Origin of the sequence: Brevibacterium aurantiacum (genome assembly GCF_007558825.1) — a bacterium.
Taxonomy (GTDB): Bacteria; Actinomycetota; Actinomycetes; order Actinomycetales; family Brevibacteriaceae; genus Brevibacterium; species Brevibacterium aurantiacum_A.
Genome location: NZ_VLTK01000001.1, coordinates 458280 through 547791 on the forward strand (window position 1 = coordinate 458280; position 89512 = coordinate 547791).

Here is an 89512-nt window from a genome sequence, read left to right on the forward strand (position 1 = left end):
CGCCGTCAACAGCTCCTGGCACCCGGCCTTTCCCGACCCTGTCTCCATGACCACTGAGATCATCTTGAGCGACCACGCCGACGGCACCGACTATCAGGCGATCGTCCGCCATGGCAGCCCCGAGCAGCGCGCCCGTCACGAGGAGCTCGGCTTCTTCGACGGCTGGGGCACCGTCACCGAGCAGCTGGCGAAATCGGTGGAGTGAGGTGAGCGGCGGGTCGGTCCCGATCACTCCTCAGCCGAGACTGACAATCGCTTTGCCACGATCCTCCGCCGGCATCTCCGTCGCTGCAGCCCCCTTAGACCCCGTTGCCTTCATGGTGGCTGCCAGCACCAGTGAAGTCAGGAGCGCCGAAACAGAGACGAGCGTCCAGATCAGTGGAGCGATTCCCACGAGGAGTGCGATCGCGATGCCGCCCATTGCCAGAGCGACCGCGGTGAGGGCCCGAGGCACAGGACGCGACAGACGCTGACCCACTCGAGCCTCGGAAGTCGAGAAGATCTCCCGCACACCCCTCGCCGCTGCGCGCCCGAACGTGGCCAACCTCGCCTCCCTGGGGAACGGGATCTTCGACATGGCCATTGCCAATAGCGCAGCCAGTCCCATCACCGTGATCAGCCATGGCAGCCTGGTCAGCCACCACCAGTTCGATTCGATCTCAGGGAGCATTATCCCAGCCGCTGACAGCCCATCTCCTGCCGGCACCCCAGACAGCAGCTGAGCTGCGTAGCCCAGAGCTCCGATGAGGGTGATGACGATCGGCATGTGCCACAGATAGACCTGGATGCCGTAGGTGTTGCCCCAGGAGATGACACGCTCCCAGATGCGGGCTCGGTACTCGTGTCCGACCGCAGTCCGATCCGAACCACCGGACACGATGTCGTTCAGACGCGCATGGCTCAGTCGCAGGATGCACATCTGCGCAATGCCCAGCAGCACCAAGGCACCGGTGGGCGGGTTGAGGTTGATGAGCATATTCGGGCTGTAGACCCCGAGTCCGACGAGCACTCCGAGGCTCACCAGGGACAGCACCATCACGGTCCAAGCCGACCAGGCTCGCACGGGACGATGAATGGCGTCGGCGTAGAAGAAGCCGAACTGCTGAATCAGGGGCCATACGAACAGGAAGTTGAGATACCCCAGTCCGTTCACTCCCGTGAGTGCGACCAAGCCATCCACCGTGACCACGGCACCGGCGAGCGCAGCGATCGTCCGCCTCGGCGCCCTTTCATGAAAGTGCACCGCCAGGGGAACCAAGGAGGTCAGCCCGACGTAGACGGCGAGGAACCACAGGGGCTGCCCGATGCGAGTGCTCGCCTCGGCGAGCAGGTCTGCGGGAACGCCCAGTTCCGAGGCGATCGACAGTCCTGCGCCGGCGAGGCCGATGAGGGTGGCGACCGGAATGACGAGGCGGCGCAGACGGGCGCGAATGTAGTCGGCCCAGGTGCCTCCGGTGGCTTGGGTGCGTCGCCAGCCGCTGATGGCGGCATACCCTCCGATGAAGAAGAACAGCGGCATGATCTGGAAGAACCACGAGGCGGCTGTGAAGCCAGCGGTATGCAGCAGCGCCACCGTGGGCACAACCTCACCGTCTGCTCCGAGCACGGCTGCGCTCATCATCGAATGCAGGATCACCACGACGACGAGACAGCCGAAGCGGATCAGGTCGATCGCCCGGTCCCGGTGCGGTCGGTGAGTGGTGCGCCGGGGCGGGACGGGCAGGTGGTTCGCCCCGGCCTCGGGCGGCCTGCTGAGAGTGAGTGACATGTCGGCTCCTTGTCGGATTGAGCTCCGCTGATTGCACGAAGTGCGGAGCTCGTCGTTCGATATATCCGAAGCTATGGGCGCGATCGCCGCCCACGCATCACCTCTGAGTTCCGATCTGAGTCCGTCCAAGCACTACTTTCGGGTGAGTCGGCACGCCCTGACTCCGTACCCTCATCGACCCCGTTCACCCTCCGAGAGCCCCAGCCCAATGTGAGTGCAAGAATGGCAACGAGAGCATCACCCGATCCGGGACTCGACTCGTCCCGAACGTCCTATTGAGGAGCACGCAACGATGACGACGATCGCCTTCGAGACCACCGACCTGCCCATCATCGGAGCCCCGATGGCGGGCGGAACGACGACGCCCGAGCTCGCAGCAGCGGTCGCCCGTGCCGGCGGATTCCCCTTCGTGGCCGGCGGCTATCTCAGCGCCGAAGCATTGGCCCCTCTGGTCGAGCGCATGCGGGAGACGACCGAGAACTTCGGCGTCAATCTCTTCGCCCCGAACACTGTGCCCATCGATCGCGGTGCCTTCGACGCCTTCGTCTCGGCACTCGAGCCTGTCGCGGCCGATCGCGGCGTCGCCATCGATCCCGAGCCCGTTGATGACGACGATCATTACAGCGACAAGGTCGATTACCTCGTCGACAACCCCGTGCCCCTGGTGTCGATGACGTTCAACATCCCCAGCGCCGAGGTGGTCGATCGTCTCCATTCCGTCGGCACTCAAGTGGTGGCCACCGTGACGACCGCCGCTGAGGCGCGTACGGCTGCCGATCGCGGCATCGACGCTCTCATCGTCCAGGGTCCTCGCGCCGGCGGTCACTCGGGCACCGCCGATCCGACGCGATCCATCGAGGATCGGGCCACCGTCGATCTCGTGAACGATGTCCTCGCCGAGGTGGATCTGCCGTTGGCCGCCGGAGGCGGAGTCGACGGCCCGGAGTCCGTCGACGAACTGCTGCAGGCGGGGGCGAGCGCCGTGGTCGTGGGCACGCTTCTGCTGCTGAGCGATGAGGCAGGCACTGCGCCGACTCATCGCGCCGCCCTGCAGTCCGCGGACTTCGACGAGACGCAGCTGACCAGGGCATTCACCGGCAGACCGGCTCGTGCGCTGGTCAATGACTTCGTGCGGAAGTTCGATCCGATCGCAGTCGATGCCTACCCGGCTCTTCATCACCTGACGAAGTCATTCCGCGCCCAGGCGAAGAAGGATGATGACCCGCAGGGCCTGCACCTGTGGGCCGGCACTGGCTATCGCGGCGCCCAGACAGGCTCAGCGGAGACGATCGTCAAAGAGCTCGGCGCCCCCTTCACCCGGAACTAGGCGCCCGCTTCCCTCGCAGCGGCCCTGCTGTCCGAGGTCCGACGCTGCTGCGCTCAACTGCCGGCGACGACCAGCCCGGATTCGTAGGCGGCGACGACGATCTGGGTGCGATCGCGCAGTCCCAGCTTCGACAGGATTCTGGACACGTGGGTCTTCACCGTCTGCTCGGCCAGGAACAGGTGCGCAGCCACCTCGGCGTTGGCATGGCCCTTGGCCACCAGCGTCATGACGTCGATCTCACGGTCGGTCAGCTGCCCGAGGACGGCAGTGTCCTTGGTGACTCTGGGCCCACTCACGTACTCGGAGATGAGGCGGCGGGTCACGGACGGCGCCAAGAGCGACTGACCGTCGGCGACCACGCGCACAGCGGTGATCATGTCTTCGGCTGTGGCGTCCTTGAGCAGGAACCCGCTCGCTCCCGCGCGCAGTGCCGAGAACACGTACTCATCGGCATCGAAGGTGGTGAGCATGATGATCTTCGGGTGGTCCCCCGGCATCGAGAACACCGCACGGGTGGCATCCAAGCCGTTGAGCTTCGGCATCCTGATGTCCATGAGAATGACGTCGGGCGAGGTTCTGCGCACGAGGTCGACGACCTGCGAACCGTCTTCAGCACTGCCGACGACAGTCATGTCCGGCTGTGCATCGAGAAGGGCTCCGAACCCCTGGCGAACCATGGCCTGGTCATCAACGATGGCGACCCGCGTCGTCTCAGACGAGGGCGGCGGCACCCCGTCGCGCGCAATCGATCCCGGCGCGGGACTCGGCGTTGGGCGCGGTGTCGGACTCGGACCTGACGCTCCTGCTTCTGGCATGCTCTTACGCTACCCGACCCGCACTGTCAGAGCCCCTCGAATACCCGTGAAATCAGGCGGACGACTCCCTGCCTGCGCCGATTTCATCCTCAAGTAGCACTTCCGCGTCGGCACAATCACTCCTTCGTATGATGCGCCCCATGACACCGGGTCCTTAGCGTGCACACCATGATCATCACCGCGATAATCCTCGCCACGCTCGCAGCCTTCTGCTTGGCACTCGGCACGCATTTCCAGCAGTACGCCGTCGCCACCATGGCGCCCGGGCCCAAACGTCGGGCAACCTGGGCCGCCGGCCTGGGGCTGATGGGCATGGTGACCGTCCTCAACGTCGTCGCCCTGGGACTCGGCCCCGTCGCCATCGTCCAACCCATCGGCGCGATCTCCCTCGTCTTCGCCGCGCTCATCAGCCGCCGGTACTTCGGCCTGCAGCTCGGCGCCCCACTGCTCATCAGCATCGGGGTGACGATGTTCTCGATCTTCGCCTTCGTGACCACCTCGGCGCAGTTCTCCCACGAACTCGTCGCCACCGAGGAAGCGGTGACCTGGCTGCTGGCACTCCTCGTCGCCCTCAGCGTCTTCGGCGCGCTCTTCGCACTCAGCCGGGCCGGGCACATCCCACGAGTCATCATGACCGGCATCATCTTCGGCACCGTCGCCGCCGCGACCCACGTCCTCGCCAGGACCGTCGTGACCGAGGGCCTGCCCGATTTCGAAACATCGGGCTCGCGGTGGTGGATGATGCTGGCAGCCGTGGCCCTCGCCTCGGCGGTGGGATTCTGGCTGGTTCAGACCGCCTACGCCTCTGGCCCTCCAGAGACGGTGCTCGCGGGGCTGACCGTCATCGACCCGATCGTGGCGGTGGTCATCGGCGCCGCCTTCTTCGGCGAGTATGCGGGCCTCACCCCCATGGCCATCGGCCTGCTGCTGCTCGCTGCCGGCGGTGGGATCGCCGGGGTCTGGATGCTCTCGCAGTTCCATCCCCGCGTCCTCGAATCGAAGTCGGTCCCCACAGGGCGCATCCCAACAGACGTTCCTGCACCCCTCTCACCAGAGCCGCGAACACCGGCTCACAACAGCCAAGGAATCCGATCATGAACCAGACCCTCGAATCCTCATACACTGATGCGCCTTCGGGGCCGAGCACGTATTCTGAGAACGTGCCCCGTCCCCCAGATACGCCGCCGCAGACCCGGTCATGGTGGTCGCGGATGTGGCACAACCTGGGCCGGGATGCCATCCTCGTCCTCCCGGGATTCTTCATCTCCCTCATAGGGTTCATCGTTCTCATCACGATGTTCTCGGTCTCAATCTCCACCATCGTCATCTGGATCGGCGCCCTGCTCCTGCCCGTGACTCTCTACGTCGCGACCGGGTTCGCGAACCTCTCCCGGGCCCGCGCCCGGCAGTGGGGAGCCCCCATCGCCGAGGTGGTCCGTCGTCCCCGTGGACGCGGAATCAGCGGGTGGTTCGGTGTCATGGCCGAAGGACGACGCTGGCTCGACCTGCTGTTCGAAGCAGTCTTCGCCCTGCCCATCCGGCTCTTCACCTTCTCCGTGGTGATCCCCTGGTTCTTCGGTGCCCTGGGCGGGATGACCTACTTCTTCTGGGGACGCTTCCTCCCCGACGACAACACCGATCTCATCAGCTTCATCGCCGCATGGTGGAACGACACCCCCGTGGTGGCTCTGGGATTCGGCGCCGAGGCGACCTTCCAGTTCATCGCGGGAGTCATCCTCCTCGTCACCTTCCCCTTCGTCCTGCATGCCATGGCCCGGTTGGAGATCGCAGCGATCACGGCAGGGCTGGCGCCCGGCCACGATGAGGTGACCGCGGCGGGAAAAGCACGAGCCGGTGACTTCACGGGCTACGCTCCCGACGGGACCGCCTCGGCGACTTCCTCGGGATCGAGAGCCCCGGGGTTGCCGGCAGCCAACTCGTTTCTGACGCGGGCCGCAGGAGAGGGCTGGTTCTGGCTGATCAGCATCTTCGTCGGCGTGGTGCTCGTGGCCGTCGGATGGCCAGTGACTGCAGCGCTCTATGAATCCTCGACCGTCATTGCGATGCTCGTCGCCCTCGGCCAGAGCGGCGCCCTGGTCCTCGCCGTGCGCAGACCTGTCACCGCAATCATCGTCGGGCTGGTCTCGGCTGCGGCCGGAATCATCCTCACCGCAGACTCCTTCGGTCTGGTGTGGCCGTGGACGGCGACGTCGATCCTCTCACTGCTCTTCCTCCACCTCATCATCGGGCTGCGGCACAGCTGGCTCCACCTCGTCATCCTGTGGTCACTGTCCACGGTCCTCGGCGCGCTGAGCCTGACCATGCCCCATGCGGGAGGGCTGTCGGGGGCGCTGGCGAATGTCATCACGACGGTCTCGCTCACTGCAGGGATCTCGATCGTCGCGGTGATCGGCAATCTGTGGATTCGCGGTCGCACTCAGCTGGCCACGGAGCGACAGCTCAGTGCCGAGGAGCTGGCCAAGCGTCAAGAGCTCGAGGAACGCAACAGGATCGCCCAGGAGCTCCATGACGTCGTCGCTCACAGCATGTCCGTCATCAGCGTCCAGGCCACCACGGCCCGCTACCGACTGCCCGAACTCGATACTCGAAGCGTTGAGGAGTTCGACTCGATCGCCGGCTCCGCTCGACAGGCGCTCAACGAGATGCGCGGTCTGCTGGCGATTCTGCGCGGTGGCCGCGATGCCGATCTGGCTCCGCAGCCGATGATCGATGACATTCCCGACCTCGTCGAGGCCACTCGCGGTTCGGGCGCCGAGGTTGAACTCGAATTCCCTGCGGGACCGATCTCGCTCAACCCGACGACCGGACTGACCGCGTTCCGCCTCGTCCAGGAAGCACTGTCGAATTCCCTGCGCCACGCTCCCGGAGCCCCGATTCGGGTATCCGTTCGCACCGATGAGCGGCAGCTGTGGGTCGGTGTCGTCAACGGGGTTCCGGGTTCGAACCAGCCTGACGAGAGCTTGGGCCTGTCCGACGGGGGCTCGGGCCAGTCCGACGGAGGACACCTCGGCGGAGGATTCGGTCTCAAGGGTATGCGCGAACGGGTCGAGGCACTCGACGGAACGCTGCACGTGGGGCCGACTGCCGAGGGCGGGTTCGAAGTACTCGCTACCTTGCCCGCAGGCTGAAGCCTCGGGGCGGACGGGTGTCGGCGAGGGCCGTCGGCCATCGGAGCGGTTGATCTCATCCTTTCGGGCGACAGCGTCAAGCGAGCGTGAGCGGTAGCCTCAAAGGGTGAGACTTCGACCCGACCGGCGCGCCCTGACCCATGCCCTCCTCTGGACGGGCATCTCGGCGGCCATCGGCGTGTTCGCGCTCATCGTCATCGTCGGAACCGAATGGCCGGATTTCGAGGAGGCGGGTGCCCGCACCGGAGCGCTCGGTGCAGAACTGTTCATCCACATATTCTTCGGCATCATCTCTTTGGCCTGCCTGCCCGTCGTCCTTGCCTTCGACGGACGGACGATCCCCCGCAGATCCCTGCGCCCCAAGGTGATTGCGGCAGAGAAGCTGCGTGATTTCCTCACGAGCACTGGTCGCGGCGGCGTAGAATTCCTCGCCTCGGACGACTCCGTCGAGTCCCTGCAGCGTCGGCCCGGCGGCTGGGTTCCGGTGGCGGTCGGATTCCTCGGCATCGTCACCGGTACGATCGGCGTCCTCGGCGCGTTCGCCGGACTGCTCATCCTCATCACCCTCACGTCCCGACGCAGCTGGTCACTCGACTTCACCTGCCTCGCTGCCGCGATCATCTCCCAGGGTCTGACGTACACGCTCACCCCGACGGCGGTCGGAGCGTTCGAACTTCCGCTGTTCCTCGTCAACGGAACCGTCTACGCAATGATCGTCGTCATCGGCGTCATCCGCGGATCCCGCGAACAGGGGCTCATCGACACCGCCGCGCAGACACTTCTGCGCGAACGCTCGCGCCAGGACCGTGCCGTCGCTGAGGTGCGCCGCGGCATCGCCCGCGACATGCACGACTCGCTCTCGCACCACCTCAGCGTCATCGCCATGTACTCCGGTGCACTGTCTGTCAGGCGAGACCTCGACCCCGAGTCCGTCCACGAGAGCGCCCGACTCATCGCCAGCAGCGCCCGCCGCTCGGGAATCGAGCTGCGAGAGGTCCTGACGATGCTGCGCGGAGACGACCAAGGCACAGTGATCGACCCCGATCTCGACCGCCTCGTCGCCGATCGCCCTGAGTCGGTGACTCTGATCTACTCCGAGCCGCTCACCTCCGAATCACTGCATACCCTGGGCAGCCTCGAACGGATGACGATCTACCGCTTCGTCCAAGAGACCATGACCAATGCTCTCAAACACGCGCTCGGTGAGATGCTCACCATCACCATCGGCGGCGAGGGCGGCGACGCCGTTCGATATATCACGATGACCGCGCACAATCACTACCCGGACAGCCTCCTCGGCGCCCCGGCACACGGCGAACCCCACCGCAAGCAGTACATCGCCGGCTCCGGCCTGGGAATTCTGGGCATCAAGGAGAGGGTGGAGGCGATGGGCGGTGACCTCGAGGTCAGCCACTATCCTGACTTCGAACTGCGAGCTCGCATCCCCGTCCAGAACACGGAAGAGATCAGCGCATGAGCATCAGAGTCATCATCGCCGACGACGAGTCCCTCATGCGCTCGGGTCTGCGCCTGCTCCTCGGCGCGGCCGATGACATCGACATCATCGCCGAGGCTGCCAACGGTGCCGAGGCCATCGAACTTGCCCGAGAGCTGAGTCCAGACCTCATTCTCATGGACATCCGCATGCCCGTCATGGACGGACTCGAGGCCACCCGTGCCCTCATGGCTCAGACTCTTCATCCGGAGGTCCTCATCCTCACGGCCTTCGGCACCGATGAATTCGTGCTTCAGGCACTGCGCTCGGGAGCGGCCGGCTACATCCTCAAGGACACTCCGCCAGAAGATCTCATCCACGCGGTTCGGGCAGCCGCGAACGGCACACGAACCTTGTCACCCAGCGCGGTCGAGTCTCTGCTGGGACGAGACACCACCTCGGCGACAGGGATGGCCGGTGCTTCGAATTGGAACAGTGCCCCGATCGGACCCGATCCCTTGGAGCCCCTGACCACACGGGAACGGGAGATCGCCGAGGCGGTCGCTCAGGGGATGACGAACGCACAGGTGGCGCGGGCGCTGTTCGTCTCCACGGCCACGGTGAAGACCCACCTGGCGCGCATCTTCTACAAACTCGACGTCAGCACCCGCGTGCAATTGGCTCTGCTCGTCAACGAACGGCGCTGAGCGGCGAGGGCCGGACTCCGAAGCACAGAACAGAAACGGGGCCCGGCGTTCACTCGCCGGGCCCCGCTGTGCTGCTGTCGCTCTTCGACGACGCAGCGATTGGGCTCAGATCATTTCGGGGCCATGCGGATGGCGCCGTCGAGGCGAATGGTCTCACCGTTGAGCATCGGGTTGGCGACGATCGATTCGACGAGCTGCGCGTACTCGGCGGGCTTGCCCAGCCGAGACGGATGGGGAATCGACTTCGCCAGAGACTCCTGGGCCTCTTCGGGCAGACCGGCCATCATCGGGGTCTCGAAGATACCCGGCGCGATCGTCACGACACGGATCTGTGATGATGCGAGTTCGCGCGCCATCGGCAGGGTCACCGAAGCGATCGCGCCCTTGGACGCGGAGTAGGCGATCTGTCCGATCTGACCGTCGAAGGCCGCGACCGAGGCGGTGTTGACGATGACGCCGCGTTCCTCACCCACATTCTCCTGCGCCTGCATCGCGGCGGCGGCGAGGCTGCACACGTTGACCGTGCCCACGACGTTGATGCTGAGCACCTTCGAAAGAGCGTCCAAAGCCAGTGGGCCCTTGCGCGAGACGAGCTTGCCTGGAGTCGCGACTCCCGCGCAGTTCACGACCACGCGCAGCTGCCCGAGACCGGTCGCCATGTCGACGGCGGCCTGAACCTGCTCTTCGTTCGTGACGTCGGCGGATACGAAATGGGCGCTGGAGCCCAGTTCCGATGCCACCTGCTGACCCACCTCGGCGTTGAGGTCGACCATGACGACCTGAGCGCCGGCGGCCAGGAGCCGCTCCGTGGTGGCCCGGCCGAGCCCGGAGGCCCCGCCGGTGACGAGTGCGACTGTGTTGTTGAGATCCATGAGTATCCTTCGCATGACTGGCGTGAACGTTTGAGTTGGTTCGACTTTAACGCAAGCCCGTCGGGCCCGGACACGACGAAGCCCGCCGACCATTCGGTGCGGCGGGCTTCGGACGTATCAGCTGCTGGGGAGGGACTGCCTCATCCGCAGAGTGCGCTGATGACGGTCAGGCTGCCTGCTCTTCGGAGGCGGAATCCTCGCGCACGGACTTCAGTGCCTCGCCCCAGGCCACGAGGTCATCGGCCATCGAAGCAAACGGAGTCGCGGAGACCTCGGTCGGGGTGAAGACGCCATCGGCGAAGTCGGTGAAGAGGCTGAAGGAGGCCTGGTCACGGACAACAGCGAGCTTGTAGTTGGCGAGGATGTGGCGCAGGTGCTCGGCGGCACGCACACCCTTGTCGGCGCCGTAGTTCACGATACCGGCGACCTTGTGGTTGAACTCGCTGGCCACGAAATCCAGGGCGTTCTTCAGCGATCCGGAGATCGAGTGGTTGTACTCAGGGGTGACGAAGATGAAGGCATCGAATTCGGCGAGCTTGGCGCCCCACGCCTTGGTGTGGTCATTCTGGTACATGTTCGCGCCGGCCGGGATGACCTCGTCGAGCAGCGGCAGATTGAATTCGCCGAAGTCGACGATCTCGGCGCGCACGTCCTCGCGACCGGCCAGCTGGTCCTTGGCCCAGGCCACGACCTGCGGATTGAGTGCCTGCGGGCGCGAAGTTCCGGGAATGATGGCGATGTTGAGCATGTCCGTCCTCAGTTCATTCATAGGGTGCAATGTCAGGTGATGCTGGTTTCAGGTGATCGGCACCGGCAGTCTTCGTCCGTGCCATCCACACCTGCCCAACATGATTGAACCGTCAATCATTCCCGTTCCACTCTGTGATTGGCGTCACTTCTCACTGTCTGTATGGGGTGACCCCCGCACGTTCCGACCACGGCCAGCGCACACCTCGGCGGCGCGAGATCCGCGAATTCTGGCCGGAAACGGCCAATGTCAGCCCAACGTCATGTATCCTCGGTTGGCAAGTGAAAGATTGTTCGATATCCGACCGTCAAGGAGCATAGGCACCGTGAGATCAACCAACGGCCGCAACAACATCCTCCGCTCGGCTCGGGACACCTTCGCCGCAAAGGGATTCGACGGTGCCTCCATCCGCGATATCGCACAGGCCGCAGGACTGAGCCTGTCCGCACTCTACTATTACTTCCCGTCCAAGCAGGAAGCTCTCTACGAGCTCGTGCACACGGCGTACACCTGGTACAGCGAGCACAGCCGAGCCGCCATCGCCGAGGTGGGCGATGATCCGACCGAGCAGCTGACCGTGGCCGTGCGCTACCTGGCTCGGTACCGGATGGAGAATGTCTCGGTGTCCACAGTGCTGCTGCGCGACACCGAACGGCTGACCGGTGACAATGCCGCTCGCGTGAAAGAACTCCAGCGTGAGGCACGAGTCATCATGGGCGACATCGTCCAAGCCGGCATCGACGCCGGGACGTTCCAGGTCGACAGTGCGCAGCTTGTCACGCGTGCGATCCACTCGATCTGCAATTCGCTCTCACTCTGGTACCAACCCACCGGCGACCTGACTCCCGATGTCATCGAGCGCGATTTCACTCAGTATTCCCTGCGCATCCTCGGCATCGACCCCAGCGCAGAAGAGCTTGACCGGCTCATGGCGCTGCCGATCAGCCAGGCAGGCATGCTCGACTTCATCTCCGACGACCAGGCCTGACCCCGCGACGGCCAGGCCCACGTCGCTATATTCGCCCGAAGGGACTAAACACGCGCGGCGCCGGGCGTGTTTAGTCCCTTCGGGTATTTTTGTCGCTAGTTCGGACCGTCGCTCAGCCGGCCGTGGTGCGCAGGCCGCGGGCGAGTCCCCGGCGTTTGGCCTGCTCGTCCGGGTCGGGCACCGGCAGCGAGGCGATGAGTCGCTTCGTGTAGTCGTTGCTCGGTGACCCGAGCACCTGCTCACCCGTGCCTTCCTCCAGCAGCTCACCGTGGAACAGCACTCCGATGCGGTCGGAGAGCATGTCGACGACAGCCAGATCGTGGCTGATGAACAAGGCGGCGAAATCGAACCTGTTCTGCAGCTCGACGAACAGCTCGAGCACCTTGGCCTGCACCGACACATCCAGGGCAGAGGTCGGCTCATCGGCGACGAGCAACTCCGGATCGAGTGCGAGACCGCGGGCAAGGGAAGCCCTCTGGCGCTGGCCGCCCGAGAGTTCGTGCGGGTACCTGGCACCGTAGGCCTTCGGCAGCCGCACCGAGTCGAGCAGTTCGAGCACGCGCTTCTCACGGTCCCTCGGCGACATGTCCCGCTGGTGGATGGCGAACGGCTCTGCCACGCACTCACCGATCGTCAGGTGCGGGTTGAATGAGGCCGCCGGGTCCTGGAACACGAATCCGATGCGGCGCCTGATCGGAGAGAAGGCGCGTTCCTTGAATCCGACCATCTCGTGCCCGAGCACCTTGAGGCTGCCTCCACTGGCCCTGGTCAGGCCTGCGATGGCACGCCCGATCGTGGTCTTGCCCGATCCTGATTCGCCGACCAGACCGTAGACCTCGCCGGCCTTGATGTCGAAGCTGACCGAGGACACCGCCTGGAAGTCCGACCGTCCGAATCCTCCCGGATAGACGATGTCGAGGTTACGGGCAACGACGATGGATTCGCGTTCATCCCGAGGTTTGCCGGGGTCCGCATCAGCGCCGGCGGAGTCGCCTGCGGAGTCGCCGGCAGATTCGCGGGCGGATTCACCGGCGCGATCCTGCTTCGCCGAGGCGGCAGCGGCCTTGCGGCTGCCGACGACCGTTGACCCCAAGCGAGGAACGGCGCCGAGGAGGTCGCGCGTGTACTGCTCCTTCGGGTCGCTGAAGAGCTGCTTGACCGACGAGACCTCGACGAGGTCTCCGCGATACATCACAGCCACGCGGTCGGCGAGATCGGCGACAACGCCCATGTTGTGGGTGATGAGCACGATCGCGGTTCCCGTCTCATCGCGCAGGTCACGCAGCAGGTCGAGGATCTCGGCCTGAACGGTGACGTCGAGAGCGGTCGTCGGCTCGTCGGCGACGATGAGCTCGGCGCCGAGGGCGAGCGCCATGGCGATGACGATGCGCTGCTTCTGTCCACCGGAGAACTGGTGCGGGTAGTAGTCGAAGCGGTTCTGCGCATCGGGGATCCCGACCTGTTCCATGGCGGTGATGACCTTGGCCTTGAGTTCGGCCTTGCTCGCCCGCCGGTGGTGGGCGCGCAGGCCTTCGGCGATCTGCCATCCCACCGTGTAGACGGGGTTGAGTGCCGTCGAAGGCTCTTGGAACACCATCGACACATCTGTTCCGCGCATCTTGCGCAGCTGTTCCCCGGAGACGCTGAGCACGTCCTCGCCGGAGACGATGACTGCACCCGATCGCTGGGCGGTCTCGGGCAGGAGTCCGAGGATGGATCGTGCGGTCACGGTCTTGCCCGAGCCGGATTCGCCCACGATCGCGAGCACTTCACCCGGAGTCACCGACAGCGACACGTCCTTGACGGCGTGCACATCACCACCGTCGGTGGAGAAGGTGACATTGAGGCTCTCGACGTCGAGGATGGATTTGGCTGTGTTCGTTTCGTTCACGTTCTCACTCATCACTTGGCATCCTTCGTCTTCGCTTTGCGGCGCACCCGCAGACGCGGATCGTTGAGGTCGTTCATCGACTCACCGACGAGGGTGATGCCCAGGACCGTGAGCACGATGGTCAGACCCGGGTAGACCGAAGTCCACCACACACCGCTGGTGACATCGGGCAGTGCCTTGTTGAGGTCATAGCCCCATTCCGACGCCGAGGTGGGTTCGATTCCGAAGCCCAGGAACCCCAGTCCCGCCAAGGTCAGAATCGCCTCGGAGGAGTTGAGGGTGAAGATCAGCGGCAGGGTGCGTGTGGCATTGCGGAAGATGTGCTTCGAGATGATCCTGGTCTTCGAAGCGCCGAGGACGATCGCGGACTCCACGAAGGGTTCTGCTTTGAGTCGCAGAGTCTCGGCGCGGACGACGCGGAAGTACTGCGGGATGAAGACCACGGTGATCGAAAACGCGGCCGCGGCGATGCCGCCCCACGCGCTCGACTGGCCCCCGGAGATCGCAATCGACATGACCAGGGCCAGCAGCAGGGTCGGGAAGGCGTAGACCGCATCGGCGATGACGACGAGGATTCGGTCGAGCCAGCCACCGAGGTAGCCCGAGACAAGCCCCAGGATGACACCGGCGAAGAGCGACATGATCACAGCGACGATGATCACGGCCACCGCGGTCTGGGCTCCCCAGACGACGCGGGAGAACACGTCGTAGCCACCTACTGTGGTGCCCCAGATGTGGGTTCCGCCGGGCGGCAGCTTCGATCCGAAGTTGCCTTCGGCGGTGCCAAGCTGATTGAACCCGTATGGGGCGATGAGCGGGGCGAATACTGCGCAGATGAGGACGATGCCGCACAGGATGAGTCCCGTGATGAGCATTCCTCGCTGCAGACCGACCGATTGGCGCAGATGGGAGACGATCGGCAGGCGGTTGAACCAGGATTTCTTGGCCTTGTCGTCATACGCGATAGCAGGGACACCGGAACCGGGGGCCACCTCGGCGAGGCTCTCATTACTGCCAGGAGCCTGGGATGTGTTGTCTGGAGTGGACATCAGTACCTCACTCGGGGGTCGATGAAGGCGGCGATGACGTCGACGAGGAAGTTGGTCAGCGCCACGATGATGGCGAGGAAGACCACGATTCCCTGAACGGCCACGAAGTCACGGGCGGTGAGGTATTCGGCGAGCTTGAAGCCCAGTCCCTTCCATTCGAACGTCGTCTCCGTGAGCACGGCACCGGCGAGCATCAGTGCGATCTGCATGCCCATGACGGTGATGATCGGGATCAGCGCCGGACGGTAGGCGTGCTTGGTGACCAGCCGGAATTCGGAGATGCCTCGGGAGCGGCCCGAGTCGATGTACTGCTGACCCAGCGTGCCGATGAGGTTCGTGCGCACCAGCCGGAGGAAGACTCCTGCCGTGAGCACACCGAGGGCGATGGCAGGCAGAACCGCGTGGGCGAGCACATCGCCGAGGACTTCGACGTTTCCGATGCGGATCGCATCGATGATGTAGAACCGGGTGGGACCGACCACGCCCGACATGATGTACTCGGTCTCGGTGGTGCCGCGACCGGCGACGGGCAGGATCGGCAGAAAGACGCCGAAGACCAGCTTGAGGATCATGCCGGCGAAGAACACCGGGGTGGCGTAGCCGAGGATCGCAAGGATGCGAAGCGCGGCATCGGGTGCCTTGTCGCGGTGGTAGGCGGCGAGCATCCCGAGCGGGATGCCGATGATGAACGCGACGATGAGGGCATAGAAGACGAGCTCGACGGTCGCGGTTCCGTAGTTGAGGAGGATCGACGAGACCGGCTGTCCATCGGAGATCGCGGTGCCGAAGTCGCCCTTGAGCAGATTGCCCATGTACTCGAGGTACTGGACGAGGATCGGTCGGTCATAGCCGGCGGCGTGGATGCGCTCGGCCAGCTGGTCCGTGGTCAGGCGCCCGCCCATTGATGCGGAGATCGGGTCGCCGGTGATCCTCATCAGGAAGAAGACGAGTGTGGTGAGGATGAAGATGGTGGGAATGATGAGGAGAAATCGGATGAGGACGTAGCGTCCCAGTCCGCCTCCCGAGGGCTTCTTCACCGCGACCGAGGTCTCGGCGGCTTCTGCCCCTGGTTCGCTGATGGCTGCAGTCATGTGTTCCTTCGTTGCTGGCGTCGACGCTCGAAGATCTCGCGTGCCGACGTGGTTCTCGTTCGGTGCCACAGGGTGCGGACACGGCCTGATGCCGGTGCGAACGCACCACGAGGTGCAGGTGGGCCAGACGGCTCACCTGCACCTCGTATCGACGATCAGTTCGTTGATCGTCGGAGCATCGCCGCGCGCGCTCTCACGCCGATGGCGACGCGTGTGGTTCGCGCTCTCACTTGCTCAGCAGTGCCAAACGGAACTGGAACGCAGGGTCGAGGGTGTCATCGACGCCCTTGACGTCCTTGCCGGACACCGCGATCTGGTTGCCCTGAAGGAGCGGCAGGGTCGGCAGCTCTTCAGCGAGCTGACCCTGGATCTTCTTCAGCGCTTCCGCACGCTTGCCCTTGTCGTCGATGGAGGACTGAGCGTTCAGCGCCTTGTTCATCGACTTGTTCCTGTAGTTGTTGTCCAGGAAGCTCGGGGTCTCCTCTGTGTCATAGAAGAACGGCACGAGATAGTTGTCCGCGTCCGAGTAGTCCGGGAACCAACCCAGCTGGTACATCGGGTAGGAGTCGGCGGTGCGGTCCTTGTTGTACTGCACCCATTCGGTCGACTGGAGGTTGACCTTGAACAGCCCCGTCTTGTCCAGCTGGTCCTTGACCAAGGCGTATTCGTCGCCCGATGAGGGACCGTAGTGGTCGGGGTTGTACTGGAGGTTGAGCTTGACCGGGGTCTTGACACCGGCGTCTTTGAGGGCTTTCTTGGCTTTGTCGACGTCGGCGCCTCCCTTCCCGTCTCCGTATTCCGACTTCAGAGGCTCGTCGGCTCCCGGCAGTCCGTCGGGGACGTGGGAGTACAACGGGGTGAAGGTGTCCTTGTAGACCTGCGAGGCGATGGCCTGACGGTCGACGGAATCGGCCATGGCCTGGCGCACTGCCAGCGACTTCTTCTCATCGGCCTCATCGGTCTTCGGGCCGAAGGGCATCGTCTCCATGTTGAACACGATGTAGCGGATCTCGCCACCGGGCCCCTTGTGGACCTTGAGGTCTTCCTTGGTGCCGAGGTCTTCGATGTCGGTGGCCGACAGCGAGCGCCAGGCCACGTCGATCTTGCCCTCTTGGACCTCGAGCTTCATGTTGTTCGCGTCCGAGAAGTACTTCATCTGCACGGTCTCGGTCTTCGCGGGCTCGATGAAGCCTTCATAGTCGGGGTTGGCCTTATAGGTCAGCAGCTCATTGAACTTGAAGCCGTCGATCGTGTACGGACCAGCGAAGGCCTTGCCATCGACGATGGCCTGGTTTTCGGTGATCTTGTCCGGCTCGAACACGTCCTCATCGACAATGGGTCCTGCGGCGCTGGCCAGCACACCCGGCCAGGTCTGGTCGTTCTTGCGCTTGAGGTTGAAGACGACGGTCTGCTCGTCCGGGGTTTCGACCGACTTCAGACCGCCGAGAAGGGACGAAGGCCCGTTCGGATCCTGAATCTTCAGCTGTCGTTCGAAGGAGAACTTCACGTCCGAGGAGGTGAGTTCGTTTCCGTTGGCGTACTTCAGCCCCTCTTTGAGTTTGACCTCGTATTTCGTCGGTTCACTGAAATCAGCTGATTCAGCGATGGAGGGGTTGAGGTCTGCCGTGCCCGGCTTGTAGGCCAAGATGAACGGGTAGACCTGCTGTTCGACGAGCGAGCTTCCGTTGTCATAGGCACCGGCCGGGTCGAGAGCGACAACCTTGTCCGTGGTGCCCACTGTGAGGGAACCACCGCCCTCTTCGCCGTCTCCACCAGTTGTCGAGGTCGAGCATGCCGAGAGTAGCAAAGCGCCGGCAGCGGCGATGGCCACTGCCTTTGCACCAGTTCGACGTTTCATTGTGTTCCTTGTCATCCAAAGTGCTCTCCGTGTCGTCTTTGCTCGGAGAGATCCGCACCACATCTTACGGTTCGCGTCCCAAATAGTGAACTTCACAGTATGATTCCGCCCACTCTGTCACCACATTGAAATGTGCCGATGGCCTCATGGAAATCGGCGTCCGGGCTGATTTTCCGGGCCGTGACCACCGGATTTGCGTCACGAGTCACAATCCGTTTGACTTATGAAGTCGATCACAGAGAAAACTCATGCCCCTTTCCGTGATCGCCCATATAAATGCCTGATCCAGCTCACTGCCGGATCCCGCCCAATGGTCAATCCCGTCTTTTGCCTCCTGATTGGAGAAGCATGTCTGCAGTCCTCGAATGGCTCAACAACATCATCTGGTCGTCTGCCCTCGTCTACCTGTGCCTCGGCGCCGGTGTCTACTTTACGATCCGTTCCCGCGCCGTCCAGATCCGACAGATCAAAGCCATCTTCACCCAGATGTTCCGTGGCAAGAGCTCCGATGAAGGCGTCTCCTCGTTCCAGGCGCTGGCGATATCGCTGGCCGGTCGAGTAGGCGTCGGCAACATCGCCGGCGTCGCCACAGCCATCGGCTTCGGCGGGCCCGGTGCCATCGTGTGGATGTGGATCTCCGCGCTGCTGGGCGCGTCGACCTCCTATGTCGAATCAACGCTTGGCCAGGTGTTCAAGGAGCAGGACCCCAAGACCGGCGAATACCGCGGTGGCCCGGCCTACTACATCGAGAAGGCCTACCGCCATACCAAGGCCAAAGGACTGTTCAAGGTCTACGGCATGGTCTTCGCAGCAGTGACGGTCATGGCCATGAGCTTCATGCTCCCCGGCATCCAGTCCAACGCGATCTCCGGTGCCGTCGAGAACGCCTGGGGCACTCCGACCTGGGTGACTGCGATCATCCTCGCCGTGATCATGGGCTTCATCGTCATCGGCGGAGTCAAGCGCATCGCGCACTTCGCCTCTTTGGCAGTGCCCTTTATGGCCGTCATCTACATCATCGCCGCGATCGCAGTGACCCTGATCAACGCCGACCAGATCATTCCGGTCTTCGAGCTCGTGTTCAAGTCCGCCTTCGGCATCGACGCCGGACCAGAAGCCGCCTTCGGCGGAATCATCGGCATGGCCGTCCAGTGGGGCGTCCAGCGCGGAATCTACTCGAACGAAGCCGGCCAGGGCACCGGACCTCACGCTGCTGCCGCCGCCGAGGTCTCACACCCGTCGAAGCAGGGCCTCGTCCAGGCAGGATCGGTCTACATCGACACCCTGTTCGTGTGCTCCGCAACCGCGTTCATGATCCTCTCCACCGGCATGTACAAGGTCTTCGGTGACGATGGTGAGACCATCATCGGAACGGGCCGCGGTCAGATGGTCGAGTCAATCGCTGCGACTCCGGGCGAGAAGTGGCCGCAGGCCGGTCTCGATACGATGATCTCCGGCCTCGGTGCCGGCTTCATCGCGATCTCGATCTTCCTCTTCGCCCTGACGACGATCGTCGCCTACTACTACATGGCCGAGACCAACCTGGTCTACCTGCTGGGCCGACTCAAGAACCCCCTGGCACTGACCATCGGCAAGCGCGCCCTGCAGGTGCTCATCCTCATCGCCGTCGCCGTCGGCGCGATGTCGGCCTCCGGCAGCGCTTGGGCCCTGGGCGATATCGGCGTTGGCCTCATGGCCTGGCTCAACATCATCGCGATCCTCATCCTGCAGGGTCCGGCCTTCAAGCTCCTCCGGGACTTCGAACGTCAGAGGAAGCAGGGCCTGGATCCGGTCTTCGATCCCAAGGCGCTCGACATCCGGAATGCCGATTTCTGGGACAAGCGCATGGCCAAGGTGAAGTCGGGAGAAGCAGTCTCGGAGGGCTGATCACACGCCGTCGGTGCCGATCGCAGGTCGGCACCGACACCACAATTGAATACACAGCGATGAATGCTCGCGAGGTCCGGGACAATGGAGTCCCGGACCTCGCGTCTTACTGCTATTGCTGTGTCTCTACAAGCTGCTGTGCTGCTCCGCAGCTTCGACGTGTACTGCTTACTTCAGGCTGGTGCCGGCGGAGCCGAGGTTCTGGCAGGCTTCGACGATGCGATCGGCCATGCCGGCCTCTGCTGCCTTACCGTAGGCGCGCGGGTCGTAGATCTTCTTGTTTCCGACCTCACCGTCGATCTTGAGCACTCCGTCGTAGTTGCGGAACATGTGCTCGACGACTGGGCGGGTGAAAGCGTACTGAGTGTCCGTGTCGATGTTCATCTTCACGACACCGTGACGTACTGCCTCTGCGATCTCCTCTGCGCTCGAACCCGAGCCGCCGTGGAAGACGAGATCGAAGGGCTTGTCCTTGCCGACCTGCGCGCCGACGTCGGTCTGGATCTCACCGAGCAGCTCGGGACGCAGCTTCACATTGCCCGGCTTGTAGACTCCGTGAACGTTTCCGAAGGTCAGCGCCGTGAGGTAGCGGCCCTTCTCGCCGGATCCCAGGGCCTTGACCGTGGCCAGACCATCGGCGACCGAGGTGTAGAGCTTCTCGTTGATCTCGTTCTCAACGCCGTCCTCCTCGCCGCCGACGACGCCGACCTCGATCTCAAGGATCGAGTGAGCTGCCGCCGAGAGCTCGAGCAGCTCCTCGGCGAGGACCAGGTTCTCATCGAGGGGAACGGCCGAGCCGTCCCACATGTGCGACTGGAAGTAGGGCTCGCCGCCGTTCTTCACGCGTTCGGTCGACAGAGCCAGCAGCGGCTTGACCCATTCTTCGACCTCCTTCTTCGGTGCGTGGTCGGTGTGCAGTGCGATGTTGACGTCGTAGCTTTTGGCCACCTCGGCGGCGAAGACGGAGAACGCGATGGCACCGCGGACGCGGTCCTTGATCGTCGGGCCGGAGATGTACTCGGCACCGCCGGTCGAGATCTGGACGATGCCGTCGGAGCCGGCCTCAGCGAACCCGCGGATGGCCGCGTTGATCGTCTGGGAGGAGGTGCAGTTGATCGCGGGATAGGCGAAGCCCTCCGACTTCGCCCGGTTGATCATCTCGGAATACACTTCGGGGCTTGCAATGGGCATAGGGGCTCCTTAATCGGTGGATTCGATGCGCTTTCGGTTGCCCCCAGACTACTCGGTCTCCGGCGGGCGACAGAAGCACTCCCCGCCGTGCACACCAAATTCTCGTCGATGGCCTGTGCACCGACGGAGGCGACCCGGGTTTCACCCCAAGTCGCCTCCGTCGTTTCGGCAGTGCCGTCTGTGGCCGGCTGCCTAGTGAACGCCTTTGGACCTCCGGCCCTCCTTGGGCGTCCTGCCCAGGACACCCTTGGTCCGCGACAAGCGGTAGTCGATGCGGGCATCGACCTTATCGCCGAGGTACTCGTCGAAGTCATCGGCGATGTGTTCACCGACCTCGTGGTAACGCTGTCCGGTCTCGATCTCTCGGGTTCGAGCGGCTTCGAGCTGGAATGCCCGCACCGTGGAAACCGCGATCAGTATCAGAATGATGCTGAACGGCAGTGCCGTCGCCAGTGAGGCCGCCTGCAGTGCGCCCAGCCCGCCTGCCAGGAGCAGACCGATCGCCAGCGCTCCTTCAAGTCCGGCCCACAGAACACGCGACCACACTGGGGGATTCGGATGTCCGCCCGAGGCGAGCATGTCGACGACCAGCGAACCGGAATCCGATGAGGTGATGAAGAAGATCGCCACCAGAATGATGGCCACTGCAGAGAGCACACCGCCCATGGGAAGAGAGCCGAGCACGTCGAAGAGCACCTTCTCAGCTACGACGCCGTCTTCCGGATCGACGAGTCCGCCGTCACCGAAGAGCTCCTGGTAGATTCCCGTACCGCCGAGTGCGGCGAACCAGATGAACCCGACGACAGTGGGCACGAGGAGAACACCGGCGATGAACTCGCGCACGGTCCGTCCACGCGAAATGCGTGCGATGAACACGCCGACGAAAGGCGCCCAGGAGATCCACCAGCCCCAGTAGAAGATGGTCCAGCTCGAGGCCCATGTCGCTCCCTCTTCGCCGGTGTAGGCACCGACGTCGAAGGTCATGTTGAAGAAGTTCGCGAGATAGACGCCGAGGGATTCGATGAGGTTCTGGAACAGGAACAGGGTGGGTCCGAGCAGCAGCACGGCGATGAGAAGCAGCCCCGCCATCGACAGGTTGATGTTCGAGAGCCATTTGATTCCTGCACCGACGCCCGAGATGACGGACAGTGTCGCCAGGAAGGTGATGATGACGATGAGGATGACGAGGAACATATTGTCGAAGTCATCAACAAGGCCGATCTCCTGGAGACCGGACGAGATCTGCTGAACTCCCAAGCCGAGAGAGGTCGCAATGCCGAACACGGTGCCGAAGATGGCGAGGATGTCGATGACATCGCCCATCCATCCCTTGACGCGGTGTCCCAGCAGTGGCTCCAGCGCCCACCGGATCGAGACCGGGCGACCACGACGGTGGATCGCATAGGCCAGCGCCAGACCGATCACGGCATAGATCGCCCAGGGGTGCAGACCCCAGTGCACGAAGGTCTGCGCCATCGCCAGCTTGGAGATATCAGCTTCGCTGCCCGACCAGCCCGGCTTGGGGTCAGAGGTGGCGTAGGACAGCGGCTCGCCGACACCGTAGAAGACCAGGCCGATGCCCATGCCGGCGGCGAAGAGCATCGCGAACCAGGAGAAGACACCGAATTCGGGCTTCTCTCCGTCTCGACCGAGCGTGATCTTTCCGAACTTCGAGAATCCGAGTGCGATGGAGAAGATGACGAAGGCACCGATGACGAGCATGTAGTACCAACCGAGGTCAGCAACGATCCAGTCGTTGATGCTCGTGAGGACCTTGTTGGTGCCATCGGGCAGGACGATCGCCAGCAGTGCGACCGCCAGAATGGTGATCAGGGAGGGCCAGAAGACGGCTGGGGCGATCATCCCCTTGCCGATGCGCACACCTTGAGCACGCAGTTTGGCGGTGATCGCGTCATCGTCATCGCTCTCGGAGATCGATACATTCCGGGGCAAATGCAGTCTGATCGGATCTGGCCCCTCGACCAACATATGCGGGTGGTCACGATCGCTTGTCGGCGCCGGGGCGGACGTTTCTTCCGCCCCAACGTTCTCCTTCTCGTCGGATGTATCCATGAGGCCTTTCGGATTGAGTGGACGTGAACGTCAATCCACTCTGCCGCACCACACCATTGCTATCAAGCTATTCCCAGAAAACTGTCCGAAAAGTCCGCATATTCACAGCTCAACGGTTGGCCCCGGTCACCGACAGCTGCGCCGACAATGATTGCGTACAGTTCAACCATGGAGACACAAGCGAGCACCCGTGGGAGTCCCCGGTTCAGAATTCTCAGCTGGGCACTCTGGGATTGGGGATCGGCCTCCTTCAACGCCGTCATCATCACCTTCGTCTTCGCCCCCTATCTGACGAAGAGTGTGGCAGCGACCGAAGAGGCCGGGTCTTCGGCCCTGGGCTGGTCGACGGCAGCGGCCGGGCTGATCATCGCTCTCGTGGCTCCGGCCGCGGGCACCCGAGCCGATGCCGGCGGGCGGCACAAGCTGTGGCTGGGAGTCCACACCGGAATAGTCATCCTCACGATGTTCGGGCTCTTCTTCGTCCGCGACTCCCCCGACTACCTGTGGCTGGGCCTCCTCCTCATCGCCATGGGCAGCGTGTTCTTTGAATTCGCCGAGGTCTCCTACAACGGCATCATGGTCCGCATCACCCAGCCTGACAATGTCGGGAAGGTCTCCGGCTTCGGCTGGGGCATGGGCTACGCCGGCGGCCTCGTGCTCCTCGTCATCCTTCTCGTCCTCGTGATCCAGCCCGAAGTGGGGCTCTTCGGTGCCGGTGATGAGGACGGCTTGAGATTCCGAGTCGTCGCAGCCCTCTCTGCGGTCTGGTTCGCGATCTTCGCCCTGCCTGTGATGTTCACCGCGCCGAGCGCCAAGGTCGCGAGCCCATCGTCGAGACACCCGATCAAGGCGTTCATCGCCGACTACGGCGCGCTGGTCCGACGCCTCGTTCGGATGTGGAAGGAAGAGCACCAGACGCTGCGGTTCTTCATCGCCTCGGCTGTGTTCCGCGACGGGCTGGCCGCGATCTTCGCGTTCGCCGGTGTCCTCGCAGCGGGCAGCTACGGCTTCTCCCCCTCGGAGATCATCATTCTGGGCGTGGCCGCCAACGTCGCGGCCGGCACGGGTGCCATGATCGCCGGCTACTTCGATGACCGCCTCGGACCGAAGCCCGTCATCATCACCGGGCTCATCATCATCCTCGTCGGCGGCTTGCCGATCCTCTTCAGCGATACCGCAGCCGTGTTCTGGGTCTGCGCGCTCGTCCTCAGCTTCTGCGTCGGACCTGTGCAGGCCTCGAGCAGGTCCTTCCTGGCCAGGATTACCCCACCCGAACGGGCCGGAGAGAACTTCGGGCTCTACGCCACGACCGGTCGCGCCGTGAGCTTCCTAGGCCCGGCCATGTTCGCGGTCTCGATCTCCATCTTCGGATTCCAGCGGGCCGGGACTCTGGGCATCCTCCTCGTGCTCTTCATCGGACTGCTCCTCATCATCCCGGTCAGGCCCGATGCCCCGCGCCGCTCGATGCAGGCACAGGTCGGGGTGTGAAGCCTCGGGGTGTGAAGCGTCGGGGTGTGAAGCGTCGAGGTGTGAAGCCTCGGAGCACTCCTTCATAGGGACAACGGTTGGTATGTTCTCTTCGATCTGAGCACGATGATCGAAGAGAACATACCAACCGTTTACGCATCCCGCACCTGCCTGCTTCAGCCTTTGGCCAGCAGCTCGTCGATCTGGTTGATCGCTCCGGTCGAGCCTTCGACGACGCCCATGTCGAGTACGGTCTTCAGACCCTCAAGGGAGTCGAAGGCTGATTCGTAGGTGACGCGAGTTCCGCCCTCGATCGCTTCGAAGGTGTAGGTGTTGGTGCTGCCCGGCATCGATTCGACTGCGTTGAAGTCTTCGTCCGCGAAGTAGTCGCGAAAGACGAAGCGTGCGGGCTCCTCCACCGAGGATACTTCCCAGAGACCACAGAACTTCTCACCCTCTGGGCTGGTCATGTAGTAGGTGACCCTGCCGCCAGGGGTCAGCGAGTGGTCGACGACCGTGGCCGGATAGGTGGGTGGCCCCCAGACTCGCTCCAACTGGCGCGGGTCGGCGTAAACCTCCCAGACTCGCTCCGGCGTCGCCGCGAATTCAGCGACCATCGACAGGGTCAGCGTCTCCTCATCATGGGTGGTTTCTAGAAGTGGCATAGCTTCTCCTCGAATGTCTCATCTCCCGCCAGTTGACGGGATCGGATCACTTCAGCGACCGGCAGCCTCGTCGTCGGCAAGCAGGTCATCGATGCGCGCGACTCTCGCACGCCACATGTCCTCGAGCTCGTTCAGCAGCGACGCCACGGTGCGGATCCCGCTCATCTCGACTCGAGCGATCTGCGCCCTGCCGACTCGCCGCTTCGACACGAGTCCCGCGCGCTCGAGCACAGCCACGTGCTTCTGCACCCCCGCGAAGCTCATCTCATAGGAATCAGCGAGATCGGACACTGAAAGCTCTTCATCCATGACTCGCCGCATGATGTCCCGACGCGTCCGATCGGCCAATGCCTGGAACATCGCATCCACCTGATCGTCCAGAAGTGCCTCCATGCATCAATAATACAACCATATGGTTGTACGTCAAGAATTACTTCCCAGCTATTGACTCGTCGATTGAACACGCGTTTAATATTAAACATGCGTTCAACCCACGATGATTCGAGCTCGAAGCCCAATCGCTCCCCTCATATCTCTCCGGAGACGGCAGAGCGGATCCTCGGCGCCGCCGTCAAAGAGTTCGCCGAGCACGGATTCACGAAGACGACGATCCGCGGCATCGCCTCGTCGGCGGGAGTCTCCCCGGGACTCGTCATCCATCATTTCGGTTCGAAGGAAGGTCTGCGCACGGCCTGCGATGACCACGTCTTCTCCGCGATAGCCGAGGCGAAAGCGAAGAATGCCGAATACGCCGTCCACGCCATGCAGATGATCTTCGACGACCCGGACATGAGCACGAAGATCGACTACCTCATGAAGTCCCTGCTCGATCCCAGCGAGCACGGCCAGCGCTACTTCGAGCACTATGTCGACCTGGTCGAGGACTACATCTCCCACGGCTTCGCAGGGTACGCCTTCCGCCAGAGCGACGACCCGCGTGGCCAGGCGGCGACGATCGCGACCCTCGCGCTCTCCCCGTCAATACTCGCTCAGCGGCTGCAGACTTCCCTGGGCACGAACAGTACGGCTGAGACGATGACTCGCCTCGCGCCGCATCTCCTCGACCTCTATCTCAACGGCATCCTCTCAGCGACGCCCGAGGGTCAGCCCGATCCGTCGCAACCCGATCGTGCAGACACCGGACCTGTTTCCGACGTTGCCCGGCCTGATCGTGCAGACACAGATTCCGACCCCACCGACCCATTGGGAGGCGATCAATCATGACCACCACGACGAGTACCCCGAAACCCACCTCGGCGACCGCCGGCCACGACACCGCAGCCATCTCCATGCAGGATGTCGTCAAGAGCTACGGACACGTACGCGCGCTCGACGGGCTGACGCTGGACGTCGCCCGCGGAGAGGTCCATGGCTTCCTGGGCCCGAACGGCGCCGGAAAGTCCACGACCATCCGGATTCTGCTCGGAATCCTCAAACATGATTCGGGGCGCATCAGGCTCCTCGGGGAGGATCCGTGGGCGAAGGCGGTGTCGCTGCACCGCAGACTCGCCTATGTCCCCGGTGACGTCGAACTCTGGCCGAGCCTGACCGGCGGTGAGGCGATCGACCTGTTCGCCCGCCTGCGCGGCGGGGTCGACATCCGCAGACGCAACGAACTCATCGAGCGCTTCGACCTCGACCCACGCAAGAAGGGCCGGACGTATTCGAAGGGAAACAGGCAGAAGGTCGCACTGATCTCCGCGCTGGCCTCACATGTCGACGTTCTGCTCCTCGATGAACCGACGGCTGGCCTCGACCCACTCATGGAGGCCGTATTCCAACAGTGCATCAGAGAAGCCAAGGAGGAGGGCCGTACGGTACTGCTCTCGAGCCACATCCTGGCTCAGGTGGAGGCGCTGGCCGATCGGGTATCGATCATCAGGTCAGGACGGATCGTCGAATCCGGTGCCCTGGCCGACCTGCGCCACCTGTCGCGGACAACTGTCACCGTGCAGGTGGAGACGGACATTCCGCAGCTGGTCACCATGCTCGGAGTCCACGATCTGGTCCGGGAGGGTGCGCAGCTGCACTTCAGCGCCGACACCGCCGAACTCCCTGCCATCATGCGCGCCCTCGGCGAGCACGACATAAGGTCGCTGACAGCCACTCCCCCGACCCTCGAACAGCTGCTCCTGCGCCACTACGGCGATTCCACCGAGAGCAGCGAACCCGCTGACGGAATCCTCGCAAGGGAGGAACCATGACTCTGCTGACGAGCGCCGACGGCGCCACCGGCCACACAGGCGAGCCGCCCCATCGCACCCATCACGGACGACACAGCGAGGATCGTGTCGGTTCACAGGTGACAGGACTGCGGACTCTGCTGCGACTCATGATCAGACGGGACCGATGGCGAGCGCCCATCTGGATCCTCAGCCTCGCCGCCCTCACCGCCTATTTCGCGAACGCGATCGCCGTGGTCATGGATGGCGACACTCTCGCATCGATGGTGGTATTCGCGAAGAATCCCGTCATGGGCCTCATCACCGACCCGGGCTATGGGATGGATGACATCACGATCCCGCGCTTCATCGTGGGCATGTACGGGGTCTTCCTCATGCTCGGTGCCGCGCTGATGTCGATCACGACCATGACCCGCCACACTCGTGCCGAGGAGCAGACCGGTCGGGCGGAGCTGATCCGTGCGAATGTCACCGGCCGCCACACGCAGCTCCTGGCAGCACTCGCTCTCACCCTGATCATGAACCTCCTGGCAGGGGCCCTCATGTCCCTGACGTTCTTCTTCTCCGAGGCGAAGCCCGAGCCGTTCTCCTCCGCGCTCCTCTTCGGTGTCAGCATCGCCGCAGCAGGGTGCGTGTTCGCTGCGATCTCTGCAGTCACCGTGCAGCTGACCTCATTCGCCCGCGCAGCCTCGGGGATCGCCGGGGCGGTGCTGGCCGCGAGCTTCGTCGTCCGCGGACTCGGAGATATGTCGGCAGTCGCCGGCGGCGATCTCAAGTGGCTGTCCTGGCTCTCACCCTTGGGGTGGTCGCAACAGACGGCTCCGTACACCCTCGACCGGTGGGCTCCGCTTCTGCTGTCGCTGGCAGCCGTGACCGTCCTCGTTCCCGTGAGCCTGTTCCTGCAGTCCCGCCGTGATCTGTCGGCCGGTATCTTCGCCGATCGCCTCGGTCGTGCTCACGCTTCGTCTGGACTGTCGACGAGCATCGGGCTGGCGCTGCGCCTGCAGCGGTCGAGTCTGCTCTGGTGGTCAATCGGAGTCTTCACCATGGCTGTCGTCTTCGGCTCCTTCACCGGAGCCATGAAAGAGGGGGCAGCGGGAATGCCGCAGGAGATCCTCGATCTCATGGGCGGTTCGCGCGGGATCGTCGACGGCTACATCGGCTACATGGCCCTCTACTTCGCCATGATCGTCTCCGCCTATGCGATCATCGCCGCTTCGGGTCTGCGGGCCGAGGAATCGGGTTTCCGCACGGAACCGGTTCTCGCCACTGCTGTGGGGCGTGGCCGGTGGGTCCTGTCATGGACGCTCGTGACGCTGCTCGGCTCGCTCTGGCTCATGGTTCTGGCGGGTGCGGGCGAAGGACTGGGCGCGGCCACATCGACCGGTGACTGGTCGCTGCTGGGACCGGCAGTCCTCGGTCACCTCGCACAGACTCCCTCGATATGGGTCCTGCTCGGGCTGGCCCTCGCGCTCTACGGTTTCGCTCCGAGGCTGCAGGGATTGGTCTGGCTCGTCTTCGTCTACGGCGCAGGTATGGCCCTGTTCGGGCAGATGATGCGTCTCGACGAGGCCGTCCTCAACACCTCCGTCTTCGTCCATATCGGCCAGTACCCGGCCCAGGATCTGGCCGCCGAGGCGGTCGTGGCCCTGACCGCGGCAACCGTGGTTCTCGTCGGGTTGGGGGTGCTCGGGTTCCGGAGGCGGGACCTCATGACGGCGTGACGACCGGGCCGAAGGGCAGAGACGAGCCCAAGCGAGATGAATTCGTCACCTTCAGATGACCCCGGGACGATCTATCCTGAGAACACCGTGTGCCGCTTCGACGAAAGCAATCCCAATGACGAGAAACCCCTCCACACATGGCCCGGACATTGCCGTCCTCGGCTCAGGAGCATCCGGCACTCACGGGCTGCTCCGGATCCTCACCCGCCTGACCGACCGGGAGTCATCGGTCGATGACGTGATCCGCATCGCCGTGATCGATCGTGATCACCAGTTCCACTCCGGCATCCCCTACGGTCACCGTTCCGGGCGGTCCTCTCTGCTGATCTCGGCATTGGAGAGTTTCCTTCCAGACCGTGAACGCCGCGAATTCATCAGCTGGCTGGAGGACAGACGAGAGGAGATGCTCGACTGGGCCAGCGACGGTCAAACCCCCGACTCGCCTCTGGCGGCAGCCATGGAACGCGACTGGATCCTTCGCCATGAGGATGAGGTGCGCGACGGGCGATGGGATGAGCTCTATCTTCCACGAAGACTCTACGGTCAGTATCTGTCGGAGCTTGTTGAGCACGCCGTCGAAGCAGCCCGGGGACTCGTCGAGGTCGACTTCGTCCATGCCGATGTCAATGAGGTCATAGGCGACGGCGGTGGCGGGGTCCACCTGCGCGAACGCGGCAGCGATGGTCGGGTGCAGTTCGAGCTCCACGCGCATTCCGTGCTGTTGGCCATCGGTTCACCCCCGGTACGAGATCTCGACGTTTCCAGTGCCCCGATTCTCGCCGGACCGAACACAGGTGCTGCCGGGCAGTCGAGCATCGACGACCTTCTCGGGATGGGGCTGGTCACCGACATCCACACTCCCGAGATCGAGCACGTGATCGAGAAGATCACGGTGCGTCTCGAGTCCCTGCCAGTCGAGAAGCGGACGATTCTGCTGATCGGCGGGAACGCCGATGCTCTTGAGTTCCTGCTCGCATCACACAGGCTCAGGCAGGACACCGGCACCCGACTCTTCGTCCTCTCCTCGCGGGGTCGTCCTCACTATTGGCACCATGACCGTCAAGGCGAGCGGGCCTCGACGCCGATCCTCGACCGACTGTTCGAGACCGCCGAGGCTGGAGCTCCTCTGCGCGCTCGAGACCTGCATGAAGCAGTGCGCGCTGAACTCACAGCGGCGCTGACCCACGGAAACGTCAACTCGACAATCGCGGCACTCATCGCTGCAGTCGGTTCATCCCTGCGATATATGAACGATTTCGAGCTGTACTCGATGGCCACCGACCACGGAGTCGCCATCTCCGATCTGCTGCGCCGCGCAGGCGGCGACTCTCTCGATTTCCTCACCGACGGCATCGCGGACGGCACCATCACCTGCATACCCGGACGGTTCCGCGAAGCACATGTTCGCGAGGACATGCTGTTCGCCACCGTGGATCAGCTTCCGGGTGTGACGCCGGCCTCAGGCACAGTCACCTCACACGACGAGGCTTCGGGCGGCCCGGGCCGTGGATACGCTGTGATCGTCAATGGGACCGGTTTCGAGCGGGTGACAGACACCCGCTCCCCGCTGCTGCGGCAGATGCTCGGCTCGGGCACCGTCCGTGCTTCAGCATCGAGGACCGGACTTGCCCTGAATGAGAAGTTCCAAGCGGCGCCGGGCATCTTCGTCCTCGGACCGCTGATCGCCGGGCACCATGGCGGTGGCTCCGCCTATTGGCATATCGAGAGCGTGGCCCGGATCATCCAGCTCGCGGACGCAGTCGCCGAGCGCCTCGTCACTGAAGCCATCAGCAAACGCTCGATCAGACAGGGACTGCTCACTCCCTGACGCCGTGCCCTCTCCAGTGCTCAGACGTCTATGTCGCCGAGGTAGCCCAGCACCCGAGCGCGTGTGACTGCTGCTTCCCGTCCGCTGACTCCAAGCTTCCGGTAGAGCGAGGAGAGATTGTTCTTCACCGTCCCCTGAACCAGCAGCAGGTCGTGGGCCATCTCGGCGACGCTGGCCCCCTGGTCGAGCTTTTCGAGCAGAGTCATCTCTCTGCGTCCGAGCATCGGGAAGTCGACCAGCCCGACTACGGCCTCACCGAGACTGCTGAGCTTCTCCATACAGACGGCGAGGGAATCGCTGTTGAAGGTGCGGCGGCTCACTGAATGGGCCAACGGGGCGAGAACCTCTGTGATCTTCTGCCAGATCGGTTCCTCGGCACTCATCCGCATAAGCTCCTGGCGCTCGCGCAAAGGCAGCTGCACGATCGGCAGCACAGTGCCCACCAGGGCGGAGAGCTCCAACAGCTCCACAAACGCCAGGTGTGCCGCCTCCCGATCACCGATGCGCAGCAGCGCCGCAGCTTTGATCCCCGTCAGTTCGGCTCGGTTACGGGTGTCGACGTGGTTCTCGTAGTACTGTGCCTCCGCAATGCGGACCGCGGCTTCATTACGCCCGGCCACCAGCTCACTGCGTGCGAACAGCACCTGGCTGACCCCCAAGATGCCGGGCAGCTTCTCCAACAGGATTTCGGCCCGATGCAGCTGACCGAGGCTGATGAGCATACCGATGCGCGAGGCCTTGAGCATCTCGGCTGCTCCGCCTGTCGCGCAGACTCCATGAGCGTGCATGTCGATGGACTCCTCTGACCGCAGCAGAGTCGACCGTGAGCGCGCCACCAGCTGCGAGAGCATCCTTTCGATGATCGGCATGTGAAACCACAGGTCGCCCATCTCCGCGTAGTCGCGCATCCGGCGCACCGTTTCCTCTGCCGCACCCAGATCCAGCTTATCGAGGCTGCGATAGGCCTCAACGATGAGAGCAGCGGGCCGGAAGGTCTGTTCCTGCACGTACGGTGGAGCGTCGAGACGAGCGAATTCGACGATCTCTGTGTCGGCACGTTCATGGTCACCGGCAAGGTAGGAGGCCAGAGCCGTCCAGGCCGTGACGGCGGGAGAGAGGAAGTCACCGACCACACTGTCCTCCTTCACCTCGTCCTCGATCGACCTCAGCAGAGCCAGAGCACGCCCCGGCGCACAGGCGAGCACGCTGTGGATCGATGCATGCAGGCGAACGATTCGGCGCGGACGTCGTGCCGCTCCGCCGGCGACCCAAGTTGCGCCCGCCTCGGCCGCGGCATGATGCGCACCGGCAGCTCCAAGGCGGGCCATCTCACCCATAACTGCGTGGAAATGGGATGGTGCCCCTGCATCTCCGAGCAGCACTCGCGCCGCGAACTGACCGACCGAATTGCCTTCTGCCTCCAGGTCACTGAGCAGCGCTCCAGGTGCTGTCAGACGAGCGACGTGCTCGCGAACAAGCTGGCTCGAGGGAACCTCTGATCCGGCATCGAGCAGCGCTTCCTGCACCATGGTGGCCACCGTGGTGACCGCTCTCAACTCCGGGACGGCACGCAGCGCCGTCGCTGGCAGTTGGGCGAATGCCGCCAAGCTGGATCGATGGTGGCGATAGAAGAGCGGATATCCGCAGGCGAGGAAGATGCGGTCGAGCAGTTCCCAGGCGCGTACTCTCCGCGCCAGCACGACGGCGTTGTCCACCAGCAGAGAGTCGGGAGAGTTGGCCAATTCGAGCTGCGCGGTGAACGCTTCCGCCAATGACCTCTCGACTGTCGCAGAGACACCTTCCACCGCCTCCTCGATCAGACTCTTCCGGGCCCACGCCGCGATCAGCAGGGGCACGAACCAGTGAGTCTCCCCTGATCCGGCCGTCACTGCGCCGGACATCTGCAGGCGCAGCAGCACGGTCGGAACATCAGCCCAGGCAGGATCCGTCCAGGCCTCGGCCGACACTTCGAATGCGACCCGGGCGACGCCTTCGTCGAATCCGTCGAGAAGAGAGAGCACCTCGAGCGCATGCTGGTCAGACGTCGAGAGCGGAAGCGAGAAGTCATCTGTCTGCGAGACGACGAAATCCGCCAGCCCGGCCGATCCCAGCAGCTCGTCCAGATTCCGCCCAGTGGTCTGAGCTGCCGACACGGCGACAACGGCAAATGACTCCCAACCTCCGCTGGCGGTGTGGATGATCTGCGCCGCGTCTTCATCGAGATTGAATTTTGCCTGCAGCTGGGCAGCTGTGAGCTTCTTCGCAGCCTGGTCGATCATCTGCGGCTGTCTTCCGCTTCGAAGCCGTAATCGGAGACGGTGTCATCGGCGATCGCCTGCTTCAGCTTCTCGAGACCGCCGTGATCGGCGGTCAGTCGCGCTCCATCGTCGTCAGGGACGATCGGGACCTCTGTCGGAGCGGTGACGAAGTCGAAATCGTCCTCGCTGATCCCCTCGAGCTGGGATACCAGTTTGACCAGCGTGCTGGCATTGAGTCCGGAGTCCACGGTGAGTGACGGGCTGAGTACTCGGACCAGTTCAGACATCTTCAGCGGGTTGAACTCATAGTCCGCAGACAACAGCTGAGTACCGACTGCACGGATGAATTCCTGTTGATTGTGGATTCGCTGCAGGTCTCCGTTCGGGAATGCTGTGCGTTCGGATACGAAGGCGAGCGCAGCTGCGCCGTCAAGCGTGTTGGAACCGACCTTGAACTCATGGTCTCCGGATTCGAAGGCCGTCGACGACTCGACCTCCACCCCTCCGACGAGGTCGGTCAGATCGCTGAGACCAGCGAGATCGATGACCGCAACATGGTCGATGGTGATGGCAAGGAACTCGGATACCGTCTGCACGGCCAGCGGCAGACCCCCGATTTCAGCAGAGGATTCGACCGTGCCCTGCCCGTGTCCTGGTACCGGCACCCAGGTGTCATTCGGGATGGAGATGAGCTGGACCCCACTGCGGTCGGCGGGAATATGGGCGACCATGATCATGTCCGTTGGGAATCCAGTGGAGGCCGAGGAGTCAGTGGAGGCTGTGGAGTCCGGGGCAGATTCCGGAGCGTTGGTGCCGAGGAGGAGAATGTCGGTCGCCGCCGGCCCAGCGCTCTTATCCTGCTGCTTCGATGACTGCAGCTGCTTCGCCAGAGCAGGGTCGTCCGACTTCGCCGTCCCCGCGTCCCATGACAGCCCCAAGTATCCTGTGTACACGCCGGCACCCGCGCCGAGGAGGAGGAGGGCGACGACCGTGAGGCCCGCCACGATGATGATCCTCTGCTGCTTCATACTCCGACCGCCTCATCGATGAGGGCTGCGATCTCCGCAACCACTTGGCTCCGGTCCTCCGGAGGAAGATCCGTACTGGACGGCAATGCAAGCCCAGTCCGGAACAGCTCCTCTGCGCGCCCTGTGATGTAACGCCGGTCGCAGCCTTTGTGGACGGGCTGCAGGTGCATCGGCTTGAACACGGGTCGAGTCTCGACTCCGCGGCGCAGCAGGGAATCGCTCAGCGACCAGGCATCGGTGCCGGATTCGGTCCCGACGATGAGCACGCTCATCCAACAGTTGCCGTCGGCGGCGTCAAGGACTCGCATCCCTCTGACTCCAGTCAGGGCCTCGTCATAAGCCCGGTAGTGGGAGCGTTTGATCGCCAGGATCTCCTCGAGCCTCTCGAGCTGGGCCAGACCGAGTGCTGCGAGAAGGTTGGACAATCGGTAGTTGTACCCCACCTCGGTGTGTTCATAGTGCACCACCGGCTGCCGCGCTTGGGTCGAGAGGTAGCGGACCCGTTCCGCAGTTTCAGGATCAGAGCAGAGGACTGCACCGCCCGAGGAGGTGGTGATGATCTTATTGCCGTTGAACGACAGTGCGGCAACCTCACCGAACGATCCGGCCGGAGCCCCACCGAGACTGGCACCCAACGACTCCGCGGCGTCGGATATGACGACGGCACCATTGGCTGCCGCGATCTGCCCGATTCGCGGGTAGTCCGCAGGACGACCATAGAGATCGACGGGCATCACCGCGCGGATCGGACGCCTTGTGGCGAGGGAGTCGACACAGGCGGCCTCGAGTGCTTCGACCTCCATCAGACCTGCTTCGTCGCAGTCGATGAACACCGGTTCGGCGCCGATGTAGTGGAGGGCATTGACGGTCGCGGCAAAGGTGAGCGTCGACACCGCCACGCGGTCTCCGCGACCGATCCCCTGCGCCAGCAGAGCCAGATGCAGCGCCGCGGTTCCAGAACTCACTGCCACTGCATGGGTGCGGCCCGTGACGGTGGCCAAACGCGATTCGAACTCATCGAGCTGAGGCCCGGCTGGAGCCACCCAGCCGGATCGCAGCGCGGCGACTACCGCTCTTTCTTCCTTCGCCCCCACTGATGGAAGGCACAGGGGAATACGCATCGCCATCATGACCAGCTCGTCCCGGCGAGGTCGAGCTTGCCCGCTGTCTGGCTGACCCCGGTTGCTTCGACGGCAGGCAACTCCGCTAGACCCTCGGCTGCTGCCAGTGCGGCATCCGCGCCGTCCACGACCTCCAGATAGCAGTCCCGGATGTTCTCGAGAGTAGCCCCCGGGGTGGGAACCTCCGCTGGATCCAAAGGTGAGACTTCTACCGTCCACGACACCCCATTGTCCGAAGTGCGATCGATTTCGTCGGGAGAGAACAGCTCTTCGTGCAGCTTCTCCCCCGCACGCAGGCCGGTGTAGACGATGGGACAGGACCGCCCTGTCAGTGCCATCACTCGTTTCGCCAGATCGACGATGCGGACGGGTTTGCCCATATCGAGTACCTGAGTCTGGCCGCTGCCGCCCAGCGCTGCGGCCCGCAGCACCAGGAGGCAGGCTTCGGGAATGGCCATGAAGAACCGTGTGACGTCCGGATGTGTCACGGTCAGTGGTCCGCCGCGACGGATCTGATCGGCGAAGGAGATGAGCACCGAACCACGTGAGCCGAGGACATTTCCGAAGCGCACCGACACATAGGGAAGGCCCGTTGCAGCCGCATAGTGGGCAGTGAGGCGTTCTGCGACGAACTTCGACCGTCCCAACTCGCTGCTGGGGTTCGCTGCCTTATCCGTGGAGATGTTGACGAATCGACCGACACCGTGTTTCCGGGCCGCGCGCAGAACGTTCAACGAGCCGTGCACATTGGTCTTCCACCCTTCAGCGGGATAGCTTTCGAGCATCGGAAGATGCTTGAGCGCAGCCGCATGAATGACGATGTCGGGCTTGTGCTTGGCGAAGGCGTGATCCAGGGCCTGCGGGTCACGGATATCGGCGAGGACGAGATCTGGAGAATCCATCAGCGCTCGGCCTTCGAGGCTCATGCACAGCGCGTGCAGCTCAGACTCATCGCGATCGAGCATGATCAGTCGACTCGGGTCATGTCGCGAGATGATCCTGCACAGCTCAGAACCGATAGAGCCGCCGGCACCGGTGACAAGGACAGTACGGCCCTCGACGAGACGAGAGATCTGATCGCTCTCGGGTTCGATGGCAGGTCTGCCGATGAGGTCCGTGACGTCGAGGTCGCGGATATCGGAGAGCCCGATGTCCGATGAGAGCATGTCCAAGGGCGAGGGAACCGCCCGCACCCAAGTCGTCTCCGGTTCCAGGCGCTGGACCAGTGAAGCGAACACCTGCGCAGGTGCATCGGCGATGCCGACGATGACTCCGGCGGCATGCGAAGCGGCAACCACCTCGGCGACGGAGGAAGTGGTGCCGCGGACGGGAACACCGTGGATGAGCTGCCGAGCCTTTGTCGGGTCATCGTCGATGATGGCCACGGGACGGTAAGGGCTGAGCGGATCTGCCATCATCTGGGAGACCAGGGAAGCACCGAGGTCACCAGCACCGACGATGATGACCGGCTCGCCGGCCACGGGCACGAGTCGCAGCTGCTGGAGGACTCGGACGAGCTGCCTGACGAAGACCATGAGACCTTGGGCGAAGAGCAGAGCCAGAAGCAGCCAGGGGATGTCCTCCCGGTATTCCGGCACTGCTCCCATCACGGCGGTGCCCGTGAAGAGGATGGCCGCGACCACGCCCTGATTGCGCAGTTCGCGGTCGGAACCGAGCTGATACCGGTTCCGATACAGCGAGAGCAGGTAGCCCAAACCGAGCTGCCCGATGACGAGTGTCGGCAGCAGGAGAAGAAATTCGCCGCCCCAGACCCGCCCGAACAGGGAGACGACGAGGAACCACGAAACGATCAGTGCTGACCCGTCCAAACAAGCCAGGCCGAGAGCACTGGAGTAGGGCCGGCGACGAGGACTGTCACCGGCGGATGGCAAGGGGGCTGGGAGATCATTCATTGTTTTCACGAGGCTCAGGATTGCCCAGTCATCGCACAGCCAATAGGGGGTTACCTCCGGACAGCCGCGTGTCACTACTCTGTCATGATCAGGTCATCACTGGCTCCCGATACTCAGTCACCCACTATGACCTGGAACTCGTGGACCAAACCCGCTCTTATCGCCCCTCCGACACTCGGCCGCCCCGAGATTCCGCCCTCGACGGTTGACCGCACGGAGTCTGCGGATGACCGTAGACCGCGGTGGTCTCGACGGTCTCACGTCCCGCGTGCTCCTATTCTGAGAACGTCAGTGAGACCACAGATCAGGGACGGTGAAGCAGCGTGAGGATAGGCTTATTGGCCAGCACCGGTGGAATGTTGGACTCCTTCTTCATCGAGATCGCACAATCATGGCGATCGCATGGACACACCGTCAGCTTCGCCGCCGGATCATCGATGGTCTCGGACCAGGCGTCTCTGATCCCCGGGCTCTCCCGTCGTCCCGGCCCGGGGACGTTTCGAGCCCTGGCCGGCCTGCGGCAGTGGTCGGAGGGCGAGGATCTCGATGTCATCGTCACGAACTCGGCAACCGCCTCGGCGCTGGTGAGACTTGCAGGGACAAGAGCACCTGTCGTCTATTTCTGTCACGGGCTGCACTGGAACGAGCTCCGTTCGATCGGAGACCGGGTGTGGCCGGTCATCGAGCGCATGCTCCTGTCGCGCACTGCAGGCGTCATCTCTCTCAATTCGGACGACCAGACATGGTTCGCCGGCCGCCTTGAGAGCCGTCGTCGGCTGCACCTGTCGGCCGGGGTCGGTCTCGATCTGGCTCGATACCCTGTCAGAGACCTGCCAGGCGGGCCGCTCAGACTGTGCTGGATCGGGGAGTTCTCCCCTCGCAAACGTCCGCATCTGGCTCTGGACACAGCGGCCGAACTGCAACGGCGGGGAGTCGATTTCCATCTCGAGATGCTCGGCGAAGGAGTCTTTCGCGCGCAGATCCGGGCCGAGATCTCTGACCGGGGCCTGTCGGGATGCGTCACCGCTGATGGCTCGGGTGACGCGGCCGCTGTGTTAGCGGACAGCCATGCTCTGGTGCACACCGCGCAGTGGGAGGGTCTGCCGCGAGTCATGTTGGAGAGCTTGGCGATCGGTCGAGGCAGCTATGCCTTCGACGTCAAGGGTGTGCGTGACATTCCTCTGGCTCAGCTGAGCGTCGACGGCGACTCAACACAGCTGGCGGCCCGGATCGCCGCTGACTGGGAATCGGGACGACTGCGCCGCCCCCTGGACTTCGACCGCGACCTCCTCGACTACTCACATGCCGCCGACGGGATCCGGCAGTTCCTTCCCAGCTTCATCCACACCGTGTCGTCGACGTCGACCAGGCGGAGAGAACCTCATGTCGAATGATGCTCTGATCTCCGTCATCATCCCCGTCCACAACGGCGAGAGGTACCTGCAGGACTGCCTGCGGTCGGTACTCACACAGTGCCACGAACATCTTGAGCTCATCGTCGTCGATGACGGTTCAACCGACGGCACTCCGGAGATCCTTGAGGACTTCAGTTCCCGGGACCCGCGGATCATTCGCCTTCAGACCGATCATGCCGGGGCTGCGGCGGCTCGCAATGCAGCGCTGGCGAAGGCGCGGGGCGAATGGATCATGTTCATCGACGCCGACGACCAGCTCCTCACGCCTTGTCTGCTCGAAGCGATAGCCGACTGCTCGGACTCCGCCCTCGACATGGTCACCTTCGAGACCAGCAGCAACTCCGCCGACATCGCCATTGCCCACGACGCCGCGCTCCTCGCGCGGCACAGATGCATCGCCGGCGAAACCGGCCTGACGCGGCCGAGACGGGTTCTCGACCCGTCCTATCTGGTCCCGAAGATCATCGACGAATCGTTCAATACAGTGTGGAACAAGGCTTATCGTCGTGCAGCTGTGGCCCGGTCAGGGGCGCGATACCCCGTCGGGATCCGCCTCGGCGAAGATCTGCTGTTCAATCTCTCATTCGCCCGTGCCGCTGCAATCGGCAGCCACCTGCCCCTGCTGGGCTACTACTACCGGCGAGACAATTTCGCCTCGGTGACCAAGAGGTTCGTCCCCGGAAAACACGAGGAGCTGATGCTCGTCAACGACGCTCTGCAGCAGTTCGCCTCGGACCTGAGCTCGCCAGAGCTGATCGCCGCGGCTGGATACATCCGGGCCAAGAATGCGGTGTCCTCGACCAGGGACCTCCACCACCGGCAATGCCCTCTCCCCCTGCGGGAGAAGTTGGCAGCGGCTAAGACTTATCGGTGCGCGGCAACACGGGTGGCCAGCCGCGGCCTGAGACCCGTTCAGCTGATCTTCGGCGCCGTCTACAATCTGCTCGATCATCGGGTGCTGTTCCTCCTCACCGGGTTCCTCGCCGCGGCGAACCGGCGGGCCATTCGCTGAATCGACACGCGCCGGCGATGCCCCGCACCGACGCAGGTCTTCAGGGGCTGAGCAGCCTGCCCGCCATCAGGTGTTGAGCAGCTTGCCCGCCATCAGGTGCTGAGCAGCTTGTCCATCGCACCGATGTACTGACTCCAGCCGAGGAAAGCCACCATGAGCCCGACACCTCCCAGTCCCTGTCTCCACCCTTTCAGACAGAGCACCGGGACCGTCACGATCAGCGGCACGATCGACCAGGAATAGGCCGCGACCCTGTCGCTGTAGTAGACGAACCCCAATGCCAGGTAGTACGTATTGAGGATGACGAAGGCGTGGAACAGCTGTCGGTACCAGGCTGGCAGACCATCGATCGTCCTCAGCACGATATAACCCATCACCAGGACGCAGAGGCCGAGAATCCAGAAGTCCGGTCTGTTCGTCCCGCCGGTGTACAGATCGGCGTTCTCAGGATCGGTGTAGGTTTCGAGTGCCTCCGATCCGGAAGCGAACGGCGCCAACAAGGTCGCGTTGAGCCCCGTGAGGAACAGCAGAGAGAACGCCACCCACACCCCCACGAGGAAGTTGGTGGAGGCCTTCGGAAGAAAGCGGATGCCGAGCAGCAGCAGCGCCGCAGGAATCGCCGACCAGTGGAAGAGAGACGCAACGGCAAGCCACACGAGCGTCTGCCACAGCCGGGCCTGCCGGCAGATCGAGACCAGAGCGAGCAGTATGAACAGCAGAGACAGTCCCTGACGCAGCAGATAGCTCGAATACCCGGTGAAGAAGCCGAAGCAGAAGGTGATGTAGTAGACGACGGTCATCTGCCATACCGACCGCAGCAGCCAGAGCAGGGCGAGGGCCAGCACGATCGAGCCGAGCAGGGCGACGACGAAGAAGTAGACCTGCGGGTCATGAGTGAAGAGACCGATGAACCAGCCCAGCAGGAGGAAGGCAGGTTCGCGACCCTCACTGTCGTAGGTGTAGAAGACCTCGCCGGTGGGCGCGAAGCTGAGGATCTGGAATTCCGTCGAATAGATCGCCTTGTCGGAGATGTCGTAGTTCCCCAAGGCTGCGACTATGGTGTTGATCAGGATCAGCGAAATCAGCGGAAGCAGAGCATTGCTCCAATGGCGCAGCTGTGGGACTCGCCAGCTCAGAACGAGCATGAGAACCCAGACAGTCGTCACCCCGAACCAGATGGCGATCATGATCGCTTCGTGCCGCCGTCGTTGACGATCAGCGGCAGAGAAGCACTCAGGGGCTCGGACTGAATTCCGTAGGTTCGGTTTCGGTCGGCCTCCGCCGCGGACAGTTCGGACCTGTTGAGCACGAGACCGATCGGAGTGCCCAGTTCATCCAGAGCCCTGACGGATTCTGCGACGGCGCGGGACTTCACCCGTCCGGCGCCCGCGACAAGGAGGGTCCTGCTGGCCAGTCGGGAGAGGACGAGTCCGTCTGCCACAGGCAGCAATGGTGGGCCGTCGAGGATGACGAGGTCGAACCTGCCTGCCAGTTCGGACACCAGTTCTGCCATTGCACGGGTCTCGAGCAGCTCCGCAGGATTGGGCGGAATCTCTCCGGCCGTGAGCACACTGAGGTCGTGATCGCCCCAGGTCTGCAGCAGCTCATTCAAGTCGAGGCCTCCGACCAGGGCGGTCGTGAGGCCGGCCGCATTCTCCAACCCCAGACGTGAGGCGACACTCGGTCGTCGCAGGTCGGCGTCGACGAGGACGACACGCTGCCCTGCGCGGGCGCTCGCGATGGCCAGATCGAGGCTGAGCGTGGTCTTGCCCTCCCCCGCCTGGGCCGAGGTCACGAGTAGGACGGTGCTCTCTTCGTCGACGTGGGCGAAGCGGAGATTGGTTCGCAGACGAAGAATCGACTCGCCGCGAACTCCTGAGATCGCGGGTCCGCCCTTGGCTGACTCGTGAACGATGGCGCGGTCTTCCGGGACCGATGCCATCAACGGCGCCGAGGTGATGGCAGCCAGGTCGTCCTTCGTCCGGACTACGTTGTCGAAGGTTCCACGCACAATCGCAATGGCGATGCCCGCCGCCAGACCGAGCAGTGCACCGATGGGCGCGAAGGCCCAGTTCGGCAAGCCGTCTGAAATTTCCGGCACCACCGCCGCATTCGCCTCGATGAGGTCAATGGATGCTGTATCGGTCTTTCCCGGGTTCTCGAGCATTTCGATCCTCTCCGTCAGACTGCGAGCCACTGCAGTCGAGAGCCGAGCCGCGCCGTCCGCGTCCTCGGCCCGAGCCTGCACGGTGATGAGCACCGTCTCGGGGTCACTGAATGCTTCGAGGCGGCCAGACAGCGCTTCCGCAGTGGTGTCGAGTCCCAAATCTGAGACCACTGGTTCGAGGACGGATTCGCTGCTGACCATGCCCACATAGGTCTGGATGCGCTCCTTGATGAAATCCGAAGCCATGCGCATCTCATAGGGATCGCCTGAGGTGGGCACCGACACGAACAGCTCGGTACGCGCTGTATACGTCGGCGGGAGCAGGGTCGAAACCCCGAATCCTCCCACCCCGCCGACTAGGACGGTGAGGATGAGCAGCACGATATGACGGCGGAGGATGTGGAGAAATTGCTGGAGTTTCATCAGAGATCAGCTTCAGTCGGGCCGGAGAACCGGCATGAGACGACATCGCAGTTCAACTCGATGTCCGGGACTCGTACTCGCTCTCCCAGCCTAGTGAGACTTGCTTCGGGAAGGACCCCTTCCCGCCCCTGACTACGGTTCACCGCGATGGATGCACGGACTACCGCACATGTCAGTGGCGCATCCGCAATCCGGCAGCGAAGCCGGCCACGGACCCGCCGGTGGGGACGATACTGGAGTCTGGCCCTCATCATCCTGAGGTCGCGCCCACAGTCGAGGAGGAAACCTCCGGTGCACAGCTCCCGATCCTCTTTTGCGTTGGTCACTTCGGGCAATGTCGCGATTGCCGGCGCCCAGTGGTATCTGGTGTGGCTGTTCGCTCAGCAGAGCGGACCGATCGCCGTCGGCCACTACTCCACGCTGATCGCAATGATGACACCGGTATTCATCGCCACGCAGCTTGGTCTGCGCAACCTCTTCGTCACTCTGCAGCAGACTGTGCGCTGGCGCATCTATCTCGGGTGCCGCCTGTCCACCGTCGGCCTCTCCGTACTCATCATCACCGGGCTGGTCATCTACGGGCCTGCTCAGTTCAACTCTGCTCTCGCCTTTCCGCTGCTGATGATCAAGGTCAGCGATTCGATCGGTGATCTGTTCTATGCCCGACTGCAGAAGACCGAGCGACTCTTCACCTTCGGGCTCATCCTCCTCGGCGTGGCCACAGTCAGCGCCATCACAGTCACTGCAGTGATCCTCACGACCGGTTCAGTCGTCACCGCACTCTGGTCGGCAGCCGTGGTGTCTGCCGCGGGCACGGTGGTCACCATCTGGGTGGCCTCGGCAAAACCACCCGAAACGCCTGAAACGATAGATTCACGGACCTCGGTACGCGAGGAGATCCGTGCACTCATTTCGGCAGGGGTTCCGATGTCCCTGATGCAGGGGGTCTATTCGCTGCTGTCGTATGTGCCGCTTGCCGTGGTCGCCTGGTTCGGATCACCCAGCGATGTCGGACGCTACGCTTCGGCCGCCTACCTCGTCGTCTTCGCCAATCTGGTGGGCGCGTCGATCGAGACGGTCGTCCTACCTGCCTTTCGCACCATCCACGACGCCGACGGATCTATTGTGCTGCGACGCAGAGTGAAGCGCCTGTGCACGATCGCTCTGACCAGCCTTGTCCCCTTTGTCGTGCTCGCACTGTTCATCGGACCGTGGCTGCTGTCGACCATCTACGGCGCCGACTTCGTCCTCTCCCGCGAAGCCGTGCTCTTCCTCGCCCTGGCGGCGCTCTGCACATTGCCGACCTATCTGGCATCGGCGAATCTGCTTGTCCTCAACCGCTATTGGGCGACCTTCTTCGTCGGCGCAGCTGCGATCGGCACTGTCCTCGCAAGCGGTGGGATCGCCGGCATGGCCGGAATGTCGGCCGTGGAAGCAGGTTGCCTCGCGGTGTTCGTCGGCTCGCTGACACGGCTGCTGGGCGAGTTCTACTGTTCCCGGCCCCGACATGAGTCATCGTCGGTTACTCTGTGATTGAGTCCAGATAACATGGTTGAGTCTCAGACGGTGTGATCGAGGCCAAGACCGTCGGTGCCGAAGACTCGGAGAACGGGCACCGCTTCAGGCTTCGCCGAGGCTGCTGTTCCGGTACTCCCAGTCGACCATCTCGTACACGCCCGGGAGCATCTGGTCGGTCATCACCGGGCTGAGCAGGTCCCAATCATCGTGCGGATCGACCACATCGTCGAAGTCCGGTCCACCGGGAGCCGGCATGCGGGAACGCTGTGCCAGAGCGACCAGGTTCTCCCAGCGCTGCCGAGTCGTCAGATCTTCGCTCGGCGAGAGGGAACGAATGATGCGGGCGAACTCCCGCAGGGTGAAGGTTCGTCTCAGCGCGCGTGGCTCGAGAGTCACCACTTGGCTCCGGTGCCACCGTTCCATGCCGATCACCAGATCCGCGTCCGTGACATGAGCAGGCTGCAGCCGTTTGGCGCGAAACTCGCTGAGGTCGAATCCCCAATCTGCCGCCAGGGACTGCACATCGTCGGTCACTCCGACCCCGGCCACTCCCTCGGTGCCCGCGCTGTCGAGGGCGAACCGACCGGGGGCGACTTCGTCGAGCCCCTGTTGGAGCAGTCCAGCGGCCAGCGGCGAACGAAAGAGATTTCCGGTGCAGACGACGAGGATTCTGAAACGGTCGCAATGGCCAGCCTCGGCGGACCGGACGGTCGGGACTGTCAGTGGGTCGGTCGCTGGCTCACTCCTGATCGTCACTGCTCCGCAGTCCGCTCTCCGGCCCCGGTTGTCTTGGTGGCATCGGCTGTTCCTGCAGCCGCCTGATCCAATTCGCCAGTCGGTCGATCGGAGCGAGCGGTGAGGCGTCCTAAGCCCCCTGTGCGCAGTGCTCTTCGCCGAGTCCGGCTTCCGGGCCAGACTCGAGGTGTGCGCGTGGACTGGTCGGCGCTGAGCTCTCCCGGCAGCCATCCGATCGGCTCCATGCCTTTGGCGAAGGCTGGCTCTGCTCCACTGCTCGTTCTGCCGTGACCGGAAGTGGGTGGCAGGCCGGCAGACGACTGGCGCGCCGAATAGGTCTTCGTATATCCGGTCAGATCGGCATGTCCCAGCGGGACCTTGTTGACGACGAGGCTGAGCGGAGTTTTGACCACGGACAGATCGTTCAGCGCTTCCTCCAGCTCGTTGCGCGATGTCTCATTCACCGCGATGACGTGGATGATTCGACCGGCGATCTTGGCCAAAAGAAGCCCGTCTGCAACAGGAAGCACAGGCGGGCAGTCGAGGATGACAGTGTCGAAATCATTGCGCAGGACCGTCATCAGTTTGGACATCGACCTCGAGTCAATGAGTTCCACCGGATTGGACACCCTGTCCCCGGCAGTCAGCACGTACAGCTCGTCCTGTCCCCACGGCTGCAGCAGATCGTGAACATCTGCGGTTCCCAGCAGTGCGGTAGTCAGCCCTGCCGAGTTCTCAAGACCGAGCCTGTCGGCAACGGCGGGCTGGCGCAGGTCGACATCGACAAGAACCACTCTCTGCCCGGACTGTGCCAGCGAGATCGCCAGATTCACGCTGATTGATGTCTTCCCTTCGGAGGGCACCGATGAAGTGACCTCGATGACGTTGTTCGAGTCTTCGACTCGAGCGAATCGCAAGTTGGCTCGCAGGCGACGAATCGCCTCGGCATAGGGGGAGTCCTGATGGATCGCTGTCGGCTCCGGATGCGCTGAGGACTCGTTGCGCACTGGCACCGAGGCAAGGATCGGCGCGGCGGTCACCTCGCGAACGCCTGTAATATCGCGGATCTTGGAGTCCACTGCGGAGCGGAACAGCACAATTGCGATGCCGAGTGCTGCCCCCAGGAAGATTCCGATTGCTGCGCAGAGCCACTGGGCCGGTCCGCTCCCCGTCGAGGGGACGCTCGCATCGTTGGCCACAGCCAACCGGATACCCGATTGTGCTTTGCCATGACGGGACTCGAGATCGGTGATCGTCGTGGTGAGGCTGTCTGCCACCGCCTCCGACACTCGAGCGGCTCCTCCCGGTGTCGTGGCTGTCGCGCTGACTGTGAGCAGCACGGTTCCGTGGTCGGATGAGGCCGACACGTACTCAGCCAACTTCTCGGGACTGATCTTCAGATCCAGATCACGGATCACAGGCTCAAGCACAAGCCGGGAGTCGGCGAGATCAACATAGGTTCGCAGCCGTTCCTGGACGAATGCAGACGCGATCTGCTTCTGGTCTGGGTTCGAGGCTTCGACCGTGGTCACAAACAGTTCGGCCTGCGACGTGTACTCATCGGGGAGTAGGAGGTAGACACCGACACCGCCAAGACCGCCTGCTGCGATCATCACGATCAGCAGGACGATGTTCTTCCGCACAATCCGCAGAAAATCGATGATGCTCATCTCGGGTCCAATCCGGTCTGAAGGGAAACAGCTGCGGTGATGTTAGGCCTCAAACTGTACTGTCGGCGACGGCGGAAAGGTCGGTCTCGTCGCCGAACTTGCGGCGTCCCGCAACGACCCTGCGGAGGCGGTCGTCTCCCACAGACTCGTCCCTGGGGATTGCGGCCAGAGCCGCGTTCTCATTGCCTGTTGTCGGGGCCACATCCCCGCACTTCCCATTCGCGAATCACATCGATCGCGGAGACGATCTGGGTGTTCATCCGCTCGTATGCCCGTGCCGGGCGATTGTGCGGATCGATGACATCATCATCGTCTGCGTCCCCTGGTAGAGGAGTTCGATATCGGGGCGCAAGAGCGACGAGGGACTGCCACCTCCCTGTCGGCGTTGCCAGCTGCTCGGGACGCACAGTGGGAAGGATGCGTGCGAACTCGCGTAGGGTGAACGTGGTCCGCAGTGCCCGCGGACTCACCTTCACGACCTGGCGTCTGAGCGCTCTGTCCATCACCAGAATGAGATCGGCTTCAGAGATCATCGCCTCGTCAAGCTGGCTGACGACGAATCCATGCAGACGAATTCCCCGGCGCGATGCCAATCTCAAGACCTCGACCACAGCTGGACGCCCAGACGTGACCTGGGTTCCCGCGCTGCGCACAGTGAACTCACCGGGCGCCTCGACGTCGAGCTCGTACTGCAGCATCCGTTCTGCCAAAGGGGAACGGCAGATATTGCTCAGACCCACGACGAGTATCCGAAATCTTGTGGGCATCACTGCCCAGTCTCCGTTCACAGCTGTGTTCGTCATTGGCTTGCGTCCGCCTTCGGCGGCCTCTGCATTGCCGATTCGCCTCGACCCGCTTCGTGACGCGCCCGACCAAACAGAATGAGTCGGCTCCGCCCGGCGCCGGTGTCGGCATACTCGTTGTTGTCGGCGTACGCGCTATTGTCGGCATGCGAGTCGGTGTCGGCATCGAGATCGGCCGGCTCGTCCGGCCACAGTCTGCAGCCGGCAAGAATCCGGTCTGCTGAAGCAAGGTGTCCGAATTTCAGCTGTTCCTCCGGGTCAGCGATCTCTTTGAATCCGGCTTCGGTCAGCACCGAACGGTCCACGCCGTCGGCGCGCACCGCGCAGACGGCGAATTCGGCCTCGGTCGCCCGCGCACGGTTCGTCAGCAGTCTGACGACCTCTCGTCGAATCTCGATGTCCGGGTCCGCTTTGGTGCAGTCATCGAATCGGATCAGGAGAGTTTGCGCGCTGATGACCGAAATTTCGCAGCATCCGATCTCGTGGCCGTCGGAGCCGCTCACTGACCATGTCGTGATGGTCTCTGTCCGACTTCGCTGATCAAACACCACCAGGTCGGATTTCAATGTGCCGCCGAAGTTCTCCGCTGTCACCTCGCCGTCCTGACTGATTCCATCCGCACGGAGCACGATACTGATTGTGCGCATGAGTATGCGCAGATCGAGGCCGAAACTCACCGTATCCACGTATTCGACGTCAAGATCGAATCTGTCGTCCCAGCGCACACGATTGCGTCCGCTGATCTGCGCCATTCCGCTCAGCCCTCCGCGTACTTGGTGCCGACGACGCTGTTGGTCCGAGTAGTGGGGCAGATAGCGGGTGGGCAATGGCCGCGGGCCGATCAGGCTCATGTCTCCGCACAGCACGTTCCACAGACTCGGCAACTCATCCAAGCTGCTCGACCGCAGCAATCGACCGAAGCGTGTCATCCTCTGACCGTCGGAAACGAGTCCCCGCTCCGGATCAGGGTTGAGCATACTGCGGAACTTCCACAGCTGGAAGACCCTTTCGCCTATTGTCACTCTTTCCTGGCGGAAGAAGATCGGCGCACCGAGAAAGAGGAGAATCAGGACGCAGACGACGATGAGAACCGGCGACAGCACGATCAGAGTGACCAGAGCGCCGAGAACATCAAACACCCTCTTGACGAAGTGATATCCGTTCATCTTGCTGCTCCCCGGGCCAGTAGGACGGTTCCGACCGGAGCTGGACCGGGACCCTGGCGGAATGGCTCAAAGCTGAAGCTCGTTTCGGTTGTCAACATGGCAACGCACTCCTCACTGTCTTCTGGTTCTCAGGCTAGGCATGCACGATGGTGCCGCCGCTCCTATTGCTGCAGTCTTGCGGGACACCGTTGAGTTCCTGCGGTCGTCTTCGCGCTCAGGCCACGGGGAGGCCGGCACCATTCGCCAGCCGGGCGATGAGTCCGGTACGCGACGTGACTTCCAACTTGCGGTACACAGAGGTCAGCCGAAGTTCCACAGTGCGCAGCGAGACGAATATCCGCAGGGCGATCTCCCGATTCTTCAGTCCTTCCCACACCAGCTCGACGACTGCCCGCTCATCAGCGCTCAGACGTTCCAGCAGACTGTTTCGCGCCGGCTCCTCACGAGCCGCTGTACATTCGGGTCGGGCGACGGTGGCCAGGTGGTCCGAACCGACTTCGCGAAAGATCCCCACCGCTAGGCTGGCTCGCTCTGCGGCGCCTGCAAGAGCACCAGAATCGGCAAGCCGTTTCGCCATCACCAGGAGTGTCACTCCCTTGTCGAATTGGGAGTCCCCAGGACGCCATGAGCCGAGCAGCCTGCCCATGGCTTCGATCCCCACGTCTTCTGGAAGCAGGAGAATACGAGACCGTTCAAGCGCCAGTTCCGCCCAGCGCGAGGGTGCCCTCTCGACTCTGCCGTGGAAGACACGAACCAGCATTCCCGCATGCTCTCGACGCCCTGTCGCGATCAGCGCTTCGATGAGATCAGGTTCATAGCGAATGACATTGGGGTTGAGCTCGCTCAGAGCCAGCTCTTCGCAGCGATGCAGATGGCGTACCGCCTCGGCGGCAAGTCCCATGCGCAGCAGGTAGTTGCCCTGCATCGCATTGAGCTCAGCCAGCAGACTGAGGTTCTGGGAGGCCATGGCATGCGCCGTCAGCGCAGCTTCCACCGGCTCCGCATCACTGGCACGTCCTTGCGCGAGAAGACTCCAACACCGCAGCAGCAGCTGACGATCCCGCCGGATCATTCCACCGGTGGTCGCCTGAGACGCACACCTGTCGATGAGCGCGATGGCCAGTCCGATTTCGCCTCGGCGAATCGCGATCTCGGCACGCACACACTTCGACTGTGTGTCCCAGATGGTCTCCCGTGCCCCGCGCGCGTCCAGACAGTCCAACGTTGCGAGAGCCGAGCCGTAGTTCTCAGCCGCCATCAGACCCATGGACAGCAGAAGCAGACAGACCGGGTCAGAGACTTCGGTAGAGTCGAGGCCTTGGAATTCCTCCACGGCACGGGCGTCGTGGCCTCGTCCACATTCGAGCAGAACGTCCAATGAACGGTGTAGGTGCAGCGATCGATCGTCGAAGTGAGCGCTCAGGCTGCTTGCGTTGTCCAACAGCTCCTGCGCCTCTGCCGTCTCTCTCCTCAGCGCATGACACAAGGCGATGACCAACTGCAGGTGGGCCACCTCGGCGGGCGCCGCAGCGACTTCGCTGCGACTCCACTGGTTGCGCAGACGCAGCGGGACCGACTGGTGAACAAGGAATTCGGCCCACACACGCAGCGTGCGAGCTCGAACGAGAACACTGACGTCTGTGCTTCGAGCGGCGTAGGTGAGGTAGCGCAGTGCGAAGTCGATCTGTCCTCGGTCGATCAGTCGCGCTGCGAGATCATTCAGCTGCGTGAACACCGGTCCGAGTTCCATGCTGAGAGCCAGAGCTCGTTCGGCGAACTCGATTCCGGCCCAATCCAACCCCTCCGAAACCAGTGCGCAGGCATCGGAGAGTAGCTGACAGGGGGTCTCATCGGTGGCGTCGATGAACGACCGATGCCAATGGCGAAGTTCGGGATAGCCCTCCTCGCACCTCTGCGCGAGCAGCGAGTGCCCTGCCACACGCTCATCGACGCTCAACGTCCGATGTCTGCAGGCACGAGCGAGCTCCTCAGAGAAGCGGCAGTACACACCGTCTTTCTCGACGGTGCCCCGGAATTCGAGTTCCGAGAACCATTCCTGCGCTTCCCTCGACGCTCCGAGAACTGCGGGCCGCGGAGACAGCGGAGCCAAGGATATGAGGTCGAGCAGCGCATCGGCCTCTTCGCCGATTCTGTTCTTCGCACCCGAGATCATCACGTCAGCATTCGGCTCCATGTGCAATGGCATGTCCAGTGCCTGCGATCCCTCCACCTGGTTCGAAGGAAGCCGTTCGAGGAGCTGACGCAGAGCCGACGGCCGACCCGAGGCGGTCCGCACCGCCACAGCGGCGACTGCGGCGGTGACGCGTCCAGATGTCAGCTCTTCCGCCAGCTCGCGCATTCGGATCTCGTCCAGATGTCGCAGCTCCACGCTGGGGACTCCAGCCAGCGGGCTGGTGGGAGACAGCGCACCGGTTGTGACTGCGATCTTCAGCCTGTGACCTGCCATACGTCGCAGCATGTGACTGAGGACAAGCTGTGAGGGCCGATCCATCTCATCGGCTGCCGGCACGATGACCAGAACGCCCTGTCCCGATTCCATGCTGCCGATCAGCCGGGTGACTTCGTCGGCAATCTCCCGAACCGATTCCGGGCTGTCGGAGTTCTCTGCCTTCAGCCGATTCTCCAGCTCCGTCGATTCGAAGTCCCCGAGCTTGAGGGTGCGCAACGAGGCGAGAACGATCTCCAAGCCCGCATAGGTCCGAGAGAACTCCGTCTGGCCGTTGGGAACTCGGATGATCGGGACGGTCGAATCAGCTTCCAACGCCATGAGCATCTCGTCACCGCCCAGGCCAGGTGGGCTGATGATCGCGGCCGCGCTGTGACGATCGAGCAGGTTGCGCAGCTGATCAAGCTCGCGACGGCGAATCAGCGTATGCATGATGTGTTCCACCCAGTGCCTGAATCATCGTCGTCTCTCGTCTGCGCGCGCAGCGGCATGTTGTTGTCCATGCCCTCATGATTCCGTCGCGAAGAGCTCACAGACAGGTGGTCATGCCCGGACATTTTCCGGTCAGTACTCAGTCACGATGGAGACAGCACTGGTTCCGCTACTCAGGTGAATTGAACGGCGGTGATCACAGTCTCAGGCAGTCTCGGCAACGGCTGAGGGTGCGATTGCACCGCCGTGACCTATTCGAGTTGAGCGGCCGTGGGCGGCAGCTGCCCGCCTGTCCATATATTGCCCTGAAGGTAGTCCTCGACGTCCCCTGCACGTCGCACCAGCGTCAGCAGATTCTCGTGGAGAGCATAGACTGCCGGCGGAAATTCGATGAACGAGGAACCGAATGACATGGTGTACGCACCAACGCATCTGAAGACGATCCGGTCGCCCTCGACGAGTTTGGGAGAGTCCTTCAACACCATCAGACGATCATCCTCCATGCAGGTGAACCCAACGATCACCTGCTCGGGATGGCTCGTCCCCAGTGCGGCCTCGGTGTCGATGTCGTAGACGGGCTTCTTACGGAAGAGAGGATCGATATCGGTCCTGCTGGTATCGGTGATGACGAAGCGCTGTCGTCCGATGTCTTTGGTATCAAGCACTTGCGCATGGAATTCCACCGAGCTGGCGATCACCGAGCCCCCCGGCTCGACGACCAACCGCGTGCGGTTGAGGTCGACGATCGCTTCGAGTTCCGTATGGATGCAGGAGATGTAGTCATCGAACCGTGTAGCGTCGTTGGGACTTCCGAAGAAGCCTCCGCCGATATCGATCCAGTCCAGATCGAGATTGAGCTTCGAGATGATCTCGGCGACGACTCCGGCGGCCGCCCGATACACCGCCAGGCTCTTAGTTCGGGAATTCCGATGCATGTGCAGGCCGACGACATTCGCGCCCGCAGCGGCCAATTCCGAGATCGCCGCCTCGAGATCGCCATTGTCGAAGTCGAAACCGAAGCGACTTGTCTCTCCGTCAACTGTGCTTTCGCCCGGACATCGTCCTTCGAGGTCCCAATTGACCCTGAGACCGACTCGCACATCGAGACTGGGGTCTTCTTCAGCCAGCTCCGCCGCCCATCTCACCTCCCGCTTGGAGTCGAGGTTGGTGAGTGAACCGTTGCGCAGGGCAGCCCGGAGGACTGCACGGCTCTTGACAGGACCGTTGTACACGATCTGGCCCGGCTCATAGCCGATTGCGCGCACAAGTCTGTATTCAGAGTCCGAGACGACTTCCGCCCAGACCCCGCGCCGCTTCATATAGGTCAACAGCCAAGGCAGCGGGTTCGTCTTCACCGAATACGACATGACGGAATGTGGCCAATATTTCGCCAATGCGTTCTGAAATCGACTGACCAGAATGTTGAGCGTTGATTCATCGATGACGAAGGCCGGTGTCGGCGGCCCTGTGATCCGTGGATGCTCTGTGGAGGTCATAGCTGCCTTTCCTGTGCGAGTTCGGACGCTGCCGTTGATGTCACTGCAGCACCACCGCGCTCGCTCACCGTCTATGTGTGTTCGACCGAGGTGGATGTGTCGCTGCCCTCGCAGGACCCGTGAGCCGTCACACGAGTCTCCTGATACTTGGCAGAGATGACGCCCGGCTCGTATCGATTCCATCCCTCACTGACCGGGTTTCCGAAGATCTGGCTCACGTAGTAGAGCGGAACGTCGGCACCTGCCAGATGGACGAACGGATATCCGCCGCCGAACCGAGGATTGATATCGATCACCGAAGCCCGGCCCTGATCGTCAAGGAACATGTCGACATCGATGAGGCCGGACAGTTCGGCAGCACGAGCGATCTTTGCCGAAGCTTCCCGGAACGGCCCGGGGTCAACCGTGACAGCCTTGTCAGTCTCGCCGGCGCGCATCCGCAGCTTGCGCCGCGCGAACACCCCTGTGAGTGGGCCCGGGTCCAGCAGGCTGGAGACGATGTCAACACCGTATTCGCTGCCCTGCATCCTCGGTTGGACGACGACGTCCTCTCGAGGGTCCGTACTATCAGCACGCGGCGGAACACTCTTCGCAGAGTTCACCACAGCCTCGTCGACATCATCTCCGGTCACCACCGCCAATCCGGAAGAACGACTGCCGAATCGGTGCTTCACCACGAATTCGCTGTTCTCCCCCGCGTCTGCGAGAAGGCTGGCCAGATCGCTCCCCTTCACCGTCTTCGGCGTCGGAACGTCAATGTCCTCGAGCATCTGTGCCATCCGGAGCTTGTCGGCGCAGCCGACCTGCCATGCGGCAGACACTCCGGGAACGAAAACGCCACGATCACGCAGTTCATCCGCTATTCCCGAGTTCACATGGAGTTGCATCAGCTCGAAGTCGTTCGCTGTCAGGAAGAGCTTCGGCTCGACCTCGTCAACCAGGCGCAAGACCTCCTCCCCATAGGCCGGGTCAGTGTATCTCGGCAGCAATCGGGTCTCGTCACCATAGGACGCAGCAGCGCTCGAGGCGTCATTCTCAGCGACGATGATTCGCCCGCTGAGTCCGAGTGTGTCGAACGCGGCGCGAAACCAATCAATGAGATAGAGACGTCGACCTGCTGAGCCGATCACAATCGTCACAGGTGCATCTGTCAATTCGCCCTCCTGAAATCGCCGTGCCGATCAATCGGAATTACCGGACATTTACCCCGCACCGAAATGCATTGCTGTCACAATGACACGAACATTCACTCAGAATGACGCATTGAGTTCGATTTCAGCGGTCAATGCAGATCACCCCGATACCACTTCATAGTAGTTTCACTACACCTACCGCATGAATGGAATTCGATATTTTTGCGGTTTCCCGAAAACAGTCTGCGCAGTGCGTCAGTCGACCATGTTTCGACCGCATCGACCTGAGCTCATGGACGGTGTGAGGCTAGGAGTTCTCGGACTCCTGCCTTGCGGCTGCCACAGCCTCGATGTTCAGTCGTGCCAAAGCCTCGGCGACCTGATGACGCCGGGTGACACCGAGCTTTCGATACAGGCGGTAGGCATGTCCTTCCACCGTCCTCACCGCGGCTCCGAGCAGATCCGCTATCTCAGCGTTCGACATTCCCTTGACGAGGAAGCCGCAGATCTCTCGCTCCCGTTCCGTCAACTCCACGGACAGGTCGTAGGATCCTCGCGACAACGGTACGCTGCCGCGGAGGTGAAGGCGGTCCTTGGCCAGCTGCATGCATCTTGCAGCGACGTCAGGGGCAGAGGATCTTTGGGCATCGGCGATCCTCAGCAGCGCCGCGGCGTCCTTCGTCCGCAGCGCCTCCCCCACCGCCCCGAGGATACGGAATGCTGGCCCCTCACCCAGTCCGGAGACATGGCGCATCTCCTCAACATCGACTTCCCCGAAGTGGCGGAACAGCAGAAAGCGGATCTGTGCGGACAGTCCGTATGCCTGGTCCCTTTCCGCATCGTCGAGCAGCTGCCGCAGCTGCCTTTCGGATTCTCTATCAGATGTCCGCAGCCACCTGGAGATCAGGGTGTACACCAGCGCCCGTCTGGACTCGAGGTGCAGACCAGAGCGCGCCAACCGGGCGAACCGAGCATCGAAATCCTCTGCCAAGTCCGTCTCGCCGCTGAGTGTGGCAACGTACTGTGCCACACCCAGAGCCGCAGCCAGCAATGAGAACTGCTCCCAGTGCTCCAGGGCCTCGACACCAGCCCGAGCCGATCGCAATGCCGCGCTCAGGTTGCCTTCGAGCAGCGAAAGCTCTGCCGCCATCATGTCGCTGGTCCCGCTCTGAGATGCAATATGGGCGATATCGCTCGACTGCGGCATCTGCAGTGATCGCCGTGCGGCATTCAGATCGCCGTGCTCCATCAGCACCCGAGCGCCGAGCATTCTGAGCACTACGGTTCCCATCCCCAAGCTGGGGAGTTCGCGTTTCACCAGGGTGAGCATTTCGTCCGCCTGCTCAATCCGCCCACGTTCCAGCTCGAGTGATACGCAGACGAGTGACGCCCCCAATCGGTACGCATGCGGCAGAGAGACGTCGAGCGCCTGCCGGTGCAGCAGATCCCTGTTCTGCTGACCATGGGTGCTCACAACTGAATTCACCGTCTGCAGCAAGGCTCTCGCGGTCGCGTCGTCAAGACCCTCAGCGGCGAACCCCCGCGTCGTCTTCTGATCCTGCCTCTTACCGTTCAGACGGCAGGTCTCATCCGTGGAGCCGTTTCGCTCCTGTGCAGCGATCCTGTCGAGAGCCGCCGTGAAGTCGGCGGCCTCAAGTGCCACCGACCTGTGGGTGACCTGGCGGTTGGCCCAGAGCACTGCCGCGGTGATGACGAGTTCCGGACAGCACGCCTTATGCAGACAATGGGCAAGCAGGTCCAGGCCCAGCGCCACCTGCCCGACGTTGCAATAGAGACTCGCCAGCTCGTAGAGTTCGTGAGCGCTCAGCCGATCAGTCGGAACATCGGACATGATTCGCAGAGCTCGATGCCAGTCACCTGCCTCTATCGCGATTGTCGCAGCATCGATGACCTGTCGTTCATCCACGTCAACCCCACATCCCAGTGCCCATTCCGTTCTGAGCATCTGGGACCTCCAACTGGGATGGTCCGGGTAGTCGCAGACTATGCCGTACCACCTCCGACTGCGGCCGATCGGGGCGCTGTATCGAATCGTCTCCGAAGAATGGTGCTCACGTGCAACGTAGACTCGCGCGGTGTCTCCGATGATGCGAAGCTCATCGCCGTCGACCAGGCGGTCGGCTGCTGGTCCGAGCCCGATTGAGAGCATAAGATCGATGTCGATCTCACCGGCCATGACGACAAGCTCGAGAGCTTCCTTCTCCGCCGTCGAATGCTGGTCGAGATCCATCCGGGCGAAATCACGTGCCCGTACATCGAAATCGATGTCGAGTCCATCAAGCACCAGCACACCATTCCGCGACAGCAGGCGATTCTTTCTCCGGCAGTATTCGAGGAGCTCCAGCAGCTTTCCGGGATTGCTTCCCGAGTGAAAATCGACGATGTCGAGGACGCCCTGTGCGGCGATCCCGCCGAAACTGTCTTCGACTGCGTTACGCAGGTCATCTTGAGTGAGCGGCTCCAACACCAACTGCGAAAGCACCTGTTCGTCTACCAACTCAGCGAACGGCCAGAACCCATCGACCACGGAGTGGCGAGTCATCGCCACGAGTCTGATCGTGCCGTCGGTCGCCAGCTGCGTGAGCATGCGGAGGCTGTGCTCATCGAGATAGTGAGCGTCATCGACGAATACAGCCGGCACCTGGGCGCTACCCGTCACCGCCGATATGACTCGCCCCTGCAGGCCACCTGGGTCGTCGAGGTCGACGATCATTCCGAAGACTCCGAATGGAATTTCACTGAGCACACGATCGGCGCGCAGCCAGTGCTCCTGCCCACCTCGGCGCCGATGCACCTCCTTCGCCAAACGTGTCTTCCCCATGCCGATATCGCCTTCGATGAGGATGCCGACCATGGACGAATCAGTCAGCGATTCCTCAATGATTCGAAGCTCGTCCACGCGACCGAAGAGCGGCGGGCGACTGAACGACCGCTGACGGGTCATGCCAGACTCCGTGCGATCTGCTTGAGTTCTTGACGGTCGCTGACGTGCAGACGTCGATAGAGTCGGCCGAGGTGCCATTCCACTGTACGCACGGAAAGATGCAGCCGAGCTCCGAGCTCCGAGTTGCTGGCGCCCTCCGCCACACCGTTCACCAGTTGCTTCTCCATCGCCGTGAGCATCTCCGACAGATTCGCACCGCCAGCATCGAAGGTGATCGCGCGCAGACTCGAGTCCAACAGTATCCGAGCATGTTTGACAGCGGCAGAATCGTGGTTCCGCACAGCTCTGTCGCGTGCCGACCGTGCCAGATCAGCGCCCATCACGACAGCACCGAAGCTCAGCGCTTCATCTGCGGCTTTGATCTCTGCATCGTCATCTTCTCCGAGGCAGGCCTTGGCGACTGCAGACGCCAAACGCCCAAGATCGCCGTCAACGTTCTCAGCCTCATCGATCAGATTCAGCTGCGCCGCTGGACTGCCGTGCCGGCTCGCCTCCATCCAGGCGTAGACAGCCAGAGTGTGTGCCCCACGCTTCGCAGCCTCCGCACCAAGGCGGTACATCTCGTCTGCGATCTCTGCAGTATTGGTCAGCGCCTCCGCCTCGAGCTCAAGCAGACCGGTAATGAAGTCACGGCACCAGTCGTAATCGGCTCTGGGAACTCCGCGCGTCGATTCCTTGGCACCAGCGACCGAACTGGCTTCGGTCGGTTCGACCCTGCGAAGGTGGGCCCGCCGATCGTCCGACACTGCTGTCGATGAGCGCCGAGTCGATGTTTCACGCATCCGCAGAAGCCCCTCGGACAGGCGGAGGGCAGCCTGCATGAGATCGCGGTTGTCCTCACGCTCGGGCGCATTGGCCAAGGCCTTGGCCAGAGTCTGCTGCGCTCGTGTGATATGTCCGGTCCACAGATCGACAAGTGCTGTGACAGAGGCCGAGTCAGCCCACATGGGAGCCAGTCGCCGCAAGGTCGTGCGAGCACAGTCCCAATCTCCGGCCAAATAGCGACCCATAAAGATCTGCGGCACCGAGTCCTCCACCTCGAAGCTGGTGGTATCCGGCAGACTGAACATCATTTCGGCCTGAGCCAGGAACTCGAGCCCCCGCTCGATTCGGCCACACATAATTTCAACCTCGCCCAGAAGCGAGCATGCACGCAGTCGATGCCGGGGCAGACAATCGCGATCGCGGAAGACGCGCTCGGACAGTTTCCGGCCCTCCTCCAAACGCCCTCCGCGCACCTCGAACTGGGCCCGGGTGACATCCAAGCGGCCGGTGTCGACAGCGCACTTCAGCCGATCGCGAACCGATTCGGTGCGCAGAGCATGCGGTTCACGCGGATCGGTCAATCTCAGCTCGAGGCACGCCAGCCGGGAGAGATATCTGTCCGATCCCTGACTTGTTTGAGGGGAGGAGACCAGCCGATCGACGATCAGCTCTGCCTCTACGGTGTCCCCTCGACCGCGTTCTGCACGCGCCAGTTCGAGGTGAATCTCGGGGTCCTCAGATTTCGAGTCACGCAGCACGTCGATCGCGGCAGCGAAGTCTCCCCGTTCATTCGCCCACATGGCGGCACCGAGAACCTTGACCGAGTCCACCGGGACTCCCCAATCCTGCGTCCATCTCACCTGCCCGAACAGCGAAGCTCCAACGAGGGGAGTCGTCTCCAGAACAGGTGTGATGTCCCTGAGCAGCTGCAGACCCTGCGAGGGCTGAACACTGTCACGCAGAATCTGAGCGACCGCAGGTTCGACCACAGTCGCCTCGGCGCGCCTGCCTTTGGTGATGTTGATGATTCCGCGTTCTTCCAGACTGTCGAGGAGGTCCGGCTCACACATGCTTCGCAGTGCTTCATAAGGCAGAGCCCCAGCCATGGCGATCATTTCGAGAATCCGCTTCTGAGCCGGCAGCACATTCCACAGTGCACGATGGTCGGCCCCACGTCGGGAAGCGACTTTAGCGGTTCTGCCGACGATGAGCTTTCTCAGCATCCGGGGGTTGCCCCGCGACTTCTCTCGGTAGTCGACGATCCTCCTATCATCGAGCTCATACCCCAGTTCCCGAGCAACGGCTGCGATGGCCGGTCCGTCAAGGCCCTCAAGATCCGTGCGCGCAACCTTTCCAGCAGTCCAGAGGGCCGCCAACAGATCAACCGGAGGCCTGATCGTTTCCGCCGCTGCCACAAGTTTGATCCGACCAGCGGCAGCCAATTGAGAGACGATCGAGAGGGAATGCTCATCTACCCGATCAGCATTGTCGATGATCACAACAGGAATGCGCGCTCGCTCGAATATCCGCCTGATGATCGACAACGCGGCGCCCGGCGCGATCTCGTGGGTCGACTCGCCTTCACACGAGAGCAGAACTTCGAAGATGCCGAGATTCCTGGACGCGATCAGGTTTGAGCCGCGGAAACGGAATACGGGCACTTCCGAGTTCACATTCGCAGCAACTGCATTGATGACAGTGGTCTTTCCCATTCCGGAGGCGCCGATGACCAGTGCACCATAGACATCGGGATTCGCCAGGTTTCTGGTGATCTCCGCGATCTCTGCCTGACTGCCGCTGTTGACAGCACTCATGGATGGACGTGGGGCAGTATCCGATTTCACTTCGGTACGCTCGCTCGCTCGAGCATCGCTCCTCGAGCGCCCGACTGCGTCGAGGCGTACCTGTAGCGCTGCAGGCACCCCACAGCCGCAGGCGGGTGCACGACGGCACTTAGGCGACTGCGTCGGATCAGGGGAACCGACTGACGATTGCGCACACTCCCACCGAAACGGCGGAGGGTCTCACACAATTCGACAGTGAATGTGCGAGTTTCTTGGGACACGAGATTCATCCCGTTCACTTCTCTCAAAGAGCGCATATCGAGTGTGCATTTGAGGGAATCACTCGATTATGCGACAAACCTGGTGATCTTGTTTGGCTAATCGCTCCCGATAAACGGGATGGTACTCATTTGATACTAGACCCGCTTCATGACCAACTGGAACTCCAGCACCGCAATGTTAAGGATTTGTAACATTCCAGATGATCGATTGTCACAGAAAGGCAATACTTCAGGCATGTCCGATAACGGCCGTGAATATCCCCTCCGAACCGCACCACTCTGACTCTCGCCTCGAACGAGCCGACCACCGATGAGGATCGGCACGACAGCACGGCGTAATCTTCCACGACCATCGGTCACGCTCACGCCCTACCCACTTGTGAGCCCGAACACCGAACCGTACTATGGGAGCTAAGTTACCGAACGATCAATCAGGAGTTTTCATGGACACCCTGCTGAATGCAGAGGAGCGCGAGTTCGCTCAGAAGATGCGTCAGTTCTATCGCACGGAGATCCCCGAGGAGCTGCGCTTCAAAGTCGCCACCGGCCAGGAGCTGACCAAGGAGGACATGGTCACTTCGCAGCGGATCCTCAATCAGCATGGTTACGCCGTACCCAACTGGCCCGTCGAATGGGGCGGCCAGGACTGGACTCCGGTACAGCGCCACATCTGGCTTGAAGAGATGCAGCTGGCCTGCGTTCCACAGCCGCTGCCCTTCAACGTCTCCATGGTCGGCCCGGTCATCGCGACCTTCGGCAGCCAGGAGATCAAGGAGCGCTTCCTTCCGGCCACCGCCAATATCGACATCTGGTGGTCACAGGGCTTCTCCGAACCCGATGCCGGCTCTGACCTCGCATCGCTGAAGACCTCCGCGGTCCGAGACGGCGACAAGTACATCGTCAACGGACAGAAGACCTGGACGACACTGGGCCAGTACGGCGACTGGATGTTCAACCTGGTCCGCACCGACCCGAATGTGAAGAAGCAGGCCGGCATCTCGTTCCTGCTCATCGACATGAAGACGCCCGGAGTCACGGTTCGCCCGATCCAGCTCATCGACGGCGGCCATGAGGTCAACGAGGTTTTCTTCGACAATGTCGAGGTCCCCGTCGAGAACCTCGTCGGCGAAGAGAACAAGGGATGGACCTACGCGAAGTTCCTGCTCGGCAACGAGCGAACAGGGATCGCCCGGATCGGCGGCTCGAAGGTCAACCTTGCCCGCGCCAAGGCCTACGCCGCGGTGACGAAGACGGCACGCGGCACCCTGCTCGACGATCCGCTGTTCTCCGCCCGCCTGACTCGGATAGAAGCCGAGCTGACCGCTCTCGAAATGACTCAGCTGCGGATCCTCTCGACTCAGGCCGCCGGATCTGACAAGCCGGATCCACGCTCTTCCGTGCTCAAGCTCAAGGGCTCACAGCTGCAGGAAGACATCAGCGAGCTGCTCGTCGACGTCCTCGGTCCGCAGGGGCTGGACTTCGTCACCGACCGCGCTCAGGGCGAGGGATTCTCGGACCTTCCGCTCGGAGCAGTCGACGCCCTTCCCGCGTACTTCAACACCCGCAAGGTCACCATCTACGGAGGCTCGTCCGAGGTGCAGCGCGGAATCATCTCGAAAGCACTGCTTGGTCTCTGAGGTCTCCGCGACCCCAGAACACTTAAAAAGAGGACAACAATGGATCTTGAACTCAACGACATTCAGCAAGAACTCGCCAGCACCCTGAACAAATACCTGCGCAGCGAGTACGACACCCAAGCCCGCGAAGCCATTCTGCACAGCGAAGAGGGCATCTCCCGCGAGAAGTGGGAGCAGTTCGCAGAGATGGGCCTGCTCGGTCTGGCAATCCCGGAGAACTACGGTGGAGCAGAAATGACCTTCGCCGAGGTTGCTGTGGTCTTGGAAGCATTCGGCCGTTCACTCGTGCTCGAGCCGTTCCTGGCCACAGCAGTGTTGGGTGCCAATGCGATCGCCGCAGCCGGCAGCGAAGAGCAGAAGCAGGAGATCCTGCCCTCCGTGTGCGAAGGCCAGACCTTCCTCGCATTCGCGGCCCTCGAGCCCGGCCTGCGCTACGCGGTCGATACTCCGTCCACCACCGCCTCGGCGAGCGCTGACGGTGCCTTCACGATCAGTGGCGAGAAGAACGGCGTGCTCGGTGGCGACGTCGCCGACCAGTTCATCGTCACAGCCTCGGAGAACGGCGAACTCGGATTGTTCCTGGTCGCCGCGACGGCAACCGGAGTCTCCCGCGTCACTCACCGCCAGGCCGACGGCCAGGGAAGCGCCAGCGTGAAGTTCGACAACGCACCGGCCCAGCGCCTCGGCGCCGCCGATGCGCGTGCCGTCGTCGCCGAGGTGCTCGACACTGCGAACGCTGCGATCATGGCCGAAGCAGTCGGTGTCATGGAAGCCTCGCTGACCATGACCGCCGAGTACCTCAAGACCCGTGAGCAGTTCGGTGCCCCGATCGGTGCGAACCAGGCCCTGCAGCACCGTGCGGCCGACCTCTACGCGGACCTCGAGTATGCGCGCAGCATGGCCTTGTACTCGCGACTTGCCGTCACCAACGAGGAAGCCGGCTCAGAGAAGGACCGCCACCGCGATGTCATCGCGGCCAAGATCATCATCGATCAGTCGGCTCGCACCATCAGCCAGGAGTCGATTCAGATGCACGGCGGCATCGGTATGACGATGGAGTACCCGATCGGTCACTACGCCAAGAGGCTGACCGTCATCTCGCGCACCTTCGACGATGCCGATTCGCTGACTGCCGAGCTGGCAGAGATCGGTGGGCTCATCGAGCCACAGGCTGCCGACCTGAGCTGAGGCCACAGCCCGAGGCAGAGCATTCGCTGACGTCGGGCGTCGAAGTCTCTGCAGAGGAGAAGAAGTCTCTGCAGAGGAGAAGGGGCGTCCCGTGTTCTTCCAATACTGGAAGCAACGCGGGGCGCCCCTTCTTCGTCCTTTGCTGCACTTTTGCCGCAGCAACATCGATGAACCACCGGACAGTTGGTAAGTTCTGATCGAAGCCAGCGCTGAGATCGAGGAGAACTTACCAACCGTTGGGGCCGAAAGTGCCGGCGGGGGCACAGTACAGCACTGCCCACCCGTCGAGGCTCGGCGCACGGATTGCTGAGCGCCCGTCGAGGCTCGGCGCACGGACTGCTGAGCGCCCGTCGGCCACCCTCATCACGTTGGCGGGACTCAGTCCACCGGCTGGTCGTAGACGTGGCGGCGAATCCAGGAGTGCATGGTGATCGCCGCAGCTGCGGCCGCGTTCATCGATCGGGTTGAACCGTACTGTGCGATCGATAGCACCGCTGTACTCGCCTGGTGCGCTTCCTCACTCAGGCCCGGCCCTTCCTGCCCGAAGAGCAGCAGGCTGCGTCGCGGCAGGTCATAGGTCTCCAACGGCACCGAGTCCGGGAAGTTGTCGATTCCGATCAGCGGTACGGAATTGTCGGTGCACCACTGCAGGAGGTCGTCGATGCTCGGGTGGTGGATGATGTGCTGATACCGGTCAGTGACCATCGCCCCGCGCCGATTCCACCGCCGTCTGCCCACGATGTGCACCGCAGCGGCGTTGAAGGCGTTGGCCGTCCTGACCACGGACCCGATGTTGAGGTCATGTTGCCAGTTCTCAACACCGACGTGGAATTCGTGCCGTGTCGAGTCGAGATCGGCGACGATCGCATCGAGCTTCCAGTAACGGTATCTGTCGACGACATTGCGACGGTCGCCCTCAGCCAGCAGCTCGGGATCAAAGTGCTCAGACACAGGCCAGGGGCCGGTCCACGGACCGACCCCTACCTGTGGCGTGCTGTCTTCAGTCACTTCTTGTCATCGGTTTCATCCGTTGACTCATCAACCTTCGTCTTCTTCGCCGAGGTGTCGTCGGCGTCCGAGTCGATCCCATCGTCCGAGTCGGAGTCCGCATCGATATCCGATTCCGCGGCAGAGTCCTTAGAACCGGCCTTCTTGCCGGCTGAGCCGACGGAGACCTTCTGCGCACGCTTGCTCATCTTCACGGTCTTGCCGCTGCGTCCTCCGCCGGTGAGTACCGCGCGAACGTAGGCGCTGCTGGCCAAGGAGTGGATGATGAGGGCGACAAGGGCAGCAATGGCTGCGGCGACGAGGCCCTCCCACCATGCGGGTGGGCTGCCGAAGAAGCGTCCGGCAATTCCCAGCGGCGAGGTGAAAGGAGTCCACGACAGCACCTTGGCGACCGTTCCCGATGCTCCCACGATGACGGGTGCGATGAAGCCGGCTACGGTGATGACGCCGATGATCGAGACGAAGGCCTTGCGTGCCTTGCTGCCGGACACCGTCGATGCCCAGACGAGGAGCGCATAGATCGCCCACGCGGTGAACAGCAGAGTCAGTGCGAACCAGCCCAGGCCGGGCAGCATGGCGAATGCCAGTGAGGTCTTGCCTGTGATGGAGAGTCCGAGTTCGGCCACAACGATCGCGACGACAAGGTGGACGGCCGTCAGAGACAGCATGCCCGTGATCCGACCCGACGCCGAGGCCCGAGGTGGGATCGTGGCGGCGATGATCTCGGTGATCCGATTGCGCTTCTCCAGGCGCAGGTTCTGATAGAGCGCGGTGCCGAGTGTGGCCACCACGAGCAGTGCGAACACTGCCATGGCCCACAGCAGCCCAGTGGCGACCTCGTCGCCGACCGCCGGCGAGTTCAGCAGTGTGGCCTCAGTCTTCGGTGCCAGCTTCTCCAGCAGCGCCTCGGGCTGTTCGTCCAAGGCGATGATCGTCGGCTGGGCCTGTCCGCTGGGGTCCTGGATGAAGGCCGCGTCGACCTTGCCCTCTTTGACCAGCTTCTCTGCGGTTTGAGCGTCTTTGGCGTCGGTGATCTTCACGCCCAGCTGCTGCTCGTACATGGCAGCCTGCTCACCCACACCGACCATAGCCATGCTCGGAGTACCCGACTTCGATTCTGTTCCAGCGACGACGCCCGAGATGACCGCAGCGAGGATTCCGAGCACGATGACTGCACCGGTGACCAGGAAGAACGGACTGCGCAATGCGGTCGTACTCTCCCGGTTCGATACCAGCCAGGCGGCCTGACGCCTGTTCACGTCGACGAACTCGGAGACCAGACCGGTTTCAGGAAGCTCATCGGCCGAGGGCCTGTCCTCGGCAAGTTCGAACGGAACCTCATCGAGTCCGTCGTCGGCCGCCGCTGCGTCAGCATCGCTGGCGTCAGCTGTGTCGCTCGCATCGGCAGCTTCATCGTCGGCAGCCGCAGCAGGCTTGGCGCCCTGTGCTGAGTCTGCATCGTTGTCGGTCACCGTGACGTCGTCGCCGACGGATGTGCCCAGATCATCGATGTTCTCTCCCGCAGTGCCCTTCGACACCTTTGGCTCCGGGGCGTCCCCGTCCTGGCCTTCGTCCTTGCCTGCCATCACAAAGCCTCCTTGTACTGCTCGGCCAATGTCGGGCGAACACTCTCGAAACTCTTCACACCATTCAGTGCTGCCACGGTCTGTGCGGCGGAGCCTGCATCGGCTGCTCGGAAGCTGACGATGTTGTCTGCGGAATCGACAACCGCAACGTCGCTGATGCCTGCGCGGCTCTCCAATGACTTGGCGGCCGCCTCGGCGTCGTCAAGCTCCACACGGTACTTCACGTCCGAACGCAGCTCCTGCACGCTGCCGGACACGCTGGTCCGGCCCTGGCTGAGGACGATGACATCGTCAGCATGGGTCTGCGCGGCCTCCCAATTGTCGGTGGCCAGGATGACGGGCACCCCGGAGGCGGCGTGGGCGCGCAGGAGAGACATCACAAGTTCGGTTGACTGTGAGTCGAGTCCGGAGAAGGCGTCGTCGATGACGACGACATCGGGGTCGGCGGCCAGCGTAGCTGCGATGTCGACGCGGGCGATCTCCGTGCCGCTGAGGTTCTTCAACGGTGCATACCCGCGATCGGCAAGCTCGAGGCGCGAGAGCAGAGTCAGGGCATTGCGCTCTGCGGCCCCGAGGGTGATGCCGTGCAGACGCGCAAGGTAGACGATCTGATCGATCACACGCATGTTCGGGTAGCCGCCGCGCTCGGCGGGCAGATATCCGAAGTTCTGACGATCGCCGAAGTCGAGCTCGAAGTCCTCGAGCTTGACGGTGCCCTCATCGGGCGAGATCAGCCCCATGATGACGCGAACCAGCTCGGTCCGGCCGGCCGAACGGGTTCCGACGATTGCGGTGATCCGGCCTGCCTGCGCGGTGAAACTCACCTCGTCGAGATAAGTTCGCTTTCCCTTGCGCAGGGAAACCTCTTTCAGTGTGAGCACGCGTCATCCTTACTTTTCCTGAAGCAGTACTGTGGGAGTGTCTCATCTATCGTGTTGAATCGACCACGATGTTTCAATCCAGGACCCCGATTACGACAGAATTGCCAGTCGAGTCCCAGCTGGTGATCGACGGGTGGAGATCCGCCCGTGAAGCTCCGCCGAACGTCTCAATCCAACCCAAGATCGCTTGTCGTCAACGCCGTGAGATACGGAATGCCTGTTGCCTCGACGCGCTCCTTGGCGCCCGTGTCCCGGTCCATGACCACGGCCACTGCCATCACCTCGGCGCCGGCCTCCTTGAGGGCTTCGACCGCGGTGAGCACGGAACCGCCAGTCGTCGAGGTGTCTTCGACCGCGACGACCCGCTTGCCCTTGACGTCTGGCCCCTCAACTCGACGAGACATCCCGTGCTTCTTCGCCTCCTTGCGAACGACGAAGGAGTCCACGGGAGTGCCGCGAACCACTGAGCGGTGCATGACGGCGGTTCCGACCGGATCGGCGCCCATCGTCAGCCCGCCCACGCCGTCGACCTTGTCGAGCAGCCCCTCGGCAGCCAGGAGATCGAGCACCACATCACCGATCAGTGGTGCGGAGCGATGGTCGAGAGTGACCCTGCGCAGATCCAGATAGTAGTCAGCTTCCCTGCCAGATGAGAGGGTCACCTTGCCACGAACAACGGCGAGTTCGTCGATGAGGTCGAGCAACTGTCGGCGGGTGTCTGCACTATCGATCATGTCCCCAAGTCTAAACGGCCAGTGCGGTTGCGCAGACCAGGGCTGTCACACACGCCGAGGTGGTGATGAAGTTCCGGCCGCCCTCGCCGAGGTGGTGATGGGAATAACGACATTCGAATCGAATCCGTCCGTGAGGTTTCCGCCGAGCGAACGTCTGTATCAATGTCATAAAAGATCGGGCTAAGCTGTACGTTCCGTGAGAATCGGATCTACCATTGGAGACAGATCCACCCAACATGCCCGATCATCAGCTACTTCAGAAGGGATGTGAACCTCATGGGTTTCATCGCATATTTGATCCTCGGACTCATTGCCGGCGCCATTGCCAAGGCGATTCTGCCGGGCAAGCAGGGCGGCGGCATCATCGCCACACTCATCATCGGCGTCATCGGAGCCATGCTCGGAGGTTGGATCGGAGGCGCACTCTTCGGAGTCCAGATGGATGCGTTCTTCTCTCTGTCCTCCTGGCTGTGTGCGATCGGCGGCGCGCTGATCGTCCTCATCATCTGGGGCTTCATCACCAGCAAGATGGGCAAGAAGGACAAAGCAGCCTGATCATGATCTGACTCAGGCACGATTCGACCCTTGTCGAATCACGTCCGGCGTGTGAAGAGGCCCGGAATCCAACACTGGATTCCGGGCCTCTTCACATTCACCCGCAGTCCTAACTGTCACCCACCGTCGCTGACGGCCGATCGCGCGACTACCCCCGGCTGACGACGCGCAGGTCGATGTCGAGCCGCCCGCTGACCTCCACGGCCCCACGAGCGATGTCGGTCTCGATGACCGAGAAGATCTCATCGACGACCTCGGCGACCGAACGGGTGTGGTCAAGGTGAGCGTCGATCCTCACCTTCACACCGTCACCGCCCCGGGTCACGTCAACTCCCACTGGCTCATCGCCGGTGCGCCGCAGCACCTTGGCCGTGGCGGTGGCGACCAGGTCACGCAGTCCCGGCGCCAGGGCTCTGACCCCGGCGATCGAGGTCACGGAGTCAGCCAGCCGGGCCGATTCCACAACCTCTTTACCGTTGCCGTTGACAGAGCCGTTGACAGAGACATTGCCGCTGTACAGGAGATTGGAGTCCTTCGACTCGCCACGATCAATCAACGTACACATCCTCAGCATTGATATCTATCCGGGCCGCGGGGATCCCCAACTCGGCCAGGACCTCGGCGGATACGGATCGGCGGATCGCCTCAGCGGTGGGGGCGAAGGAGATGCCGGCGCGCATGGCCACCGTCAGCGACACCGTCGCCGCACTCCCTTCCGGATCCCCGGCAGGCTCGACGTCGACGCTGCGGGCTCGGATCCCATCCACTGAGTCAACGGCATTGCGCACAATTGATCGCACCGAAGCGGTCGAGATCGAGAACGGGTGTCCCTGCTCTGTCTGCAGATTGGTCGAGGGCCCCCGGTACAAATCGTCTCTGACCAGCTGAAGGATGCGCTCACGCACTCCGGCCGTATCTTCGGGCTCGGGTTGGAACGTGCTCATGTATTCGTCGATGACACCGCGAAGTTGGGCGTCTGACTCCCGCTGAGAATCGGCACTCGTCTGGTCGGGTTCAGCGCCGGAGCCGACATGCTCGTTCACGTCCATCCTTCCATCCCCTCCATGATGGCAGTGCGGGCTCGGTGAATTCGGCCGCGCACGCTGCCTTCACTGATGCCCAGAGTTGTCGCCACCTCGGCGTAGCTGAGGCCTTCCATCTGGTGGAGTACCCACGTTACCCGCTGTTCTGATGAGAGCGTCTGGAGAACGTCTGAGAAATGCTGCAGAGCTGTACGCGCCTCGACGGACTTCTCAACCGACGCCCGCCCATCCGCGTGGATGCTCATATCATCTGGATCCTGCGCGTCCGAAGGCCTGGCCATCCTCCTGCGCAGCAGGTCGGTGCACTTGTTCGATGCCAGACGGTAGATCCACGTGCCGAAAGCGGCCGGTTCGGTCAGAGCACTCATCGATTTCCACGCCTGCACCAGCGTATCCTGCACGACGTCTTCCGCGTCCTGCCGGTCACCGAGCGTGCGCATGCAGAATCGCAGGAGCTTCGTCTCATACCGGTCAACCAACGCCTCGAAGGCGTCGATATCGCCCTCTCTCGCGCGCACGACGAGGGTGACGATATCGAAGCGATCATCGTGCCTTGTCATACCCACATCGTATGCGACCGCAATCGCAGTGAGCGTGTTCGCCACGACAGGACGAATCTGCGTCGCCTGCGAGAAGATTTTCACCGGCGAGAAAATTCTTTCGCAATCATGCGTGAGGTTTGTCGGTCATGCGCGTCTGTACTCATAACAAACCTGTTCTCGCAACAGGATCCTCGAAGCGAAAAGGAAGACAAATGCCAGAAGACAAGCAGTCCACCGTTTCCCAGCAGTCCAGGACCGACGATTCGGTTCGCAGCCCTCTCGTGACCGACATGGGCAATACCACGATCGCTGAGAACGTCGTCGCCAAGCTCTCCGGCATCGCCGCCCGTGAGGTCCCCGGCGTGTTCGGGATGGGCAATGCCGCACGCCGCACCTTCGACGCCCTCGCCGAACGCATCCCCGGCTCGCAGACGAACGTCTCCGGAGGAGTCTCCGTCGAGAAGGGTGAGAAGCAGACTGCGATCGACCTCACCATCGTCGTGGAGTATGGAACGTCGATCGTCGACGTCGCCGAGGCGATCCGTCGCAACGTGATCCGTGCCGTCGAGCAGGGCACCGGACTCCAGGTCGTCGAGGTCAACATCGAGGTCGCTGACGTCCACCTCCCCGGCGACGACGATGATCAGCAGAACACCAACGACACCGTCGAACTCAACTGAGACGAAGGACTGACATGTCGAAAACACTCATCGGTCTGCTCGTCGGACTGACGCTGGGCATCGTTGCGTTCTTCGGTGGTTTCCTCGCGTTCCTCATCGTCGCCATCTGCGGCGGGCTCGGACTGGTCATCGGCCTCGTCCTTGACGGACGCCTCGATCTCAGCGCGCTGAGTTCGCGCTCGACGACCCGGAGGTAGCATCGTGGCTTCATCACGTGGTGGCCCCACGATCGCTGACCGAGTCATCGAGAAGACGGCCTCTCAGATCCTCAAGGGTCTGCCCGGGGTCGGCGGCGCGAAGTCGGGCCTGTTCGGGTTCGGTTCGAATGCCGACCTCGACAGCCGTCCCAGCGTGGACGTGACCCTCTCGGGTCGCAGCTGCACACTCGAGGTGCAGCTGGGGCTGGCATATCCCTCCCCCATCACCGAGGCGACCGAATCGGTCCGTCGTCGCCTGAGTGCCGATGTCGAAGCGCTCACCGGAGTCAGCGTCCGTCAGGTCGACGTCGACGTCAAATGGCTCAAACCCAACGCTTCAGGAACCGGAAGATCAGTGAGGAATCTGCAATGAGCACACGACTGTTTCGGGCACGCCCGGCACGCGTGGTGCCCGCTGTCATCCTCGCGATCCTCATCCTGGCCATCGCCGTCGCCCTCGGCTGGGCGGCCATTGCCGCCATCGTGTCCGACGGTTCTGGGAGCTCGGCGCTGTCGTCCGGATTCTCCGGATTCGCGACTCTCGGATCAATGACGTGGGCCGCGGCGGCGATCGTCACCGCCGGTGCCGTCATCACGGTCCTCGGGCTGATCTTCCTCGTCATCGGGATCTCGCCAGGAGCCAAACGCAACATCGGCTACCGCGCGCAGGCACCAGAGCACGTCGAACGCTTCGAGGTGGTTCTGCCGACCTCAGCCTTGTCGAACCTGGCAGCTGCGGCAGCGGACTCCGTCGACGGAGTCTCGAGCGTGCGTGCCGCGTCCAATGCTTCGTCGACGAATGTCACCTTCTCCACCCCAGTGCGTGACACTGACGAAATCCGCCACGATGTCGACGCCGCAGTCACCCAGCGCTTCGCTTCGATCGCGTTCGACCGCACACCCACCGTCAAGGTTCGCGCACAGAGGAGACCGGCATGAAACGACTGGCAGCAGGTGCCAATCGCACCGGTCTCATCATCGTCGGGCTGATCTTCTTCGTGGCCGGACTCGCCGTCCTCGCACTCAGCTTCGGCTTGGCAGCAGCGGTGGCCCCCGGCCTGACCCCGGATGCGAAGCTGCAGCCCATCGCCGCGGTGTTCGCATTGCCGTTCTCCGCTGTCATCGCGCTGGCGGCAGCTCTCATCCTGGCGATCATCGGTGTGCGTTGGCTCGCCGCTCAGGTTCCGCGAAAGGATTCCGCAAAACCCCTGCGCATGCAGGAAGATGCTCGGAGCGGCGTGACGACCGTGACGGCGAACGTCATTGCCGCAGCCGTGGAAGATGACCTCGGAGACACCCCTGAAGTCGTCGATGCGCAGGCCATTCTGCGCGGAACGGCGCGACGACCGGAGCTCGTCCTCCATGTCGATGTCGACGAACGTGCCGACGTCGATGCAGTCGTCGCCGACATCGCAGATCGCGTGACCCGCAACGCCAGTCACGCCCTTGGTGTTCCGTTGTCCGCTGTCGGTGTGGAGATCGGAATTGCCCGGTCACGTCAGAGGAGGCAGCGCAGTGTTCAACTGTGAATGACAAAGACCCCGGGGCGCGTAATCGCGACATCCCGGGGTCCTCGCAGCACTCCCCTCGAGTACCCGGACGCATCCCCATACGTCCGTTGTGTCCACCCGATCCCCACCGGGCGAACACCATTATTGGATCACACATCGATCCCACTTGTAAAGATTGTTCTGCCCTGCCTGAATCGCGCTGGGGCGTTTCACCGACTCCTGCCACCCGATAAAATCCCAGGTCACAGGGTTCACTGAAAATGATTCAAGACTCAACTTCATGCGGCGGGTCGCACTGTCGCTGCTGCGACCTCAGTGCTCGTCTCGCCTGCTGAGAGAGAAACCGGTCGACCCCCAGCGCACCAGAGAGCGGGGAACGAACCGAGCGACTCGAGCTGCCAGCCCATAGCTCGCCCCAGGGACCGAGATCACCTTGCCGCGTCGCGCATCGCGTAAGGATGCGGCGACGACCTGCTCCACACTCAGCCAGATCCACCCGGGTCCCGGTCGGTCGACGCCGAGTCGTTCGTGGAACCGGGTACGAATGAATCCGGGCAGCACGACGGTGGCTGTCACCGGAGTTCCGCGCAGTTCGCCGGCGAGAGCTTCGGTGAAGACGACGGTCGATACCTTCGAGGCCGCATACTGGCCCATCGTCGTCAGCGCCGCCATGGACGAGACGTTGACCAGGCCTCCGCGACCACGCTCGCGCATCCGCCTGACCGCAGCCAGAGAGAGTTCGCGCACTGCGCCGGTGAGCACCATATCCTGGTCCTCGAGCTCCGAGATCTCCGACTCGAGCAGACCCTGCTTGAGTCCGTATCCGGCGTTGTTGATAAGCAGATCGATCCGCGAAGTCTCGATCACGGTCCGGACCACGTCGATGCCGGCTCGGGTCGACAGATCGGCCACGACCACCTCGGCGTGGGTGCCGTTGTCGCTTTCGATGCTCGTCGCCAGCTCCTGCAGACGGACCTCATCACGGGCCACGAGGACCAGGTCGTACTGGTCGGCGGCGAGGGCAAGTGCATACCCACGCCCCAGCCCCGAGCTGGCACCGGTGACGAGTGCGCGCGGCCTCGTCACTTCGCGCCTTGGCCCACGCGCACCGTCAGCGACTGCGCTGCGGTGCCGATCGGCCCGTTGACGTCGCTGAGGACGCTTGTGGTCTCACCGATCCCGGTGGGGCCGAAAGCAACCTTCGTCTCGAAGCCGACCCAACCTGGTTCGGGCACTCGGGTGAGGTGGATGGTGAGGTCGACGTTGGGGAAGAACGTCGACTTCGGATCTTCTCTCACAGCCAGCCCATTGGCGGTGTCGACGAGCTTCACGAAGGCCGCGGTCGCAGGATCGTCCTCCCCGTCGACGAGCGGATAAGGGGACCTGATCCAGGAACGGGCGGATCCGGGATGGGCGTCGGCGAACTGACCGCCGCCCAGCGAAGCGATGAAGCCTCCGCCCCAGCGGCCGGTGAATGGGACGGCTGGAGCTTCTTCGGGCTCAGGCAGAGTCGGCCATTCGTCGCCGACGACGCTTGCGGTGTCGCCCGGCAGCAGGCGCCAGACTCTGGCGTGGACGCTGGTGCGCTCACCGTGGCGCATGCTGGCCTCGATGAGTTCGATGGTCCGACCAGGCCGGATGACGTTGACGTCTACGGTGAATTCGCCGGAATGGATGACGCCGAGTATGTCGAAACTGACCCGCGAGACCAGTTTGTCCGAGGGCAGGCGGCGTTCGATCTCGGCCAACACCAGCCCTGCCGCCGGGGCCAGATGCTGTTCTCCCGGCTGCCACGCGCCCTGGCTGTGCAGCGTCGAGACGAATGCCTCCGGTGCCGTGCGCACATAGTAGGAATCGGGGCAGGCGGCACCATCGTGGCCGAGATGTTCGTTGAGTGCTTCAGGCATGACCCCAGATTATCGGTATCGGACCGACGCCGAGGCGATGGGGCCAGCGGATGCGTCTGCTGGCTTGTTCTGCCCAGTGAGCTTGGGCCTGCGGCCGGGACAGCTTAGGGTGGGAGGGTGAGAATCGCGAGCTGGAATGTGAACTCGATCCGCGCCCGACAAGACAGAATCGGTGCTTGGCTGGATCGCTCCGACGTCGACGTCCTGGCCATCCAGGAACTCAAATGCAAGGACGAACAGTTCCCGAAGGATCTGTTCACCTCCCGAGGCTATGAAGTCAGCTTCCACGGCCTCAATCAGTGGAATGGCGTGGCAATCGCCTCTCGAGTGGGCCTCGAAGACCCCGAGATCGGATTCACGGACATTCCCTCGTTCGGCGAAGAGCCCGTGGTCGAGGCTCGTGCTCTGTCAGCCACCTGCGGCGGAGTCAGGGTGTATTCGCTCTATGTCCCCAACGGCCGCGAACTCGACCACCCTCACTACACCTATAAGCTCGAATGGTATCGGGCGCTGACTGCCGATATCTCTGCGCAGCTGCGCGAAACTCCTGATAAGAAGCTCGTCCTGTGCGGCGACTTCAATGTCGCGCCTCTGGATGAGGACGTCTGGGACATGGCGGAGTTCGACGGCCTCACCCACGTGTCCGAACCCGAGCGCCAGGCCTTCAAAACCCTCCTTGACGCAGGACTCAGCGAGGTCACCAGGCAGTTCACACCTGGCCCAGGGGTCTACACCTTCTGGGATTACCAGAGGCTGGCCTTCCCGAAGAAGAAGGGCATGCGCATCGACTTCGAACTGGCCTCACCGTCCTTGGCCGCGCAGGTCACCGGCGCGGAGATCGACCGCGAGGAGCGCAAGGGCAAGGGCGCGTCCGATCACGCACCCGTCATCGTCGACTTCGAGGTGTGAACGGCCGCTTCACACCTCCACCTCACCCCACAGTGTCACCCAGTGCAGCACCCCTCTGCTGCACGCCTCGGCCGCCGCCACGGCCACCTCAGCCGCCACGGAGATGCTCGGCACCGACGTCGATCCCTCTCAACGCTGATCCGTATTGACGAAACATCACTTCAAAGGTGATCCTTAAAGGAAATGTGTCGCTGTTCACTCCCCGAAACAGCACGCAGGCATTTTTGAGCACAGGCTTAGTGAAAATCACAGAGTAATGACATTGAGTAAGCAGAATTCGATCACGGAGATCGGATAGATTACTTAGTGGTAGATAATCCCCGTATCCCCACTGCCCGAGGTCCCCACCCATGCATGATTCCGCTGACCAGAGCGGTCCCGTTTCCCCGACGGTTCCCTCTCCAAGTGAAGGCGTATTTCCCGGCGAGCGCGCGACGACGGTCCGCTCCTTTGCGACTGGCCTCGCCGACATCGCACCCCAACTGCCCGACGCCGTTTGGACGAGTCTGTTCCAACAGACGTCTGGCCACCTCCTGGCAGGCCAGGCCGTTCTGCAGGGCGCTGACTCAATGGGACATGACCTCTCTGCAATCGATGCCGATCGCTACTCGGATCTTCCTTCCGCCGACGTTCTGGCGCAGATCCGACGTCAGGCACCGGACAGCCCCGAGCTGAGGTTTGCCCACCTGCTTTCATTCATGCGCGACATCAACGCCGACACCCTCGCAATCGCCGCCGGCGCCGTGCCCCATCTGGGATCGTTTTCCATTCCCACTGCCCCGGAAGGCACACGTCCATTCGACGTCTCTGACCTCTCAGCGCACCTGAACGAAGACGGTGTGCTGCTCCCAGCTCTGGACCGCACCGGCCACCACACGATTGCTCCTGTCATGAGAACGATCTTGCGACGCCTCTACGACGCCAGAGATCGACACAGCGAATCACGGTCCCGCCGAGCACTTGGTGCAAGCGCCGCCGAATGGCTGCGGGCCCCGGCCACATATCATTCCGAGGGCTTCGACGAAGCTCTGCTGCACGTCGCGGAGGCCGGAGAGTGGACCGCACTGACAGAGCTCTGGGCAAGCCGCGGCCATGCACTCATGGTCGACCATTTCGACGCGACTCTCGACGCATTCGCGAAGGTCCCCGAGGCCCAGGCTCACAACTCAGCAGTTTTGGCCGAGGCCCTGGGCGACTGCCTGCAGGTCGTCGAAGTCAGACGGCGACTCGGCGTCAACGACGCCCTGACCGTTCTCAAAGAGGTCAACTTCGAACACGCGGCAGTCCCGACGCTCGACTCACAGCTGGAACGAATCAAGAACGGCGACTTCACTGTCGATGACATTATGATCATGGCCATCGCATCGATGCGGCGCCAGAAGCTGCTCGGCCAGTCGGCCCAGGGCCTCCACATCGCCAGAGCGGCCCAGGAACTCATCAACGACACCCGGCGCTTGCAGTCGGCACCAACCCCGCTCTGCGAAGCACGATTTCATCTCGAATATGGGATCACCAGCATGTTCACAGGCGACCTCACAGGCAGTGCCCAGCTGCTGCGCCGGTCGATCATCCTCACAGAGCTCGCCTCTGCGTCTTCCCCTTATCTCCTACTCCCGGCGCACTCCTACAGCGCCCTGGCACACGCGATGCTCGGAAACGGGCCATCGAGTGACGTGCACCTGCGCCAATTCGACGACCTCAAGGACCGGACTCGCATCACGAGCCCCCACACGCTCACCGCCTACTCTCTGGCTCGCATGATTCGTGCCATGGACGCACTGGACCTCGACGAGGCAGGTCAGTACTCGACACGTCTGGCCGACCCCTCTCTGGGTCATCATTCGTGGCTCGGCGTCGTTCGGTACAGATCACTGTTCGGCATTCTGCGCAGCGATGTCGGGATCGAGGGCAAACGGCTGCAGCAGGCAATCGACGCCAACCGCTCTTCACTGCCGGCTGACGGACTCCTGCTGCATACTCTGCAGCTCACTCTGGTCGGCCTCCACCTGGCTCAGGGGCAGACCCACCTCGCCCAGAACGTTCTGCTTGATGCCGAGACCGAATCACCGTACATCATCTTGGCCAGAGCTCAGCTCCATCTGACCATCGGCGAGCACGGGACCGCGGCGCACCTGGCGAACAGAGTTCTGTCTCAGAATTCACTCGATCTGCACGCCAAGGCTTCTGCCCGGGCGATTCAGGCCGCCAGCCTGTTGGGCAAGGGCGAGCTGGTCGAGTCAGATTCCGCGTTCGCCGATGCGCTCGAGTACTGCAGGATCGCTGCCAGCCTCATTCCCGTTGCGATGGTTCCCAAGTCTCTGCGCGATCAGCTGATCGAACGCAGTTCCAGCGCCGCCGAGTGGGATCTGATCGCACCGGTCTTTCCAACCGGACCCGGAACGGTTGACGACCTTGGATCGGCTGTCGACCTCGGACCGACTGACGGACCCGGATCAGTTGACGACCCAAGCTCGGTTGACGGACCCGGATCGATTGAGGACCTCCGCTCGGCCCAGGCCCGCTTCGGCGACGGTTCCATCGGCGGGCCCGGCGGACTCGGCGCCGGGGAGCGACTCCGTCAGCGGCTGCTGAGCCTCGGGGAGACACTTCGCATCCGCGCCGGACACACCCTGCTCAGCCCCTCGCAGAGGCAGCTCCTGGCCCTGCTGGATACCCAGTCGTCGGTGTCCGCCATCGCGGCCGAGCTGAACCTTGTCGAAGGTACGGTCAAGAACAAACTGTCGAATCTCTACTCGCGCCTGGGAGTCCGCAATCGTCGGGATGCGCTGGCTCGCGGCTACGAATACGGGTACCTCCCTACCGATCGCTGACGGCTGAGCCGTCGCCCACAGCACAGCGCACATCTGCACGAAGAAAGCTTCGCGCGGAAAGCATGGACATCCACCGCGTCTTCTGGTGAAGTTGAAACAGGAGCTAGGAAGGTGACGAGGATGTCAGCAACAGTCCGCGAACTGGTCGACGAAGCCTACGAGAGGCGCGAGTCGACGTGGAGGGCCGCCCTGGAGACGGTCAACGATTGGGTCGAGGCCGCGTGCTCGGGCTCCGCGCTGTTGTCGGGTGAGAGAGTCACTGTCGGCCGCGGAAGGATCAAGGACCGACTCCGAGCCGGTGAGAAGCTGCGCCGCAAACTCGCCGATGCCAATGACGAGATCCATGAGGCCGTCGAGGTCGAGAACCAGGTCATCGATGTCGTCGGTGCTCGTGCCGTGTGCCGCACCGAGCGTGAACAGACGGCGCTGTGGGATCTGCTCACCGACAGCAATGACGAATCGAACCTCTCCGTCGCCGAAGTGCGCGACTACTCTGCCCGGCCCAAGCCTTCCGGTTATCGCGGGCGCCATCTCATCATCGAAGTTCCCTTCGACGCCGAACCGTCGGTGCTCGTTGAACTGCAGCTGCGCACGATCATGCAGGATGCGTGGTGCGTGCTCGCCGAAGAGCATCTGTTCAAGCCCGGTCAGGCACTGAAATCGGATGCCCAGCAGGAGCGGCTCTCAGTCGTCCTCTCCGGACTCCTGGCCCAGGCCGATGTGGTTGCCGGTTATATCGCCGACGACGTCGGCGCCTATCTGGGGATGGGGAACGCCTCACCACCTCGGACCATGACGAATGTCGATGCCGCGGCTGAGGTCCCGTCGATAGAGGTCACCATCCGCGAGCTCAATCATTCCTATGTCCTCGCCGCCGACGAGGTCGGTCGGCACGGGATCATCCGCCTGGAGAACCTGGGACTCACTCCGGAGAACCCCGAGAGATCGGCCTTCCCGAGCCCCGGCGACAAACTGCTGGTGACGATGGACGAGTCGAACACCACCCGCTACTTCATCCCGGTGGCCGTGCCGCGCTGATTCGCCCCGGTCGACGGGATGCGTCCTGAGCCGTCAGACCGACTAGACTTGTTTTCCATGGGTAAGAAGTCGAAGCGATCCAAAGAAGATGTCATTGCCAAACGTCTGGCACGTGCAGAGGCCACGGCCTTCGTTGCGCGTCCGTTCGAGGGCCTGCCGTTCGAGGCGGACCTCATCTGCCTGCGCGAGCTGGTGCCGGCGGCGACCGCCTCGGCGAAGCTGAAAGAGGAATTCGGTGGTCAGGAGATCACGGTCACCTCTCTGCTGCCCGCCGCGTGGCAGGCCTGGCACCGTGAGGACGGCCAGATCCTGGCCGGCATGCAGGTTCCGGTGTCATCCACCGATGCCTCCCGCGATGTCGCGCACGGCATCCTCGCCGCAATCGAAGCGCAGCCGGGGACCACGATCGAGGCGACCACCGAACCCGGTCAGGGTCCGCGTCTCCAGGACATCCTCGACACCGACCACCCGTTCGAGATCCGCGTGCTCGAGACCTTCGAATACTGGAAGCTGCCAGAAGCCGAGACGGACTCTGATGTCGCAGCGGCACTCGAACAGGCCAATGACTCCATCTCCCCCACGGAGAAGGTCGCCTCCGTGACGTCCGCGTACTGGACCGAGATGTCCGGCCGCACCTACGTGCGCTGGGCACGACCAGAGGGCGAGGATACACTCGTCGACGCTCTCGCCCGTCTTCAGATCGAGGGCCTCAACGACCTCGGCGGCCCCGGAACCTTCCTGGGCTATTTCCGCGCGCACGGCATCGTCGTGCCCGTCTGGGAACTGAAATTCGGCACACAGGTCGATGACATCGAAGAGCCCATCGGCGAATTCGGCAAGCGCATCGAAGACGCGATGCACACGAGTGAACCTCTCAGCACCGAGGCACGCCGGGCACGCTCGGGCATCATTGCTCGCCAGCTGACCATCCACTGAGTTCCGTCGCCACGGCCACCGGCGAGAGTCCATGCGACTCCGCCGGTGCCGACGACGGAAAGGAGAAGAGTTTCCATGCCCGAACAGTCGAATCCTGCACACCCGGATGCCTCTTCGGCGACTGCTCCGCGCGCGATCGCTGCCATCATCCCCGCGATGAACGAAGCCGATCGGATCGCAGCGACAGTGCGCAGCACCAAGCAGATTCCCGGTGTCGACATCGTCATGGTCGTCGACGACGGTTCCTCCGATGACACCGGTGCCCTCGCCCGCAGGGCCGGCGCCGAGGTGGTCACCCATCGCAAGAACAAAGGCAAGGCTGCGGCGATGATGACCGGCGCGTTCGCAATTCGCAATCGTGAGATCTCCGATTCGAATCCCGACCAGCACCCGGACCATCGTGCTCTCCTCTTCATCGACGGAGACCTGGAGGACTCAGCAGTCAATATGGCCCCCCTCGCCGCGCCGGTTCTCGCCGGAGAGGCCGATATGACGATTGCGATCCTGCCCGCACAGAAGCGCAAGGGTGGCGGGTTCGGATTCGTCGTCAGGCTCGCGAAGAAGGGCATCGCCGAACTCAGCGGATTCGAAGCGACCCAGCCGCTGTCGGGAACGCGCTGCCTGAGCCGAGAGGCCTTCGACGCAGCGCTGCCCTTCGCCGCCGGCTGGGGTGTCGAGGCGGCCATGACGATCGACGTCGTCAATGCCGGACTGCGTGTCGAAGAGGTCGAATGCGACCTCTACCACCGAGTCACCGGCAAGAACCTCAAAGCACAGATGCACCGTGCGGCCCAATACCGCGATGTCGCGCGTGCGATCTTCGCGCGCAGACTGCGCGCCAAGAACCTGAGCGACAAGAAGGAAGCCTCGAGATGAGCGGCGATCGCTACGCCTACCTGGGCCCCGAGGCCACATTCACCGAAGCAGCACTCCTGCAGTATCTCGACTCCCACGATCTGGGCTCGAGCGCGTCGACCCAGCCCATGCGCAATGGGGCCGCGGCCCTGGACGCCGTCCTCGACGGCGATTGCCTGGCTGCTGTCGTGCCGATCGAGAATTCCATCGAGGGCGGTGTTCCCGCCACCATCGACGCCCTGACCGATCATGGTCGGCTGCAGATCATCGCCGAGGTGGTCGTGCCCGTTCGCTTCGTCCTGGCGGTGAAGCCGGGGACCGATCCCAGCACGCTGACTTCGTTCGGGTCCCACCCGCACGGTGAGGCACAGGTACGCACGTTCATGTCCGCGAACTTTCCCGATGCCGTCTACCTCCCGACCTCCTCGACAGCCGCGGCCGCACGGGATCTGGCCAACAACGCCGCCGACCATGTGGCAGCCGTATGCCCTGCCATCGCCGCCGAACGCTACGGCCTCGAGATCCTCGCCAACGACATCGGGGAACGCCAGGACGCCGAGACCCGGTTCGTCGTCGTCACCCGTCCCGGCACCATTCCCCCGCCGACGGGGTCGGACAAAACCACGGTGGTAGCCTCACTGCGCTCCGACCGTGCCGGTGCGCTGCTGGAGATGCTCGAACAGTTCTCCAGCCGTGGTGTGAACATGTCGCGCATCGAATCCCGACCCACCGGCGACGGCCTCGGACTCTACCAGTTCTCGATCGACCTGTTGGGCCATGTGCACGAGGCCAGAGTGGCCGATGCCCTGCAGGGAGTCCACCGAGTGACCCGCAGTCTGAGCTTCCTCGGCAGCTATCCCAGTGCTTCGAAGACCACGGTGCCCCTCGACCCGACGACCACGGACGACTCATTCGCGGCCGCCTCGGCCTGGCTGGATTCGACGCTGAACGCCTGAAACACTCCGGCCGCCTTCAGTGACAGTAGTCTGAGTATTCATGGGGTCGCCAGGCCCATACATCGACGAAGGAGTCGCCCATGGGAACAACTTCACCGAACGCCGCCCCGCATCCGGATGAGGCTTTTGACGCAATCGTCGTCGGGGCCGGCCTCGCGGGACTTGTTGCCGCCCATGAGCTCAGTCTCGCCGGGAAGAGAGTGCTCATCCTCGACCAGGAGAATCGGGCCAACCTCGGCGGTCAGGCCTTTTGGTCCCTCGGCGGCCTCTTCCTCGTCGACTCCCCCGAACAGCGCCGACTCGGTGTCCACGATTCCCTCGACCTGGCACGCCAGGATTGGGCCACCTCGGCGGGCTTCGATCGAGACGAGGACGACTGGCCCCGGCAATGGGCCGAGGCATACCTGCAGTTCGCCGCCGGTGACAAACGCCGCTACCTGCATGATCTGGGGCTGCGCCTGACACCGATCGTCGGGTGGGCGGAAAGAGGCGGGTCCGGTGCCTCCGAACATGGGAATTCCGTGCCGAGGTTCCACCTCACCTGGGGCACCGGCCCCGAGGTGGTCCGAGTCTTCCGCGAACCAGTGGAGCGGGCGGAATCCGCGGGCCTCGTGACAATGGGCTTCCGACATCGTGTCGATGAGCTGATCGTCGAGGACGGCGGCAACGGTGAGGACGGCGGCCATGGCGACGGAAGCGGTGTCGTCGGGGTTCGCGGGCGAACACTTGCCCCCAGCCCCACCGGCAGAGGGGTCGCCTCTAACCGCGAGGAGCTCGGAGACTTCGAACTCCGTGCTCCCGCAGTCATCGTCACCAGCGGCGGCATCGGACACAATTTCGACCTCATGCGCCAGTACTGGCCGGTCGAGCGCCTCGGCGAATTCCCGCAGACGATGCTCGCCGGAGTGCCCGCCCATGTCGACGGTCGCATGCTCTCCATTGCCGAGGACGCGGGTGCGAGCCTGATCAATCGGGACCGAATCTGGGCCTATACAGAGGGCATAGAGAACTGGAATCCGATCTGGCCGAACCACGGAATCCGCATCATCCCAGGACCCTCGTCGCTGTGGTTCGACGCCGAGGGCAACCGATTCCCCGCACCGAACTACCCCGGGTTCGACACCAATCGGACCATGAAGACCATTCTCTCGACCGGCCACGACTACTCGTGGTTCGTGCTCAACGAGTCGATCATCCGCAAGGAGTTCGCGCTCTCAGGCTCGGAGCAGAATCCCGACATCACAAAGAAGGACTGGCGTCTGACTCTCGAGCGCGCCCGGTCTTCCGATGCACCCGGCCCGGTCGAAGCATTCAAGCGCTTCGGTCCCGACTTCGTCGTCGCAGACACCACCGAAGAGCTGGTCGCCGGGATGAATGAACGCTCACAGGGACCCGTCATCGATCACGACCACCTCGTCGACCAGATCGTCGAGCGTGATCGCCAGATGGATCACACGTTCTCCAAGGATGCACAGGTCCAGGCCATCCACAATGCCAGGAACTACCTCGGCGACAAGATCGTGCGAGTGCAGAAACCACACAAGATCCTCGACCCCTCCCACGGACCGCTCATCGCGGTGCGTCTGAGTCTGCTCTCACGCAAGACGCTGGGCGGATTGGAGACGAACCTCGACGCGCAGGTGATCGGGGGAAACGGCACACCGATTCCCGGACTCTACGCCGCCGGTGAGGTCACAGGCTTCGGCGGCGGAGGAATGCACGGCTACAACGCGCTGGAGGGAACCTTCCTGGGCGGGTGCATCTTCTCAGGAATGCGCGCGGGCCGGGCCGTCGCCGGAAGCTGGGAAGCCGGTATGGGCGTGGAGAAGAGCTCAGGTACCGGCCGGACTGCGACCGAGCATGAAGCGAACGATATGGGCCGAGCGGATCTCTGACCATGACGAATACGGATCTCACGGTGTTCGTCACCGGCGGCACCTCTGGCATCGGCGCCGCGCTGGTCAGAGTGCTGGCAGACAAGGGATGCACGGTCCTGACCACGAGCCGAGACCCTGAGCGGATCGAGAAGTCCGAGCGGATCCCCGGCGTTCGCTATCTGCAATTGGACCTCGCTGATCCCGACAGCGTCGAGTCTCTCGGAAACGAGGTCGCCGACATCGACGTTCTCGTCAACAACGCCGGGGAGAGCCAGTCCGGTCCCTTCGAAGAGCTCCCGCCCGAGGCCGTCGACCGCCTGTTCCGGACAAATGTCTTCGGGCCGGTGCGGCTGAGCCAGCTCGCCGTGCCTGGCATGCGCAGGCGAGGACGCGGTCGGATCATCATGATCGGTTCAATGCTCGCCAGCTTCCCCTGGCACATCGCAGCTCCTATGTCGCGGCCAAGGCGGCCCTGCGCGGATTCGCCACGGCCGCGCGTCAAGAGCTCTCACCGTTCGGGGTGTGGATCAGCGTCATCGAGCCCGGGTCCATCGCCACCGGCATCGGCAACCGGCGCACGAAGTACCTCGACCCCGGCTCCGTCTACACCGATGATGTGACCACGATGCTGGGGCACCTCGATGACAATGAGCGGCGGGGAGTCTCGCCCGAGACCGTCGCCGCAACCATCGTCAAGGCCATCGAAGCCGCCAGACCTCGCGAATTCTATGCTGTGGGCAGCCGGTCACCGTTGCCGTTCCTGCTCAAACGGGCACTTCCGCGGAGCGTGGTGTCGCGCATCATCGCCAGCCAGCACGGGCTCAAGCGGTGAGTTCCCCTCGGTCCCACGGCCCTGGCTCTCGGCGCTGAGGTAACGCTGGGTCTGCTGGGTCTGCTGGGTCTGCTGGGTCTGCTGGGGCAGCTTACCGGGAGCACCAACGAACCGGGGCTGCTACTGAAATCGTGAGGGCAGGAGGAACTGCGTCGTCGAGATTCCCAGCACCCGCTGCTGCCGAGTGAGGTTGTATGTGCGATCGAACTGGAGGTATTCGACGAGGAACAGCTCGGTTCGGTTGCCCCGGTTGAAGAACGTCTTGATCTTCAACCCCAATTTCGCGGCGAAGAGCGCCCTGTCCTTCGCGATCCCCTCGATGACGACAGGCTCGTACTCCATACGGGCGAAATGGGTGGAAACCGCGTCCTTGAGCTTGTACGGGGTCGGGTCGCCGATGTTGAACGGACCCGAGGCCGACGGCACGTCGACGCAGGCGATCGCCGCCCGCACCAGATTGTCGATGTGGGTCAGGGTGATCTTCTGCCTGCCGCCGCCGGGGAGCCGGAGGACACCATTCTTCGCAGCTCGGCTCAGATACGGCATGAGCATCGACTCACCAGGGCCGTAGATCGCAGCCGGCCTGAGGATCGCCGCATCGGGTCGGATCCGCGTCACGAGCTGCTCAGCCAGAGCATGCGTCCTCGAGTAGGCATCGTGGAAGTCGTTCGGGTCCTTGGGCCCGGCCTCTTCCCACAGGTCCGCATGATGCACGATCGAGGAATAGACCGTCGTCGAGGAGATGTGCACGACCCGGGCTTTGGGGAATGCGTCGAGCACGTTTCTGGTGCCGGTGACCTTCACAGCGTAGAGCTCATCGTCATCGGCATTGACCTTCGAGATGCCCGCACAGTGGAAGACCACTGTGGTCTTCTTCGCCAGAGTCTTCACCGCACCGTCCGCGGGTTCCGTGATATCCCACGCTTGGAAATTCACACCGGGGATCTCAGGATCGCGCCGTCCCAGGGCATAGACCGTCTCGTCCCTGGTCGCCAGGGCACGGGCGATGGCGCCACCGATGAAGCCGCTGGCTCCGGTCACGATTACCGCCACGTCTGATCCTCCATCATCGTCTGAAGCGTCTCATCCGGTTCATCCGAACAAGTTCACAGTCATAGGAAATCACACTGTCAGTCCCGATGCTGCCACTGAGGTTCTCTCTTGTGCAGAAATGCGTCGATTCCCTCTTGTGCATCGGCTGCGACGGCGTTGTGCGCCATCACCTCCGACATGTGCGCATAGGCGTCTGCCAGAGGCAGATCACGCTGTTCGTAGAACGCTGCTTTGCCTACTGCCACTGTAGCCGACGAGGCTGACGCGACTTTCCGCGCCAGCTCGGCAGTCGCTGTCTCGAGTTCGTCATCGGCAACCACATCGGAGACCAGCCCGAATGTCAGTGCATCGGCCGCACTGAGGAAGTCTCCGGTCAGCAGCATCCGCATCGCCGTCTTCGCCGGAACTGCACGGGTCAGCGCCACCATGGGAGTAGAGCAGAACAGGCCGATCTTCACCCCCGGCGTGGCGAATCGGGCCGACTGCGCAGCCACCGCCAGGTCGCAGCTGGCGACAAGCTGGCACCCAGCTGCGGTCGCCACGCCTTGGACCTGCGCGATGACCGGCTGTGGGATCGACTGAATCAGCTGCATGAGTTCAGAACAGACGGCGAAGGTCTCCTGCTGCGACTCCAGCTTCGCCCCGCTGATCTCCCTGAGATCATGGCCGGAGCTGAAGACGTGTCCTGCGGTGGACAGGATCACTGCACGGACGTCAGTGCGCTGCCCCACCTCGGCGAGGGTGTCGATCAGGTCATTCATCACGGAGCGCGACAGCGCGTTCCGAGTCTCCGGTTCGTTGATCGAAATCGTCGCGACTGCGTCGTTCGCCAGAGAGAATACAATTGAGTCAGACATAACAGCATTCTGCCAAAATATCGTTGGTCCGGCGCGGAAATCTGACGTGGATTTCCTTCGAGGTCCTCACCTGGCGCCCCTCGTGCAGACGATGCTCTCTGACGTCGATGTGTTTGTTCCGGTGTGCAGACATGCCACCCATACCGAGGGAGACGGCCATGACAACCCTGCTGATGATCATCGGGTTCGGTGCCGCAACCAGCGTGGTCGTCGGCCTGGGCCAGAAGCTGCGTCTCCCCTGGCCTGCACTGATGGTGGTCATCGGCATCGCCGGTGCGTTCATTCCCACGTTTGCCGAAATCACCATCGAGCCCGAGCTCATCCTCCCCCTGTTCCTGCCTCCGCTGCTGTTCGCGGCCGCACAGAAGACGTCATGGGCGCTCTTCGCCATCCGCTGGCGCACGATCCTGGGCATGGCGGTCGCCCTGGTCGGTGTGACGGTGGCAGCCGTAGCCGGGACCGCGGTGCTCCTCATTCCCGGAATCACCATCGCCGCCGCGGTGGCGCTGGGAGCCATGCTCGCCCCGCCCGACCCTGTCGCCGTCGATGCGGTCGCAGGAACCGTGTCGATACCTCGGCGGATCATGTCGACGCTGCAGAGCGAGGGGCTATTCAACGATGCTGCGTCGCTCGTGATCTTCCAGACTGCGATGGCGGCGGCCATGACCGGCACCGATGTCGACTTCGGGCAGCTGGCCCTGTCCTTCCTCATCTCTGCGATCATCGCCATCACGGTCGGCCTCGTCGTCGTGTTCATCGTGTGGTGGGTGATGGAGAAGATCGACCACACGATCGCCCGCTCCTCACTCATGCTCATGCTGCCCTTCGGCGTCTACCTCATCGCCGAGCACCTCCATGCCAGCGGCGTCATCGCCGTCGTCGTGGCCGCTCTCGAGGTGCGCCGACGCGACGTCGAAGCCAATTCAGCCGAACGTGTCACCCAGGCTTCGACGTGGCAGGTCCTCGAGATGCTCATCACCGGCATCGCCTTCGGCCTCATCGGCCTCGATCTGCGCATGGTCGTCGAATCAGAGCATGCCGACCTGGGTCGAGCAGTGCTTGTTGGGCTGGGCATCGCGCTCATCGTCATCGCCGTGCGATTCGGCTGGCTGCTCATCGGAACCGTGCTGGAGAACAAGCGCCGGGAGGAGGATCCGGATGCCGCACCACTGAATATCCGGGATGCCACCCTCATGACTTGGGGCGGAATGCGCGGCTTGGCGACGATCGCTCTGGCGCTGTCGATTCCGGCGACCACCGCGACCGGTGAGCCGTTCCCCGGCCGCTCCTACATCCTCGTCGCAGCCGCCGTGATCCTGCTGGTTACCTTGGTGCTGGCAGGGCTCACCTTCCCCACCATCGTCAACGTCCTCGGCATCGACGACGAGGCGGAGAAGGAGCGAGCGGACACCGCGGAGATCGCACGCCGTGCGTACAAGGCAGCGCTCGTCCAGATCAAGAACGACGACAGTCTCCCTGACGAGGTGGCCGAGCCACTGCGCGCACGCTTCAAGGTCCTCTACTCCCAGCTGTTGGGGACCTCTGACGACCAGGTCAGCTCGGAGCAGGCGGCGACGCTGAAGGAGAACCGCGAGGCGATGGCGAAGGTGCAGACCAAGGCGCTGCAGTCCGCCCGCACGGAAGTGCTCAAGGCCCGACGTGAACGCGGCACCGATCCGGAGATCGCCGACAGAGTGCTGCGCCGCTTCGACCTCCAGTCAGTGCTGTTGAAGTGACGTGCGCCGCCCCTCACCGTGTTGATGTGCGTGCCGAGAAGACTCAGATTCTTTCGCCATTTCAAAGTTGAGTGGAATAGACTCAACTTTGTCGGTGTTTGACTCTTCGAGAGCAAAAGCTGTTCACAGAACAGCTGCGAAGAACATTTGTGAAGGAGATGCGCATGGACGCACAGCTGACAACCAAATCACGCGAAACGGTGCAATCCGCCGTCAACGACGTCGTGGCTCGGCGGAACAATCAGGTCGAGCCCGCCCACCTTGTCGCAGCCCTGCTGGAACAACCGGACTCGCTGGCTTCGAACCTGGTGACGAAGGTCGGTGCCGACACACGAACCGTGCTGGCTGCGGTCCGCTCGGCCATCGATGGATTCCCTACCGTCAGCGGTCAGACCGTGTCCCAACCGGGGCTGTCACGGGCGGGACTCGAGATGATGAATCTTGCGCAGGAGGAGATGACCAGCCTCGGCGACCAGTTCGTGTCGACAGAGCACCTGCTGCTCGCGGCCGCCGCAGGCAAGGACGGGGCAGGTGAAGCCCTGCGCCGCAATGGTGCCGGTCGCGATGCCCTGCTGGCCGCTCTGCCCGAGCTGCGCGGAGGCAAGAAGGTCACCTCGGAGAATCCCGAGGACACGATGCAGTCGCTGGAGAAGTACGGCGTCGACCTCACGGCCACCGCACGAGAGGCCAAACTCGACCCGGTCATCGGACGCGACAAGGAGATCCGCCGGGTCATCCAGGTCCTCTCACGCAGGACGAAGAACAACCCTGTCCTCATCGGCGAGCCCGGCGTCGGCAAGACCGCCGTCGTCGAAGGACTGGCCCAGCGGATCGTGGCCGGAGACGTGCCAGAATCCCTGCGCAACAAGACGCTCATCAGCCTCGACCTGTCCGCGATGGTCGCCGGCGCGAAGTACCGCGGCGAATTCGAGGAGCGGTTCAAGGCCGTCCTCGAGGAGATCAAGAACGCCGATGGTCAGATCATCACGTTCATCGATGAGCTCCACACCGTCGTCGGTGCCGGCGCCACCGGAGACTCCGCCATGGACGCTGGCAACATGCTCAAGCCGATGCTCGCCCGCGGTGAACTGCGCCTCGTCGGCGCCACCACGCTCGATGAGTACCGCGAGAACATCGAGAAGGATCCGGCTCTGGAACGCAGGTTCCAGCAGGTCTACGTCGGAGAACCCAGTGTCGAGGACACGGTCGCGATCCTGCGTGGACTCAAGGAACGCTACGAAGCCCACCACAAGGTTTCGATCAACGACGGTGCACTCGTCGCCGCGGCCACCATGTCCAATCGCTACATCACCGGCCGCCAGCTGCCGGACAAGGCCATCGACCTCGTGGACGAAGCCGCATCCCGGCTGCGCATGGAGATCGACTCGGCTCCGGTCGAGATCGATGAGCTCCGCCGCACCGTCGACCGCCTGAAGATGGAGGACATGGCCCTGTCCAAGGAAACGGACACGGCTTCGAAGGAGCGCCTCGGCGCCCTGCGTGCAGATCTGGCCGATCGGGAAGAGGAGCTGCACGGCCTCGAGGCCACTTGGGAATCCCAGCGCGCCGGCCTCAATCGCGTCGGTGAGCTCAAGACGAAGCTCGACGAGCTGCGCTCCCAGGCGGACCGGGCTCAGCGCGACACCGACCTCGAGACGGCTTCGCGCCTGCTCTACGGGGAGATCCCTGCGGTGCAGAAGGAGATCGACCTCGCCGAGGCGGCGGAGGCGAATGCCGAATCCGAGACCGATCCGATGGTCAGTGACCGTGTTTCGAGCAACGACATCGCCGAGGTCGTCGCGTCCTGGACGGGCATCCCCGCAGGTCGTCTGCTCCAAGGCGAGATCGAGAAGCTGCTGGGCGCCGAGGATGTGCTCGGCAAGCGTCTCATCGGCCAGAAGAGTGCCGTGAGCACGGTCTCCGATGCGATCCGTCGCTCACGTGCCGGCATCGCCGATCCTGACCGCCCGACGGGCTCGTTCCTGTTCCTCGGCCCCACCGGTGTCGGCAAGACGGAGCTCGCGAAATCCCTCGCGGACTTCCTCTTCGACGATGAGAAGGCCCTGATCAGGATCGATATGAGTGAGTACGGAGAGAAGCACACGGTCTCACGTCTCGTCGGTGCGCCTCCGGGATACGTCGGGTATGACGAGGGCGGTCAGCTCACCGAGGCTGTGCGTCGTCGCCCCTACTCCGTCGTCCTTCTCGACGAGGTGGAGAAGGCGCACCCGAGCGTCTTCGATATCCTGCTCCAGGTCCTCGACGACGGTCGCCTCACCGATGGTCAGGGACGCACGGTCGACTTCCGGAACACGATCCTCATCCTGACCTCGAACCTGGGCTCGCAGTTCCTCGTCGACAAATCGCTGAGTGCCCAGGAGCAGAAGGATGCGGTGCTGGGCGTCGTACATTCGACGTTCAAACCCGAGTTCCTCAACCGCCTCGACGACATCGTGCTCTTCGACGCGCTGAGCACCGAGGAACTGTCCTCGATCGTCGACCTGCAGATCCAGCGACTGGCTTCTCGCCTGACCGAGCGGCGGATCACGCTCGAGGTCACCGATGCCGCCGAGGACTGGCTCGCCCTCGAAGGCTATGACCCCGCCTTCGGCGCCCGCCCCCTGCGCAGGCTGGTCCAACGCGAGATCGGAGACAAGTTGGCCCGCGGGCTTCTCTCCGGCGACGTGGCCGACGGCGACGACATCGTCATCGGCCTGCCCGAGGATCCGGAGACCACCGGCCTGGAGCTGCGCCCGAAGCGGTGATGCTCCGCGGGGTTCGGTGAAGCGCGGGGCGTGAGGCGCGGTGCGGGGCGTGAGGCGCTTGCCGAAGCAGAGCGTACAGGCACCCAGTGACAGTCGAAGTCAGACTGAGTGGGTTGCAACCCACTCAGTC

73 protein-coding genes and 1 pseudogene (1 of these 74 running past the window's edge) are annotated in these 89512 nt (G+C 63.0%); 35 read left to right on the plus strand and 39 right to left on the minus strand.

Annotation, left to right across the window (positions count from 1 at the left end):
- On the plus strand, nucleotides 1–205 hold the 3' portion of the coding sequence (locus FO013_RS02115; RefSeq protein ID WP_143920903.1) for an SRPBCC domain-containing protein. Its footprint begins 287 nt before the window's first position; 205 of the gene's 492 nt are visible here — the last part of the coding sequence; its start codon lies beyond the left edge, outside the window; its stop codon occupies nucleotides 203–205.
- A gap of 30 nt (nucleotides 206–235) precedes the next feature.
- Here FO013_RS02115 and FO013_RS02120 read toward each other — a convergent pair whose 3' ends face one another.
- Nucleotides 236–1768, minus strand: a complete 1533-nt coding sequence (locus FO013_RS02120; RefSeq protein WP_143920904.1) for an acyltransferase family protein — start codon at nucleotides 1766–1768, stop codon at nucleotides 236–238.
- A 292-nt stretch (nucleotides 1769–2060) separates the two neighbouring features.
- Here FO013_RS02120 and FO013_RS02125 point away from each other — a divergent pair, with 292 nt between their 5' ends.
- Nucleotides 2061–3095, plus strand: coding sequence for a nitronate monooxygenase (locus FO013_RS02125; RefSeq protein WP_143920905.1), 1035 nt, complete (start codon nucleotides 2061–2063; stop codon nucleotides 3093–3095).
- A gap of 53 nt (nucleotides 3096–3148) precedes the next feature.
- On the opposite strand, the gene FO013_RS02130 is transcribed toward FO013_RS02125, so the two are convergent.
- Nucleotides 3149–3910, minus strand: coding sequence for a response regulator (locus tag FO013_RS02130; protein ID WP_260847921.1), 762 nt, complete (start codon nucleotides 3908–3910; stop codon nucleotides 3149–3151).
- 168 nt (nucleotides 3911–4078) lie between these two features.
- Between FO013_RS02130 and FO013_RS02135 the strand changes: the two genes are divergently transcribed.
- The 4 genes from FO013_RS02135 (at nucleotide 4079) to FO013_RS02150 (ending at nucleotide 9201) form a co-directional block, all read left to right on the plus strand.
- Nucleotides 4079–5008 carry a hypothetical protein gene (locus FO013_RS02135; protein ID WP_143920906.1) on the plus strand — a complete coding sequence of 310 codons (930 nt, stop codon included), beginning with the start codon at nucleotides 4079–4081 and terminating at the stop codon, nucleotides 5006–5008.
- Nucleotides 5005–7059, plus strand: a complete 2055-nt coding sequence (locus FO013_RS02140) for a sensor histidine kinase (RefSeq protein ID WP_143920907.1) — start codon at nucleotides 5005–5007, stop codon at nucleotides 7057–7059. The genes FO013_RS02135 and FO013_RS02140 overlap by 4 nt, the downstream gene beginning before the upstream one ends.
- Nucleotides 7060–7165: 106 nt before the next feature.
- A complete protein-coding gene (locus tag FO013_RS02145) occupies nucleotides 7166–8536 on the plus strand; it encodes a sensor histidine kinase (RefSeq protein WP_143920908.1) in 1371 nt (456 codons plus the stop codon).
- Nucleotides 8533–9201 (plus strand): response regulator, encoded by a 669-nt coding sequence (locus tag FO013_RS02150; RefSeq protein WP_143920909.1) that lies wholly within the window; start codon nucleotides 8533–8535, stop codon nucleotides 9199–9201. The genes FO013_RS02145 and FO013_RS02150 overlap by 4 nt, the downstream gene beginning before the upstream one ends.
- A gap of 110 nt (nucleotides 9202–9311) precedes the next feature.
- On the opposite strand, the gene FO013_RS02155 is transcribed toward FO013_RS02150, so the two are convergent.
- Together FO013_RS02155 and FO013_RS02160 are read right to left on the minus strand one after the other, a co-directional pair.
- Entirely contained in the window at nucleotides 9312–10073 is a 762-nt protein-coding gene (locus FO013_RS02155) for an SDR family NAD(P)-dependent oxidoreductase (protein ID WP_143920910.1), read from the minus strand.
- A gap of 166 nt (nucleotides 10074–10239) precedes the next feature.
- Nucleotides 10240–10842: an NADPH-dependent FMN reductase gene (locus tag FO013_RS02160; protein ID WP_236850534.1), complete on the minus strand. Its 603-nt coding sequence runs from the start codon at nucleotides 10840–10842 to the stop codon at nucleotides 10240–10242.
- A gap of 304 nt (nucleotides 10843–11146) precedes the next feature.
- On the opposite strand from FO013_RS02160, the gene FO013_RS02165 reads away from it, so the two are divergent.
- Nucleotides 11147–11809: a TetR/AcrR family transcriptional regulator gene (locus tag FO013_RS02165; protein ID WP_143920911.1), complete on the plus strand. Its 663-nt coding sequence runs from the start codon at nucleotides 11147–11149 to the stop codon at nucleotides 11807–11809.
- Between the two features lie 112 nt (nucleotides 11810–11921).
- On the opposite strand, the gene FO013_RS02170 is transcribed toward FO013_RS02165, so the two are convergent.
- The 4 genes from FO013_RS02170 to FO013_RS02185 all read right to left on the minus strand — a co-directional run bounded on the left by FO013_RS02170 (nucleotide 11922) and on the right by FO013_RS02185 (nucleotide 17698).
- Nucleotides 11922–13712, minus strand: coding sequence for a dipeptide ABC transporter ATP-binding protein (locus tag FO013_RS02170; protein ID WP_143920912.1), 1791 nt, complete (start codon nucleotides 13710–13712; stop codon nucleotides 11922–11924).
- Complete coding sequence (locus FO013_RS02175) at nucleotides 13712–14749, minus strand: ABC transporter permease (protein WP_260847922.1); 1038 nt, start codon at nucleotides 14747–14749, stop codon at nucleotides 13712–13714. Before FO013_RS02175 ends, FO013_RS02170 begins: the two co-directional genes overlap by 1 nt.
- Nucleotides 14749–15840 (minus strand): ABC transporter permease, encoded by a 1092-nt coding sequence (locus tag FO013_RS02180; protein WP_143920913.1) that lies wholly within the window; start codon nucleotides 15838–15840, stop codon nucleotides 14749–14751. Before FO013_RS02180 ends, FO013_RS02175 begins: the two co-directional genes overlap by 1 nt.
- Nucleotides 15841–16066: 226 nt before the next feature.
- Entirely contained in the window at nucleotides 16067–17698 is a 1632-nt protein-coding gene (locus FO013_RS02185) for an ABC transporter substrate-binding protein (protein WP_143920914.1), read from the minus strand.
- A 348-nt stretch (nucleotides 17699–18046) separates the two neighbouring features.
- On the opposite strand from FO013_RS02185, the gene FO013_RS02190 reads away from it, so the two are divergent.
- Nucleotides 18047–19585 (plus strand): alanine/glycine:cation symporter family protein, encoded by a 1539-nt coding sequence (locus tag FO013_RS02190; protein WP_143920915.1) that lies wholly within the window; start codon nucleotides 18047–18049, stop codon nucleotides 19583–19585.
- A 168-nt stretch (nucleotides 19586–19753) separates the two neighbouring features.
- On the opposite strand, the gene fbaA is transcribed toward FO013_RS02190, so the two are convergent.
- Together fbaA and FO013_RS02200 are read right to left on the minus strand one after the other, a co-directional pair.
- On the minus strand, nucleotides 19754–20776 hold the full coding sequence (gene fbaA / locus FO013_RS02195; RefSeq protein WP_143920916.1) for a class II fructose-bisphosphate aldolase: 1023 nt from the start codon (nucleotides 20774–20776) through the stop codon (nucleotides 19754–19756).
- Nucleotides 20777–20968: 192 nt separating this feature from the next.
- Nucleotides 20969–22849, minus strand: coding sequence for a BCCT family transporter (locus FO013_RS02200; protein ID WP_395949249.1), 1881 nt, complete (start codon nucleotides 22847–22849; stop codon nucleotides 20969–20971).
- Between the two features lie 168 nt (nucleotides 22850–23017).
- On the opposite strand from FO013_RS02200, the gene FO013_RS02205 reads away from it, so the two are divergent.
- Nucleotides 23018–24337 carry an MFS transporter gene (locus FO013_RS02205; RefSeq protein WP_143920917.1) on the plus strand — a complete coding sequence of 440 codons (1320 nt, stop codon included), beginning with the start codon at nucleotides 23018–23020 and terminating at the stop codon, nucleotides 24335–24337.
- A gap of 155 nt (nucleotides 24338–24492) precedes the next feature.
- Here FO013_RS02205 and FO013_RS02210 read toward each other — a convergent pair whose 3' ends face one another.
- Nucleotides 24493–24981: an SRPBCC family protein gene (locus tag FO013_RS02210; RefSeq protein WP_143920918.1), complete on the minus strand. Its 489-nt coding sequence runs from the start codon at nucleotides 24979–24981 to the stop codon at nucleotides 24493–24495.
- A 51-nt stretch (nucleotides 24982–25032) separates the two neighbouring features.
- Complete coding sequence (locus FO013_RS02215) at nucleotides 25033–25374, minus strand: ArsR/SmtB family transcription factor (RefSeq protein ID WP_143920919.1); 342 nt, start codon at nucleotides 25372–25374, stop codon at nucleotides 25033–25035.
- Nucleotides 25375–25461: 87 nt separating this feature from the next.
- Here FO013_RS02215 and FO013_RS02220 point away from each other — a divergent pair, with 87 nt between their 5' ends.
- From FO013_RS02220 to FO013_RS02235, 4 genes are all read left to right on the plus strand, one after another.
- A complete protein-coding gene (locus FO013_RS02220) occupies nucleotides 25462–26205 on the plus strand; it encodes a TetR/AcrR family transcriptional regulator (RefSeq protein WP_143920920.1) in 744 nt (247 codons plus the stop codon).
- Entirely contained in the window at nucleotides 26202–27185 is a 984-nt protein-coding gene (locus FO013_RS02225) for an ABC transporter ATP-binding protein (RefSeq protein WP_143920921.1), read from the plus strand. The genes FO013_RS02220 and FO013_RS02225 overlap by 4 nt, the downstream gene beginning before the upstream one ends.
- Complete coding sequence (locus FO013_RS02230; RefSeq protein ID WP_143920922.1) at nucleotides 27182–28888, plus strand: ABC transporter permease; 1707 nt, start codon at nucleotides 27182–27184, stop codon at nucleotides 28886–28888. Before FO013_RS02225 ends, FO013_RS02230 begins: the two co-directional genes overlap by 4 nt.
- A 115-nt stretch (nucleotides 28889–29003) precedes the next feature.
- Entirely contained in the window at nucleotides 29004–30716 is a 1713-nt protein-coding gene (locus FO013_RS02235) for an FAD/NAD(P)-binding protein (protein WP_186292957.1), read from the plus strand.
- 20 nt (nucleotides 30717–30736) lie between these two features.
- Here the strand turns inward: FO013_RS02235 and FO013_RS02240 are convergent, their stop codons facing one another.
- Genes FO013_RS02240 through FO013_RS02255 form a run of 4 tightly spaced genes read right to left on the minus strand, consistent with a single transcriptional unit; the run spans nucleotide 30737 to nucleotide 37036 of the window.
- The gene (locus FO013_RS02240; protein ID WP_143920924.1) at nucleotides 30737–32995 is read right to left on the minus strand and encodes a LuxR C-terminal-related transcriptional regulator; all 2259 of its coding nucleotides are present in this window, start codon (nucleotides 32993–32995) and stop codon (nucleotides 30737–30739) included.
- Nucleotides 32992–34002: an LCP family protein gene (locus FO013_RS02245; RefSeq protein ID WP_143920925.1), complete on the minus strand. Its 1011-nt coding sequence runs from the start codon at nucleotides 34000–34002 to the stop codon at nucleotides 32992–32994. The genes FO013_RS02240 and FO013_RS02245 overlap by 4 nt, the downstream gene beginning before the upstream one ends.
- Nucleotides 33999–35132, minus strand: coding sequence for an aminotransferase class I/II-fold pyridoxal phosphate-dependent enzyme (locus tag FO013_RS02250; RefSeq protein WP_260847923.1), 1134 nt, complete (start codon nucleotides 35130–35132; stop codon nucleotides 33999–34001). The genes FO013_RS02245 and FO013_RS02250 overlap by 4 nt, the downstream gene beginning before the upstream one ends.
- Nucleotides 35129–37036, minus strand: coding sequence for a nucleoside-diphosphate sugar epimerase/dehydratase (locus FO013_RS02255; protein ID WP_143920926.1), 1908 nt, complete (start codon nucleotides 37034–37036; stop codon nucleotides 35129–35131). The genes FO013_RS02250 and FO013_RS02255 overlap by 4 nt, the downstream gene beginning before the upstream one ends.
- A gap of 338 nt (nucleotides 37037–37374) precedes the next feature.
- Between FO013_RS02255 and FO013_RS02260 the strand changes: the two genes are divergently transcribed.
- A complete protein-coding gene (locus tag FO013_RS02260; RefSeq protein WP_143920927.1) occupies nucleotides 37375–38430 on the plus strand; it encodes a glycosyltransferase in 1056 nt (351 codons plus the stop codon).
- Complete coding sequence (locus FO013_RS02265) at nucleotides 38420–39463, plus strand: glycosyltransferase family 2 protein (RefSeq protein WP_186292958.1); 1044 nt, start codon at nucleotides 38420–38422, stop codon at nucleotides 39461–39463. The genes FO013_RS02260 and FO013_RS02265 overlap by 11 nt, the downstream gene beginning before the upstream one ends.
- Before the next feature lie 92 nt (nucleotides 39464–39555).
- Here the strand turns inward: FO013_RS02265 and FO013_RS02270 are convergent, their stop codons facing one another.
- On the minus strand, nucleotides 39556–40650 hold the full coding sequence (locus tag FO013_RS02270; protein ID WP_143920929.1) for an EpsG family protein: 1095 nt from the start codon (nucleotides 40648–40650) through the stop codon (nucleotides 39556–39558).
- A complete protein-coding gene (locus FO013_RS02275; RefSeq protein WP_143920930.1) occupies nucleotides 40647–42053 on the minus strand; it encodes a tyrosine-protein kinase domain-containing protein in 1407 nt (468 codons plus the stop codon). Before FO013_RS02275 ends, FO013_RS02270 begins: the two co-directional genes overlap by 4 nt.
- Before the next feature lie 291 nt (nucleotides 42054–42344).
- Between FO013_RS02275 and FO013_RS02280 the strand changes: the two genes are divergently transcribed.
- Nucleotides 42345–43586: a lipopolysaccharide biosynthesis protein gene (locus FO013_RS02280; protein ID WP_143920931.1), complete on the plus strand. Its 1242-nt coding sequence runs from the start codon at nucleotides 42345–42347 to the stop codon at nucleotides 43584–43586.
- An 87-nt stretch (nucleotides 43587–43673) separates the two neighbouring features.
- On the opposite strand, the gene FO013_RS02285 is transcribed toward FO013_RS02280, so the two are convergent.
- The 10 genes from FO013_RS02285 to FO013_RS02325 form a co-directional block, all read right to left on the minus strand.
- Nucleotides 43674–44327, minus strand: a complete 654-nt coding sequence (locus FO013_RS02285) for an arsenate reductase/protein-tyrosine-phosphatase family protein (protein WP_186292959.1) — start codon at nucleotides 44325–44327, stop codon at nucleotides 43674–43676.
- Nucleotides 44324–45976: a tyrosine-protein kinase domain-containing protein gene (locus tag FO013_RS02290; protein WP_143920933.1), complete on the minus strand. Its 1653-nt coding sequence runs from the start codon at nucleotides 45974–45976 to the stop codon at nucleotides 44324–44326. Before FO013_RS02290 ends, FO013_RS02285 begins: the two co-directional genes overlap by 4 nt.
- Nucleotides 45977–46025: 49 nt before the next feature.
- The gene (locus tag FO013_RS22275; protein WP_186292960.1) at nucleotides 46026–46178 is read right to left on the minus strand and encodes a hypothetical protein; all 153 of its coding nucleotides are present in this window, start codon (nucleotides 46176–46178) and stop codon (nucleotides 46026–46028) included.
- Nucleotides 46156–46743 carry an arsenate reductase/protein-tyrosine-phosphatase family protein gene (locus tag FO013_RS02295; RefSeq protein ID WP_186292961.1) on the minus strand — a complete coding sequence of 196 codons (588 nt, stop codon included), beginning with the start codon at nucleotides 46741–46743 and terminating at the stop codon, nucleotides 46156–46158. Before FO013_RS02295 ends, FO013_RS22275 begins: the two co-directional genes overlap by 23 nt.
- A gap of 32 nt (nucleotides 46744–46775) precedes the next feature.
- The gene (locus FO013_RS23125; RefSeq protein WP_143920935.1) at nucleotides 46776–47945 is read right to left on the minus strand and encodes a sugar transferase; all 1170 of its coding nucleotides are present in this window, start codon (nucleotides 47943–47945) and stop codon (nucleotides 46776–46778) included.
- A 214-nt stretch (nucleotides 47946–48159) separates the two neighbouring features.
- On the minus strand, nucleotides 48160–50844 hold the full coding sequence (locus tag FO013_RS02305; RefSeq protein WP_143920936.1) for a helix-turn-helix transcriptional regulator: 2685 nt from the start codon (nucleotides 50842–50844) through the stop codon (nucleotides 48160–48162).
- Between the two features lie 251 nt (nucleotides 50845–51095).
- Nucleotides 51096–52340: a type III PLP-dependent enzyme domain-containing protein gene (locus FO013_RS02310; protein ID WP_143920937.1), complete on the minus strand. Its 1245-nt coding sequence runs from the start codon at nucleotides 52338–52340 to the stop codon at nucleotides 51096–51098.
- Between the two features lie 71 nt (nucleotides 52341–52411).
- Nucleotides 52412–53494, minus strand: a complete 1083-nt coding sequence (locus FO013_RS02315) for an ATP-grasp domain-containing protein (protein WP_143920938.1) — start codon at nucleotides 53492–53494, stop codon at nucleotides 52412–52414.
- Between the two features lie 286 nt (nucleotides 53495–53780).
- The gene (locus tag FO013_RS02320) at nucleotides 53781–56438 is read right to left on the minus strand and encodes a LuxR family transcriptional regulator (protein ID WP_186292962.1); all 2658 of its coding nucleotides are present in this window, start codon (nucleotides 56436–56438) and stop codon (nucleotides 53781–53783) included.
- On the minus strand, nucleotides 56435–59017 hold the full coding sequence (locus FO013_RS02325; RefSeq protein ID WP_143920940.1) for a LuxR C-terminal-related transcriptional regulator: 2583 nt from the start codon (nucleotides 59015–59017) through the stop codon (nucleotides 56435–56437). The genes FO013_RS02320 and FO013_RS02325 overlap by 4 nt, the downstream gene beginning before the upstream one ends.
- A 694-nt stretch (nucleotides 59018–59711) precedes the next feature.
- Between FO013_RS02325 and FO013_RS02330 the strand changes: the two genes are divergently transcribed.
- Together FO013_RS02330 and FO013_RS02335 are read left to right on the plus strand one after the other, a co-directional pair.
- Nucleotides 59712–60905: an acyl-CoA dehydrogenase family protein gene (locus FO013_RS02330; RefSeq protein WP_143920941.1), complete on the plus strand. Its 1194-nt coding sequence runs from the start codon at nucleotides 59712–59714 to the stop codon at nucleotides 60903–60905.
- A 39-nt stretch (nucleotides 60906–60944) separates the two neighbouring features.
- Nucleotides 60945–62093 (plus strand): acyl-CoA dehydrogenase family protein, encoded by a 1149-nt coding sequence (locus FO013_RS02335; protein WP_143920942.1) that lies wholly within the window; start codon nucleotides 60945–60947, stop codon nucleotides 62091–62093.
- Nucleotides 62094–62471: 378 nt separating this feature from the next.
- Here the strand turns inward: FO013_RS02335 and FO013_RS02340 are convergent, their stop codons facing one another.
- The 4 genes from FO013_RS02340 to pyrE form a co-directional block, all read right to left on the minus strand.
- Nucleotides 62472–63101, minus strand: a complete 630-nt coding sequence (locus tag FO013_RS02340) for a TrmH family RNA methyltransferase (protein WP_143920943.1) — start codon at nucleotides 63099–63101, stop codon at nucleotides 62472–62474.
- Nucleotides 63098–64687 (minus strand): ABC transporter permease, encoded by a 1590-nt coding sequence (locus FO013_RS02345; RefSeq protein WP_143920944.1) that lies wholly within the window; start codon nucleotides 64685–64687, stop codon nucleotides 63098–63100. The genes FO013_RS02340 and FO013_RS02345 overlap by 4 nt, the downstream gene beginning before the upstream one ends.
- Nucleotides 64687–65568: an ABC transporter ATP-binding protein gene (locus tag FO013_RS02350; RefSeq protein ID WP_143920945.1), complete on the minus strand. Its 882-nt coding sequence runs from the start codon at nucleotides 65566–65568 to the stop codon at nucleotides 64687–64689. Before FO013_RS02350 ends, FO013_RS02345 begins: the two co-directional genes overlap by 1 nt.
- A gap of 167 nt (nucleotides 65569–65735) precedes the next feature.
- On the minus strand, nucleotides 65736–66302 hold the full coding sequence (gene pyrE / locus FO013_RS02355) for an orotate phosphoribosyltransferase (protein WP_143920946.1): 567 nt from the start codon (nucleotides 66300–66302) through the stop codon (nucleotides 65736–65738).
- A gap of 276 nt (nucleotides 66303–66578) precedes the next feature.
- Here pyrE and FO013_RS02360 point away from each other — a divergent pair, with 276 nt between their 5' ends.
- Nucleotides 66579–66857 carry a GlsB/YeaQ/YmgE family stress response membrane protein gene (locus FO013_RS02360; RefSeq protein ID WP_143920947.1) on the plus strand — a complete coding sequence of 93 codons (279 nt, stop codon included), beginning with the start codon at nucleotides 66579–66581 and terminating at the stop codon, nucleotides 66855–66857.
- A 148-nt stretch (nucleotides 66858–67005) separates the two neighbouring features.
- Here the strand turns inward: FO013_RS02360 and FO013_RS02365 are convergent, their stop codons facing one another.
- From FO013_RS02365 to FO013_RS02375, 3 genes are read right to left on the minus strand one after another with little or no spacing between them, the layout of a single operon-like run.
- The gene (locus FO013_RS02365) at nucleotides 67006–67413 is read right to left on the minus strand and encodes a hypothetical protein (protein ID WP_143920948.1); all 408 of its coding nucleotides are present in this window, start codon (nucleotides 67411–67413) and stop codon (nucleotides 67006–67008) included.
- Entirely contained in the window at nucleotides 67406–67900 is a 495-nt protein-coding gene (locus tag FO013_RS02370) for a hypothetical protein (protein WP_143920949.1), read from the minus strand. Before FO013_RS02370 ends, FO013_RS02365 begins: the two co-directional genes overlap by 8 nt.
- Nucleotides 67897–68460 (minus strand): RNA polymerase sigma factor, encoded by a 564-nt coding sequence (locus FO013_RS02375; protein ID WP_143920950.1) that lies wholly within the window; start codon nucleotides 68458–68460, stop codon nucleotides 67897–67899. The genes FO013_RS02370 and FO013_RS02375 overlap by 4 nt, the downstream gene beginning before the upstream one ends.
- A 194-nt stretch (nucleotides 68461–68654) precedes the next feature.
- Here FO013_RS02375 and FO013_RS02380 point away from each other — a divergent pair, with 194 nt between their 5' ends.
- Genes FO013_RS02380 through FO013_RS02400 form a run of 5 tightly spaced genes read left to right on the plus strand, consistent with a single transcriptional unit; the run spans nucleotide 68655 to nucleotide 70848 of the window.
- Complete coding sequence (locus FO013_RS02380) at nucleotides 68655–69122, plus strand: Asp23/Gls24 family envelope stress response protein (protein ID WP_143920951.1); 468 nt, start codon at nucleotides 68655–68657, stop codon at nucleotides 69120–69122.
- Nucleotides 69123–69136: 14 nt separating this feature from the next.
- Complete coding sequence (locus FO013_RS02385) at nucleotides 69137–69319, plus strand: DUF2273 domain-containing protein (protein ID WP_143920952.1); 183 nt, start codon at nucleotides 69137–69139, stop codon at nucleotides 69317–69319.
- 4 nt (nucleotides 69320–69323) lie between these two features.
- On the plus strand, nucleotides 69324–69692 hold the full coding sequence (locus tag FO013_RS02390) for an Asp23/Gls24 family envelope stress response protein (protein WP_143920953.1): 369 nt from the start codon (nucleotides 69324–69326) through the stop codon (nucleotides 69690–69692).
- Nucleotides 69689–70258 (plus strand): DUF6286 domain-containing protein, encoded by a 570-nt coding sequence (locus FO013_RS02395; protein ID WP_143920954.1) that lies wholly within the window; start codon nucleotides 69689–69691, stop codon nucleotides 70256–70258. The genes FO013_RS02390 and FO013_RS02395 overlap by 4 nt, the downstream gene beginning before the upstream one ends.
- On the plus strand, nucleotides 70255–70848 hold the full coding sequence (locus FO013_RS02400) for an alkaline shock response membrane anchor protein AmaP (protein WP_260847928.1): 594 nt from the start codon (nucleotides 70255–70257) through the stop codon (nucleotides 70846–70848). Before FO013_RS02395 ends, FO013_RS02400 begins: the two co-directional genes overlap by 4 nt.
- A gap of 294 nt (nucleotides 70849–71142) precedes the next feature.
- Here the strand turns inward: FO013_RS02400 and FO013_RS02405 are convergent, their stop codons facing one another.
- Together FO013_RS02405 and FO013_RS02410 are read right to left on the minus strand one after the other, a co-directional pair.
- Nucleotides 71143–71916, minus strand: a complete 774-nt coding sequence (locus tag FO013_RS02405; RefSeq protein WP_143920955.1) for an SDR family NAD(P)-dependent oxidoreductase — start codon at nucleotides 71914–71916, stop codon at nucleotides 71143–71145.
- Nucleotides 71913–72737, minus strand: coding sequence for a thioesterase family protein (locus FO013_RS02410; protein ID WP_143920956.1), 825 nt, complete (start codon nucleotides 72735–72737; stop codon nucleotides 71913–71915). Before FO013_RS02410 ends, FO013_RS02405 begins: the two co-directional genes overlap by 4 nt.
- A 117-nt stretch (nucleotides 72738–72854) precedes the next feature.
- On the opposite strand from FO013_RS02410, the gene FO013_RS02415 reads away from it, so the two are divergent.
- From FO013_RS02415 to FO013_RS22750, 9 genes and pseudogenes are all read left to right on the plus strand, one after another.
- Complete coding sequence (locus FO013_RS02415; protein WP_143920957.1) at nucleotides 72855–73646, plus strand: exodeoxyribonuclease III; 792 nt, start codon at nucleotides 72855–72857, stop codon at nucleotides 73644–73646.
- A 350-nt stretch (nucleotides 73647–73996) separates the two neighbouring features.
- On the plus strand, nucleotides 73997–76477 hold the full coding sequence (locus FO013_RS02420) for a helix-turn-helix transcriptional regulator (RefSeq protein ID WP_143920958.1): 2481 nt from the start codon (nucleotides 73997–73999) through the stop codon (nucleotides 76475–76477).
- A 120-nt stretch (nucleotides 76478–76597) separates the two neighbouring features.
- The gene (locus FO013_RS02425; RefSeq protein WP_143920959.1) at nucleotides 76598–77515 is read left to right on the plus strand and encodes a GTP pyrophosphokinase; all 918 of its coding nucleotides are present in this window, start codon (nucleotides 76598–76600) and stop codon (nucleotides 77513–77515) included.
- 57 nt (nucleotides 77516–77572) lie between these two features.
- On the plus strand, nucleotides 77573–78451 hold the full coding sequence (locus tag FO013_RS02430) for a DUF5926 family protein (protein WP_143920960.1): 879 nt from the start codon (nucleotides 77573–77575) through the stop codon (nucleotides 78449–78451).
- A gap of 75 nt (nucleotides 78452–78526) precedes the next feature.
- Nucleotides 78527–79327, plus strand: coding sequence for a glycosyltransferase family 2 protein (locus tag FO013_RS02435; RefSeq protein ID WP_143920961.1), 801 nt, complete (start codon nucleotides 78527–78529; stop codon nucleotides 79325–79327).
- Complete coding sequence (gene pheA / locus FO013_RS02440; RefSeq protein ID WP_143920962.1) at nucleotides 79324–80262, plus strand: prephenate dehydratase; 939 nt, start codon at nucleotides 79324–79326, stop codon at nucleotides 80260–80262. The genes FO013_RS02435 and pheA overlap by 4 nt, the downstream gene beginning before the upstream one ends.
- An 80-nt stretch (nucleotides 80263–80342) precedes the next feature.
- Complete coding sequence (locus FO013_RS02445) at nucleotides 80343–82157, plus strand: FAD-binding dehydrogenase (RefSeq protein ID WP_260847929.1); 1815 nt, start codon at nucleotides 80343–80345, stop codon at nucleotides 82155–82157.
- 2 nt (nucleotides 82158–82159) lie between these two features.
- Nucleotides 82160–82656, plus strand: a pseudogene (locus FO013_RS22745) (SDR family NAD(P)-dependent oxidoreductase); the annotation flags it as partial.
- A 99-nt stretch (nucleotides 82657–82755) separates the two neighbouring features.
- The gene (locus FO013_RS22750) at nucleotides 82756–82971 is read left to right on the plus strand and encodes a hypothetical protein (protein ID WP_260847932.1); all 216 of its coding nucleotides are present in this window, start codon (nucleotides 82756–82758) and stop codon (nucleotides 82969–82971) included.
- A gap of 120 nt (nucleotides 82972–83091) precedes the next feature.
- On the opposite strand, the gene FO013_RS02455 is transcribed toward FO013_RS22750, so the two are convergent.
- Both FO013_RS02455 and FO013_RS02460 read right to left on the minus strand, forming a co-directional pair.
- Complete coding sequence (locus tag FO013_RS02455; protein ID WP_143920963.1) at nucleotides 83092–84024, minus strand: NAD-dependent epimerase/dehydratase family protein; 933 nt, start codon at nucleotides 84022–84024, stop codon at nucleotides 83092–83094.
- A 77-nt stretch (nucleotides 84025–84101) separates the two neighbouring features.
- Complete coding sequence (locus tag FO013_RS02460) at nucleotides 84102–84881, minus strand: enoyl-CoA hydratase (RefSeq protein ID WP_143920964.1); 780 nt, start codon at nucleotides 84879–84881, stop codon at nucleotides 84102–84104.
- A gap of 158 nt (nucleotides 84882–85039) precedes the next feature.
- Here FO013_RS02460 and FO013_RS02465 point away from each other — a divergent pair, with 158 nt between their 5' ends.
- The gene (locus tag FO013_RS02465; RefSeq protein WP_143920965.1) at nucleotides 85040–86617 is read left to right on the plus strand and encodes a Na+/H+ antiporter; all 1578 of its coding nucleotides are present in this window, start codon (nucleotides 85040–85042) and stop codon (nucleotides 86615–86617) included.
- Between the two features lie 164 nt (nucleotides 86618–86781).
- Entirely contained in the window at nucleotides 86782–89382 is a 2601-nt protein-coding gene (gene clpB, locus FO013_RS02470; protein ID WP_143920966.1) for an ATP-dependent chaperone ClpB, read from the plus strand.
- The last annotated feature ends 130 nt before the right edge of the window (nucleotides 89383–89512 follow it).

Bases quoted from the DNA above. Each gene is read 5' to 3' on its own strand.
- FO013_RS02425 (WP_143920959.1), top strand. From the start codon at position 76,598: ATGTCAGCAACAGTCCGCGAACTGGTCGACGAAGCCTACGAGAGGCGC.
- FO013_RS02290 (WP_143920933.1), bottom strand. From the start codon at position 45,976: ATGAGCATCATCGATTTTCTGCGGATTGTGCGGAAGAACATCGTCCTG.
- FO013_RS02295 (WP_186292961.1), bottom strand. From the start codon at position 46,743: ATGCCCACAAGATTTCGGATACTCGTCGTGGGTCTGAGCAATATCTGC.
- pheA (WP_143920962.1), top strand. From the start codon at position 79,324: ATGAGCGGCGATCGCTACGCCTACCTGGGCCCCGAGGCCACATTCACC.
- FO013_RS02160 (WP_236850534.1), bottom strand. From the start codon at position 10,842: ATGAATGAACTGAGGACGGACATGCTCAACATCGCCATCATTCCCGGA.
- FO013_RS02130 (WP_260847921.1), bottom strand. From the start codon at position 3,910: ATGCCAGAAGCAGGAGCGTCAGGTCCGAGTCCGACACCGCGCCCAACG.
- FO013_RS02190 (WP_143920915.1), top strand. From the start codon at position 18,047: ATGTCTGCAGTCCTCGAATGGCTCAACAACATCATCTGGTCGTCTGCC.
- pyrE (WP_143920946.1), bottom strand. From the start codon at position 66,302: ATGATCGATAGTGCAGACACCCGCCGACAGTTGCTCGACCTCATCGAC.
- FO013_RS02215 (WP_143920919.1), bottom strand. From the start codon at position 25,374: ATGGAGGCACTTCTGGACGATCAGGTGGATGCGATGTTCCAGGCATTG.
- FO013_RS02120 (WP_143920904.1), bottom strand. From the start codon at position 1,768: ATGTCACTCACTCTCAGCAGGCCGCCCGAGGCCGGGGCGAACCACCTG.
- FO013_RS02185 (WP_143920914.1), bottom strand. From the start codon at position 17,698: ATGAAACGTCGAACTGGTGCAAAGGCAGTGGCCATCGCCGCTGCCGGC.
- FO013_RS02250 (WP_260847923.1), bottom strand. From the start codon at position 35,132: ATGATGGCGATGCGTATTCCCCTGTGCCTTCCATCAGTGGGGGCGAAG.
- FO013_RS02255 (WP_143920926.1), bottom strand. From the start codon at position 37,036: ATGAATGATCTCCCAGCCCCCTTGCCATCCGCCGGTGACAGTCCTCGT.
- FO013_RS02275 (WP_143920930.1), bottom strand. From the start codon at position 42,053: ATGAAACTCCAGCAATTTCTCCACATCCTCCGCCGTCATATCGTGCTG.
- FO013_RS02375 (WP_143920950.1), bottom strand. From the start codon at position 68,460: ATGACAAGGCACGATGATCGCTTCGATATCGTCACCCTCGTCGTGCGC.
- FO013_RS02465 (WP_143920965.1), top strand. From the start codon at position 85,040: ATGACAACCCTGCTGATGATCATCGGGTTCGGTGCCGCAACCAGCGTG.
- FO013_RS02380 (WP_143920951.1), top strand. From the start codon at position 68,655: ATGCCAGAAGACAAGCAGTCCACCGTTTCCCAGCAGTCCAGGACCGAC.
- FO013_RS02245 (WP_143920925.1), bottom strand. From the start codon at position 34,002: ATGAAGCAGCAGAGGATCATCATCGTGGCGGGCCTCACGGTCGTCGCC.
- FO013_RS02235 (WP_186292957.1), top strand. From the start codon at position 29,004: ATGACGAGAAACCCCTCCACACATGGCCCGGACATTGCCGTCCTCGGC.
- FO013_RS02430 (WP_143920960.1), top strand. From the start codon at position 77,573: ATGGGTAAGAAGTCGAAGCGATCCAAAGAAGATGTCATTGCCAAACGT.
- FO013_RS02330 (WP_143920941.1), top strand. From the start codon at position 59,712: ATGGACACCCTGCTGAATGCAGAGGAGCGCGAGTTCGCTCAGAAGATG.
- FO013_RS02125 (WP_143920905.1), top strand. From the start codon at position 2,061: ATGACGACGATCGCCTTCGAGACCACCGACCTGCCCATCATCGGAGCC.
- FO013_RS02200 (WP_395949249.1), bottom strand. From the start codon at position 22,849: ATGGATACATCCGACGAGAAGGAGAACGTTGGGGCGGAAGAAACGTCC.
- FO013_RS02420 (WP_143920958.1), top strand. From the start codon at position 73,997: ATGCATGATTCCGCTGACCAGAGCGGTCCCGTTTCCCCGACGGTTCCC.
- FO013_RS02335 (WP_143920942.1), top strand. From the start codon at position 60,945: ATGGATCTTGAACTCAACGACATTCAGCAAGAACTCGCCAGCACCCTG.
- FO013_RS02175 (WP_260847922.1), bottom strand. From the start codon at position 14,749: ATGTCCACTCCAGACAACACATCCCAGGCTCCTGGCAGTAATGAGAGC.
- FO013_RS02135 (WP_143920906.1), top strand. From the start codon at position 4,079: ATGATCATCACCGCGATAATCCTCGCCACGCTCGCAGCCTTCTGCTTG.
- FO013_RS02270 (WP_143920929.1), bottom strand. From the start codon at position 40,650: ATGATCGCCATCTGGTTCGGGGTGACGACTGTCTGGGTTCTCATGCTC.
- FO013_RS02240 (WP_143920924.1), bottom strand. From the start codon at position 32,995: ATGATCGACCAGGCTGCGAAGAAGCTCACAGCTGCCCAGCTGCAGGCA.
- clpB (WP_143920966.1), top strand. From the start codon at position 86,782: ATGGACGCACAGCTGACAACCAAATCACGCGAAACGGTGCAATCCGCC.
- FO013_RS02140 (WP_143920907.1), top strand. From the start codon at position 5,005: ATGAACCAGACCCTCGAATCCTCATACACTGATGCGCCTTCGGGGCCG.
- FO013_RS02265 (WP_186292958.1), top strand. From the start codon at position 38,420: ATGTCGAATGATGCTCTGATCTCCGTCATCATCCCCGTCCACAACGGC.
- FO013_RS02225 (WP_143920921.1), top strand. From the start codon at position 26,202: ATGACCACCACGACGAGTACCCCGAAACCCACCTCGGCGACCGCCGGC.
- FO013_RS02325 (WP_143920940.1), bottom strand. From the start codon at position 59,017: ATGAGTGCTGTCAACAGCGGCAGTCAGGCAGAGATCGCGGAGATCACC.
- FO013_RS02305 (WP_143920936.1), bottom strand. From the start codon at position 50,844: ATGCATACGCTGATTCGCCGTCGCGAGCTTGATCAGCTGCGCAACCTG.
- FO013_RS02385 (WP_143920952.1), top strand. From the start codon at position 69,137: ATGTCGAAAACACTCATCGGTCTGCTCGTCGGACTGACGCTGGGCATC.
- FO013_RS02410 (WP_143920956.1), bottom strand. From the start codon at position 72,737: ATGCCTGAAGCACTCAACGAACATCTCGGCCACGATGGTGCCGCCTGC.
- FO013_RS02445 (WP_260847929.1), top strand. From the start codon at position 80,343: ATGGGAACAACTTCACCGAACGCCGCCCCGCATCCGGATGAGGCTTTT.
- FO013_RS02345 (WP_143920944.1), bottom strand. From the start codon at position 64,687: ATGGCAGGCAAGGACGAAGGCCAGGACGGGGACGCCCCGGAGCCAAAG.
- FO013_RS02395 (WP_143920954.1), top strand. From the start codon at position 69,689: ATGAGCACACGACTGTTTCGGGCACGCCCGGCACGCGTGGTGCCCGCT.
- FO013_RS02155 (WP_143920910.1), bottom strand. From the start codon at position 10,073: ATGGATCTCAACAACACAGTCGCACTCGTCACCGGCGGGGCCTCCGGG.
- FO013_RS02180 (WP_143920913.1), bottom strand. From the start codon at position 15,840: ATGACTGCAGCCATCAGCGAACCAGGGGCAGAAGCCGCCGAGACCTCG.
- FO013_RS02360 (WP_143920947.1), top strand. From the start codon at position 66,579: ATGGGTTTCATCGCATATTTGATCCTCGGACTCATTGCCGGCGCCATT.
- FO013_RS02170 (WP_143920912.1), bottom strand. From the start codon at position 13,712: ATGAGTGAGAACGTGAACGAAACGAACACAGCCAAATCCATCCTCGAC.
- FO013_RS02435 (WP_143920961.1), top strand. From the start codon at position 78,527: ATGCCCGAACAGTCGAATCCTGCACACCCGGATGCCTCTTCGGCGACT.
- FO013_RS02400 (WP_260847928.1), top strand. From the start codon at position 70,255: ATGAAACGACTGGCAGCAGGTGCCAATCGCACCGGTCTCATCATCGTC.
- FO013_RS02460 (WP_143920964.1), bottom strand. From the start codon at position 84,881: ATGTCTGACTCAATTGTATTCTCTCTGGCGAACGACGCAGTCGCGACG.
- FO013_RS02205 (WP_143920917.1), top strand. From the start codon at position 23,018: ATGGAGACACAAGCGAGCACCCGTGGGAGTCCCCGGTTCAGAATTCTC.
- fbaA (WP_143920916.1), bottom strand. From the start codon at position 20,776: ATGCCCATTGCAAGCCCCGAAGTGTATTCCGAGATGATCAACCGGGCG.
- FO013_RS23125 (WP_143920935.1), bottom strand. From the start codon at position 47,945: ATGAACGGATATCACTTCGTCAAGAGGGTGTTTGATGTTCTCGGCGCT.
- FO013_RS02310 (WP_143920937.1), bottom strand. From the start codon at position 52,340: ATGACCTCCACAGAGCATCCACGGATCACAGGGCCGCCGACACCGGCC.
- FO013_RS02150 (WP_143920909.1), top strand. From the start codon at position 8,533: ATGAGCATCAGAGTCATCATCGCCGACGACGAGTCCCTCATGCGCTCG.
- FO013_RS02210 (WP_143920918.1), bottom strand. From the start codon at position 24,981: ATGCCACTTCTAGAAACCACCCATGATGAGGAGACGCTGACCCTGTCG.
- FO013_RS02220 (WP_143920920.1), top strand. From the start codon at position 25,462: ATGCGTTCAACCCACGATGATTCGAGCTCGAAGCCCAATCGCTCCCCT.
- FO013_RS02230 (WP_143920922.1), top strand. From the start codon at position 27,182: ATGACTCTGCTGACGAGCGCCGACGGCGCCACCGGCCACACAGGCGAG.
- FO013_RS02320 (WP_186292962.1), bottom strand. From the start codon at position 56,438: ATGACCCGTCAGCGGTCGTTCAGTCGCCCGCCGCTCTTCGGTCGCGTG.